Source organism: Okeania sp. KiyG1 (genome assembly GCF_014132355.1).
Lineage (GTDB): Bacteria > Cyanobacteriota > Cyanobacteriia > Cyanobacteriales > Microcoleaceae > Okeania.
The window spans coordinates 115343-230685 of the sequence record NZ_BLZO01000091.1 but is presented as its reverse complement, the minus strand read 5'-3'; the positions used below and the strand labels follow the sequence as shown (position 1 = coordinate 230685).

The window sequence follows — 115343 nt, the reverse complement described above, 5'->3', positions numbered from 1 at the left end:
GGATTAACCACTACCGGGATGTCATTTTGAGGGATGACATTCAAGTTAAATGTTTCGGTAACAGAGGTAACTCCATCCGTTAACTCAAAATTAAAGCTGTCGGCAATGGTTTCGGAGCCGTCGTGAATATATGTGACAAGGCCTGCATCCAGATCGGCTTGCGTAAACTGAGTGGTATTGACTCCAGAAACTTGAATACTGCCATGGCTAGGGTTAGTGTTCAGGATGTAAGTCAAGTCAGCATTGTTGTTATCTAAATCTGTACCACTGAGGTTAGCCGATCCGATTGTTACTGATTCTCCTTCATTCACTGTTGCACCATCATTATTGGCGATCGTCGGAGCATCATTCACCGCCGTGAACAGAATATCTACTGCAGTAGAATCTGTCATATTATTAGCAGTCTTGCGAGTGATGTTCAGATGACGGGTATCAGTATTGGGGTTGTGAGAAATATTGTTATAGGTGACACCATCGCTAATAGCTTGTATTACAGCATCTGTAACGGAAGTTGCAGAAACCAAACGCACGTTGTCTACAAACAAGCTTGCACCGAGGCCTAGTCCACCAGTTTTGTCATAGGTCCCGCAAACAAATTCAAACTGGTACTGACCATCTGCGGGGATGGTAGCGCTGACAGAATTGAAAGGAACTTTGTCGCCACGCTTGGCAAACAGTTGGGTACGAGTGTCATCACTACTGCCAAAGCTATTATCGCTACCTGTCCCAATTAAAAAGCCAAAAACTTCGTAGGCATCACTTCCCCTTTGAGCCGAAAAATCCAAGGTGATGCTGTCCCCTGCAAAGGCTTCAAAGGAATCACTACGAACATAAGGGCCGTGGAGAGAACCATTGCCCGATGGACGATCGCTACCACTGGGGCCAGTGATGCCACCATTACTGACTAGGCGCAGAGCGTAGTTGCCACTGCCTACAGTTTTGTTGTCTATACTAACGGTATACTTAGGAGAACCATTGGGTGTAGAGACAATAATTTTGCCCGTGCCAGTGCTACCGTTGAAATCGTAGGCAATGCTTTGACCATTGAGGTTTTGGACAGTACTGTAATTTTTCTGAAAGGCTGTCCAGCCAGTCAGATCCCCGGTTTCAAACCCGGCATTGGTCAGGGGACTGGAAAAGCGAATGGTTAAGGCTTTGCCATTAGTTCCATCTTCAGTTTCCAGGATCGAACCAATACGATTAGTCTCAGTTCCATTGCCTAAGAAAATGCTGCCGGAATTATCTACTGAGATTGCTCCTTTGGCATTGGGGTTGGTAGCGCTGGTAAGGTTCAACTGGTCGTTGGGGGTACCGTTGCTGAGACTAAACCGCAGTTCACCGTCTCCATATTCTAAACCACAAGAAAAGTTGAGACTGCTGTTAATTGGAATCGGCGGACTACCTTCTATATATGTGACGGTATTGGGTGTGGCCTGAGCCATGCCAGGTCCGACGATCGTTAAGGCGATCGCCATTAAGACTGCTATCAGTGACTTATAAAGTTTCTCGATCACTTTTAAGCTCCATTGTTTTCATCAATCAGGAGTAGTCATGCAAATAAGTTTGATTGAGGCTAAGGACATTTATTTCTTTAAACTAGCTCAATCGTTACTCATAGTTTTTTGACTATTGCGATGAATTAAGTACATTTCATAGTTAAGAATATTTTAGGAAAAAGTCAAATAAAAATTTGGGGTAAATTCAGGATTTAAAAATTTAGGTTATAGGGTTTATTAAGAATTATGTTATCGGGCAAATAAGCTTCTATGGGCTGGAGTATGGGCTTTTTAGTTACAGGTTTTGAGACCCTCACGGGCGAAGTCTGAAAGACTATGAAATGCCTAAATTAATTGGATATGATATGATAGTTTTTTGGACTCCAATTTGAGATCGAATAACATAAATCCTGTGTCCTAGAACGACCAGAATTATTCACAAAATTTAATAGTAAAGTTTCAAATAAATATGTTGATTTTGGTAGAGAATTGAGTTAAAAAGTAGATGAAACATAAGGCGTTTTTCATTCAGTAATCAATTGAATAAATATCCCTGATATGGTAGAATTTCTATTAACTGTAGACTCTAAACTTTAACGATCGCCCTTCCTGGCAATCTGAGGCGACTTTGGTGAGCGGTCGAGAAATGGCTAGGTCTCCTCGCCATATCTAATCGACCAAGAGAAAGAGACTATTCCTGATGTCAAGCCTCCTTATTGCAGAGGTACTGATAAGTGATAACTGAAATGATCTTATTGTTCAAGATTCTCATGATTTTTGGAAAATTAAACCCATGAAACAACTAATATCGTATTTAATCGTCCTAACTTTAAGCTTGGCAACTTGGATAGTTCAGCCAGCTCTAGCCCACAGTGGAACTCTCAACGGCATTCATACTATTATGGCCTCAGACTTGAATGCTCCCACAGGTAACATCACCTTTAATGAATTGCCTAACGAGACTCTCGAACCTGTCTATACACCTGCTGAATATGGTGGAGATGCTACTGCCCCTACCCTGACCTTCAAAGCAATGTTTGCAGGCCAAAGCTATTCGCGTAATACAGCAACAGATTGTCCAGGGGCAACAGCTCTTGGTTGCATTATTGGAAACCCAAGCAACCCCTTATCTCTATCTACAGATATCCGGACTCGTGTAGTTAGTATTATTTCTAACCCTGCTTTCTCAGACGGTAGAGTCATTGCTACTCAAAAGAATGCAGCTTATAGCATTTTGTTCGACAAAGATGTAGCCAGTGTGGGGATAACAGTAGGAGACCTTGATGCAGTAGGTGCTGTCAAAATCAAAGTTTTCGACCGCACCGGAGGGCTATTGGGAGAGGTAACTAACAGTAAAACAGGTAATGAGTACCTTGGTTTTGCCACTGATGACGACAAGGAGAAAATTGCCGGGGTACAACTGAGTTTAGCTGGTGCTGAAAATGATGGTTATTTAATTGGTGACATCAGTTTTATCCAAGAAATGCCTCAGCAGGTTTTATGCCAAAATACAGCACCAAACAATTTAGTGGTAAATGGCAGCTTTGAAAAACCAGTATTAGCTGGCGTTTATAGTTTTGAAAATGCAATTGAAGGCTGGGAGTTAGACCAGGGTCAATACATCGAAATTAATAAATACATCAACGACCCCCGCGATGGTAGACAAACTGTGGATTTAGATAGTTATAATTCAACAACTAAAATTTCTCAGAAAATTGCCACTCAGGTAGGAAAGACTTACAAGCTAACTTTTGCATTTAAAGCTAGTTATAATCCAGCTACAGTCGAACATCAAAAGCTGAATGTACATTGGGGAAATGAATTAGTTGAAGCACTAGATAAACTTGACAGTGAGACTCCATGGGAGGAGAAAACTTACAACCTGGAAGCCAAAAGCACTGAAACAGTTCTGAGCTTTGATAATCTCAATGAAACACCTAATAGTTATGGTATTCATCTTGATGGAGTAAGTCTGAACTTATGCCAATAGTCAGATATTCCTCAGCTGTGAAGCGATCGCTCTATTTAAACAAGCAAGGGGCGATAGCTGGATATAAATATCTAAACCAAAAAGTAACTTTTTTCCAATGGAGGAAAACAATGAAAAAATTTCTGATGTTCATACTCGTGGGTTGCCTAGTAGTACTCTTAGGCTTCCCAAGACCAGCGGCTGCCGATCATATAGATCAAGTGCTGGCAGGTATAAACCGTAACCATCAGGCGATCGGCAATGTCATCCCTGGTCTTCATAACCTGGAAGTTGGGCGGGACAAACCAAGTCTTTGTGGGAATCACGGGTTGACCGATAAGACAATCTTTAATTACTATGGCTCCCCTGGGGGCTACGGATGTTTGAGGTTGTATGGTTTTCTGGATTTTTACGAGTATGGTGAGAGAGTTCCTGATTTACCTAATTCTGAAAACCATGTGGTGAATATTCCTTCAACATCAGGTCATCAATTAGGACGTTATTTTACACGGCAACACCCTGAATTAGCAATCATAGGGGTGAACCTCTTAACAAAGCCTTTTCACACTCATATTGGAGACTTTTGGCTAAGTCCAGACTATGGTCCAGGGGGCATCAAAATAAGACAACCATTCCAAGTCGATAATAATGCTGTTAGTTGGGCATCTTTGCCCAGTAATAATCCCTATGCTCCCACCGTTCACCAACTCTTGATTGCAGAAGACACCCTTCCTTCAGAGCTATTAATTTCCCCCCAATCAAGGGTAATTAGGAATCGTGGGAGAAGCGTCTTGCTTTTTGTCAACAGTAACGTGGGTAGGAATTCGGTAACTCTCTACTTTAAGAACTTCTACTTAGTTATGTTCGCTTCTACTGCAACGGTAAATCAAGATACCATTGAAAATATTGTTCGCTCAATTGTGACAGGGAGTTCTCCTTCTGGTTCTATCCCTACTGTCAATTCTAGTTTTAGTGCTCCAACCTTAACCCAGGGGCAAACAACAAATCTACCTATTGATGTATCAACAGTTTTCAATCCATCTGCAAATTCCTGGACTTACACAGTCTCGGATCTTGACCTACCCCCGGGATTAACATTTGACTCCACAACAAAAAGTATAATTGTTGACCCATCTTCACCACCACCCCCTGGACCACAATCCTCTGGTTCTTTTGCTGTACCTATTACTGTTGACGACCATGATGGTCATGTAGTAAACAGTTCATTTAACTTAACTGTTAATCCATAATACCAAGCGTGATAAATGTTTGCTACAAATAATTTTCTAGGTTTTAGGTGGTAGGTGCTAGTTTTAGGTTTTAGGTGGATTATTAGTTATTTACTAGCCAGTTTATTTGTAACATTCTTTTTTCGGCGTTGCTGAATTGAAGTATGAATGCGCGATTGTTTGGTTCTCGCCTTCGCCCCCGCTGGTCCCCCATTCAACAAAAAGCGCAGCATCCTCTGGCTTCCCCCGATCCTGCGGGGGACGGGAGGGGATTAATAAAGGGGGACTTTTAGAGTTTTATTCCCCCCACCCATTGGCTTGCTCGGCTAGCTCTGCATCATACCCAGAATCAGCAACGCCCTTTTTTCAAATTGGTATAATATCATGTCCGGATAATTAGTTATAAAAAAAACTTCTGGCGTTGAACCTTTCTTTCCCTTCTGCCTTCCCCTCCACGGTCGGGGTTAGGGGTGGGTTGCCTTCTGCCTTCGGACCTCCAAAGTCTAAGTATTCAACCGAACATGAAATAACAACTCAAACAAGCAAGAGATGGTATACTATTTGGGAAATGGTTGATTTTGCAGACCATTCTAAACAGAGAAAGATCGGACCTATTGCCGATCGCTTAGAATTCCCATAGAACTAATTCTGATAAAAGAGGTAGCTGACCAATTGAAATGAAATCAATAAAAACTAAACTCAAAATTAATAATAAACAAAAACCATACTTGCCAAACACGCTGGTGTAGCCCCTGACTGCTTATAACTGGGGATTAGCAACTTGCATTACTGAATACCAATCAACCAAGAAACGACTGAGTGCTATCACTTTACATAAACGTTTGGTAAGGGAAGTCAAAAGTAAAAATCCCTAGTATTATGAAGTATCAAAGTGCGCCCCTCAACAAGCATTAAGAGATTTAGAAAGGGCATTCAAAAACTTTTTGACTATTCCTAAACGTGGATTTCTAAGTTTAAGAAAAAGGTAAAAAAGATAGTTTATACTTAGAAGGAAGTATTAAAATCCTGAAAGGAAACTATATCAAACTACCCAGAATAGGAATAGTAAAAACTTATGAAATCTTACCATCTGTGCCTGTCAAAAATGTTACCATATCAAAACGTGCAGATAATTGGTATATCAGTTTTAAATATGATTGGGAACCAGCACTATTACCGCCTCTGAAAAAACGACCTGTGATTGGTGTAGATGTAGGTATAAACACCCTAGCTACCTGTAGCGATGGAACAACCTATGCTAACGTCAAAGCATATAAGCAAGCGAAAAAACAACTAACTCGTTCTCAACGCCGTGTCAACAAAAAAGAGATAGGCTCCAAAAACAGAGCCAAAGCTATCAAAAAACTAGCAAAACTGCACAAAAAAGTAGCTTATATCAGAGCCGATACACTGCATAAACTCACAGCATGGTTAGCTAAAAACCACAGCACCATAGTGATAGAAGATTTGAATGTCAGTGGAATGCTGAAAAATCACAACCCACCCTCTCTAGCTCCTCCCGGGAGGGGATGGGGGTGGGTGCAGACTGTGGGTTTTATGAGTTCAAGCGTCAACTTGCATACAAGTGTGAGTGGTATGGAAGCCAGCTAGTGATAGCAGATAGATTTTATCCAAGTTCTCAAATATGTTCTCACTGTGGACATCAACAGAAAATGCCGTTAAATGTGAGAACGTATAATTGTGCTAACTGCGGATTTGAAACTGACAGAGACTTTAATGCTGCTGTCAATCTAGAAAACTATGTGAATAAGTAGGTGGAGTTCCCACCGATTTCAAGCCTGCTCTCGAAGATAAGTTGCAGACTGAGGTCAGTGTTCTTCAATGTTTGCGCAGCATTGCGTCAGCACGCGCAGGAAGCTAGCTCCAATGAACCGTGCTTTGATAACTCAGGATAATGCTGCCTATAGTATTTTGTTTGATAAAGATGTGGCAGCTATTGGAGTATCCGTATTGAGGTTGGATAATGTGGGTAGTGTAGCAGTTAAGTTTTTCGATCGCCAGGGTACTCTACTCAAACAAGTTAGCAATCAAGAAACAGGTAATGAGTTCATTAGTTTTGGCACTGATGACAATACTGACAAAATTGCTGGCATACAGTTGAGCTTAGTTAATCCAGAAGTGAGAGGCTTCAAAATTGGTGACTTAAGTTTTATTCAAAAAGCTTACCAAGCTAATGTTAAGCCAAAAACTGTCACTTATTCTGATGCCAAGTTGAATGGTGTACATCTAGTATATACAGATGCTTTCAAGAATTCTACAGGTTATATTACTTTCAAAGAACATACCTCTGATCTCTGGACAGTAAAGTATGAACCCAAGGACTATGGTGCAGGGTCTCAAGCTCCAACCATAAGCTTTAGAGCTTTCTTTGAAGGGCAAGGTTATTCTGACGAAACTAGCAAAGATTGTGGGTTTTCTAGTGAACTTGGTTGTATAGTTAATGACTCTTCTTCTCCTCTATCTTTAGCTTCCACAGCTGTTGTACGCTCTAGTCGTACAAAAGAAGAAAGCACTGCTTCAGGTGGCTATGTTTTGGATACTGAAGATCACGCTGCTTACAGCGCCCTTTTTGATAAAGATGTAGCTAGTGTTGGTGTCAGAGTTTTGGGCTTTGATAGTATAGGTCATACATTAATTAAAGTGTACGATCGCCAAGGTCAGCTTTTAGGTCAAGTTATATCAAATCCGGTAGCATCGGTGTAATTAGATGGGGAGATGGGGGGATGGGGGACCCACCCCTAACCCCTCCCTGGAGGGGAATGTGGGGATGGGGGACCCACCCCTAACCCCTCCCTGGAGGGGAATATGGGAGGATGGGGGATGGGGACCCACCCCTAACCCCTCCCTGGAGGGGAGAAATATTTGGTAATCGTTGAAGATGGAACATTTTTTACGTGCCGAATTAAACGGATTTGATATTAGTAATCATCGACGGGGAGATGAATTTTTTGGTTTTGCTACGGATGATGACAGTAGTAAGGTTGCTGGTTTGCAAGTAAGTATGATTGATGGCGAGTTTGATGGTTATCTTCTCGGTGAAATGAGATTCATCCAAACAGTTAAGTCAGTTAATCAACCTCCTAAAGCTAATCAGACATCTATTAGTGAATCAGCTACAGAGGGTGTCAAATACGATCTGAAACTAGATGGGTATTTCAGCGATCGTGATAATGACACACTTAGCTATAGTTTTGGTTCAGTTTCTTCCCTTAGTTGGTTAACTGTAGATTCCAATACAGGAGAATTGAGTGGTATTCCTCCTGTTGGCGCAGCAAACCAAACTTTCAAAGATCGGCAAGAAATACAAACTCTCCTTTGGATTCAAAGCTAATTCTTCCATACAAAATATACTAAACGTTCGTTGGGGAAATAAGAATGTTCTCAATCTGGAGAAAACAGAGAAAGATGCTGTATGGCAGACTTATACCGACGACAAACTTGAAGCTACTACAACTAGCGCTACTTTGAGTTTTGATAACCTTAATGAGAAAGAGGATGGTTTTGGTTTCCTCATTGATGCAGTAAAAGTTCAATTATGTCAATAGTCAAGTTGTGAACATGGCAGAAAGCTCTCGGTATAATTTCTAATTCTCCGAGTTCTCAATGACTCCCATAAGCTTATGGCTCAATACCATAAGCTTATGCCAAAATTAACTCTATGCTATAAAGTCTGATTATGTTAGTTCTATTTGACTATCATCTCCAATCATAAACCGTAATGCTTTAGGACGTTGTGGAGCATTAATTAGTTGGGCACGACGACCGAGTAAACTATCAACAATACGTTGATGAATTTCAATAATTTTTGCTCCTTGTAATATCACACTATGCTCAAGATCAACATCAATTAAAGTCACATTATCGGCAATACTACTATAAGGACCGATAAAACAATTTTCTAGGTGACAATTCTCTCCAATAATCACCGGACCACGAATACTACAATTAATTAGTTTAGTATTTTCACCAATTTTTACCCGTCCAATAATTTGACTTTGAGAATCTATTTCCCCATTTATTGAATTAGTTAAACGAGTATCTAAAATAATTTGATTAGCACTAAGTAAATCATCTTTTTTACCTGTATCTAACCACCAACCTTCTAAGGTACGCGCTTCAACAGAAATTTCTTTATCTGCACCGGATGTTTGTTGGTCAATTAAATATTGAATAGCATCAGTAATTTCTAATTCTCCTCTAGCTGAAGGTTTAATATTAGCAATGGCATTATGTATTTTATTTGAGAAGAAATATATTCCCACCAGTGCCAAATCAGATGGGGGAACTTTTGGTTTTTCTACTAACCCTAAAACTTTTCCCTTTTCATCTACTTTTGCAACACCAAACGCTGTGGGGTTAGGCACTTTTCGCAGCAGAATTAAAGCATCTAATTGTTCTTTTTTGAAAGTATCTAAAAATTGTTCTAGTTGACTTTCAATAATATTATCTCCTAAATACATTATGAAAGGAGAATCTGCCAAAAATGGTTGGGCAATTTTTACAGCATGAGCTAAACCAGCAGGTTGCTCTTGCAGGATATAGGTAATATTAGCCCCGAATTTTTCACCGTTTCCTGTTAATTCTTGTACTTCTTTTCCAGTTTCTGGACTAATAACAATGCCAATGTCGGTAATACCTGCTGCGATAATACCCTCAATTCCATACCACAAAATAGGTTTATTCGCAACTGGTACTAATTGCTTTGCTCCTGTATAAGTAAGAGGACGTAACCTTGTACCTTTTCCACCAGAGAGAATTAATGCTTTCATATCAATATTTCCAATTGCGGATTTTTGTTGTAGTTTTTGTTCTTAGGGCTGAATTTTTTCTCACTTTAGCATAAGAAGGAAGAAGGAAGAGGGAAGAAGTAAGAAGGAAGAAGGAAGAGGGAAGAAGTAAGAAGGAAGAAGGAAGAGGGAAGAAGGAAGAAGAAAAAACTATTAGTCAATTAATTGTGACTATTTTTGTCAAGTGATAAATAGGATAAGAGATTTTTTCTGTGGGAAAGTTCTGTGAATTTTTGCCAAAAACCTCCACTACTGAAGAACAGACAAATTTATCCTTCATTAGGGAAAGTTATCCATCAATTAATTCTCACTATTTTGAGAAAGTGACACAGAGGATAAGAGATTTTTTCTGTGGGGAAATTCTGTGAAATTTTGCCAAAAAACTCCACTACTGAAGAACAGACAAATTTATCCTTCATTAGGGAAAGTTATCCATCAATTAATTCTCACTATTTTGAGAAAGTGACACAGAGGATAAGAGATTTTTTCTGTGGGGAAATTCTGTGAAATTTTGCCAAAAACCTCTACTACTGAAGAACAGACAAATTTATCCTTCATTAGGGAAAGTTATCCATCAATTAATTCTCACTATTTTGAGAAAGTGACACAGAGGATAAGAGATTTTTCTGTGGGAAAGTTCTGTGAATTTTGCCAAAAACCTCTACTACTGAAGAACAGACAAATTTATCCTTCATTAGGGAAAGTTATCCATCAATTAATTCTCACTATTTTGAGAAAGTGACACAGAGGATAAGAGATTTTTCTGTGGGAAAGTTCTGTGAATTTTGCCAAAAACCTCTACTACTGAAGAACAGACAAATTTATCCTTCATTAGGGAAAGTTATCCATCAATTAATTCTCACTATTTTGAGAAAGTGACACAGAGGATAAGAGATTTTTTCTGTGGGAAAGTTCTGTGAATTTTTGCCAAAAACCTCTACTACTGAAGAACAGACAAATTTATCCTTCATTAGGGAAAGTTATCCATCAATTAATTCTCACTATTTTGAGAAAGTGACACAGAGGATAAGAGATTTTTTCTGTGGGAAAGTTCTGTGAATTTTTGCCAAAAACCTCTACTACTGAAGAACAGACAAATTTATCCTTCATTAGGGAAAATTATCCATCAATTAATTCTCACTATTTTGAGAAAGTGACACAGAGGATAAGAGATTTTTCTGTGGGAAAGTTCTGTGAATTTTGCCAAAAACCTCTACTACTGAAGAACAGACAAATTTATCCTTCATTAGGGAAAATTATCCATCAATTAATTCTCACTATTTTGAGAAAGTGATACACAGGGTCAGAGATTTTTTGTGGGGAAATTCTGTGAAATTTTGCCAAAAAACTCCACTACTGAGGAGGGGAAAAAATTTCTCCCTCATCAGGGAAAATTCTGAATCAATTAATTCTCACTATTTTGAGAAAGTGACACAGAGGATAAGAGATTTTTTCTGTGGGAAAGTTCTGTGAAATTTTGCCAAAAAACTCTACTACTGAAGAACAGACAAATTTCTCCTTCATTAGGGAAAATTATCCATCAATTAATTCTCACTATTTTGAGAAAGTGACACACAGGATAAGAGATTTTTTGTGGGGAAATTCTGTGAAATTTTGCCAAAAAACTCCACTACTGAGGAGGGGAAAAAATTTCTCCCTCATCAGGGAAAATTCTGAATCAATTAATTCTCACTATTTTGAGAAAGTGACACAGAGGATAAGAGATTTTTTCTGTGGGAAAGTTCTGTGAAATTTTGCCAAAAAACTCCACTACTGAGGAGGGGAAAAAATTTCTCCCTCATCAGGGAAAATTATCCATCAATTAATTGTGACTATCTTGGGAAAATGGCAAAAAAAATAAGAAATTTTTTCTGTGGGAAAATTTTGAATCAATTGGAGGTACAGTTGTTTTTCTTCTTTTATATTCCCTATTCTCTACTCCCTACCCCCGCACAACAAAGGAATTTTGTACCTCACGCTTCTTGGGAATTACTATAAATAGTATTTTCAAGGATAGAATAAGAGCTTCAATAATTGATAATTGATAATTGATAATTGATAATTGATAATTGATAATTACCTCTACCTAAAACGGATAGGATTGAATAAAAGGAAAATTAATTCATTGTTTCTCTTTTAAAGGAGAGAATTTTAACCTTAATTATTCGGTAAAATTAAGAAAAGTTTGATATTAGCTAAATAGAATTATATGGCAAGAACACAGCTATCTAATTTCGGGATAAATATGAAAAATAACTCTTTTTTAAAATCATTAAATACTAAACTTAATTCACAGTCTAGCTTTCAGATTAATAGCATTATTTTCTTCATTGTAGTTTTGATAATTACGGTCATAACATCTATATATATATCCAATGAACATACAATTTATTGGTGGGACTTTGTGGGATATCAGAACGCAGCAAATAATTTAACAAATTTATTTCGATCATCACCTCAAAGAGCTATTGATGATATTTTCGGTTCTTTATCTCAACAGAAAAATTATTTGGTCGTCCTGCCATTAATCCCATTTCTTTATCTGTTTGGTAATCAAAGAATTGTTTATATTCTGAGTATTAATCTGGTCTATTTATTACCATTTAGTTTGCTGCTCGGTTCTATCGCAACAAAATTAATTCCAGTTCCTTCTCGGTGGGTATTTTGGTCAACAGTAGCGATCGCTCTACTAATACCTATGACCTGGAGTCCTAGTTTGAGAGGATATCCTGATATTGGAGCGACTCTATTTATTTTATTGGCAACTTTAATTTACTTACAAAATATTAGATTGACTGCTTGGTGGCAAATTCCTTTGATTGGATTATGTTTAGGAATATCTATTGTTTTAAGGAGACATTTTGCTTATAGCGCAATAGCTTTTCTTGCTGCTGTTAGTTGCCAAACTATAATTAACTTTTTGACTACTTTCAATTCTGTCAATAATTCCTGGAAAAGACTTTTAGAAAGTGCCATAAAAATTAGTCTGATTTCTCTCAGTAGTTTCCTGACTATATCAATTTTTGCTTGGGGTTTTATCCAAAGTTCTTTGACAGAAAATTATCGAACTCTCTATGCTGCTTGGAGTTTATCAATACCTGACATCTTCTGGCGTTATGCCTGTTTTTATGGATTAATAACTTTACTATTAGTTGCCACAGGATTTTCTGTTGGTGTTCTGACAAAATCTTTAATTCCATCTACTACTATTTTTCTCTTATTATTCGGAATTTTTCTCTAGGTGAATGGTTGATTTTACTCCGTTATGGCAATATTCATTACTCTCTACATTTCACGCCAATAATAGTTTTAGGATTAGCTTCATTTATCTGGACGACCATTAATACTTTCCGAGACAAAACTAGATTAATCATTTTAACTCTCACGGGAATATTGTTACTTGGAAATTTTGTCCTTGGTTTAACTACAATTGGCAAATTTAATAATCCTCTACGACCATTATTTGCCACTAATTTTTCTCCGTTAATTCGTTCCGACTATGATGAAGTTTTACGTTTGAGTGATTATCTAAGTAAATTAGCCAAAAATAAAGAATTAGTATATGTAGCTGCTTCTTCAAATCTATTTAATGCCAATATTATTAGAAACGCTAATCGGATAATTAATCCTGAAAGTTGGTCGAATTTAAGAGCAATAAGTAAACCACACATCGACACCCGTGATACTTACCCATTGCCAGAATTATTAGAAGCACAATATATAGTTATTGCTCACCCATTTCAGAAAGTATTATTAACTGATGAACAAGTCTTAAAACCAGGGCAACAAGATTTAGTTAAATTTGTCTATGATGCTTTTACTCAAAATTTTCCCATTGCTCAAGATTTCCAAAAATTGCCAGAAGAATTTATCTTAGATGGTGGAATTACTGTCAGTTTTTATCAAAGATTTCGCCCTACTTCTATAGCAACTGCTGTACAAACTTTATCAGCAGTACAAAAACAAATTCCTCAACGTCCAGGTAGACAGTTAGACTGGATGAGTTTAAATCAATCTCCTTATATTACATATAATTATTCGGCAGTTATTCAAACTTCTGAAAATAGTTATAAATTAATGACAGACCCCTCGGATGTTACTAAACAAACCTCTAAATATTTTCTCTATTTAGGGCAAGTATCTGAATCAGTAAAAATTACTGGTCAACTAAATTTTCTGAATCAAGAATGTGATGGTTTGTCTGTTGCATTTTCTTCTTTAGATGAGCAAGGAAATTTGCTTGAGACAACTGCCAATAATTATTTTCCTGGAGATTTTTCTGACTTGAATTTTTCACTCGCTGGTAAAAATTCGGTTTATTTACTTCTGGAAAATATGACTATTGATAGGGATGAATTAACGGATAAATGTGGATGGGTAATCAATAATCTTATTGTTGATTACGAGAGAAAATTTTCTGGAGATAACTACTGATAATTATTTGCCTGGAGTTGGTTCTAATTTAACTTTTTATCTTCCAAGATTTATACTTTTTAGCATATTTTAGTTGAATAAAAAGTCATGCGTAGGGGCGAACAACCCCATCTAAGCTTTAGAATATCACAAAAATTGTGAGGATGCAGCCGAAAATCCTTTGAGACGCGATTTTTTCAGGAGCTTCAGAGAATGAAAATGTTGGTGGTTTTCCACTCAGGAGTTATGGATGGGAAATTTTGACGAGGCAAAACAAACATTTCTCTGAAGCTCCACAAGATGAAAGTACTTCTGTATTATCAAACCGGATTGGGTCACGCAACCCTGCCTTTTAAAGCGAAATATTTTTGGAGAGTTGCTCAAATCCCCTTTACAAAAATGACTTCTGACTTCTGACTTCTGACTTCCTTACTCCTGCCTCCTGGAAAAATTCCTGAATACCTGGTTGTTTGTGAGTCGGGAATTTTAGTTGAATAAAAAGTCATGTTTAGGGGCGAACAACCCCATCTAAGCTTTAGAATATCACAAAAATTGTGAGGATGCAACCGAAAATCCTTTGAGACGCGTTTTTTTAGGAGCTTTCGAGAATGAAAATATTGGTGGTTTTACACTCAGGAGTTATGGATGGGAAATTTTGACGAGGCAAAACAAACATTTCTCTGAAGCTCCACAAGATGAAAATATTTCTGCGATTCCTTGCTTGCGGGAAAAATTCCTAAATACTTGGTTGTTTCTGAGTCGGAATTTTAGTTGAATAAAAAGTCATTTGTAGAGGCGAACAACCTCATTTAAGCTTTAGAATATCACAAAAATTGTGAGGATGCAACCGAAAATCTTTTGAGGCGCAATTTTTTTATGAGCTTCAGAGAATGAAAATGTTGGTGGTTTTCTACTCAGGAGTGATGGATGGGAAATTTTGACGAGGCAAAACAAACATTTCTCTGAAGCTCTACAAGATGAAAATACTTCTGTATTATCAAACAGGATTGGGTCGCGCAACCCCGCCTTGATCGGTGATCGGGTTTTTGGAGAGTTGCTCAAATCCCCTTTACAAAAATAACTTCTGAGTTCTGAGTTCTGAGTTCTGACTTCGTTACTCCTGCTTGTTGGAAAAATTCCTAAATACCTGGTTGTTTCTGAGTCGGGAATTTTAGTTGAATAAAAAGTCATGTTCAGGGGAAAGCAACTCCATCTAAGCTTTAGAATATCACAAAAATTGTGAGGATGCAACCGAAAATCCTTTGAGGCGCGTTTTTTTTTAGGAGCTTTCGAGAATAAAAATATTGGTGGTTTTCCACTCAGGGGTGATGGATGGGAAATTTTGACGAGGCAAAACAAAGATATTGGAAGCTCCAGAAGATGAAAATATTTCTGTGTTACTCTTGTTGCTTGCTGGAAAAATTTCTGAATACCTGGTTGTTTCTGAGTCGGGAATTTTAGTTGAATAAAAAGTCATGTATAGGGGCAAGCAACTCCATTTAAGCTTTAGAATATCACAAAAATTGTGAGGATGCAACCGAAAATCCTTTGAGACGCGTTTTTTTAGGAGCTTTCGAGAATGAAAATATTGGTGGTTTTCCACTCAGGGGTGATGGATGGGAAATTTTGACGAGGCAAAACAAAGATATTGGAAGCTCCAGAAGATGAAAATATTTCTGTGTTACTCTTGTTGCCTGCTGGAAAAATTTCTGAATACCTGGTTGTTTCTGAGTCGGGAATTTTAGTTGAATAAAAAGTCATGTGCAGGGGCAAGCAACTCCATCTAAGCTTTAGAATATCACAAAAATTGTGAGAATGCAGCCGAAAATCTTTTGAAGCGCGATTTTTTCAGAGCTTCATAAAATGAAAATGTTGGTGTTTTTTCACTCAGAAGTGATGGATGGAAAATTTTGACGAGGCAAAACAAACATTTACCGGAAGCTACACAAGATGAAAATATTTCTGCGTTACTCTTGCTTGCGGGAAAAATTCCTGAATATCTGGTTGTTTCTGAGTCGGGAATTTTAGTTGAATAAAAAGTCATGTGTAGGGGCGAGCAACTCCATCTAAGCTTTAGAATATCACAAAAATTGTGAGGATGGAACCGAAAATCCTTTGAGGCGCGATTTTTCCAGGAGCTTCATAGAATGAGAATGTTGGTGTTTTTTCACTCAGGAGTGATGGATGGGAAATTGGGAAACTTCAGACAAATACACCAAGTGGCTTCTACACAAGACCATTATTTCAACATAGCTAATCTTCTGTAGGGGTTCGGTGACTAAACCCCTACCTTTACTATTGGTATATCAGACGTTTTCTTGTGGAAAAACTGACTAAACGAAATTACCAAAACTTTTCCTTACAGGTACAGCACAGATTTACTACCGTGATGTTCGCTTTAGTAAACGTGAACCTAAACCTAGAACACCCAAACCAATTAAACTTAGTACAGATGTAGGTTCTGGCACAGATTGATTGTCCGACGAATTAAGGGTTAGAGAAACTTCGTCAAAAAAACTATCAGAAGATATGCCTGCATTACTACGACTTGAATCAAGAATAATTTCTATAGAACGGGTTTGTACAGGTACTATTCTTTCATCAACAAATTGATTCCAGTCAAAGATACTCGCAACAGTATTATCAATAAAAATTTCTGATTCAAGTACATTGTTACTTTCATCCAAAAATGATAAGGTTGCTTTTGCAATATCAGTTCTACGAGATTGTAATAAAACGCTAAACGAAGAGACAATATCACCCTCATCAATTTGCAGAGCTAGAGAGCTAACATCTATTGACTGTAGCAACGCTTGAGAATCAGCAGGACCTGTGCCACCTGTAAAAGAAAATAAACCAATATCTACTGGAGAAGGTAACAAAAACGGTGCCGAAGTGGGAACAGTATTTATACCTGTGCTTAACCATCCAGTAGTATCTCCTGTTTCCGCATTGCCATTTTGCACCAGTTCAACACCTAGTGTTGCTGCATGAGCATTTCCACTAGCTCCTACTGCAACAATTAATCCTCCAGTAACTGTTAATAATTTACTGAATGTAGTTCCAATTTTCATAATTATTGACTCCTTGTACATATAGTTAGGAAATGGAAGGTTTATCTCACCTGTTTTTATAAAGCTTGATACAGATGTGAACTTCGATAATGTAATCCCTAAATTTTCATTTAGAGACTGTTTATAAACAAAAACTTAAGCCCTTGTAGTGCCGTGTCAAGCCTTAAATGTTACTTTAGGAAAATGGTAGGATGCTAATTTTTCAAAGCTTGACATCAAAAATCTATTCCACTACTTTAAGCTTGACGCTCTAGTAGGGTTAGTTGGGCGGGATTATGACTGTAATTTTCCTGCTTTAATGTACGCTGTAACCCACCAAAGCAAATACAAACATTTACCCTGAAGATTCACTTTATTAAGTGATTTATTAGATTTAATTTAACAATTATTTTAAAAAAGGAGTAGTATTATCACTGAATTTTCATCTTTACTTAGTTTTCACAAAAACGTGAAAAATACTTAATTTGTAAAAAGCTGATTAATTTTTTCTGATAGTTAGCAAATAATATAAGAAGGATTTTAGATTTAGAATGAAGGAATGAGGCGATCGCTATAGCAACATAAAATGATTCGTGAAAAAAACTATATTGGTTTCCCAACCCAAGTAAAAATGGGGTTTGAAGACTAAACCCCTACAATAAAATCTTGCAACTTTTTAATTAGGATAAAAATATGAATAAAATTCAAGGTTCTGTAATTATTTTATTGAATAGCAATAATGAAATTTTGCTGGTACTTAGGGATGATAAAAACTCTATTCCTTTTCCTAATACTTGGAATTTATTAGGAGGATTTATTGAAAATGGTGAACTTCCTGAAGAATGTATATGCAGAGAAATAAGAGAAGAAATCGAAATTGAATTAACAGATATTAACTTTTTCAAAAGTACAATATTTATGATAGAGAACATTACGTTTTCTGGAAGCAAATAGACTTAGATTTAAAGCAAATTAAACTTAATGAAGGTCAGCGTTTAGCTTATTTTACTAAAGATGAATTAGACCAAAATCAACTGGCATTTCAATGTAACAAGATTTTGAATGATTTTTTTGTCCAGGTTTTATGGCCTTAGTTTGGTAGATAAATTGGTAATCCTGCATAGTAATGGCGAAGATATATATTTTTTTTTCAAAAATTTAGAATGCGCGAATTACCTCTCCTTGAAAAGAAGAGGATTGACGAACAGGAAAATTTTTATTTATTATCCCCTTAAAAGGGCAGGCTTTAAACCCAATTTTTTGGTAATTTCTTCCCACACTCCCCCACTCCCCTACTCCCCTACTCCCCTACTCCCCTACTCCTTAAAAAAGACTTTTGAGCGCAAACCCTAGAATATCTCTTCGGCCATCGAACAGTGCTATACATACAGCAAATAAAGCCATATAGAGCCAACGAACACAATCATTGGGAACAGCACTCTCCCTAACAAGAGTAACTTTTTACGCTGTGCTTCATTATTCTTAAACTTGTCGCTAGACCCTACTGTTACTAGGGTTAATTCTAACCCAAATAAGAGGTAAACTAAATAAAAAGCATAGTCAAGGGCAACAACATAACCCACTCCATCAGGCAGAGCATCTAGTAAACTCAAATGGTAAAATACAACCGCTAGTAATAGCCCACTCAATAACTCGGCTGAGAGTAGATCGAAAGGCAAAAACAAAAACTGATATGCCACAGCAATAAAAAACCACAGAGGCAGCAAATTTTTGATACTGAAACTGAGTAATTTCCTTTTAATCTCAATCACAGCATTAAACTGGGAGTATTCTAAATTTGACTTAGTGTCGATCAATTGCCGATAGCCTAGTGTAGAATCTTTTACTAAAGTATCCTGGAAAAAAGTTATTTTTGTAGGTGTCCAAGAGGTAATTTCGTTGAAAACTTTTTCTTTCCACTGGTTAAATAATTCCTTTCGAGTAATATCTTGCATACCAATTAAGTCAATAGCATAAATCAACCGATTTCTTGTTAACTCTGTATGTCGAAATCTTACACTTAAATGCTGTTTATCAAAGGGGTAATTGCGAAAATCAAACTCTTCGTGAAAATCGGCTTTAATTCTATATATTTTATACTTAACTCCATTGTCTTCCCCCCTTTGTATTGGTTCTTCGATAGCTAACCTTTCTCCAGAGTCTAAGCGATCAATTCCATAGTTGCTAAACTCAATTTGATCAGGATTCAGATTACCTTTATATCTAAACCACAAATAAAAATCCACAAGATAGGTTGAACTTTTCTCGTCTAGATAGCTAACTTTGTTGATGTCAAGACCTACATAAACAATGTCAGTTTTTTGCAAGTATTGCTGCCCTATTTGTAAAATATTCTCACTAGGGATTTTGGCTTCTGAATTTAAAATTGCCTCGATATTGGGAACTATTTGTAGTTGGGTAAAAGCCGATACAAGCTGACCACGGTCAAAAATTCCCACACTAGGAGGAAAAGTAACAGTATTATTCCTATTAAAGTAAAATCTTTTTGTTCCTGTTGCGACAGCAGTATCGGGACTGTTGATCCGAAGCAAACCCTCTCTAACCCTAGAACGATCTTTTTTAATATCTTTACCAGTAAAAGCTGATTTTGCTAAATCTTTCTCTGTTAATAGAGTACGATGAATAGCTTCGACAATTGCGGTGGTAGCATTATAGTAAGAAGCAGCAGACCAGCCAGGGGACATTTTGTAAACTTCTTCAAATGTTTTCCTAAATTGTTGAGTTCGATCATTAGCCACGTCATACATAGTTGGTACTGTGGCGTAAAGGCCATTGGTAAAGAAGCCTGGAGTTTCTTGTTCTTTAAGAAGGTTACTAAAGGATTGAGCAATACTTACATCACCTATGTCATCACCACCAAATAGGGATAAATTCAGATTGCGATTTTTGATTTCCCTGAGTAAGCTTCTCACTTGAGCACGATTAGTAGCTAACACAATTGCTTGTGGAAATCGATCAGACTTTTTGAGTTCCTGCAATTCTTCGATAATGCTCCGATCGCTTGCAAGGTTTTGGTTTGTTGGTAGTTGCCACTGAGCTACTATTTCTCCTCCTAATTCTCGAAAAGCTGTTTCAACAGTTCTTCCTAAGTTTAAACCATAAACATCGTAGCCCCGAATAATACTAATTTCTGAATATCCTAGAACTTTTCTCAAGTAAGTAGCGATAAATTTGCCTTGAAAGCTGTCGTTAAAAATTGTGCGGAAGTACCAATCATTGTCGGCGGTTACTGCATCAGCAGTTGCTGAACCACTGATTGCTGGAATCCCAGCAGCTTGATAAATTTTTCCAGCTGCCAGAGATGTGCTACTAGAATAGTGACCAATGACGGCGATCGCTGGAGATTCGACAATCTCTCTAGCTACTTTCTCTGCTACGTCTATTTTCCCTTGGTCGTCATAAATTTTTAGTTGTACCTTCCTACCTTCAATTCCGCCAGCTTTATTTACCTGATCGATGCAGAGTTGCGCTGCTCTAACCATCGATTTGCCTAATTCTTGTGTCACTTGTCCGGTATTGCTTAAGGGAGCAGCGATCGCGATTGTTATATTTTTTTGATTTTGTTCCTGAAGGTTAGTAATAACTATAACTGCTATCACCGTTAAGAACATAGTTAGCAGCCAAATTATCAATTTTTTCTTTGGGATCATTTTCCTCTAGATTTCTCTAAACATTTTCTTATCAATTCATCTCATGGGTAGTGAATCAGTAAAGTATAGGAAAGCTAGTCAAGTCACACCAATTTTAAGCAACTCTTGATTAATTCAAAGTTGTAATTTACAGCATATTTCGGGCAAATGATCTACAAGGTAAATGGTGAAAATATTGCAGTGAGGCAATCTTGGCATCTTCGGGCTGTACCCATAGCAGTGGAAAGTGCTGTATGATCGGAGGACGTAGAAAAATAAATAGCGCTCAAACGGCTTTTCAAAGCTTAAACTAGGCATCTTTATTATCCCACATTCCGCACCACAAAATGTAGCATAAAAATCTAAGTCAAAAGTCATGCATTCAAAAGTCATGCATTAAGAAGAAAATTATAGTGGTCAATAGGAATTAACAATTCAATAAGTATTTATGCTTAATATTTAACTGAGAATTTGACTCTTGATCGAGGTAAATGAAGATAATTTATATAGTATAAATATTTAAGCAACCTAAGGATTTTATACTAATTTTCATGTTACAAATTAAAGTACGGAATGTGGGTTTTATCACTCAGTTAAATATATTTAACTGGGTAATATCTTTATATATAAAATTTTTAAAATTAGTGAGATATACAAGTTTGGGATTTTAGGGAACAGGAAGGAATAAGGAATAAAAAAAATACTTTACCTAAGCTAAGGATTAGAAGCACTCTATCAACATTTTCCCCTATCAAATAAAATCAAATAACTTCTGGTGAAATTAGTCAAATTATGGGGCTAACTAAATTTCAAGAATTAAAAATTAAGAATTTAGAATTTAGAGTTACCTCTTCTTATAAATAAGAGGATTGGATCGATGGATTTTTTTCCTTTTTTCTCCATGAATGGAGAGGCTTTATACCTAAATTTTTCGGTAATATGATGACAAAGCCAAAACCTATAGGCTATAGTGAATACTATTTTTTCCCCTCCAATACAATTTCATTTGTTAATGATAACCTGAGTAGCAAAATTTTCATCTCTTGTAGGAGAAAGAACTCTCGCTTTTAAAATAGCCGCCCCCAAAAAAGCATAAGAAATCACTCCCACAAAAGCCAAAAGAAATATATTTAAAACTCCAGAAGCGTTCCATAAAGCATGAAGAATAGATGCAGTCAAATACCCAACCCCTAAAATCAACCAACTATTACGACGCTTTAAAACACTTAATCCGATAAAATAACCAAAATAACCACTATAAGCCATATGTCCAGCTACTGAACCTAAAATTCTGGGAATTAACAATTGTAATCCTACCAATTGACCCGCATCTACTCCCAACTGTAAACTCGCACTATCCACAATACTCGGAACATATTGTCCCAGAGTTTCTAATAAAGTAAATCCTACTGCAGAAGCTGTTCCTAATAAAATTCCATCTAAAGGTTCCCAAACACCAATTTTCTTCCGCCAGGGAGAAGGTAAATTACGACCTATTAATAGTATTAAAAACACGGGTAATGCTTTTAACAACTCTTCCATTAATCCCGCGCCAAAAAACATTCTAATCAGGAAATCAAGAAAGCCAACTTGCTGAGGATTTACTGATATATCACCAGGAAGTATAAAACGAAATACTCCAATAAACAATGTTAAAATTGGACTTAATAAGATAAAAACAGTGGTTAAAGATGATCCGAATAATACCCACCAAGGTTTTTCTTTGCCACAAAGTTGATAAACAAAATAATAAGCTGCACCAGCAATATAAGCTGCTAATAAAAAATTAAAAGCTATTGCTTTACCCACGGTTAAAAACATTAAAATCACAAAAAATACAGTGATAATACCTGGATAAAGATAGGCTTTTTTAGCTAATTGCTTTCCTGTAGAAGCAATAGGAAATAACTGGGTCAAAGTTATCGAGTCAGTATCTCCAACATCTTCAACTTTAGCACTGCCAACAGAATTAACAGGAAGTGAAGTAGGGTTGACTGATGGTGATACTAATGAGGTTGATTTTTGGTGGGATAAATTATCGAAAATAAATTCCGGCCCTTTGTAGCCCAGACTAATACGATCGCCCACCTGTAGAATTTGACTTCCCTGTATTCTTCGTCCATTAATATAAGTACCATTAGAACTATTGAGGTCGCAGATTTCCCATACTAAACCAGTAGTTTTGGCCTGTTTGGTATGAATACGAATTAGGGCATGACGGCGAGAAACCGTTGTATAAAATTTTGTCTCTAGGACAATTTGACACCTGGGATCGCGTCCTAGCACTACCTCCTCTGTCTCAGATAGATACTCTTTTATGAGTTTTTCCTCATATACCCCTCTTGTAGACAGTTGTCGCAGAAATGCCATTTTTAGATATCTTTAAAATTTTTAGTCAAAATAATTATTTGTATGCAATGAACAATTAATTATCAATTAAAAATTGGGTGTTGCTGATTCTGGGTATGATTTGATGATTTTGGATTTTGGATTTTGGATTTTGGATGGTTTAAACTACTTGTTAATATTAACTGTTCCCTGTTCTATGTTAAATGTTCCCTCCATACCTATAAACCTACTTTCATACCTTAATTCAGCAATGCCAAAAATTGTTCATTGTTCATTGCTTAATTTCTACTGATTCGCTTTAGCGTCTTGAATTGCTAAATAAAAGAGTAAAGTGGCTAGAGGAATGCTCAGACTCAAAATTATTCCTGTTACTAGGCCACCTAATTCTGGTTCTCCAGAGGATAACTCAAAAATAGAACCCACTGCTGCGATCGCTGCTATACAACACCCACCCAAAAGCAATGTTGATTTAGGAGTTCCTACCATAACTTTCTTCTCCAAAAATATTGACTGTTTTAATTTTTTATGATAAGCACTAAAGTTAAGAACTGATAAATCTTCAACTTTTGGACTATTGCTTTTGTATTAGACATCTCCAAAAATCAAAAATATAGCAGGGAACAGGCAAAAGGCAAGAGTGGGAAAAGAATTTCTCTGCCTAAGATTCATCATCAACATAAGTCAAACACCAACTCGTTCCTTGCTATAAAATCAATTACCGTACATAAATCATCAATTATTTTCTCCTATTCTGTAGGGATGTTGTATGCAACGTCCCTACTACTCCCTACTCCCTACTCCGAGATGTCTATTAATTTTGCCAGACTTTAACTAGCTATTAGCTTTTCGTGATAGTCATGGGACCCTTGCCAGCATTTAGCTAGCCTCTTGCAGAGGAACTGCGGACTTCAGCTAAAAATCCAAGGGTTCGGCGTCCCCCACTATATTTGAAAAAGCGCGTGGTGCGTCTTTTATGGGAGTTTGTAGACGCGGAGCTGCTTCTCTTGAGTATCCCCTATATAAAGACACCAGAGAAGCTGTTTGCGCAGCATTCCGTAGGAATAGCTGACCGCTGACCGCTGACTGCTATTTCAAGTAACAGATTTAACAGCTTTAGGAGAGAACTTATGCTTAGTCAACTCTTCATTCAGTGCCAATTTATTTTCTACTCGGTCTACAAATAGCACCCCTTGAAGATGGTCCATTTCATGCTGAATTGCTCTAGATAATAATTCTTTAGCCTGAAGGGTTTTGGGACGACCATTTTCATCTTTGTATGCAACTTCAATTATTGCCGGACGTTTAACATCTAAATAAACCCCAGGAATACTCAGACACCCTTCTTGGAAAAGACAAACTTCTTTACCATACCTTTTAATCGTAGGATTAATCAAAACTAGAGGGGGCGTAGCAGCATTATCTAGCTCGCAGTCTATAACAATGACTTGTTTTTGGACAGCCACCTGGGGAGCCGCCAGACCAATACCATCAGCACTATACATAGTTTGGAGCATTTCTCGTATCAGTTTCCGAATATCATCATCTACCTTAGTCACGCGCTTCGCTGACTGACGCAAAGAGCGATCGCCCAAATAATTTATTTCCAAAGGTGGGTTCTCTAATTTTTCTTTCTTAACTAAAATTTCAGAAGTTGTCATAATTTTACATTTACAAAAAATGGCTAAATTTTAAACAGAGGTATTTACAGTACCTCTATCTATCTATCTATCCTAATACCTAATAAAATATACACGGCCTTTGAGTCATGAATAGTCAAGCCAACTTATGACATCCTACTCAAAGTCAAAGTCCTGATATTAATTAATCAAAACCCCCTGGGTCCTAAATCAATATTTTTTGACTTTTAACTTTTAACTTTTAACTTTTGACTTTTGACTTTTGACTTCTAAATTTGGACTGAGTCTTAGATTAACCAATATTTTTTGACTTTTAACTTTTAACTTTTAACTTTTGACTTTTGACTTCTAATGTCTTGATAGATTTAGTCCCAATATAATTGATATAAAACCTAAACTCTAGCCAAACTTACCCGTAAAATTATTGATATAACTCATCTTTCCTCATCTTTCTGGCTCCTGATAGATATTACAAAAACTTAACTAATTAATTGTCTATCAAAAAATCAAAATTAAAAATTCTATGAATAATGATTCAAACTCTTCTCCAGCTAATTCTCCAAACACCAGTCCTACCTCAGAAAATTCTAATGGCACAAAAGCAGCGATCGCTCCTGTAAAAACATCAATAGACCAATTAAACTTGGTAGACAACGAAATAGAAAAAATGCTACCCTCCTCTCCCACCCAGCTCAATGGTTTGGCAAACAATCAAGTAGATGAAGGGCCAAAGAATCGAATTGCGTCCATTGTCTCCCTGACAGCAATTGCGTTAATGATTCTGGGGTTAGCCATAGATAATGTACTGCTTGGTTATAGCAGTGCAGTTGTGGTAATGGTAGCTTCCATCAGAATGATTTGGCCTAGTTGGGGTAAAGTCTGGAAAACCCTGATTCCTCCAGTTTGGCGTAACCTGATTATTGCTTGCTTTGGTATCTTAACCGCTATTGTTGGCTTACTAATGTTAAGTGGAGCAAACCAAGAACCAGGTACTCGTAATATTCAGATTAACTGGGATGCCATTGGAGCGGTGGGCGAACTCATCGGAGCTTTAGGTCAAATCTTAATTGCGATTATTGCTGTATATGTAGCTTGGCGACAATATGTTATTTCCAAAGATTTGACCATTCAGCAAAACCGCATCACTCAACAACAAACCATTGATGCTTACTTTCAAGGAGTTTCCGATTTGGCAATGGATGAAAAAGGTTTATTGGAAGATTGGCCACAGGAACGAGCGATCGCTGAAGGACGTACAGCAGCTATTATTAAAAGTGTAGATGGAGAAGGTAAAGCGAAAATTCTCAGATTTTTATCTCAGTCTAGACTAATAACACCGATTAAGCGCGATCGGCAACTTGGTCGGCCTATTTTAGATGGTAATGGGGGTTATGCGGAAGATAGGGAATATGGTATTCGTGTGATTGACTTAGGAGTAATGTTAGCAGGAGCTGACCTGGCAAAAACAGATTTGCGGTGGACAGAATTAAGTGATGCTAATCTTGTCAGAGCTAATCTTAGTTATTGTGACTTAGTAAAAGCTAATTTTTCCCGTACTATTTTGTATGAAGCAAGTCTGGTGGGTGCTGACTTGAGGGGAACGAGATTTTTCTATGGCAGTGCAGAAACTGCTACTCCTCGTAGTCGTACTCATGTACCTAATTATCAAACAGGTATTTGTACTGGTGCAGTGGTAGAAAATGTTGACTTTAATGTAGTCAAGAAGTTGTCTGACGAACAACGTTATTATTGTTGTGCTTGGTCTGGGGAAAAAAGTAGGAGAAAGATACCTGGTGGTTGTGAAGGTATTCCGAATAAGTTGGGGCGTTAGTTAATAATGAATAATGAATAATGAATAATTAATAATTAATAATTGATACAGGACTTACGCATAACCACCATATCTAGTAGGGGCGAATGGCATTTGCGTTCCGCAAAGCTCCGAATGGCGCCCACTACAATTGGTGTATAATTTCACATTTTGCGTAAGTCCTGTGATAATTATTTGATTTGGCTAATTTGACAATAGTTTTCAGGAGTTTTAAGAGTTCTGTACAGTCTTGATTAATTGAGTTAAACCCTCTGACATTAATGTAATTTGAGTAGAGCATAATGTAGAGACCTTGTATGCAACGTCCTTAAAGGGTTATCACTTTTTTCTGGTTCATTGACCTGAAAACTGCTGTATCTATCTTTTTACCGAAAAATTGGGTTTAAAGCCTCGCCCTTGTAGGGCGACTTTTTATTTTATTTGCAAGTGAATTGAATATATGCTAGACTGTTATTAGTTGCCGAGGGGCACTCGGAAACTCTAAACGGATGTGGAGGGAAGCGTTAGACTACCGTCAAGGAAGCAGCACCCGGTGAAGCGTCAACCCGCCGAGGAGCTACGGCTTAGTAGGAATCCCCGTGCCTTTAGGCCGGGGAGGATGTCAAAGGAGATTACAATCAGGACTTACCCAAATTTTTAGATAATACACTATCTGTATGGGGCGAATGCCATTCGCCCCTACTAGATATGGCGGTTCTGCATAAGTCTTGAAAATATTAAATCCCTCCTGAAGTCTTAGCTTTAGGAAGGTTATCGGGATATTTGGAAAGTCTATCAGCTAGCGTCAGTTTGCCGTTGCACTCTGAGTCTTACTTACCGATCGCCATCCAGTTAATATGCCACAAGAGGCTATTCGCCTTATCGGGAGTCAGAGAAAATTTGAGCTCTCCTTTGTATATGTACACACGGAATCCCGTCGGCGATGGCCTGTAGATTGAGGTAGCGCCCTGAGTCATAAAATGGCTGTGGTCACCACCGATAGAAGTGAAGTAAAGTGGAGTTTCGCTAAAGCCTGCCTTGCGGGTATTGATATCTACATATATACTATTTGGGGGGTAGACAACCCACGATGTCCGGCCTGGAATCGTCGAACCGCTAGCAATCTTGTATCCATTTGAGGCAGACAGGGGTATGCTCTTCAGTTCCGCAGCTAAAGCATTAACTAGCAACGCTAATATAATACACAATACAGCACTTAGGGCTATGAACATACCGAATATCTTTTTGATGTTCATGTTTTTCTTGTCCTTAACTATATTCGTCAACTTTTGGGTAACTGCTAGAGGCAACTTCCCTACCTTGGTCACCGAGATGACGACGCCAATGCTTCTAGAGGTTCCTTATTCTTTTTGGTCTCTCTATATATTTGAATACTTTACTATAATTTTGCTGGCGTTGGAGAATAATTATTTATCAGGATTTAGGCAGAACCACCATAATCTGGTAGGGGCGATTTCCAACGGAGATGCTGCGCAAACGCGAATCACCCCTACAGGTGGTGTATGATTTGATATTTTGTGTAAGTCCTGATCGCTTCTGAATTCTAAATTCTGAATTCTAAATTCTGACTTCAGCTCCCATTTCCCAAGCTGCTTGAAAGAAATCTCGTTCGCAGAGCATGGCATAACAGTAGGTTGATTCTGCTTCTTGAATATTGTCTGCATAACTGTCTATCACTTTCTCCAGCTTTTGCGTCAAATGTTCAAATTGCTGACTGCTGTAAGTACGAATCCATTCAGAATATTGATGCTCTGGGATTTCTGGTGTAGCTAACTGTTGTCCCAAGAAAGCATAAAGTCGCATACAAGGAGTCATTGCTGCAGCGATCGCTCCAATATTATTACTCCATGCTGTTGCTAGCAGAAAATCTGTGTAACGTCGTGTAGAAAATCCTGGCGTAATAGTTTCTAGATTTACTCCCCATTTAGCAGCATAGTTTTGATGCAGTTGTAGTTCCTCTTTCACCGCACCTGCGAGAGTATGAAACAGTTCAAATATTTTCCAATCTGGGGACTTAGCTGCAGCAATACTGTAAGCACGAGCAAATGCTCTGAGGAAAAAAGCATCTTGCCCCACATAATAGGCAAAACTTTTATGAGGCAGTGTACCGTCAGCAATTCCTTGCACAAAAGGATGGGATAAACAGACTGTTGCTAATTGTTGATTTATTTTCCATAAATTATTTGATATCATAATATTTCATTTCCCGAAAATTCATCTCATGGTATTATATTTCAATCAATATTATTAGACATCTCCAAAAATGTAAATATGTTCCATCTAAAGTACTACAATAGTTGGTTGGAAAGGGTGATATGATTTCTGGGAAAATATATTTTAATAGGAAATTATTCCTGCTTCCCTCTTTATTTTTTTACAGGACTTACGCACGAACACTAAATCAAGAGGGCGTTAGCGGAGCTTGGCGCTAGCCAATGCCATTCGCCCCTACATAATGAGGAAATTATTATTTCTTTCTCCTTCCTTCTTCCTTCTTCCTTCTTCCCTCTTCCCTCTTCCTTCTTCCTTCTTCCTTCTTCCTTCTTCCTTCTTCTGTTATGAAATATTCTATAGTAATTCCTATTTATAATGAAGAGAAAAATCTCCCAGAATTATATCGGCGTATGAGTACCATTCTCAATAGAATGGATGGAGATGTAGAATTAATTTTAATTAATGATGGGAGTCGCGATCGCTCTCTACAAATACTCCGAGAATTACATCAACAAGACTCTCGAATTTGTTACTTAAGTTTTGCCCGTAATTTCGGACATCAAATTGCTGTTACTGCTGGTTTAAATTTTGCTAGGGGGAAAGCTATTGTAGTCTTAGATGGAGATTTGCAAGACCCACCAGAATTAATTCCAGACTTAATTGAAAAGTGGCGACAAGGTTATCAAGTTGTCTATGCTCAACGCACAAAAAGACATCAAGAAAGTTGGTTAAAAAAATTGCCTGCTTTTCTATATTATCGGATTTTAAAACATTTAGCAGATGTAGAAATTCCCATTGATACAGGAGATTTTTGTTTAATGGATAGATGTGTAGTGGATCTGTTAAATAAAATGCCAGAAACTAATCGTTATATTCGAGGTTTAAGAGCATGGGTTGGTTTTAAACAAACAGCAATTAAATTTGAGCGCGAACCTCGTTTTGCTGGTGATATTCAATATACTTTTGCCAAATCTTTAGCTTTAGCAATTAATGGTTTAGTCTCTTTTTCTAAAGTACCTTTACGACTGTCTACTTATGTAGGATTATTTGCTGCTTGTGTGGCTTTATTGATGGCTTGTTTAGTGTTATATTGGCGGATTTTTTATCCAGATTCACCATTAACTGGTTTGACAACAATTATCATGGCAATTTTCTTTTTAGGAGCAGTACAATTAGTAAGTATTGGAATTTTAGGAGAATATATCGGACGTATTTATGAAGAAGTTAAAGGTAGACCTCTTTATACTTTATCTGAAGTGGCAGGATTTGAGGATAAGAATTAATATCATGTCCGGTTGAACAGTTATAAATAACGACCGAGGAGTCAGGAGTCAGGAGTCAGGAGGGAAGAAAGAAGAAAGAAGAAAGAAGAAGAAAAAAGGAAGAAGAAAGAAGGAAGAAGGAAGAACAAGAACAGGAGAAGAAGGAGAAAGTTTTTGTATCACTAATTATCCGGACATGATATAAGACCATATTTAGCGTTGGTAAAGCGCGTGTATGATATTAATCTTAATTACTTAGGAGTAAACCCACCCCTAACCCTTCCCAACCCACCCCTAACCCCTCCCAACCCACCCCTAACCCCTCCCAGGAGGGGAGGGGAACTCAGGAGTCAGGAGTAAACCCACCCCCAACCCCTCCCAGGAGGGGAGAATGAAGTTGAAACGGGAGTAGAAGGATAAAGTTTTTTGGTCGCCTAAAGGTCATGGACTTCTATCGCGCTCTTATCAGGAAATGATATCATACCTCAAATTACCAACACCCCATATTTTTTTGAGTAGGGGAGTGGGGGGAGTAGGGAAAATAGAAAGATTTACTGTTTAAGCGCTCATGATAAGTTTTTTCCAGAAAGAAGCGATAGAATCTCTGGTGAAGGCGAGCGCCAATTTCAAAAAGCTTTAGAATGTTTAAATTCCCTCCGAGCAGAAATCTAACAAAGTCATGGCATCTATTCCGGCGTTCTGGTTGCAGAAGTTAGAACTGAACAAGAAGAGCAAAGGTCATTTCAGTTATCAGTTATCAGTTATCAGTTATCAGTTATCAGTTGTCAATAATTACAGGGGAGCTATGAAAATTGTACCTGACTCATATAGAATCCGGTTGAATAGTTATTGTATAGTTTGCAGTAGGGGAGTGGGGGAGTGGGGGAGATTAAAGGCTTGAAGTAATTATAGAATTATCAACATATACTATATAACCGGATTCTATATCAGTTATCAGCTCGGTTGAGGTTTGAAACCTCTCAAATCTTACTTTTGACTTTTGACTTTTAACTTTTAACTTCTCAAGGGAATGGCGACGGAGAGCATCCATTTATTGATAGATTGCTCTCCTGCTAGCTCACCCTAAACGTTCGGCGATCGCTCATTACTACAAAATCGGACTATCGCACTTGAAGAAAATTATTGTGTTTAGGATAATATACAATCCGGTTATACAGTATATGTTTATAACTCTATCCACACTTTCTCGCCTTAAATCTCCTCATCCCCCCATCTCCCCATCTCCCCATCTCATATAATAAGTATTCAACCGGATTTGATATAAGTGGTCAGAGGGAAGCGGTTTGTCACTCATTTTTAGAGAACTGACTGAAGGATACGTGCTAACAAACGAATTCCATCAGAATTTTTCATATCTTCCCAGGAAAGTGCCCAACCTTCAGATGCTGTTATTAAAGATTCATCAAGTTCTGGGTGAAACTGGGTAGTTAGTGCTTTCCGGCCGTTATCCCAATAAATACCGGTTGCTGCCACCTCACATAGCGGATCGCCACTCTGAGTATGTGTTGAAGCTAAAATTTCGACACCAATGGGTGCAGACATTAGGCTTTGTAGGTCGAGTATTGAGGCCGCTTCAAGGCTGTAAGCAGTTATCGCATGGTGAATTTGCTGATAAGCCCAACATACGAACCGCATTGATTCTTCTGATACTTCATTGCCATGAAATGCCTGAATGTGCAAATCGTTCTCGTACTGGAGTGCTACATCAATGATGGCATCAAAACGTTTTGCTACTACACGATATGTCTCTGTGATTTCAGTTGGAACATGAGGAATATCGATATCCCGGTAGGGGTATAACCGTGTATTAGAATGACTAATTTCTTCATTCTTAGCAACGGCAAACGATTCATCGTTCCAAGATTGGGCAACAGTACCATAACTCTTTTCGACCTTTAGGCGATTTGCCATCTCGGCAATGCGACGACTGACAGCAACAAACGCTGGTTGTTGTGATTTTTCTAGACGATCCACAGATTCACGGATTAATTCTACATGAGCCTGCGCCGTAAGCTGATGAGAGAGACAAATGCCAATGAAAGGTACCTGTTTTAAGAGGAATTCAACAATCAGTTGCGTAGCATCTGAACGAGGAAATGCTGGCGAAAAAGTATCTTTTACATGAACATCGGGTTCGCCTCCTTCCAATACTATAAGTTTGGCTACGCTTGCCAGGGCAGCAAAGCGCTTTAGGTCAGAAATACCATGCTTCCAAGCGGGCACAATAAGGGTGGGTAAACCCAGGATTTGATCGACAATATAGGCCACGTTCTCTGATGCAATGACCCCAACCTTATCCTTGGGTCGTTCGCCAACATGCTCCCAGGGTTCAATAACTACAACACTTTCTGCAATTTCTCCAGGATCGACCAGAGAAAGCTCGTCTACATGACGACCCCAGGTAGGACTACGGTCACCGAGAGGATTTGGTGTATTACGCTCAGTGAGAAAAGCATTAATTAAAACTTGACTAGATTTAGACATTTATAGCGCCTCTGATTTTATTAGGACTTATATTTTACAATCTTTCCTAGTGCAGCCTTAATTCTTAACAAAAAAATCAGAAGGTTTTAGATCGGTAATTTCAATAAAGTATTCTTCCAAATACTTGATATTATACTCTTGTTGAACTTGAGCAATAGTTTTATAATCACTAAAAGCTATGAATAACTTCTATCTCTCTTTTGTCACTTTCCGGTTTATGCTATTATTAGGAAATTCTAGAGCCAAGCTATACTCGATGATTTATCTCCAGAAGCAGAAATGCTTGAGGATATTTTGGCAATACTCTATTGTTTTTCAAGTCGGCTATATGGCTTGAGAAAATATAAAACTCAAATAGAAAGCGACCATGAAGTATGTACAAGTCAATCAAAACCAAACTTAAACTAAATAATAAGCAAAAAACGTTCTTAGCCCAACACGCAGGTTATTCAAGGTGGGTTTATAACTGGGGTTTAAGTTTATGGAATGCTGCTTACAAGGATGGTTATAAGCCCAACGCGCGTAAACTGAGAGAGGTTTTTACCAATCACACAAAACCTCTTTATCCCTGGATGAAAAACCTGTCATCTAAAGTTTACCAATATGCTTTCCGAAACTTGGGTGAAGCATTTAAAAGGTTTTTTCAAGGGTTGGGTAAACGTCCACGGTTTAAGAAGAAAGGCAGATCAGATTCTTTCACAATTGATAATTGTGGAAAGCCAGTGGAATTAAACGGATGGAGTCATAAATTACCTTTTATTGGTTGGGTTAAGACTTATGAGCCAATTGAGGCGACTACTCAAAAAATAACCATTAGTAGACAAGCGGGCAATTGGTACTTAAGTTTGAGCTATGAATTTAGTGCAACTCCCACACCAAAAATTACTGATGTTGTAGGTGTTGATTTAGGGGTAAAAACGCTAGCAACACTAAGTACTGGTCAAGCTTTCCCAAGCATTAAACCTTACCGTACAGCTCAAGATAAACTAGCAAAATTGCAACGCGAACTGAGCAGGAAAGTAAAACATTCAAATAACTGGCACAACGCTGTAATCAAGCTAGCTAGACAGCACAGACGAGTAGCTAACATCCGCAAAGATGCACTTCATAAATTGACAACACATTTAGCCAAGAACCACGGCCATGTTGTTATTGAAGACCTTAATGTCTCTGGAATGATGGCTAATCATAAGCTAGCTAAATCAGTTAGCAGATAGTGGTTTTATGAATTTCGTAGGCAGTTAGAATATAAAACTCAGTGGTACGGTTCTGAGTTAGTAGTAGCTGATAGGTTTTTCCCGTCCTCAAAAACTTGCTCGAATTGTGGTCATGTTCAAGATATGCCATTGCATTTGAGGACTTATGATTGCCCAGAGTGTGGCTTGTCAATAGATAGAGATTTAAATGCTAGTATAAATTTGAGACATGCGGTCGGCTTGACCGTTAATGCCTGTGGATGAGAAACCGCCGACGGCCTCAGTAGAAGCAGGAAGTAAACATCAAGTTGTTGCGTTATGTGACACTTTGTATCAGTTTTATGGAGCAGTAACTTATGATATCGACCAAATCTTTGCCTTTGAGTTGGGAAGAACTACAACAACTCGCCACATTTGAGCGAGATACGGTGAACGGACCAACTAATTCCCAAGCAAGATTGCGGCTGTTTGGACAAGCTGAATCAGATGTGCGAGTTACTCTTTATCGCGATCATCATGCTTGGTGTCCTTATTGCCAAAAAGTGTGGCTGTGGTTAGAGGAAAAGCAGATTCCGTACCGTATAGAGAAAGTCACTATGTTCTGTTATGGAACGAAAGAAAAGTGGTATAAGCAAAAGGTGCGATCAGGAATGCTTCCTGCACTAGAACTTGACGGTCAGTTAATTACAGAAAGTGATGATATCTTATTAGCATTAGAAAACGCATTTGGCCCATTAAATCAGATAGGAATGGGCGATAGCCAAGCGCTGCCTCTGCGCCAGCTAGAACGCCTACTGTTTCGTGGCTGGTGTACTTGGTTGTGCTACCCCACGCGATCGCAAAGGGAGGAACAACGCAGTCGAGATCAATTTACCACCATAGTGGCTCAAGTTGAAGCGGCTCTAGCCAGTACTCCAGGACCTTATTTTCTGGAAGAATTTGGTATAGTTGATGTGGTTTTTACTCCCTATGTCGAGCGGATGAATGCCAGCCTCTACTATTACAAAGGCTATTCATTGCGGGAAGAAAACCCAAAGTTCTCTGATTGGTTTGATGCTATGGAAACCCGATCCACCTATCGAGGGACACAAAGCGATTTTCATACCCATGCCCACGATTTACCACCGCAAATGGGCGGATGCTATGCTAACCAAGAATCTCAAACTGAGATTAATCAAAAACGAGTTGATTGCGGTCCTTGGTTCGGATTACCAGATGTTATGTATCCAGAACCAGAAACGTCTCGAACAGAAGCTCTGCACCGGACGATCAAGCATCGTCATAATATCATTCGCGTTAATCCAGCGGACGATCGCCTTTTTGATGAAGCCTTGCGTTGCGCTCTGACTTACATGATGACAGGAGAACTCTGTCCGCCACCATCAGCTTCCGATCCAGCCCTGCGCTACCTGCGCGATCGTATTAGTGTACCGAGAGATATGTCCATCTATGCCGCCAAACGACTGAGAGAAGCATTAGAAACCACGGCAGCTCTATCTGGCGATCGCCAAGGAATACCCATTCCGGTGCGCGATCGGCGCGACCAAAATCCCGCTGATTTCGCCCAAATTTAACAATGGAGTGGGATTTCCCCTCTTCAAATCTTGGATTGTAGAGGGGATGAGAGAGACTCCCTATTTGATTTTCAACACGACTTACGCAAACACCAGTTGTGGTAGGGGCGAACGGCCGTTCGCCCCTACAGATAGTGTCTGGTCTAATATTTTGCGTAAGTCCTGTTTCAATAAAGGACATGGGGGTTGACATCCTCCCCGGCCTAAAGGCACGGGGATTCCTACTGAGCCGTAGCTCTTCGGCGGGTTGACGCTTTGCTTCGCATAGCTGTCGCTAACACAGGGTGCTGCTTCCTTGGCGGTAGTCTGACGCTTCCCTCCACGTCCGTTTAGAGTTTCCGAGTGCCCCTCGGCAACTAATAATAGTGTAGCATATATTCAATTCACTTGCAAATAAAATAAAAAGTCGCCCTACAAGGGCGAGGCTTTAAACCCAATTTTTCGGTAAATAACGGCTATGAAACCTTGGTATTGAAGGCAAGAAAAAACCGAGTTTAATTTCAATCTGCTTCCCTTTTGCTTGACAATAGAAAACTTATTGTTCCAAAAATTTTATCTAAATCGCTAATAGTAATTCTCAACTTGCTTTTTGTGAATTCATCGGATACTAATTTTCCAAATTGCCATAATTCTCCATCCGTTACTATCCCATACACGGGAAGTTCCTCGGCTTTATTTAATTTTTGCACGGCAATCAACTCAGCTAGACATTGCCCCCATCCCTCACTAAAATCATTCTTTTTTGCTTCAACAACAACGACGATCGGAAAACCCAAAACGGTTTTACCTAATTCTGATTTTGTTGAGAACAAGTAATCAGGTGCTCCATTTAGTTTAGCATCGTATGTTATGGACTTGTGGCTCCAAAGAGTATATTTATCAACAAAAGTTTTATAAACTTCCCTTAAAATTGGATAAATAATATTTTCGCATCTTGAGTATTCAGATGTGTATATATCCATGTTCTGTTCGCTGAATTTCAATTCCTTAACAAACAGATCGGAAGGTTTTAAATCGGTAATTTCAATAAAGTCTGCTTCCAAATACTTGATCTTATACTCTTCTTGAACTTGAGCAATAGTTTTATAATCACTAAAAGCCATGAATAACCCCTATTTTATCAGGACTTACGCAGAACCACCATATTTGGTAGGGGCAAATGGCATTTGCCCTCTACAGATAGCGTATTATTTCATAATTTGCATAATATCATGTCCGCTTAATTAGGGATAAAAAAATTTTTCCTTGTAATACCCTATTTTTATTCCTCTTCTCCGCTCTAACTCCTATACAGGCGTTTTGCTGCGCAACATATAAAGTGCAGCTTTGCGGAGCGCAAATGCCATTTGCTTCGCATAACTATCGTTAACGCCCTTACGACTCCCTAATGGCTTTGTTGCATGAAAGTAGCGTTCTTAACATCCATTCCGCAGTTATATCGCTCTATTTAGATTGATGTTCTATCGATCTATTGGACAATAGTTATTGCTCTGGTAATTGATGATCGCTCTGTTGAGATTGATGTTCTATTGGACAATAGTTATTGCTCTGGTAATTGATGATCGCTCTGTTGAGATTGATGTTCTATTGGACAATAGTTATTGCTCTGGTAATTGATGATCGCTCTGTTGAGATTGATGTTCTATTGGACAATAGTTATTGCTCTGGTAATTGATGATCGCTCTGTTGAGATTGATGTTCTATTGGACAATAGTTATTGCTCTGGTAATTGATGATCGCTCTGTTGAGATTGATGTTCTATTGGACAATAGTTATTGCTCTACTAATTGATGATCGCTCTGTTGAGATTGATGTTCTATTGGACAATAGTTATTGCTCTGGTAATTGATGATCGCTCTGTTGAGATTGATGTTCTATTGGACAATAGTTATTGCTCTACTAATTGATGATCGCTCTGTTGAGATTGATGTTCTATTGGACAATAGTTATTGCTCTGCTAATTGATGATCGCTCTGTTGAGATTGATGTTCTATTGGACAATAGTTATTGCTCTGGTAATTGATGATCGCTCTGTTGAGATTGATGTTCTATTGGACAATAGTTATTGCTCTGGTAATTGATGATCGCTCTGTTGAGATTGATGTTCTATTGGACAATAGTTATTGCTCTGGTAATTGGCGATCGCTCTGTTGAGATTGATGTTCTATTGGACAATAGTTATTGCTCTGGTAATTGGCGATCGCTCTGTTGAGATTGATGTTCTATTGGACAATAGTTATTGCTCTGGTAATTGATGATCGCTCTGTTGAGATTGATGTTCTATTGGACAATAGTTATTGCTCTGGTAATTGGCGATCGCTCTGTTGAGATTGATGTTCTATTGGACAATAGTTATTGCTCTGGTAATTGATGATCGCTCTGTTGAGATTGATGTTCTATTGGACAATAGTTATTGCTCTACTAATTGGCGATCGCTCTGTTGAGATTGATGTTCTATTGGACAATAGTTATTGCTCTGCTAATTGATGATCGCTCTGTTGAGATTGATGTTCTATTGGACAATAGTTATTGCTCTGGTAATTGATGATCGCTCTGTTGAGATTGATGTTCTATTGGACAATAGTTATTGCTCTGCTAATTGACGATCGCTCTGTTGAGATTGATGTTCTATTGGACAATAGTTATTGCTCTACTAATTGGCGATCGCTCTGTTGAGATTGATGTTCTATTGGACAATAGTTATTGCTCTACTAATTGGCGATCGCTCTGTTGAGATTGATGTTCTATTGGATATTGGAATTTTTGTTTTTTATCAAATTTATCCTGTTGTTTTCTTAATATTTTTACATCACTTACTGGACCTTTTTCTCCTACTATTACATCCACTATTTCTGTTCCTTTTGGTGTCGTTATTATTTGATTTTTACTCATTATGATTTTTCTTGTTTCCTGAGTAATATTTTTCTTGGTTTTTATATTCACTTGGTCTTTCTCTACCTTGTTCTGTACTATCTACAATTAATTCTAATTCTGTTAATATCTCCTTTACCCATTCCAATACCTAAAACTTTTTTTTTACTTGTTCTAATAAACTTGCTGGCAGTAATTCTCTGAGAATATCTATCCAGAGCGCGAAAAATATTATTAGCACTTGATTCACTTATACCAAAGTTAATTCCTAATGTTTGACAAGTTGGTACTTGATGTAAATAAAATCACGTTAAAATTATTTCTTCTTCCTTTGTTAAATTCTTTTTTCTTCCTCCACCTGCTTTAATTAATCTTTTTTCTGTTTTGGCGTTGGCGGAGCAAGTGCGGCAGCTACATCGCCTCCTTTTTTTCTGATTCTATTCTTTGGGCATTTTCTATTAATTTTATTAGCTGTTCATAAGTAATACCAATAATTCTTTTTGTTTATGAGTGGATGATTATAAATATATTCTAAAGTTGGATTCATTTGGGAGACTGTATACATAAATGGTTTTGATAATTTTACCTTATTTTCTATTTTGGAGATGTCTAATATAGACTCTTACCTTTGAATACTGAAACGCTGTAGTGTCATCACACTACCTTCACCCCCCAATATATTTATGCTGATAAGCATTGCTACCTTTTTTCACCCCCTTCATCCTCCCACTCTAAAACAACATCTTCATAAATAGCATTTAGCGATAAGGTAATTCCCAAACTCATCAACTCAATCGTATCACCTTCACTGTAAGGAATGAATCGCCACTCTCCAACAGCATCCCGCCGAAAAATCTCAACCGTTTTGGTTTCAGAACTCACTAAAACATATTCTTGTAGGGTTGAGAGACGACGGTACAGGGCAAACTTACCACCGCGATCGCGTAGCGTCTCCGAAGGAGAATCGTAAGCCTCCGTACTGGGAGAAAGCACCTCAATAATGACACAGGGATAGCGGATAAATTGTCGGGCGGTACGATCGCGCTCATCGCAGCTAATACTAAGGTCTGGATAGGTAAACGGTCCCTCGTCAGTAATGCCCACCTTGGCATCAGAGTTACGCACCTTGCAGCGCCCCCGTAACGGTTCTCGTAACAGGCTTGCCAAATTTAGGGCAATGTCTGCATGGGGCAAAGTTCCCCCTGCCATCGCAAAAGCTTCCCCATTAAAATATTCGTAGCGTAGTGGTTGTTGGACTTCCCATTCCAAATATTCCTGTGGTGTTAAGTGGGGGACAACTCTGGCAGTATCTTGCTTCATGGCATATTACCCAAACAATATGTTTATATTTTAGGCGATAGATTTTCATCAAAAAGTAATTTCGTGTGGATAACGATCGCCAAGCTATTCGGTTTAGCATAGGGCTAGACAGGGAAACGTTCAAGGATGAGTTGAGTTAATCCTGTGGTACGTTTGCGCTTTGTTAACACACCTTACTGCTGTCACTTGATTGGTTCCGCAAAGGGTTTTGGCGCTCTACGCAGGAACAGAGATTATCTATTTATTAATAGATAATCTCTGCTAACGCACCCTAAGTTATCAGTGATCGTACTCAGGTAACCTTTATGTACTTTGGTGCTTTTAAATAGGCAAATTCACTAAATTCTGCTTTTGCTCCATACACACCATCAGCTCCTTTTACTGAGTTTTTTTTGATTTGGGATTGATTCAATGATCTTCATCTCATTTGGAAAAATTCTTAACCAATCATCTACAAAACCCATGAATATCCATTCTGCACAACCGTTCAGTTTAGTTTTGACTGCAGTTGCCATTTCCTCATTAAAACGTACTCCCTCGCGATCATACTCCACTAAATGTATACCCGTTACATTAGTTCCAGTACGCCCAACCACACCTAGACAAGATGAAAATGGTGAAAATTGAATTCTTTCACCTGTTCCATATTCCATCTCTTTAATTATCATTGCATTTTCTGCCTGACGAAAATTGTAAGCCATGTCATTTCTCCTTAACTCTTGTTTACACACTATGTATTAGACCGCATGTACATTTTAGCTGAAACAATCCACTACACGATCACTGCTCACACTCTTGAAAAGCCAAAAAAGACATACAACGGATGAATGTCTAGTGCTACCTCTAGCACCAAACATTCGCGTAGACCGTCTGCCAACTAATTAATCCGGAACGTAGCCCCAGATAACCCAGTCGCCATTGGCGTTTACTGTTTCTGCGGTGCTCACAGCACCAGCATCATTTGCCACATTCGCTAAGTCACTTTCTGAGGTATCACCGGTACCGATAGACTTCCACTTATAGCCTGGAAAGACTACGCTCTTGTTGTCCCCTAAAACAGTGAACTGAGTCCCTTCGATATTCAGACCTACAGATGCTCCGACACCAACTTTAGCTTGGTTCAATGCCTCAGCCACAAGGTCATTTCCGTAGAAATTACCGATTAACACCCAGTTAGTATCCGCTGCCATTGCAACAGAGGGGAAAAGACAGGAAAAAGCGATAACAGACGCTAACAAAGCCGAAAAAAAACGTAAAAACATATTTTTTGGTCTCCTAAGATAGGGTTGAATTAGTTTTGATTAGACGTTTAGAAAGCATGTTCAGGATAACTCCTTTGAGCAGCATATTATCTAGCACTTGTAGTCCTACACCGAATTTATGCGTGTGATTGTGCAAATATCGGACAATCTGCTTATTGATTATACCTCTCCAGAAAAGGTTCTGATACCCTTACGCTACCCTTCCCAAATACTTATTTTTGGAGAAGTCAATTAGTGTAGCCCCAGATAATCCAGTTGGCATCTGAGTCTATTGTTACTGTTGCGCTCGCAGCACCTTGCTCGTTTGCTATTATTGCTATCCTTTTATATATATCTACAGGATTAGAAAATTTGCTAGGTTGGAGCGTATTTAAGTATTTCCAAGTATAACCAGGCTTAGTTATGCTACTGCTGTTTCCAAAAATAATAAGATCTTTTAGTGAGCTACTTAGCTCTACAGATGCTCCGACACCAACTCCAGCATAGTTCAATTTATCAGCCACAGATTTATTGATATCGATATTGTTATCTTTCTTATAGTCTCGTATCTGACCGATGAACTCCCAGTTGGTATCTGCTGCCGCAACAGAGGGGAAAAGACAGGAAAAAGCGATAACAGACGCTAACAAAGCCGAAAAAAACGTAAAAGCATATTTTTGGGTTTCCTAAGATAGGGTTGAATTAGTTTTGACTAGACGTTGAGACAGCATGTCCAGGATAACTCCTTTGAGCAGCATATTATCTAGCACTTGTAGTCCTACACCGAATTTTGGGGTGTGATTGTGCAAATACTGGATCATCTGCTTATTGAGTAGCTCCCCTGTAAACTGCTTGTCTAAATAAGACGATTTCCAACAAGAATTTCTGACTTGTTTGACTTATTTTTTTGTTCTAATTTGATTAGACGTTGAGACAGCGTGTCCAGGATAACTCCTTTGAGCAGCTTATGGTCTAGCACTTGTGGTATAACACCAAATTTGGCCGTGTGATTGTGCAAATACTGGACAATCTGCTGATTGAGTAGCTTGCCTGTAAACTGCTTGTGTAAATAAGACGATTTCCCAGAAGAATTTCTGACTTCTTTGACTTATTTTTTTTTTTGACTTAAATTCCTTTTTCTAGGCGTAGTGGGCCAGCAAGGTGAAAACAGCTCAATCTAAATTCTAAGCGATCGCTTCATTATTCAATTGTTGCTTCGAGCAATCTTAACTTACACTGGCGCAGGAGTCGCCACATTAGTTTTAAGATAAGCCCCTTGCCCCAAATGCTGTAACTTGGGATAACAACTCCGGTAATGCGCCTCACTCACAAACAACCACATAATACGAGTCCGCCGATTCTGCGGCGGTGCAGGGCAAGGAGCATAACCATCAGTGTAAATAATCAGACCATCATAATCCCGGTGTTCCTCCAGATACGCCAAAACCGGGCTAAAATTCGTCCCACCTCGTCCCGTTAACTGAATCTCCCGCTGGGCGCGACGGAACGTCATCACATCAGTTGTAATCTCAGCATCAAATTGAATCACATCGATCGCCTCCACGCCATAATTAAAAAAGCGATTCACCACCGAAAACCCCTGCCGTAGCTCCTCCGTCCCCATCGAGCCACTAACATCAATGGCAAACAGCAAACGGGTAGTAAAGTCACGACGACTGCCCATATAAGCAAACCCATAGCGACGATTTGGTTTCATCCGGGTTAGTCGCCGCTGTTGGCTGAGGATAGAGGTGCGAAACTTGCGCAAAACCGCCCGATAGTCCAGCTTGGGGTGCAGATTCGCCAAAATCTGTTCCCGCAACTTGCCCCCAATGCTGCCCCAACTGTCATTCACTTGAGCCATTCTCACCAGATCATCCAGGCGATCGCTCAACAATTCATCTCGATCCCACTGGTTAGTATTTTCAACACCGCTAAGGTTTGGATCGGTATAGACTGAGAGGAGATCCGGAGGGCTATCGTTGGATTCTGAAGTCGGCTCAGAATCCTCTGCCAATTCTGGTTCAAATGATTCAGATTGAGCAGAACCAGATGATCCAGATCCAGGTGCGGCATCAGTTCCCCCCTTTCCTGCTCCCGATTCTCCAGAGACTGCTTCCTCCGGACTGGGGGGCTGTTGGTCAAGCAGCTTGTGGTAGTAAAACTCGAAGAATTGTTGATCGTAGCTGCGATTTCCAAAGACATCCCGCGCCCGAGGAAACGGCAGCTCAGTTTGCAAATATTCCTGGAGCGTTAAATTGCTGGCAGCATAGCTAATCGCGGAGTGAGCTTGGCGACGACTGTAGGGGTGTTTCAGAAGAATCCGTAGTGCTTCAAAGCGCAGGGTAGCTTCCAGGTGGCGATCGCTCAACTGCTCAATAAAATCTGGATTGTACTCAATTCGGCCCCGTTGAACGCGAATCGTTTGAATGCGTGGCTCAGAAACTAAAGCATGACTCGTCCAGGTGGCTAGCAACAGTGGCTCAATGAGCAGCCACTTTTCCACAATCCGAGCAATGCGGTGACGGGCGATCGGTTTCGTTCTCATATCGCATTTAATATGGTTAATTTGAGTTGCTAGTTATAAATATAGCAGTTTTGATCCCCCTAAATCCCCCTTAATAAGGGGGACTTCCGGATTCTCCCCCCTTATTAAGCATAGCTTAATAAACATCTTTCTTAACATAAAATTTGACACAATCGACAAGTTATGTACTAGCCTTTCAAAGATTTTTGCCAGAGAAAAAGTGGATTAAAAAGTAGATTTTTTTGATAACTTAAGTAGTTTTTCCTATTCCATATTGATTCTTTCTCCCTTCTCCCCTGCTCCCTACTCCCCTTCCCCTCCACCGGAGGGGTTAGGGGTGGGTCACACAAGGTTTTCAGGAGTTCCTTATAAGGGATAGCTTATTAAGGGGGGCTGGGGGGATCGAATTCATAACTAGCAAATTTAGTTATAGTTATCAACACCTTTCTCATATAGTTTTTGCTGCAAAAATATCTGCAGCGCTCAGTTGCAATTCCGGGAAAGCCAAAGACTCAATCCTGTCGTTTCCGGTAAACAGCGTTACCTGATACTCCCCATCCACCAGTTGGTAAACAGAGAGAGTCGGTTGTTTGGGATTGCCGATAAACCGCCGACCGCCTAAACCCAGATAATCCACAATCCAGTATTCGGGTATACCCATCAGTTCGTATTCCCCGACTTTCCTTAGATAATCATCTTGCCAGTTTGTACTGACAACCTCTATCGCCAATCCCACGGAATTTCCCTTGGTAATAATTGATTCTTTCTGCCAACGGGGTTCCTCTGCCAGTTGCGCTTTATTGAGGACAATAATGTCAGGTTGGTAACCTGATTCGTCATGGATCGGTTTCAGCAAGCAATCGCCTGGAATTGCGAAAGGTAATTCGTAACGCTTGATGTGAATTCCCAGTTTTCCGATTAAAAAACCGATAATGGCAGAATGTTCTCCAGTTCCTAAAGGTATTTTGACAATTGCTCCATTGTGTAGTTCATATTTATCGGTCGAGTTTTCCGGATACCAGTCAACAAATTCATCGAATGATACGGGTGTTGTTAAAGTTGCAATCATAGTTATTCAGTACGAAAGATTAAGACAAGAGAGGGTTTGGGGATATAGAGAAGGATTTTGGTTCATACCTCGATCGCCTCCAAATACTCCGATAAAAAGTCAATCAAATCCATCGATTCAGCGACAAACCCCATGGCATCGCTAAATTTAGGACCCTGAACTAGGGAGGAAAAATGGGCGATCGCCTCCTGTTGTTTAGCCTTACGGAGATACTGGAGATATTTTAACAGATTTTTGCGGGCATTATCTGCTTTTGTTTCCGGGCAATGCCCGGTATTGAGCCAGAGTAACACCCGTTCGTTCAAACTGGCAAAGTCCTGAATATCCAAGTCTTTGAGCTGTTTGGAATACTTAGAATATTGCAACAGGAGTTGCTCAGGCCCCAGACCCCGTTGGGTAGCGAGGCTTTGACGAAAGGCTATACTAGCCCGACTCCCCACCATGCCGGCAATCAGTTTGAAGTGAATATCCTCCAGTTTTGTATGGTTGCGAACAAAATCCGCAACTTTGACCCAAGCGCGGCGATCGGGGGTTTTGATTAAGCCTGCGGTAGCGATCGCCACATCCGCATCCGGGTTGTCACCATCAAGATACTCCGGATGCTGTTGGATAAATGTCAGCACCCGTGAATCGATATCCTGCCCGGAAGCCCAAAGCAGCCAATCTTCCACCGTCGGCACAAACTCGTAGAGATTGAACCGTGACACCAGAGCCGGATCGAGTTCGGTCAGTTGATATTCTTCCCCCGCATTCACTGCAGCAATCACAATACTGCCAGGGGGTAGGGGTTTACCAGCCAAGGTTTTGTTGAGCGTCAGGTCTTGAACCGCCTGCAAAATTTCAGGGCGAGCCCGGTTAAGTTCGTCCAGAAAAAGTACCACCGGGCGATCGGGGTCAGGCCACCAGTAGGGGGGTAAAAAAACGGAACGACCTGTTTTCTCATCTTTATGCAACAAGCCAATCAAATCCCCAGGATCGCTCATCTGACCCAAAAAGAATGGGATTACAGGCAGTTTCTGACGCTGACGGTAGAAATGGCTAATAATTTCTGATTTGCCAATACCATGCTTGCCCACCAGGAGGATATTTTGCTCCGGTGGGGTCAGTTCCAGAACTTGATAGAGTTCGCGGGCATCAATACGAATCATTTAACAATTAATAATTAATAATTAATAATTAATAATTAACAATTAACAACTAATACTTGGTGATTTAAAAATGCAAGCTTCATCGCTTGCTAGCCATCCAATTCTTCATTGTACATTGTTATATCATGTTCGGATAATCAGTTATAAATAAAATTTAAGGACTGACAATACCGACTGTACCAAAGAAATACTGAAATTATCAATACTATTACCCAATATTTCCTCTTTTTCTCCTTTCTTCCCCTCCTGGGAGGGGCGAGGGGTGGGTTGACTCCTGACTTCCCCTCCTCCAGGGAGGAGGGGCGAGGGTGGGTTGACTCCTGACTCCTCACAACAGTTATTTATAAGTATTCAACCGAACATGATATTAATTGTTCATTGATATAACTACAAATCCTGATGACGAACCCAGTCAGAACGGCGATAACCCCGCTTGAGATGGGTTTTAAAGCGAACACCGCTGTTGTAAGTTTCGCGGAGAGCCTGAATTGCAGTGCGCAATTTGGGCAGCACCTCCTTGAACTGGTTAAAGGGAATCAAAATAGCAAAGTAATCGTTGTCAGACAGACGAATAATCAGCTTCAGCTTAATACTATCGACTTCGGTGGCAAAGTCAAATCCATCTTCCTTGGCAATTTTACGCACCTGAGCCAAGATAGCTTGCACTTTCAAGTCTTTCTGTTTTTGGCGCTTGGCAGCCTGTGCTTTTTGCCGATCAACCCGCTGCAAAAATGCTTGGACTAGAGCAACCACCTCACCAATGTCTGAAACGGGGGCGGGCGATCGCTCTCTGCCCAACTCTACCCATAGCTGTTGCTCCGGACTCCTGAGCAAATGTAAATGGGTATGATCTCGATACCAGCGATCGCTTGATTCTTCCAGCAGAATAGAACAACAGAGAGTGTTGCTGGGAGGCTTGTCTCCATTTGCCCCCCCTTGGAAACGACTATAATGATGACAGTTATCATTCCGCTTAACGCCAGCGAGAGACTCAACTCTGGCCAACAACTCTTCCGCCAGTTCTCGGGCTTGTTCGGGGTCAACATTAAGGGGTTTTTCCCCCGATATATTCTCCCGGAGGAGCTTTTGCAAACTTCGTGATGTGATGGACATAAGATAAACGACCTTCTTTCGCTAACATTTGACGATAACAGAAATCACAGCGGGTTTAATACCAATTTCATAAAATACTGCTACAGTCATGACACAGGGAACAGGGAACACCGGAGCTGGGAACAGGGAAATAAAAACATAAGAAAAAGATGAAAAAAGGGTTTAATTTTTATATTTTATAGCATTTATATTTTTTTATTGTAGGAATAAATCACAAATTAAGATGTAACTACCTTTTTGAAATTTGGTATAATATCATGTTCGGATAATTAGTTATAAATCAAATTTAAGGACTGACAATACCGACAGTACCAAAGAAATACTGAAATTATCTTTACTTTTCCCCAATATTTCCTCTTTTTCTCCTTTCTTCCCTCCTGACTCCTGACTCCTGACTCCTGACTCCTCACAAGAGTTATTTATAAGTATTCAACCGAACATGATATAAAACCTCTCCTTTTAAGGGGAAAAAAAGCGGTCGAGGGATGGCGAAGAGACCTCGCCATATCCAATCGACCAAGAGAAGAAATAATATTTCCTGATATTCAATTCCGTAACGGTTTTAACCAGAGGTAATTATCAATTTTATCAATTAATGAATATTCCTAATTTGAGGTTGAGTAGGGTACTACCTCACCCAACCTACAAAAAAAACTAAAACTATTTAACTGAAATCGTCAGGAATGATACCCAACTCTCGCAGTTTCGCTAGTAAGCGATCGCTTTGTTTTTTAGCTGCTGCTAACTCTTCTTTAACTGCTGCTACCTCCTGTTCAGCATTGGTAGCTTGTTGTTTAGCTGCTGCTGCCTCTTGTTCGGCATTGGTAGCTCGTTGTTCAGCATTGGTAGCTTGTTGTTTAGCTACTGCTGCCTCCTCTTTAGCTACTGCTGCTTCCTCTTTAGCTGCTGCTTCCTTCTCTTCTAAAGTTGGTATCAAATCTCCTTCTGGGGTCATCCACCGCAACCAGAGTCTATCTCTATCCTTGTAACTTCCCTGCCACAAACCCAGACTGAGTTCTACCTCCGGAAGCAACAAACGTCCCTCATTCAACTCTGCCCTTTGGTAGCGATCGCCCACTAAATGAAAGGCCTGCATTTCATTTGTATAGCGACTGAAGGTAACATAATAAGGAACTTTCAGAATACTCTCGTAAACTTCCCACTTAGTCGGAGGTTTTCCCGGTTCTCCTATTGTCTCTCCTAAGTCTTCATCTTCTGTACCTGGAGATAATAACTCGACTACTACCAACGGGTTAATTTTTTCGTCCCAAACTACATAACTTAAGCGCATATCCGATTGTTTATACCACCTTGGCACTCCCACAACTGCAAACCAGTCTGGACGTTTGTACCATTTAGGATGTTTGACATCGTAGTAGAGATTCATATCGGTGCCACAAAACAATTTATCGGGATACCAGTTGCGCGGTTGGAAAGTTTCGCGCAAAAGTTCAGGTTGAAAGTCATGAAATTCGTCTGGCAAACCAGGTTCCTCCGGGTTTTCGCTTGGTAAGTCATACATGGTAGGCAAAGTTTCCTTTGCTGGCAGTTGTGGTTCATGTTGAACGGATATATTAGTCATATTATTGCTCTCGACATAGTTTTTATAGTTTGAAAAGCGACCCTATCTGCGCGTACTTTTTCCCATGCTTACATAATAACACACTATGCTTGATAAATGCGAACATAGTTAAAAAAAATTTGATCTAGCAACCGCTAAGGCGGCACGCGACAATTAGTGCGAGCATCTTGCTCGCGTCTTGCTCGTCATATCTTGCTCGCGTCATAAATCATCATAATTACTGGATGTCCTAACTATAGTGGCGACTGCTATAAATCTAAAGTCAGCATTATATTTTGGTTGAAAGCGATCGCCCTGCAAAAATAAGGCAAGTGAGTGAGCATTTCTCCATTTACTCAAAATAATGATACAATAGGAAGCATTCCCAAAACATTTATGTTCAGAGAATAATATGACAAAATATCCATATCCCCCACTGGTTTTAGAACCGGAACAGTACAACACCCTACTCCAATTAGCGACTCAAAAACATCAGACACTCTCTGAAGTAGCTGTGGAAGTAGTGCGTCTGGGATTAGAAACCCTGAAACAAAGAGGCGATGGAACTTCTGATGAAGGCGATCGCCAATCTCAAAAAGCTTTAGAACGTTTAAATTCTCTCCGAGCAGAAATACAACAAACTCATGGTATCTATTCGGGCGATCTGGTTGCGGAAGTTAGAACCGAACGAGAAGAGCAAAGGTCGAAAATAATTACAGGGGAACTATGAAAATTGTACCTCTCTTAAACAAGAGCGATCGCCCCTTCCCAAACAAACGATATTTTAAGAGCGACCGCGCAGCGTTGCGGATGCAAAATCGCCTTTTATTCAAGACTGTTGAACCCTACTTCCCGTAACGCACCACTTATTTACTCAATGGTAAGTATTCAAACCGATCTTGATATTCATTGACAAAGGAAGCACCTGCAATAATAATTAATTCTGTGAGAATTTCACCAATATTTTTGGATGGATCGATGATAAAAATTCCAGGTATATGACGACCTTCTGCCAGATGATCTGCCAGATGTTTAGGCATAGATTTTCGATTGTTTGTCACTAAGATGAAATTATGAGTCTCACACCAAATTAAAATCTCTGGATCGAGAGTTTCTTTTGGAGGAGCGTCTGGATCGCCAATCATTCTGACAACAAGACCGGGTGCTTGACTGGTTGGGTTCGGTACAGGGGGGCGATATGCTCATCAAGCAAATCTTGAATTGTCATACAGTGTTCCCTGACTCAGTGTACTCTTGCTGAACATCTGCTTCTGCTTTTAATTTGCGAAATCTCTGCCGTGCAGGGGAAGGATTACGCATTTGCTCTTCCCGTTGTTGGCGACAAAATTCTAGCCAGTCAGCTAAGTAAATTCTGACTTCCTCTTTGTTGTGTAAATAGTAGAGGATGGTGGCGTAGACATCTTCCAGGGTAATAGTCTCAAATTGTTCAGCAATTTCTTCGGGAGTTTTAGCACGATAAATGTATTCATAGAGAACACTTTCGATACCAATGCGGCTACCTTTGATGCGGATATCATCAGGCGCTAGGAAATTGAAGTAGTCTTGGATTTGCATTATTGCTTATTAAAAAATTACGGCATAATCTCAAAAAATTGACAATGCTTAGGTCGAAATAGCTGAAAGTCTCTTCGATCCAAAGTCAAGACTTTCGTAATTTCCAAATATTCTGCTGCAAGGTACTGATAACTGATAACTGATAACTGATAACTGAATAAAACCATCCTGATTTTTCCCTAATTTCTCCTTGTAAAATTTCCTCAGAATTAGTTGCTAAATCTGGGGAAGCAGCAAATAAACCAATTAAAGGTTCGGTTTCTAAGTTCCTATTTTGATGGCTAAATTCTAAATCAGGTTGGGATTGATAATTAGCAGATTTTGTTTGCTCTTTCATTTGAGCTATGATTTTTTCCATTAGCCATATTTTATCTTCCAAAGATAAGTTATTAATGGCATTTTCTAGCAATAGCCATTTAGATGAAACCATTATGATTGTTGTGATATGGGAAATAAATTACAATATTATTTTGATGATTATAACACAATGAGATACTGATAACTGATAACTGATAACTGATAACTGAATTAAGCGGTATACTCCTAAAAAGAAAAAAACAACTCCTCGCCGTAATTGGGGGAATTGCTTTTTGGACAAAATGACTAAGGGTTATAAGGCCAAACCAAAGGGTAGGGAAGGGGTTCCTGGACAGTTGAACTTAGACCTAGAGGGGTATCAGGAGGTGTACCAGGTAGACCCGTTGGGAAGTTGGTTTGGCTCAAAGGCTGCTCATACATTCATTACAGCAAATGGGGCGGCGATGATGGGTTGACGACTTGTATTGGGATGATGCCAATATTTTATTTCTCCCTTTCAAATCCCTTTCAAATCTATATTACCTCATACAACGACTTTTTTTCGTTTAATAACGAAATAGACATTGTTTATTTTCCAAATCATTATAACCACCATTATTTCCACAACATTCCACAAATTCCTGGTATTGACCCAACTCGTAAGCGAAAAACCTGGGTTTATACTCAAATACTACAATAGCCTTACTTTCCCAGCACGCAATGGCACCTTCAGGCGAACCACCAGCAAAAGCTTGAGTAGGAACCCCTAATACCACAGCCACAGCCAGTAACATACAGAACAATCCAGCAACTAATCTTTTCATTTGTTTTTTCCCAATACAAAGAACACTATCTACTATAAACTTTTTTCTTTAAACTAATTTTTCTCTATCTTTATTTTATTTTTTATAGATTTTATAATTGATTGTGTTTATTAATTTAACGATTAAAGCTTTAAACTGTGAGTAACAAGCAAATTTTTTGAATGCCAAAAGTCTTTTCCAGCAAATTCTATGGGATTACGAAATTCAGTGTATTTATAGGGTTGAGGTGCAGGAAATTTAGAGGTGGTTAATCTGGCGATCGCTTGATCAAGGGAAATCAAGGTAGCAGTAGCAGCAGCTATTCCAGTTCCTAAAAATGTTCGTCTACTTATCCTGAATTTTCGGGTATTTGGTTCTGAACTCAGCTCCAGAATATAGTCTTTGGATTCTGGATCATAAGGTTCTCCATTAATATAATAATGTCTGAGACCTCCACCCGATGCTCTGGAAAAACGAACCTTTTGTGGTATATTCAAAGAACCTTTTCCAGAACTCTTAATCTCGCGATCGCTAATCTGTTATTCGCTCAACAAATTGATAATGGATAATGATGAAAATTTTAAACTTTGAGTAACAAGCAAACTTTTTGAATGCAAAAAGTCTTCAATTTAGCTTTGGTAGGGTGCGTTAATGAAATGTAACGCACCACCTATTATGTCTTTGGTGCGTTACGCTGGCGCTAACACACCCTACTGGACTAGGGGGTTAGGTTTTTTCACACAGTCTCCGCCGCAGTAGTCTGCACTGCAGGTTGCGGCTGGAACTGGAACATAGAATAAACCACATTCCTCCGAATATCCGTCATCATATCCAAAAACAACTCATAACCCTCACTCTTATACTCAATCAACGGATCTTTCTGACCATAACCCCGCAAACCAACAGACTCCCGCAACGCATCCATCTGCTGCAAATGCTCCCGCCACAAAGTATCAATCTGCTGCAAAATAAAGAAACGTTCCGCATCTCGCATCAAACCACCACGAATCTGATTAACCTGCGCCTCCTTAATATCATAAGCATTCCTCACCTGCTCGTGCATAAAAGTCTTAATATCATCCATCGACAAATCAAACAACTGTTCCGGAGTTAAATCTGCCAACAAATACACAAACTCCTTCACCTTACTTACCAACTTATCCAACTCCCACTCTTCCGAAGGCAACTCAGGATTAATATACGCCTCCACAATATCATCCATAGTTTGCTCCGCATACTTAATCACCTGTTCCTTCAAATCCCTACCTTCCAATACCCGTCGGCGTTCCGCATAAATTGCCCGACGTTGATTATTCATCACCTCGTCATACTCAAACACCTGCTTCCGCATATCATAATAATAAGTTTCCACCTTCTTCTGAGCGCCTTCCAACGAACGAGTCAATAACCCAGATTCAATTGGCATATCTTCCTCAACCCCAAACGCTTGCATCATTCCAGCAACACGATCGCCACCAAAAATCCGTAATAAATTATCGTCCAAACTCAAGAAAAATCTAGTCGAACCAGGGTCTCCTTGTCGTCCCGCTCTACCTCGCAACTGATTATCAATACGCCTTGACTCGTGACGCTCAGTACCAATAACGTGCAACCCACCCAGACTTATTACATTATCATGTTCCTTATCTGTATAGCCTTCATATTCTTTGCGAATCAAATTGTACACCTCCCGTAACTTTTGAATTACCGGGTCTTGAATAGGAGCTTTTTCCGCAGCGATCGCCACTTTATCTTCCACCACCAACTCAGGTAGCGCTCTCTCTCCCCACTCTTGCACCGCAAAACTTACCGTCTCCTTCAACATCTTTTCAGTTTGTGGCGACAACTTAACTGGAAAAATTTCTGGCGACACTTTCCAGGTTTTCACCTTCTTCTGTTCGCCAAAACCTTTAGCTGAATTTTGCTTTTTAGCTCCTTGTACCCGCATCATACCCATACCATCATCTTCTTCAGGTTTAACAACCCTCGGCATCAAATACTCCCGTACTTTCAACCTTGCCATATACTCAGCATTTCCGCCCAAAATAATATCAGTACCTCGACCTGCCATATTAGTAGCAATAGTGACTGTACCCTTACCCCCTGCTTGTGCCACAATTTCTGACTCTCGCTCCACATTTTCTGGTTTCGCATTCAGCAGTTGGTGGGGAATTTTCAGTTGAGCAAGTAACCTAGACAGTAACTCTGATTTTTCCACACTGGTTGTACCCACCAAAACTGGGCGACCTGCGGTGTGCATTTCCGCACATTCATTAGCGATCGCTTGCCATTTCCCTTTTTCTGTTTTATAAACCACATCAGATAAATCTGCTCTACCAGTTGGTCTATTAGTCGGAACAATTGTCACTTGTAGATTATAAATCTTCTCAAATTCCGTTTCCTCTGTTTTTGCCGTTCCCGTCATCCCCGATAATTTCGGATAAAGTAAGAAGAAATTTTGATAAGTAATAGTTGCCAACGTTTGAGTTTCTGGTTGAATATCCACCCTTTCTTTAGCCTCGATCGCCTGATGCAAACCATCACTCCAACGTCGTCCTGGCATTACTCTTCCTGTAAATTCATCAACAATAACTACTTCCTCATCACGAACAATATAGTTAACATCTTTGATAAATAACTCTTTTGCCTTCAAAGCATTAAATACAAAATGTGCCCAAGGATCTTCCGGGTTATATAAATCTTGTACTCCCAACAACTCTTCTGCTTGAGCAAAACCCTCATCGCTCAACAACACATTACGAGCTTTTTCATCTACTTCATAATGTTCTTTTTCTTTATCCAAAGCTGCTGCAATTTCTGCCGCTTTAATATACTTTTCACTAGGTCTTTCTACCTGCCCAGAAATAATCAGAGGAGTCCGTGCTTCATCTACTAATACTGAGTCAACTTCATCAATAGTGCAAAAATTAAATGGACGTTGTACTACCTCATCCATGCTAGTTGCCATATTATCGCGCAAGTAGTCAAATCCAACTTCACTGTTAGTCGCATAAGTAATATCACAAGCATAATTTCTTTTCCGTTCTTCTGGATTCATTCCCTGTTGAATTAACCCCACAGTTAAACCCAGAAACCTATGCACTTGTCCCATCCATTCCGCATCTCGTCTAGCTAAGTAGTCATTAACCGTAATTACATGGACGCCTTTACCTGCTAGGCCATTTAAATATGCTGGTAGAGTCGATACAAGAGTTTTACCCTCCCCTGTTTTCATTTCTGCGATTTGGCCTTGATGCAAAATGATGCCCCCCAAAAGTTGGACATCAAAGTGTCGCATACCTAGCACTCGCTTTCCTGCTTCTCGGACTACTGCAAAAGCTTCAGGTAGAATTTCTTGTAATATTTCTTTTTCTTCATCCTTAGATGTTGCTTTTTCTAGAGCTTGTCTAAATTCTCCTGTTTTAGCCCTTAGCTCTTCATCTGAAAGTTGTTGAATATCTTCTTCGAGAATATTAATCTCTGTCACCCAAGGTTGAAATTTCTTGAGTTTGCGTGCGTTGGGGTCTCCGAGAAGTTTTTTGAACATAGTTGTTATTTAAGTTAAATTCCAATGATGAATTGCCAAAATGGTCATTTTATATACCATTTTTTATAAATTTTGTCAAAATATAGCGCTGTGCGCAGCTCATCTGGCAACAGGCAACAGGCAATAGGCAACAGGGGGAATAAAAAACCGATAATATAAGGCTTTTAGCTATTGGACAGTTATTGTAATTTGTACATAAGCCAGCGCACATTGCTATATCTTTATTTAGAACTATTTGGTTGTTAAAAAATGGGTATGAATTATTTTATATTTTATTTCGCGCCAGTGGCTTTCATATTATTTTTCAACTAATCCCTAATTCCATTATTTTTGACTTTTAATTTTGAGTTTATAATTATCCTAACTACATTTTTGTTGTGTTCTAGGTAGGGAATACATCACCTCATAGCGCTACGCGCATAAGGGAGCAGTCAGATTGGCGATATACAGTCACAAGTCAGAAGTCAAAAGTCAAAAGTTATCTGTAGGGGCGAATGGCATTTGCGCTCCGCAGACCTGCCGCTAACGCACTAGCTATATAAAGTTATAAAGTAATCCCTGACTTACTTTGAGGATTTATAGATGCCCTAATATCAAATCCGTTGAATTGGACATCAAAAAATTATTCAATCGTCATAACTACGCTCATCTTTGTGATTCCCTCTTATCCTGACTCCTGACTCCTTTAATATCGCTCCCTCCTACAATTAAACGACAAGCTAGAAGTTGGGTATTTAATACCAATTCACTTAAAAAATGTCATAAATAGTAGGTAACTGATAAAGTAAAATAATAAGCTAAAATTGCTGTATCGTAGACGTTTGAAGTACCTAAAATATGACTTCTGAATTCAAACTTCTAACTTTTGACTTTTGACTTTTGACTTTTGACTTCATTCAGGCCATTCTGAACTTAAAGTCCGAAAGTCAAATTTTGGAGCGCTAGGATGACAAGAAACACAACCCTTAATATTCACATTTTGAGGAAATTCTACTCTGGGATGAAGTGCTTTGAAATAACGAGAACCAGAAATTCTGTAAGGTATTCTTTCCTCTTGCTGTGATTTGGCACGAGAAGATACTTGTAGGTAATTCCAAATAAGTTGACGAGGTGGATCTACAAGAGTAGGGAGTTGTATACCGTAATGTTGATAATCCTCTAGAATTATTTTCCAACTTTCTGTGGGAAGGACTTGAGGTGGCACTGGAATATGACAAGTAGTACAATTTTCTAAATATAATGACAGTCCTAATTGGTGACGTTTGGGAACCACATCAACATTACTCATTATTTGAGGCTCAATTTGTGAAATATTTGTTGCAGTAGAAACTTTTGCCATAACCAAACCACAACTTGCACTGCATAAAAATATGAGTAGTAAGAGTAAAAAAATAGATGGTCGTCGTCTACCTTTATTTCTGAGATTAGATATTGGCATTAATATAATCTCTGTGCTAAATACTTCATTATTTTTTGTTACTTTAACTAGCTATCAGCTATCAGGCTAAAAAGGTAGTGTATAGATAATGGTATCTCAAAGCTTGGGTTATTCATTCCCTTCCCGTTCCGGAATGCTCCGCTTTCCGCGCAAAGCTGACCCCTGAACTGCTGAGGTGCTAAACGCTTTCTAAAGAATTGGAATTGTCATACCTTCTTTTGCTACTAACCCATTGGGAAATACTGACTGGAGAGCAACTTGAACTTCATCCAATAAATTGTCATTATGAGAAGGGTCATGTTGAAACATAACTATTTGTTTAACTCCTGCTTTTTTTGCTATTTCCACACCTACTTCCCAAGTAGAATGTCCCCAACCAATTTTAGGGGATTGAGGATTATAATATTCCTCATTTGTGTAGGTAGCATCATAAATAAGTAAATCAGCTTTACGAGCTAGATGAAGTACATTTTCATCAAAACGATCTTCATAATGTTCTGTATCTGGACAATAAACTACAGTTTTACCCTGCCAACAAATTCTATATCCAATGGCAAAATTAGGATGATTTAGAGGAGCTGTTTCAATCTCAATATCATCAATCCTAATTACATCTCCAGTGCTAAAGTCATAAAACTTCATCTCAGAACCCATTACCTGTAAAGGAATAGGAAAGTTAGGATTGACCATTTGATCGGATAAACATTCCTTAATTGTAGTCCCATCAGGTGCTATGGCCCCATGTATGTGAAACTTATTGACTGGCACAAATGCAGGAACAAAAAATGGGAATCCTTGAATATGGTCCCAGTGAGTATGACTAAAGAATATATGAGCTTCCACTGGCATTTGCTTCATTAGGCTTAAACCCAATACTCTTAAACCTGTACCTCCATCAAAAATCAAACGCTTTTCCCCTACGCGCATTTCTACACAGGAGGTATTACCACCATAGCGAACTGTACTACTACCAGGGGTAGGTATACTACCTCGTACACCCCAGAATTCAACTACAAACTTGGTTTGCAAGGAGGCTGACTGAGTATCTATCTCCTCAGATTGTGATATTGGGGCTGAGTGCTCTGAAGACTGCATATTTCTGTGTTTCAGACTTGCGGTTAATACGAATCTGTTAAGAAATTCTTAACTATCAATTGAGATTATTCTAGCAAAATCAAGTACTAATGGTTGCTAGTATATATATAAATATGTAATTTAGTCTAGAAAGCAATACTTGACAATCATAAAATTTTTATTATTTATTTGGAAAAATGTTATTGTTAGACTTTTATAACTATTAGCCTTTATTAATATCTCTGTATAATTAAGCTATAATAAATAGCAGATTAGTAAATTAAGTAAATATATATTCAAAAAATTATAACTTGTCAATTTGGATAACTGGGGGTTGATAAGTCGGTTGATTTTGATGATTTTACCAAAAAAATACTAAAACCTGTGGAAACATTATAATTTTTTCTCCCACCCTTTTGTTGTCCGTTAGGTAAATATCGGATAAGTTTATACTTTAAATAAAATCACAAACTGTTATCAAAATCATCAGTGTGAAGTCAAAATCATTTTTTATGAAACATGAATAATTTTCAATTCTATTCATCAGAAAAATTAGATTTGCTTCAAGTTCAAGACAAGCTATCGACATGGTTTTCAGTTCATGTTCGAGTCCCTAGGGTCATTTCAGTTATCAGTTATCAGTTATCAGTACCTCTGTCTGTCTGTTTGCGCAGCATGACCTAGGAAAGCATCGGGATTGAAATATTGAACTTGATTTTCTCTTAGTCGATTGGATATAGCAAGGAAACCTCGCCATCCCACCCTCCGGGAAGCTGCGCTACGACCGCTTTCTCATCCCCTTAAAAGGGAAGGCTTGAGACCCTATTTTTTGGTCAAACATATTCTTGAGAGTAGAAAAAATAGCACAGAAGCTAGCACAATATTATGACATAAACCAGGAAAAAGCTCAACTGGCAGTATTGATGACACGCCCTAGCTAAATATTTTTCTCCTCATGTATTATTACAAATTAATTGCTCACTCAGAGGGTTGAGAAATAGATTTAGTATCATAAGTCTATCCTCATTTGCTTAATGCAAATTTCAGTGTAATTGTGGCCAAATACACTGATAATCAAAAAAGGGTGGGGCATCAAGAACAAGGAGATTTTAGCAGCGATAACTAATCATATATTTAGAAGAGCGAGCTATGAATCTGCTGAGTTGGATAATTTTTCTCGCAGATACTTTGAAACCTGGTAGAGGTGACAATCAAGAGTTATAGCATTTGAGACAACTTAGTAAGGAAAATATCTACCAAGCAGTTTGGTTAAACTGCAATTATACTATAAAGCACTTGCTAGCTACTAAATTGTTCGATTAAAAATTATATTAACTAAAAATTGGTGTCAGAAAATGGCCCAAAAAAACCTAGGATGAACAAAAAATGAAGCAGCAATAAAATCAACAAGATGATGAATAACACAAAGGCTCAAAATTTAGTCAATAGCAAAGATCGAATACAATAAAAATCAGGAAAAGGAAATAGATAATTTGATGTCGAATTACCCTCATATTCAGTCCTTGTCAACCGAATTAAGTCAGACAAATTCAGAACCTGATCGAACCTTAGAATTGACATTGACAATAGTTAATGCAGCATTGGACCGTAAAGGAGATAACATTGTTGTAATTAAAGTAACAGAAGTATCTTATTTAGCAGACTACTTCATAATTATCACAGGTTACTCTAATGTTCAAGTAAGAGCTATATATCAGGCGATCGCCCAAAAAGTGGAACAAGATAGAGAACTTTATCCTCTAGGAGTAGAAGGCCAAAGTGAAAGTTCTTGGATATTAATGGATTATGGTGATGTTATAGTCCACATCTTGAAGCCCGAAGAACGAGAATTCTACAATTTAGAAGCATTTTGGAGTCATGCAGAAAAAGTAGATATTTTATCATTGCTCAATTAGGAGCAAGCTGTCAATATGAACTACTTATTTGATTGGCATAAAATATGAAGTGAGGAAAAATTGATTTATGACTAGACAGATAATATCTAGATCTCCAGTTCCGCCAGAACAACAACCAGTCAACGAATACGAAGAACTCAAAAATTCCTGGTTATTTTGTTGGGTAACATTAGAAAGACCTCAGTATATAAAGAAGTTAGTCTGGGTTTGGCTCTGGAGTTGGTTAGTATCAGGCCCAGTAGCAGCAGCAAGTTTTTTTCCAGAGAAATATCCGATCGAGTTTTTACTGAGTGGGTCAGCAGGTGCAAGCTTTATTCTAATTTTGGTATTATTGCGAATTTATTTAGGTTGGAATTATGTACGATCGCGTCTTGCTAGTACCACTGTTTTTTATGAAGAGTCTGGTTGGTATGACGGACAAACATGGCTGAAAACATCAGAGGAAATTACAAAGGATAAGTTAATAGTTAACTATCAAGTTCAGCCACTTCTCAAAAGATTACACAAAACTTTTTATAGTTTGCTCTTAATGATTTGTATCGGTGTAATAATCTGGGTTTCGATCTAAAACTTACCCAAAATAGTTACCGAATAATTAATAATTAATAATTAATAATTAATAATTAATAATTAAAGAATTCAGCTTTATTAGCTTCCCATTTTAAAGGGAAAAAAATAAAATTTTTTCCAATTATGTCAATCCTCTCTCTTTTAAGGAGAGGTAATTATTAATTGTTAATTGCTGAAAAAAAGTTATACAGCAATCCTAAATAAGTTGCGGGTAATCAAAAAGTAGATAAAAAAAAACTGAAACTTCCACCTGTTACCTGTTCCCTAAAAGCGGTAAGATTTTTATACACAAATAAAATAGGATTGCTATAGTAATTTTGATTAGAAAATATTCCAGATTTCAAGCCTCCTTATTGAAGAGGTACTGATAACTGATAACTGATAACTGATAACTGATAACTGAAATGACAAGGGGAAAAAGAACACAAACTTCGCAACTAGAAGTCAGACTACTCCGAGAAGGTATCGTTGAATCAATTCACCAAGTTCAGGCCACTGTGTGCGACCATAGAGGTCGAGTGTTATCTGTGGCCGGAAATGCAGATACTGCCACATTTGTCCGTTCAGCTCTCAAACCATTTCAAGCTTTAGCAGTTACTACTACAGGTACTCTAGAACGTTATGACTTAACTGACTTAGATTTGGCCATTATCTGTAGTTCCCATCAAGGTACAATAGAGCAAGCAAGACAGGTATTTAACGTTTTATGGCGTTGTGATATTGACCCATCAAAGCTCCAATGTCCAACTCCTGCCAATAAAAATAGTCCTTTGCAATATAATTGTTCTGGTAAGCACGCAGGTATGCTGGCTGTTTGTCAACAAAGAAATTGGCCGATGGAGTCTTACCTACAGATGAAGCATCCAGTTCAGCAGTTGATTATTAGTAAAGTCGCTGAGTTACTGGCAATGCCTGCTGTAGAATTTATTGGCGCTCGTGATGACTGTGGTGCCCCAACTTATCTGCTGCAATTGAGTCAAATGGCAACTTTGTACGCCAAACTGGCTTCTGGTGATAGTTTGGATCTAGAACGAATTGTCAGGGCGATGACTTATCATCCAGAAATGGTTGGGGGAGAGGGAAGTTTTGATACAGAGTTGATGCGCTTGACGGCTGGAGAAATTGTTAGTAAGTCTGGGGCTGAGGGAGTGCAATGTATTGGTCGGGTAGGTGAAGGGATGGGTTTGGCCATAAAGGTTAATGATGGTGCTAAACGAGCGAAATATGCAGTGGCTATTCACTTGTTAACTCAGATGGGTTGGATAAGTCCAACTATTGCTGAAACTCTAGCGGACAACTATATGTCTCTCAGTAATGTCAAGCGTTTGGAAGTAATGGGAGAAATGTGTATGGTATAGTTTAATAATTAATAATTAATAATTAATAATTAATAATTACCTCTCCTTGAAAACGGATAGGATTGACTAATAATGAAAATTTTTTGGTTGTGCAGAGCGTAAAGTGTGGGATAAGTAAGTAGGGCTGGCCAATATAATCTAAAAGCACTGAGATATAAAGCCTTAGCGCATTTTTGTCGCGAATGGGGTGCAAATTTTTCAGCCTTTAAGACTAAAAAGTTAGGACGGGTGAGAGACACTTCCCAAAAAGATACAGGTACAATTATTCCTCCTACTTTCGAGGGTCTTCCCACAGGAACCAACTTCCCATCCTCCCCACACTTCCTTGACGCACTACCAATTTTTTCTTCTCTTGGTCTCATGGATATGGCGCAGGTTTCCTCGCAATCCCTCTACCGCTTGTTTCTCCTTTAAAGGAGAGGCTTTAAGCCTTAATTATTCGGTAATATAAAATCCGGTTATATACTATATGTTTATAACTATGCTTCAATCTCCCCTACTCCCCTACTCCCCTACTCCCCTACTCCCCTACTCCCCTACTCCCCTACTCCCCTACTCCCCTACTCCCCCAACTATATGATAAGTATTCAACCGGATTTGATATAATTGGACGGCCCTGAAAAAAATTTGGAAAATATTTTGAGTAAGGGGTTGCAATTTTTATGAGGTTATGGTTATACTAATTAAAGACGACGCGGGATAGAGCAGTCTGGTAGCTCGTCGGGCTCAAGTTATAAGGTAAGACAAACAAAATCAAGCACAAATAGACACCGCTAGTCACTAAGCTTGAAGTTATACCTTGTAAGGGGCGGCATACGAAGAAATTTGTATGTGATTACTTGTCAAATTCGGGGAAACCGTTAGCGGGGTAATCCCGAGCCAAGCTCCAAATAAAAGGAGAAGGTGTAGAGACTGGTTGGCAAGTACCCTAGCAGTTCTAGTTTGATAGAAGCTGAGGGTAAAGGGACAGTCCAGACCACAAACTAATTCTTAGAGTTGAGAATTAAGGCAGTGAAAGCTGTGGTGGTAAGCATAACCCGAAGGTCGGTGGTTCAAATCCGCCTCCCGCCATAAAAGTTAATAATCTAAAAAAGAGTCTGGTAAATTTTAAGATTTATCAGGCTTTTTTGATTTTTGGTATCAATAGAAGTCAGAAGTCATAATTAATAGGAATTTGATCGACGAAAAAAGTAATTGAGATGATTTGCATAGTATAAATATCTACCAAGCTACAGATTTATATACTACTTTTAATGATACGCTCTTGAAGTTCCGAATGTGGGATAAAATGGTTTCCAGTTAATAGCTAGGTCATCGCCATTAAAGTACAATCATAGCCGAAATCATCAATGCCCAATTTCCAAAAAGCGTGAGGTACAAAATTTTAGGTTTTAGGTAAAAGGGAAGAAAGATAAGAGTTTACCTAACTAAACCTAGCACCTACTCAAAAAATTCAATGTAGCAAAATTTTATGAATTTGGTAGAAAATGACAAATTGGAAATATTTGAGATTAATTATCGGTACTGTATTTTTCTTGATTTTGCCTCCATCTCTAGTAACAGAGAAAATAGAGAAAGTGCAGATATATTCAAAAGCAGTTGCAGAAGAGACTAAAAAATATAGCGATCGCCTGACTCAAGAAAACCTACAAACTCAAGCACAGCAACTGGATAAGAAAGCTAAACAACAACTTGAAAATGGGGAATTAGAAACGGCCTTAGAAACTTTGCAGCAACTCCTAGATATTCATACTCAACAGGGTGTTCGCGATAGCGGAACAGAGTTCTATCGCCTCAAGATCGGCAGCACCCTCTACAATATGGCCAGCATCGAGCGGCAACTACAGCAGTATCAGAAAGCTTTAGAGAATTATGAGCAAGCTTTGGAAATTAGTCAACAGTTAGGCGATACAGAGCAAGTTGCTGCCATCCTACATAATATTGGTACAGTTTATTCTCAGCTGAGTCAATATCCACAAGCATTAGCATCATTAAATAAAGCACTGAAAATGCGTAGGCAACTGCGCGATACTACTGCTATTAGTAGTACTTTAAATAAAATAGGTGTTATCTACGATCGCCAAGGTAAATATCCAAAAGCTATAGAGTTTTATGAAGAAGCTTTAGAAATGGCTAAAAGGGAAAAAGATAATGTCAATCTTACTGCAATTTCAAGTAATCTTGGCTTAGTTAATTCAAGGTTAGGTCGCTATAAGCAAGCTATAGATTTTTATCAGAAAATTTTACAGAATAATCCCTCAAACAAAGCCAAGTTTTTAACATATATTGGAGCAATTTATCGCCACTTAGAAGAGTTTTCTAAAGCTTTAAAGTTTTACGAACAAGCTTTAGAAATTTATGAAGAAAATCAAGACCGCTTGAATATAGCAATAACTATAGATAATATAGGTATAATTTATCGAGAACAGGAAAAATATTCCCAAGCATTAGAATATCATCAACAAGCGTTAATTATTTGGAAAGAGTTAGGCGATCGGGAAGGTAAATCTGCCTCTCTTCATAATATTGGTATAGTGTATCGAGAGTCCGGTAAGTATTCTGAATCTCTAGAATTTTTGACTCATACTTTAATTCTTGATCGACAACTTGAAAACCAAAATAGAGAAAGAATTACTCTTGCTGATATAGGAAAATTATTAGCAAAAAATGATCGACCAGAATTAGCAATAATATTTTATAAAAATCAATTAATATTACAGAAAAAATCCGCCCAGATTTACAGGTTTTACCAGTAGAGGAACAAAGGGATTATTTAGACGGTACTGTTACTGAAATATATCGGGATTTAGCTAATTTATTGCTAGAGCAAAAACGAGCCATAGAATCACATCAAATCCTAGATTTATTGAAGGTACAAGAAGTATTTGAGTATCTGGGAGGCATCAACCCTAATGATAATAAATCTAATGAAGTTATTATGCTAAAACAGGAAAATATTTTTATAGAAAAATATACTAATTTCTTAGATAAAATAGGCAAAACTGACGAGAAAACTCAGAATATTTCATTAGAAAAATTAGTTGCTATTCACGATTTTATTCGTAGTGAAGAAATAACAGAAATTAGGTCAGAAATAAAGAAGAAAGCTAAGAGTCAAAAACTTACCCCTGAGATGCTGGTTTTGTTACAGCGTGAACTCAAGGAACATAAAAAAGAAAATGCAGCAGTCTTATATCCTTTGATTTTAGAAGATCGCCTAGAATTAATCTTAGTTACTGCTAATTCTCCCCCAGTTCATCGTACAGTGTTAGTTAATCGGGAAGAATTCGAGCGGATGGTTTTTGCATTTAGAGTAGGATTAGTTGATAGAAGAAAGGTTAATAATACCTTTGATTCTCGAGTTGCGAAAGCTGGATTAAAACTTTATAAATGGTTAATTAAGCCAATAGAAAATGACCTCAAAACTAAGAGAGTGAAAACTATTATTTATGCACCAGATGGCAAGCTTCGTTATATTCCTATAGCAGCTTTATATGATGGGGAAAGATGGCTGACAGAGAGGTTTAAAATCAATAATATTACTGCTGCAAGTATTATGGATTTAAGTCCAAGGAGAAATAGAAATATCCGAATTTTGGCAGGTGCTTTAACTGAAGGAAATTATAGCTTTGCAATTGGCAGAAGAAAGTTTGAATTTGAAGGTTTGCCTTTTGCGAAAGTAGAGGTAGAAAAGCTAGGGAGTATTTTTCCTCAAACCAAGAAATTATTAGGAGATGATTTTACTAAACAATTTATGGAATTAAGGATGGGTAGTCATAGTTTAATACATTTTGCTACTCATTCTGCTTTTGTTAGTGGTAGTCCAGAAGACTCTTTTATATTATATGGAGATGGGGAACTCGCTAGTTTACGAGAAGTAGAAAAGTGGAATTTATATGGTGTAGAATTAGTGGTTTTGAGTGCCTGTGATACTGGTAAAGGAAAACTGCTAGGAGATGGTTCAGAAATTCTGGGTTTTGGTTATCAAATGCAAGTTGCAGGTGCAGCAGCAAGTTTAGCAACTTTATGGCGAGTAGATGACCGGGCTACTTCTGAATTTATGAATAATTTTTATACAGCTTTAAGCAGTGGGAAAAATAAGGCTGGGTCTATACAAAAAGCACAAATTGCGATGATTAATAGTGAGTATAATCATCCTTATTATTGGGCACCATTTATTTTAATTGGTAATGGGTTTTGAAGGAAGAAGAAAGAAGGAAGAGGGAAGAAGGAAGAGGGAAGAGGGAAGAAGGAAGAGAGTGCATCTCAATGCGTGAATAAAGCCAAAAATTTATCGCTTTTAGGGAACAGGGAACAGGGAACAGGGAACAGGGAATAGGGAATATATAGGAAAAAAGTATTTTTTCAAATATAAGATGCACCCAATAGGGATGATTAATAATGAGTATAATTATCCTTATTATTGGACAGGATTTATTTTAATTGGCAATGGTTTTTGAAGAAAGAAGGAAGAGGGAAGAAGAAAGAAGGAAGAGAGTGCATCTCAATGCGTGAATAAAGCCAAAAATTTATCGCTTTTAGGCAACAGGGAACAGGGAATAGAGAATATATAGGAAAAAAGTATTTTTCTAAATATAAGATGCACCCAATAGGGATGATTAATAATGAGTATAATTATCCTTATTATTGGACAGGATTTATTTTAATTGACAATGGTTTTTGAGGAGGAAGGAAGTTCAAAAATTAATAATTAATAATTAATAATTAATAATTAGGGAGACCCATCTAATCTAAAAGTCTTTACAGATAAAGGTAAGTGCCTTTCTAAGTATCAAAAAGTATAAGTTTTTAGGTAGTAATGGTTCAAAAATTTAGGATTTTGGTCAAGAGTTGGGCAGAAAAATCAACGGATGATTATTCCTGCTATCTCTTCTATAATTTCCATTTATCCTGACTTCTGACTCCTCCTCTTACCAGTAGATGACCAGGGTACTTATGAATTTATGAGTAATTTTTATACAGCATTAATAAAGGGAATAAATCAGGTTATAGATGTGCAAAAGGTGTAAATTTGGATGATTAATAGTGAGTATAGTCATCCTGATTATTGGGCACTATTTATTTTAATTGGCAATGGTTTTTGAGGGGGTCATTTCAGTTAGCCTCCTGGCGGAGGAGCTACGCTATCAGTTAGCCTCCTCCGGAGGAACTGCGCCCTTCAGTTAGCCTTCTATGGTCGTAACTGCGGACTTCAGTTATCAGTACCTCTGCAATAAGGAGCCTTGATATAAAAAATATTTTCTTTTTTATCCCCTTAAAAGGGGAGGCGCATACCCACAATTTTTCGGGAAGAAAGAAGGAAAAAGAAAGAAGGGTAGATGACCAGGGTACTTCTGAATTTATGAGTAATTTTTATACAGCATTAAGAAAGGGAGTAAATCAGGTTATAGATGTGCAAAAGATGCAAATAGGGATGATTAATAGTGAGTAGAATAATCCTGATTATTGAACACCATTTATTTTAATTGGCAATGGTTTTTGAGGAAGAAGGAAGTTCAAAAATTAATAATTAATAATTAATAATTAATAATTAGGGAGACCCATCTAATCTAAAAGTCTTTACAGATAAAGGTAAGTGCCTTTCTAAGTATCAAAAAGTATAAGTTTTTAGGTAGTAATGGTTCAAAAATTTAGGATTTTGGTCAAGAGTTGGGCAGAAAAATCAACGGATGATTATTCCTGCTATCTCTTCTATAATTTCCATTTATCCTGACTTCTGACTCCTCCTCTTACCAGTAGATGACCAGGGTACTTATGAATTTATGAGTAATTTTTATACAGCATTAATAAAGGGAATAAATCAGGTTATAGATGTGCAAAAGGTGTAAATTTGGATGATTAATAGTGAGTATAGTCATCCTGATTATTGGGCACTATTTATTTTAATTGGCAATGGTTTTTGAGGGGGTCATTTCAGTTAGCCTCCTGGCGGAGGAGCTACGCTATCAGTTAGCCTCCTCCGGAGGAACTGCGCCCTTCAGTTAGCCTTCTATGGTCGTAACTGCGGACTTCAGTTATCAGTACCTCTGCAATAAGGAGCCTTGATATAAAAAATATTTTCTTTTTTATCCCCTTAAAAGGGGAGGCGCATACCCACAATTTTTCGGGAAGAAAGAAGGAAAAAAAAGAAGGGTAGATGACCAGGGTACTTCTGAATTTATGAGTAATTTTTATACAGCATTAAGAAAGGGAGTAAATCAGGTTATAGATGTGCAAAAGATGCAAATAGGGATGATTAATAGTGAGTAGAATAATCCTGATTATTGAACACCATTTATTTTAATTGGCAATGGTTTTTGAGGGGGTCATTTCAGTTATCAGTTATCAGTACCTCTGCAATAAGGAGCATTGATATAAAAATATTTTCTTTTTATCCCCTTAAAAGGGGAGGCGCATACCCACAATTTTTCGGGAAGGAAGAAGGAAAAAGAAAGAAGGGTAGATGACCAGGGTACTTCTGAATTTATGAGTAATTTTTATACAGCATTAAGAAAGGGAGTAAATCAGGTTATAGATGTGCAAAAGATGCAAATAGGGATGATTAATAGTGAGTAGAATAATCCTGATTATTGGACACCATTTATTTTAATTGGCAATGGTTTTTGAGGGGGTCATTTCAGTTATCAGTTATCAGTACCTCTGCAATAAGGAGCATTGATATAAAAATATTTTCTTTTTATCCCCTTAAAAGGGGAGGCGCATACCCACAATTTTTCGGGAAGGAAGAAGGAAAAAGAAAGAAGGGTAGATGACCAGGGTACTTCTGAATTTATGAGTAATTTTTATACAGCATTAAGAAAGGGAGTAAATCAGGTTATAGATGTGCAAAAGATGCAAATAGGGATGATTAATAGTGAGTAGAATAATCCTGATTATTGGACACCATTTATTTTAATTGGCAATGGTTTTTGAGGGGGTCATTTCAGTTATCAGTTATCAGTACCTCTGCAATAAGGAGCCTTGATATAAAAAATATTTTCTTTTTTATCCCCTTAAAAGGGGAGGCGCATACCCACAATTTTTCGGGAAGAAAGAAGGAAAAAAAAGAAGGGTAGATGACCAGGGTACTTCTGAATTTATGAGTAATTTTTATACAGCATTAAGAAAGGGAGTAAATCAGGTTATAGATGTGCAAAAGATGCAAATAGGGATGATTAATAGTGAGTAGAATAATCCTGATTATTGGACACCATTTATTTTAATTGGCAATGGTTTTTGAGGGGGTCATTTCAGTTATCAGTTATCAGTACCTCTGCAATAAGGAGCCTTGATATAAAAAATATTTTCTTTTTTATCCCCTTAAAAGGGGAGGCGCATACCCACAATTTTTCGGGAAGGAAGAAGGAAAAAGAAAGAAGGGTAGATGACCAGGGTACTTATGAATTCATGAGTAATGTTTATACAGCATTAAGAAAGGGAATAAATAAGGTTATAGATGTGCAAAATGTGCAAATAGGGATGATTAATAGTGAGTAGAATAATCCTGATTATTGAACACCATTTATTTTAATTGACAATGGTTTTTGAGGAGGAAGGAAGTTCAAAAATTAATAATTAATAATTAATAATTAATAATTAGGGAGACCGATCTAATCTAAAAGTCTTTACAGATAAAGGTAAGTGCCTTTCTAAGTATCAAAAAGTATAAGTTTTTAGGTAGTAATGGTTCAAAAATTTAGGATTTTGGTCAAGAGTTGGGCAGAAAAATCAACGGATGATTATTCCTGCTATCTCTTCTATAATTTCCATTTATCCTGACTTCTGACTCCTCCTCTTACCAGTAGATGACCAGGGTACTTATGAATTTATGAGTAATTTTTATACAGCATTAATAAAGGGAATAAATCAGGTTATAGATGTGCAAAAGGTGTAAATTTGGATGATTAATAGTGAGTATAGTCATCCTGATTATTGGGCACTATTTATTTTAATTGGCAATGGTTTTTGAGGGGGTCATTTCAGTTAGCCTCCTGGCGGAGGAGCTACGCTATCAGCTAGCCTCCTCCGGAGGAACTGCGCCCTTCAGTTAGCCTTCTATGGTCGTAACTGCGGACTTCAGTTATCAGTACCTCTGCAATAAGGAGCCTTGATATAAAAAATATTTTCTTTTTTATCCCCTTAAAAGGGGAGGCGCATACCCACAATTTTTCGGGAAGAAAGAAGGAAAAAGAAAGAAGGGTAGATGACCAGGGTACTTATGAATTCATGAGTAATGTTTATACAGCATTAAGAAAGGGAGTAAATCAGGTTATAGATGTGCAAAAGATGCAAATAGGGATGATTAATAGTGAGTAGAATAATCCTGATTATTGAACACCATTTATTTTAATTGGCAATGGTTTTTGAGGAAGAAGGAAGTTCAAAAATTAATAATTAATAATTAATAATTAATAATTAGGGGAGACCCATCTAATCTAAAAGTCTTTACAGATAAAGGTAAGTGCCTTTCTAAGTATCAAAAAGTATAAGTTTTTAGGTAGTAATGGTTCAAAAATTTAGGATTTTGGTCAAGAGTTGGGCAGAAAAATCAACGGATGATTATTCCTGCTATCTCTTCTATAATTTCCATTTATCCTGACTTCTGACTCCTCCTCTTACCAGTAGATGACCAGGGTACTTATGAATTTATGAGTAATTTTTATACAGCATTAATAAAGGGAATAAATCAGGTTATAGATGTGCAAAAGGTGTAAATTTGGATGATTAATAGTGAGTATAGTCATCCTGATTATTGGGCACTATTTATTTTAATTGGCAATGGTTTTTGAAGGAAGCATAAAGTTGAAATATAGCGTTTCTCAAATTGGTGAGATACAGTTTTAGATCCCCCCTAACCCCCTTAATAAGGGGGGAACCACTTAAAAAGGGGGGAGGTTTCACTCGTTCTCCTTAAAAAGGGGGATAATGGGGGATCGTAAATGTACCTTATCTTTATGAGAAATGCTATATTATAAGTTATGAAATATTATAAGTTAAGTGTAGATATCAATTTATAGAGACAATATAAAATGATAAATTGGAAATATTTTAGATTAATTATAGGTACGGGATTTTTTTTCTTTTGCCTTTATCTGTAGTCACAGAAAAGGTGCATATAAATGCAAAAGCAGTTATACAAGAGACTACAAAATATAGCGATAAAACTACGTTTCGCTGGCGCGATCGCTCGCTCCCAGAAAATTTAGAAATAAAAGCACAACAACTTTACCAGAAAGCTACACAACAATTTCAAAATGCTGAATATGAAGCAGCTTTAGAAACTTTGCAACAGGTGTTAGATATTCGTAAGCAACAAGGCGATCGCGATAGCGGAACGGAGTTATATCGCTTTAACATTAGTAGTACTCTCTACAGTATAGCAACCGTTTATAAGCAATTACAGGAATATCAGCAAGCGTTGGAGTATTATCAGCAAGCACTGGAAATTCGTCAACAGTTAGGAGACCAAGATAGAACATCTGTTCCGCTCCGCGAACGAATTGCTGCTACCCTACACAATATTGGCACAGTTTATCATCACCTTAGTCGATATCCCGAAGCATTGGTATCTTTAAATCAAGCACTGGTAATACGTCGGCAACTTGAGGATAGTGCTGCTGTTGGTCGCACTTTAAATGAAATTGCTGTTGTTTACGATACTCAGAGTAGGTATCTGAAAGCTTTAGAGTTTTATCAAGAAGCTTTAGAAATTGCTCAACAGGAAAAAGATAATGCAAGTATTAGGGCAATTTTAAGTAATATGGGGTTGGTCTATTCTCAGTTGGGTCAATATGAAAAAGCTATTGATTTTTATGGGCAAGTTTTAGAGACTAACCCTCCAACAAAAGGTATTATTTTAAATAATATTGGTGCTGTTTATCGTCGGTTAAAAGAGTTTCCGAAAGCTTTAAAATTTTATCAAGAAGCTTTACAAATTCATCAGGAAAATCAAGACCGTTTTGCCATAGCTACAACCCTTGATAATATTGGTGTAATTTATCGAGAACAAGGTAAATATTCTCTAGCTTTAGAGTCTCATCAACAAGCATTAGAGATAAGAGAAAAATTAGGCGATCGCGAAGGTAAAGCGGCTACTCTTCATAATATTGGTATAGTTTATCGAGAGTCAGGGAGCTATGCTGAAGCATTACAATTTTTAACTCATGCTTTAATTATTGATCGACAACTGGGAAACAGGGATGGGGAAAGAATTACTCTGGGAAATATAGGTAAGTTATTAGCAAAAGAACGACCTGAATTAGCCATAATTTTTTATAAACAATCGGTTAATGTTACTGAAGATATTCGTCAGGATTTAAAGGTTTTACCAGTAGAGCAGCAGGAGTCTTATGTAGAAAGTGTTGCGGAAATATATCGTAGTTTGGCTGACTTATTACTTCAACAAAAACGTGTTATGGAAGCCTATCAAATTCTAGATTTATTGAAGGTGCAAGAAATATTTGAGTATATTAGAAGTTTAGAATCTGATAAGTATAAATCTACGGAAGTTCCACTGCTGGAAATGGAAAAAAAGTTATGGAAAAAGTATAACCAATTTATAGATACTGTAGGTCAAAATCGGGATAAAAATCCAGATATTTTATCAGCAGAATTGGTTGATATTCAGAGTTTGATTGATAGTCCGGAAGTAACAAATATTGTATTGGAGTTAAAGAAAAATGCGAGTAGTCAAAAACTGAATGTTGAGATATTAGCTTCTTTGCAGTCTGAACTAAAAAATCATAAGCAAGAAAATACAGTAGTTTTATATCCTTTGCTTTTAGAAGACCGCATCGAATTAATATTAGTAAGTCCTAATTCTCCTCCATTACATCGTACTGTTTTAGTCAAGCAGGAAGAATTTAAGCAGGCACTTTTAGAATTTAGACTGGGATTAACTAGCACCAGAAAAGTTGGAAATAAAAATCGCTCTGATTATAGAGCTATGAAGGCAGGATTAAAATTCTATAATTGGTTGATTAAACCTATAGAGTCTCATCTAAAAAATTCTGGTGCGAAAACTATTATTTATGCACCGGATGGTCAGTTACGTTATATTCCTTTAGGAGCGTTATATGATGGAGAAAAATGGTTGGTAGAGAGATTTAAAATTAATAATATTACTGCTGCTAGTTTAATAAAATTTATCCCCAGGGAAGAGATTAATCCTCAGATTTTGGCAGGTGCTTTGACTGAAGGTAATTATAAATTTATAGTTGCCGAAAGAAAGTTTGATTTTGACAAATTACCCTTTGCTGGAGTAGAGGTAGAAAAGTTAGCTGAAATTTTTCCTGAAACTAAAAAATTATTAGGAAATGCTTTTACTAAAGAAGCTATGGAGTCAAATATGGGTAGCTATAATATCGTACATTTTGCTACTCATTCTGCTTTTGTCAGTGGTCATCCAGAAGAATCTTTTATTCTATTTGGAGATGGTAATCTCACTAATTTACGAGAAGTAAAAGATTGGAATTTAAAGGGTGTAGAATTAGTAGTTTTGAGTGCTTGTCAAACTGGTTTAGGGAAAGAGTTAGGAAATGGGGCAGAAATTCTGGGTTTTGGTTATCAAATGCAAGTAGCTGGTGCAGCAGCAAGTTTGGCAACTTTATGGCAAGTTGATGACCAGGGTACTTCTGAATTTATGAATTATTTTTATGCAGCTTTAAAGAATGGAGTAAGCAAAGTTGAGGCAGTGCAAAAAGCACAAATTTCTATGATTAATAGTGAGTTTAATCATCCCTATTATTGGGCGCCATTTATTTTAATTGGTAATGGGTTTTGATGAAGAAGGAAGAGGGAAGTAGTAGTAGGGTGTGTTAGCGTTTGCGCAGCATTCCGCAGGAAAGCGTAACGCACCATTTTTCAGGAAAGCGTAACGCACCTCAAAGATTACTTAATAATTAACTTTGTGTAATTTGGAAAATATATATTAGTGCATTACTTAATAATTAACTTTGTGTAATTTGAGAAATATATATTGGTGCATTACTTAATAATTAACTTTGTGTAATTTGGGAAATATATATTGGTGCATTACTTAATAATTAACTTTGTGTAATTTGAGAAATATATATTGGTGCGTTACGGCTAACGCCTAACGCACCCTACGTTATACTTTGTGTAATTTGGAAAATATATATTGGTGCGTTACTTAATAATTAACTTTGTGTAATTTGGAAAATATATATTGGTGCGTTACTTAATAATTAACTTTGTGTAATTTGGAAAATATATATTGGTGCATTACTTAATAATTAACTTTGTGTAATTTGAGAAATATATATTGGTGCGTTACGGCTAACGCCTAACGCACCCTACGTTATACTTTGTGTAATTTGGAAAATATATATTGGTGCGTTACTTAATAATTAACTTTGTGTAATTTGGGAAATATATATTGGTGCATTACTTAATAATTAACTTTGTGTAATTTGGGAAATATATATTGGTGCATTACTTAATAATTAACTTTGTGTAATTTGGGAAATATATATTGGTGCATTACTTAATAATTAACTTTGTGTGATTTGGAAAATATATATTGGTGCGTTACGGCTAACGCCTAACGCACCCTACATTATACCTCTTAATTCGTATATCCGTGGCATAATCCGTGTGAGCTACTCTCCTAATAATGGTGCTTCAACTAAATCATTTAATCCTGCTGATTCTAATAATTCTTGCCAATCATTTTCTAACTCTAAATTATCGGGTTCAGCTAAACGTAATTCAGCTAAATTTTTCACTGCATCTAACCAAATTCCATTACTAGCATAGATACTTGGATATTCATTTTTTTCAGCATTTTTTAGTCGATCTGCCAGATTGGAATTAGGCTCAATTCGCCTCAGCCAACCACTAGCAACTAAATCATCTCTTCTTTTCTTGGGATTACAAATAACTCTAATAATCCAACGATAATTTTTACCAATTTCTAACTTTGCTTCTGCCTCTGGAATACTAATAGCTATTACACCAGATTTAGCTGGAATATTTATAGGTTCTGTGCGGTAAATATCTGTTACACCATCTTCCTTTTTAATCAAAATCTGCATTAATTCTGCTGAAGTGGGAGGAACATACATAAAAATTTGAGGAGATTTTGCTACTGTTAATTGCACCTTATTTTTATCTATTTCTGGATTGGGGATTAAAGCAGTTAAAGATAAACCATTGGGATAATCATCGTCTTGAGGGCACTTTTTAGAATCGCGAGTTTTGCCTGCTTTAGTTGTGGGTGGTGATTCTAAATCTTCTTGGGGTTTGTATTGAGTATTTTCTACTAAGAGAAAGGGGTTAGTAGTTAAAAATAAAATAGTTGTTAAGTTTGCTATATAAGTTTGCCAAGTCATTTGATTTTGGGATATTTTTTTAGAAAATACTATAGCATAAGGTGGAATTATGGAGCGAGTAAAAGTTCAGAATAGTCAAATGAATAATGATAATTGTAGTTTGGAAAAAGTAGGCAGAAAAACAGTTATGATTCTAGATAAATTACCAAAAGGCGATCGCGCTTTAACTTTCTTTATAGGACTATTATTTGCTAGCAGCATTCCTATTCCTATCATTGCTCAACATAGCACGATAGTAATGGCTCAGGTATCTAACCCAGAAAACAATTCTGAATTAGAGGATACACAACCTGGGCAAGGATTGGGCGGACAACTAGCAATATTTGTTGGTCATCAAGATGATATTAATAGTGTCAAATTTAGCCCCGATGGCAACTATATTCTGACAGCTAGTGACGATAAAACTGCTCGTTTATGGGATCGGGAAGGCAATCCTTTAGCTACTCTTCAGCACGATCATAAAGTAAAGGATGCTAAATTTAGTCCTAACGGAAATCAGATTATCACAGTTAGTTATGTCGGTATTTATCTCTGGGATAAGAAAGGTAATCTCTTAGCAAATCTTAGAGGTGGAACACGAACCTCAAAATTTAGCTCTGATGGCAACCTTATTCTCACGACTCAGTCTGGAGATGAAATTGCTCGTCTTTGGGATAGCAACGGCAATCTCTTGGCTAAGTTGCAGCATGAAGCAGATATTGAGAAAGCTACATTTAGTCCCGATGGTAAGCTTATTCTCACAGCTAGTAAGGATGGAACTGCCCGTCTCTGGGATCAGAAAGGTAATCTACTTACGACTCTCCAGCACGAGAGTCGTCTTATGAGTGTAGAATTTAGCCCTGATGGCAGCCACATTCTGACGACTGCTGTTAGAGATGCTTATTTATGGGATAGAAAGGGTAATCTCTTGGCTAATATGAAGGATTCTTTTTATGGTCATGGACATCCCCCACTCAATGATGCTAAGTTTAGTCCGGATGGTAGACTCATTCTTACTTCTAGCGATCGAATTATTCGCCTTTGGGATAGAGAAGGCAACTCTATTAGTATTCTTAAAGGACATGAGGATGATATCAATAGTGTAGAATTTAGTCGGGATGGTAGTCGCATTCTTACCGCCAGTTATGATAAAACTGCTCGTCTCTGGGATAATAAAGGTAATCTGTTAACTATTTTTGAGCATCAGCACAACGTCCAGAGTGCAAAATTTAGCCCTGATGGCAACCAAATTATCACTACAAGTTGGGATAGTTGGGAGGAAAAGACAACCCAACTCTGGGATAGGAAAGGTAATATCCTTAAGGTTTTTCGATATGAGGATCGAATTGCTGGTGTTGAATTTAGCTCTGATGGCAGCCAGATTCTGAGTTGGGGAGATAATATCGCCCGCTTAAGGAATTTATCAGAGCTAATAGCTGTGCAATCCGAACAAACAGAAGCATTAGAAACCTTTGAAGAAGGGGTAGCGCAACAAAATTCTCAACTGACACGCATGGAGGAGGAAGATGATGTTGAGATTGCTATATTCAGCCCCAATGGAACTCTTATCCTTACGAGAACTCTTAATGGTAGGCAGCCGCGTTTATGGGATCGAGAAGGTAATCTTGTAGCTGAGTTCAAAGGACATAAACAGTCTGTCCAGAGTGGTGAATTTAACCCGAATAGTCGCGAGATTCTCACGACTGCTTTAGATGGAACGGTTCGCCTCTGGGATAGAAATGGCAATTCCTTTACTGTTTTTGATATGGATAAGAATTTACCCGTTGTGGCACAATTCAGTCCTGATGGAGAACACATTCTTATATCAGGACATTTTTCATCTCTATCCTACTACCTGTTGGATAAGCAAGGTAATCTTGTAGCTGAGTTCAAAGGACGGGGTGCAGAATTTAGCCTTGATGGAAAGTTTATTATTACGACTGCGGACAAAATTGCCTACCTCTGGAATCGCAAAGGTAATCTTGTTGCTGAGTTGGAAGGTCATCAGCATCGCGTCCACAATCCCAGATTTAGTCCTGATGGGGAGCAAATTTTCACTGCTAGCTATGATAAGGTTGCTTACCTCTGGAATAAAAAAGGTAATCTCTTAGCTGAGTTCCAGCATGAAGGAGAGGTGACAAATGTAGAGTTTAGTCCTGATGGGAAACACCTTCTTATTTTTAGCTACCCAAGAACTGAGCCAGTTATGGGAAGTCTTTATCCACAGGCCGATTTATGGAACATAGACAATAATTCTCGCCGTATATCTCGGTTAGGTAGAGTTTCGAGCGCAGAATTTAGCCCTGATGGGAAATACATTCTCACCGTTAATTTGGATAATACTGCCAGTCTCTGGGATTCTCAAGGTAATCTCCTTCCTGTTTCTTTTGACCATAAAGATGAAGATGACGATGAGGATAAAGATAAGGTCAAAAGTGCAAAATTTAGCCCTGATGGGAATCAAATTTTCACAACTAGCGACGATCTAACTGTTCGTCTTTGGGATAGGGAAGGCAAGCTGTTGGCTATTTTCCGGGGGCATAACAGTGTTGTCACAAGTGCAAAATTTAACCCTGATGGTGGCCAGATTCTTAGTGTAAGTCAGGATAATACTGCCCGTCTGTGGGATATATCGGGAGCAGTTACAAATCAAGCAGAGCAATTAGCAGCACGACAAAACTCATCTGAAAATAATAATCAACAAACAGCGGTAACATTACTAGGGGTGGGCAATACTCAAGCCAAGTTAGGAGAGTTTCAAAAGGCTCTCGATTCTTATAATCGAGGATTAACCTTATCGCAGGAAGCAGGAGCGATAGCAGTAGAAGCAAAAATTCTTAATGCTTTGGGTGAACTCTACAATAATTTAGCCGAATCGGACACTGCTCTTAATTACCATAACCAAGCTTTACCATTGCTATATCAGCTCAATGACAAGGGTGGTGCAGCTATCACTCTGAACAACATTGGTGACATTAATGCTGTTACAGGAAAACATCAAGATGCTCTAAAATCCTATAACCAGGCTATAAACCTCTCCCAAACTGGAGGCGAGCAAAACGCAGAAGCAGTTAGTTTAATGGGTATTGGGAACGTCTATATTGCTTTACAAGAATGGTCAACTGCTCTGAAAGCTTACAAGCAAGCTTTGAAGATATCCCGCTTCCTTAAGGATGAAGGCAAAGAAACCATAATCCTCAAGCAATTTGGAAAAGTACAGGCTGCATTAGGTGAGGAGTCCACTGCCTTAGACTATTACAATCAAGCTTTACTCTTATCTAGGGACCTGGGTTACAAAAGTGAAGAAGCGAGCATTCTCTACAACCAAGCTACTTTAAAGCGACAACAAAATAACCTTTCTGTTGCTCAAGCAGAAATCGAGACAGCAATTAAGATTGTGGAAGAACTCCGGACTAAAATTATTAGTCAGGACTTGAGAAAATCCTACTTTTCTACAGTTCAAAATTACTATCAACTGTACATTGATATTTTAATGCAACTCCACAAACAAAACCCAGACCAAGGTTTTGACGCCAAAGCACTCCACGCCAGCGAACGCAGTCGTGCCCGCTCCCTCCTCGAACTCCTCACCGAAGCTAACGCCAACATTCGTGAAGGCGTCAACCCAAACCTATTAAACCAAGAACAAACCATACTCCAAAAATTTGATGCCACCGAAAAACGTCGCTTAGAATTAGTCAAAAGCGACTACAAACCAGAACAACTAGAAAAAATCAAACAAGAATTAGCCACTCTCCAAACACAATACCAACAACTGCAAAACCAAATCAAACAAACCAGCCCCAGTTACGCAGCTCTCAAATATCCACAACCCCTTAACCTCAAACAAATTCAACAACAGGTACTCGACGACAACACCATACTCTTAGAATATTCCCTCGGAAAAGACCGCAGCTATCTTTGGGCAGTAAGCAAAAATAGCATCACCAGTTACGAACTTCCCCCCCAAGCAGAAATAGAAACCGCTGCGCAACAATTTATAGATCTGCTCACCGCATCAGACCTCAGAAGTAGTCCCCAAGACTTACCCAACGCTGCTCAAGCTCTGAGTGAAATTATCTTACAACCTGTAGCGTCACAGTTAGAAAACCAACAGTTGTTGATAGTAAGTGATGGCATCTTACAATACATTCCCTTTGCAGCATTACCAGCACCAGGAAAAAACACCTTACTATTGGCCAATAGTAAAATTGTCAACGCTCCCTCAGCTTCTACTATTGCTATTAACCGCAATCAAACAGCCAACCGTCAGACAGCAGCAAAAACAATAACTATATTAGCCGACCCTGTTTTTTCTCCTGATGACGAGCGCGTTACAGGAATAGCTAAAGAAAATGATTGTCAAACTAGGGGAAGAGGTGGAATTACAGCAGAACCAGTTTTGACTCCTGATGAAAAGACTGTTGCAACAATAGCTCAAAGTAATAATTCCCCAGAAACAGTAGACTTATTACGAGGTCAGCGAATGACCAGAGCTGCTAGACATGGTAGTGGTAACTGGGAGCGACTGCCATGCACCAGAATTGAAGCAGAAGCAATAATTGCTCAAGTTCCCGATCCTCAGCAACGCAGTTATGCTTTAGACTTTGAAGCTAATAAAGAAAAAGCTACTAATCCAGAATTAAACGAATACCAATTTGTACATTTTGCCACCCACGGTTTCTTCAATGGTACTCAACCAGAATTATCGGGAATAGTCATGTCTTTAGTAGATGAAAATGGCAACCAAAAAAATGGATTTTTATATTTACAAGATGTATTTAATTTGAAATTATCAGCAGAATTAGTAGTATTGAGTGCTTGTGAAACGGGATTAGGAGAAGAAGTAAAAGGAGAAGGAATAGTAGGTTTAACTCGTGGATTTATGTATGCAGGAACTCCGAGGGTTGTTGTTAGTTTGTGGAAAGTAGATGATGAAGCAACTGCGGAATTAATGAGCTTATTTTATCAGAAAATGTTAGTAGAAAAAAAGAAGCCAGTAGAAGCATTGAGGGCGGCGCAAATTGAGATGTTAAATTCAGCGGAATGGCAAGACCCTGAATATTGGGCAGCGTTTACTTTGCAGGGTGAATGGCAGTAATAAAGTCAAAAGTCAAAAATCAAAAGTTAGAAGTTAACCCACCCCTAACCCCTCCCAGGAGGGGAAGTAGGGGATTTGAGCAAGGCTCCAAAAATATTTCGCCAACCTAAGGCGGGGTTGGGAGAGCCAATTATTTTGCTCAAAATCCGTAATTCCTCTTGAATTCTGAATTCTGACTCCTACCCTCACCCATAAAACTTATTCAGCAAGCCCTAATTATTCATTATTCATTATTCATTATTCATTGTTATCGCCAGTCAGGAGGATAAAGACTATCAACATTAGGCATTTCATCAATCTTTTGTAGCAAATCTCCTAATTTTGGATATTTTTTCTCTATAGGTAAGATGTCTATGTTTAATTTACTTACATCTTCCTGAGCTGCTAATTTTTCGACAAATTTAAAAATAGGATAAATAGCAATATCCGCAGCAGATAATTTATCGCCTGCCAACCAATTTTTATCTGCTAAAACCTCGTCATTGAGTATGGTAAATTCTTCTTTTAATTTCTGGAAATTTTCAACAACTTCCTTCTCTTTCTCGGCTAAACCCCCAAAGAAAATTGGAGGGATAAGCTGAAGTAAAGAGGGCACAATTACATTTTCAACTTCACATACCTGTTGCCAAATTATTGCTTTTTCTTGGCTAGTATTACCAAAAAGTTGCCACTCAGGATAGAGAGAATCTAAATATACTAAAATTGCTATAGATTCACGCACAAATAATTCCCCATGTTTTAGTAATGGCACTTTACCACGAGGATTTAAAGCTAGATACTCAGGTTGTTTATGTTCTCCTATTGATGGGTCTAAATAATGAGAGACATAATCAACATTATGAATTACTAAGGCCAGGTGTACTCGCCAAGCAAAAAGACTACCTTGAAAGCAAAAAAGTTCTATTGTTGGATTCATTTTCTTGAATACTATTCCGATACTGTTTTGTTGACATTTGTTAACATTTGCTAACAATGCACAGCAAGATTAACCTGCTGAGGGAGTATCTCCCAATGTCTACAAGAAAACCTGTAGACGCAAATGAATTACTTACGTCGCCTTGGTTATCGGCTCAACAGAAGTTTTAATTACTTAACCATGCTAGCGGCAACTTATCAGGATAGCGGTTACTTAGTGGTCTGGTTTTGCACCACAAACTACTCTGTTTGCTAGATTTTAGCATAATCTATACAACTAGATCGGTATAGCTGTATCAATATATATGAACTTATGTTTTTGACATCCTCCCGACGCTGCTCTACGAGACAGCGCGGGATTCCTAACCATCGCTGATTAGATCTTTCTGCTTCAATGCACCAGCCTCCAAGGTCGAGCCTCTTTTCGGTCTTACGGTCGCTTCACAGACTGACACTGCTAGCCCAGCAGCCATACTTCTAAGTCTAACACACTATTGACATGCGCCGCAAAATTGATTGGTTTTTCCTGCGGAATGCTGCGCAAACATCCCGACGCTCCCCTTCGGGAGAGCGCGGGTCTTCAACCAACGTTGAGATAAATATTAGTAAATCAACAAAGCCGTTAATTAACCTCATTTTAATGCAGTTAGAAGTCAGGAGAAAAAACGAATTTTGTACCTTACCAGTATAGGAATTGCTATATCAAATTAAACTTTAACCCAAATCTTTTCCTACGATTTAAGTATTTAATACCAAATTCACGCAAAGGTAGTTACATCTTAGGGGTGTGATTTATTCCTACAATAAAAAAATATGGCGTTGTTGAATAGCGTGTATGATATTAACCTTAATTACTCGGGAGTCAACCCACCCCTCGCCCCTCCCAGGAGGGGAAGTCAGTCGGACCTCCTCAGGAGGGAAGAAAGAGGAATAGAAGGAGAGGCGTTGCATATTTGTGGGATGAATTGTATGCTGGGACAAAAAAGAAGTATTAAGGATGAAATTTACCTGTTTAAAAAAGATTCATCCCTTGATTCAGCAACGCCAAAAATATAAATCCCATAAATTCTAACAATTCAACCTTTTTTCCTCTTTAATATTTCTGTTTTTCTTTCCCTATTCCCTATTCCCTATTCCCTATTCTCTGTGCCGTGTTGGTATAAGGAGTTAGAACAAAACTACAAACAAAAATTGTAAGCATTCAGCAGTCAGCTATCAGCTATCAGCTTTATTACCTTATAGTGAACAATTTAGGCTCATTTTTCTTGTGCTTCAATTCTTTGTTGAAAAATGTAGTAGAAGTTAAGCAAATACTTGGTTTATTCATTAAAAAGCTGAGAGCTGACTGCTAATAGCTGAATGCTTACCAAAAATTTTATTATAACTAATTGAATAACCACAATAAAAAAATACAGTCAACTATCTAGATTTGAATCTTTTTAGACTATACCAATAAACCAAACTTAACCTCAAGATAAACAAAACTTAAATTAGAACCTATAAAATCCCAGTACGGTTATGACTATAATTAATTTCAAGGGTTTCTAGTTTATGCCAAATCCAATCCGCTTTGCTAGCTTCAACGCATCTCTAAACCGTGGCGAAGAAGGTCAATTAATCACAGACCTTTCTACACAACAAAACCAGCAAGCACAGACAGTAGCAGAAATTATTCAAAGAGTAAATCCTGATGTTTTATTAGTTAATGAATTTGACTTTGATGAGCAAGGAGAAGCTGCCGAATTATTTCAAGAAAACTATTTAGGAATCAGTCAAAGTGGGGTAGACCCTGTAGAATATCCTTTCGTATATTTTGCTCCTTCTAATACAGGTATTTCTTCTGGTTTTGACCTAGATAATAATGAGGAAATAGTCACAACATCAGGTGAAAATGGTTATGGGAATGATGCTTTTGGTTTTGGTAATTTTCCCGGTCAATTCGGAATGGTTTTATATTCAAAATATCCTATTGTTGAAGAGGAAGTAAGAACTTTTCAAAATTTTCTCTGGAAAGATATGCCAGGAGCATTATTACCAGATAATCTTGATACACCTGAACCTAATGATTGGTATTCGGAGGAAGAATTAGAAGTATTTCGTCTTTCTTCTAAGAGTCATTGGGATGTGCCGATAAATGTGAATGGGGAAATAGTTCATGTTTTAGTTAGTCATCCTACTCCACCAGTTTTTGATGGGGAGGAAGATAGAAATGGTCTAACAAATCACGATGAAATTCGGTTTTGGGCAGATTATGTTACTCCTGGAGAAGGAGATTATATTTATGATGATGCAGGTAATTTTGGTGGTTTAAATCCTGGTAATTCTTTTGTGATTATGGGAGACCAAAATGCTGACCCAGTTGATGGAGATAGTTTCAATAATGCCATTAATCAATTATTAGAAAATCCGCTGGTGAATACTTCAATAACTCCTGATAGTGAAGGGGGAGTTGATGCTACAAACCGTCAAGGTGGAGAAAGTGCAAATCACTCAGGAAACCCTGCTTTTGATACGGCAGATTTTAATGATGCAGAAGGTTCTGCTGGAAATTTACGAGTTGATTATGTTTTGCCTTCAATAGACCAAGAAATAGTTGATGCTGCTGTTTTTTGGCCGGAGGAAAATGATGATTTATTTCCATTAGTGGGAGACTTTCCTTTTCCTAGTTCAGACCATCGTTTAGTTTGGGCAGATGTTACTAATGAAAATCGTAAAACTGTCACTAATATTGAATTTATTGGTGATGTAGAATTTGAGACTGGATTTACTTTTGAAGAGACAGAAGTAGGCGGTATTTCTGGTATTAGTTACGACAGAAATTCAGGAATTTATTATGCTGTTTCTGATGACCGGAGTGAATTTAATGATGCCCGCTTTTACACTGTTGATATTGATTTAAGTGATGGTACTCTTGATGATGGAGATGTTGAATTTACAGATTTTACTACTCTATTAAATGGTGATGGAGTAGCTTTTCCACAAAATGGAGTTGACCCAGAAGGAATTGTTTTTAATGGTGAGAATTTATTCATATCTTCGGAAGGAAATGTTAATGAGGGTATCGACCCATTTGTTAATGAATTTTCTCTCACAGGAGAACAATTAAATGAGTTGACAATTCCAGATAAGTTTTTACCTAATGATGAGGGTACTCAAGGTGTCAGAAATAATCTGGCTTTTGAGAGTTTAACAATTACTCCTAATCAACGTTATATCTACACAGCAACCGAAGATGCTTTAGTGCAAGATGGTGAAATTTCTACTCTGGAAAATGAGGGTACTTCTCGGATTATTAAATACGATTTAGAAACTGGGGAAGCTGTTAAAGAGTTTCTCTATATTGTTGACCCTATTTCTGATGCTCCAGTACCAGCAGATGATTTTGCTGTTAATGGTTTAGTTGAATTACTCGCTCTAGATAATAGTGACACTTTACTGGCTTTAGAAAGGTCTTTTTCTGTTGGAGTTGGTAATAATATTCGTCTCTACGAAGTTCAGTTACAAAATACAACAAATATCCAAGATTTTGATAGTTTAATTAATCCAGATGACCCCGATGGAGGATTATTTGATGTTGATGCTGTTGCAGAAAAACGATTATTACTAGATTTTGCAGAATTAGGCATTACTTTAGATAACGATGAAGGGATGACATTCGGACCTGTTTTGCCAGATGGGTCTCAATCTTTAGTGGTAGTTAGTGATAATAACTTTGGTGAACCTCAAGTTACTCAATTCTTAGGTTTCTCCCTAGATATTGATAGTATTCCTGTTGTTTATCCTACTGTTGAAACTCCAGATACGAACAGAATTGAAACAGGTATTGATTCAGATGATCCAGCAATTTATGTTCATCCTAATAACCCAAACCAAAGTTTAGTTATTAGTACATTAAAAGACGCTGGTTTAGCAGTTTACGACTTAGACGGTGAAGTTTTACAAGAAATTTCTCCTGATACTCCTGGGGATATTCGTTTCAATAATGTCGATATTGTTTATAACTTCCAAATAGGAGATGAAACAGTAGATTTAGCAGTAGCAACTGACCGGGCAAATGATACTTTAGCAATTTGGAGTATTGACCCTCAAACTCGTCAACTTACTAACATTACTGCTGCCGAACTTAGCAACCCCGCAACTTCAATTTTTGGCATAGATGATGGGGAACAAACTGCTTATGGATTAGCAACTTATACTAATCCTAATACTGGAGCAACTTACGCTTATATTAGTCAGGCAGATGGCGACCAAATTGCTCAATTAGAGTTAACAACTAACGAAAATGGAACAGTCAGTGCCACAGAAGTTCGTCGTCTAACTGTACCTATTCCAGATGGTGGAGAACTTGATGATGCTCAAGTAGAAGGAATGGTTGTAGACCGAGAATCAGGAGTTCTTTATGTTGGTCAAGAAAACTTCGGTATCTGGAGATTTGATGCAGAAGTTGATGGTAGTACAGACGGAACTATAGTTGATGAAATTGGTGAAAATATTCAAGCAGATGTAGAAGGTTTAACTATTTATTATGCGGATAATAGTAATGGTTATTTATTAGCTTCTAGTCAGGGAGATAATACTTTTGCTGTTTACGATCGCCAAGGTAATAACGAATATATTGGTAACTTCTTTATAGGAGATTTTGCCAATATTGATGGAGCAGAAGAATCTGATGGTGCTGATGTAATTAACGTACCTTTAGGTAACAATTTCCCCAACGGTTTATTGGTAGTTCAAGACGGTGCAAATGAACCAGAAGTAGTTCTACAAGACCCAGAAGATGGAGAAATTCAAAACTTCAATACCAACTTTAAATTTATCCCCTGGGAAAATGTTGCTAATGCTTTTGAAGAACCTCTAGAAATTGACCCTTTCAGTTATAACCCTCGGCAAATAACTGTCAATATCCCGACAGTAAGTATTAACGTTGAACCGGAAACTGTTAGTGAAAATGGAGGTCAATACAGCCTAACTTTCAATTTAAGTGAAGCTGCTCCAGAAGGAGGTTTACGGGTAGTTTGGTCAGAAACAGATACTGATGATGCTTTTGGCGATATTGACTTTCCTCCTGAGTTAACTAATGCTTCTAACCTAGAAGAACTCGAACCAGTAGGGGATGAACTCGCACGTTCCGCTATTACCATTGAGGAAGGAGCAACTACCGCAACTGTTACCTGGACAACTATTCCGGATGATGAAGTAGAGGATGATGAAACCACAACGATTGAATTGGTAGCAACAGAAGACTATCTTGTTGATACAGAAAATCAAGTTGCTCAAGTCACTATTGTTGATGCAACTCCTCAAGAAATTATTGGTACTCCTGAAAATGACACTCAACGAGGCAACTTTGGAAATGATACCATTACAGGTCTGGCAGGAAATGACACTCTCGTTGGTCGTGGTGGAGATGACGAAATTATTGGCAGTGGTGGTAATGACTTCCTCTATGGTCAAGATGGGGATGATGTTTTAGAAGGTCGTCCTGGTTTTGACTTTCTCTTTGGTGGGGATGGCAACGATGAAATGAATGGTGGTATAGGTCGCGATCGCCTCAACGGTGGAAGTGGAAACGACACTCTATCTGGTGGTGCTAGTATTGACCGTTTTATCTTTGCGACGAATCAGGAATTTGATGCTGATGATATTGGTGTGGATGAAATTACTGATTTTGTTGTTGGTCAAGATAAAATTCTTTTGGATCGAACTACATTTACTGCTATTAACAGTATCGCAACAGATTTTGCTGTTATTACAGGTGGTGCTGCAACTTCTGATGCTGTAATTGTTTACAACAGTAATAATGGTGGGTTGTTCTATAATCCTAATGGTAGCGCTAATGGTTTTGGTAATGGTGGTCGGTTTGCGACTTTGAGTAATGGAGCATTGCTTGAAGTTGAAGACTTTGTTATCAGAGGGTAGTATCCCCCCCTACCCCCCTTTCAAAGGGGGGAGAAGTCCAGTAGGGTGTGTTAGCGGAGCGTAACTGAGCGAAATATTAAGGATAGGCGGTGCATTACATTTCATTAATACGCCCTACTGGAACAGGACTTACGCAGAAGCACCATATCTTGTAGGGGCAAATGGCATTTGCCCTCTAGAGGTAGCGTATTGTCCAAATGAACTGAAATTTTAATAACAGGACTTACACAGAACCACCATATCTTGTAGGGGCAAATGGTATTTGCCCTCTAGAGGTAGCGTATTGTCCAAATGAACTGAAATTTTAATAACAGGACTTACACAGAACCACCATATCTTGTAGGGGCAAATGGCATTTGCCCTCTAGAGGTAGCGTATTGTCCAAGAGTTTGCGTAAGTCCTGAATAATTTAAGACATCTTGAAATAAGCGATCGCTTCAGTTTTACAAGGCTTTTCAGATTTATGAACCACATCGTCATAACCAAAACCCTATAAGGGCGCAATTCGGAGCTTTGCGGAACGCAAATGCCATTTGCTTCGCATAACTATCGTTAACGCCCCTACTGTGGTCTACTGAAATCAAAACTACTGTAAATATGCTCTAATTGTCTAGTTACCATTACAGAGCTTTTCAGATTTATGAACCACATCGTCATAACCAAAACCCTATAAGGGCGCAATTCGGAGCTTTGCGGAACGCAAATGCCATTCGCCCCTACTCTTTGTCTAATTACCATTAGTACAAATTTATCTTAATCCTTGTTTTTTCAGAATGTTTTCTGCCCAAGTTGCATTATTTTTTGATAAAGCAGGAACTATTTTTTGTTGATAGTCAATTATTAAATCATACCGTCCTTGGTCATAAACTTGATGTAAAATACTTTGTAAATCTACAGTAACTTCTGCATCTTCTGGAAGTAGAGGCAAAGTAAAAATAGGAATCATATCTTGAATCTTAAAAGCATAGAGATATGCTTGAGGACGTTGATGATTAGGACTAACTAAAATGCAATAGTCATGGTTTATCTTCTGATTTAAAGTAATCATTGAATTACCTTGACGTAGCAAATCTATTTCTACAAAATTTGTATAGCTATTTAAAATATCCAGGCGTTTTTTTTCGTATTTTCTCCTACCTTCTCCTGGATTTTTATTGATAGGTGAAATAATTTCAATGACCGTAATAACTTCTCCCGTGCCAACTCTCCTAACTTCTAAATATCCTTGTTTAATTGTTTCTGGAAGAGAAAGTTCGATGGTTAAAGGTTGAATAGAAGAGGTTGCAACGACTACATTAGACTCAGGAGATTTGATAGTATTTTCATAACTTTTGGCGATTATATTGTCAGGAATACCAATAAGTGTAGATTTTTCTCCACTGGTTTCATAGATTCGCACTTCTACCGCAACAACATATTTAGGCGCTAATTTTTGGTTTAATAATCGAGCAATTTCAGTAATTAGCCAGTGATGTATACTTGACCAATAGGCTGAATTTTCTAAATAAGGATTTACTCCAGGAAAGGGTGATGGCATGGTGATTTCAGTTATCAGTTATCAGTTATCAGTTATCAGTACCTCGTGGTATAAGGAGGCTTGAAATATGGAATCTTCTTTTCTCTCGATCAATATGATTATAATATTTTACCGAAAAATTGTGGGTATGCGCCTCCCCTTTTAAGGGGATAATAAGCGGTCGTTTGCGGAGCAGTCCGTTAGGATGGGATGGCGAGGAAACCTGCGCCATATCCAATCGACCAAGAGAAGAAAAATTTTCATCTCTTTGTCAATCCTCTTCTTTCAAGGAGAGGTAATTATTCATTATTCATTATTCATTATTAATTGTTGAAGGCTTTGTTGCATGAAAGTATATAGCTGCCGCACTTGCTTGTGCATATGTACTTCATAATGCGCGGAAACTGCTGTAACTATTGTCCAATAGTTAAATTGACGATCAATGTTTGAGGTGAAAAAGGCTGAAACTTTTACCTGTAAAAGCTTTGATGTTTAATCAGCAGAGTCATAACTATTGGACAATAGTTAAATAGGATATTAATCATCGCTAAACACAGCGATATAGTTGCCGCCACCATCCTCCGCCAACGCTTGGCACTGCAGAGTCATAACTATTGGACAATAGTTAAATAGAATATTAATCATCAAAAAACACAGCGATCGCTTTCTCAGCAGAGTCATAACTATTGGACAATAGTTAAATAGAATATTAATCATTGCCAAATATAGCGATCGCTTTCTCAGCAGAGTCATAACTATTGGACAATAGTTAAATAGAATATTAATCATTGCCAAATATAGCGATCGCTTTCTCAGCAGAGTCATAACTATTGGACAATAGTTAAATTGATTATTAATCATTGCCAAATATAGCGATCGCTTGCCAGTGCAGAGCAATAACTATTGGACAATAGTTAAATAGAATATTAATCATTGCCAAATATAGCGATCGCTTTCTCAGCAGAGTCATAACTATTGGACAATAGTTAAATAGAATATTAATCATCGCCAAATACAGCGATCGCTTTCTCAGCAGAGTCATAACTATTGGACAATAGTTAAATTGATTATTAATCATCGCCAAATATAGCGATCGCTTTCTCAGCAGAGTCATAACTATTGGACAATAGTTAAATTGATTATTAATCATCGCCAAATATAGCGATCGTTATCTCAGCAGAGTCATAACTATTGGACAATAGTTAAATTGATTATTAATCATCGCCAAATATAGCGATCGTTATCTCAGCAGAGTCATAACTATTGGACAATAGTTAAATTGATTATTAATCATCGCCAAATATAGCGATCGTTATCTCAGCAGAGTCATAACTATTGGACAATAGTTAAATTGATTATTAATCATCGCCAAATATAGCGATCGTTATCTCAGCAGAGTCATAACTATTGGACAATAGTTAAATTGATTATCAATCTATAGAACCCCTAAGCGTATCTTCATAAATATGCGCGTTTTTTTAGCGAGGAGACAGCTATACTGGAGGGAAAAGGGAAGATGTGGGGATAAATAATACAAAAAACACTCCTTGCTGATGATTTTTCCTCAAAATTGATGCGCGAAAAGACTTGACTACCATAATTATATAGATTTCAAATGGGTTCTATAGAAACAGAGCGATATAGCTGCGGAATGGATGTTAAGAACGCTACTTTCATGCAACAAAGCCATATTTTACTGTAAACTATTTGTATGGTAAAATTTATCTTCCAAAATCTGTAGCTGACTAAGTGGCCTTAAATTCTCAATTTTCCAGGAGTACTAATGATGAGAGTACATGAAATATTGCAGGAATATGACAAAGGTAGACGAAATTTTCGAGGAGAGAGTCTTCGGGGTTTATCTTTTAAGGGAAAAAATTTGTCTGGAGTAGATTTTAGTGGGGCGGATATTCGAGGTACTAATTTTCGTTGGGCAAATCTAACGGGTGCTAAGTTTTGTGGAGCTAAGGCAGGATTACAGAAACGTTGGGCAGTTCTCTTGGTAGCGGTGTCACTTTTAGTGTCGGTGCTATTAGGAGAAGCATCTGGGTTTGCTAGTCTTATTGCTTCTGGTATGCTACAGCCTGCATTCATTCAAAAATATCCTATTGCTCTAGGTGTGATTGTCTTTGTATCATTAGCTGCTTTCTTTATTTTTAGTATTAAACAAGGATATATGCCTGCTATAATTACCGTAGGTTTGTCTCTGGCTACAGCTGTAGCTATAGCTGGAATTTTTTATGGAACAATGGCGGGAATTGGAACAGGATCAGCGGCTGTAGCTATTTTTATCGTTTTAGTTGGGGCTTTGGCTGTAATAATAACCTTGACTATTTTTGTAGCTACAGTCATGTCTGGGGCGTTTGTTGCTGTTGTAGGTGTAACGGTAGCAGCTATGGCTACAGCTAGCACTGTAGATAAAAAGCTCGAAGGGTCTATGCTTGATGCTCTGAATGCTGTTGACTCCTGGGAGAGTAGAGCAATAGCTGGTGGTGTAGCTGTGGCAGCAGTATTGCTAGGAAGTTACATTGGTTGGCAAGCTAATAGTGAAGATGAGAAGCACAGCCGAGTTCGGAAAATTGCTATGGCCTTTGCAGCAACAGGAGGCACTAGCTTTAGCGACGCTAACTTGACTGATGCTAACTTTACAGAAGCCAGACTCAAAAGCACAGATTTTAGAGGTGCTAACATAACTCGTACTTGTTGGAGAGATACTGTTAAACTAGACCGCATACGACCAGGGGAAACTTATCTAAAAGATGCTAAAGTCAGAGAGTTAGTCACAACAGGAGAAGGGCAAGATAAAAATTTTAACCGCCTTGACCTTAGAGGGATTAATTTAAAGGAAGCAAACCTGCAAGATGCTAGCTTCATCGGTACATACTTAAACCGTGCCAACTTACAAAATGCTAATTTATCAAGAGCTAAGTTAGTTCAAACTTTACTAGAAGGAGCTGATTTAACTAGAGCAACTTTAACAGGAGCATATATCGAAGATTGGGGAATCAGCAATACGACTAAACTAATTGAAATTAATTGCGATTATATTTTCCTAAAATTACCTACTAAGTTAGCTCCCGACCCTCAACGTCGTCCTGCCGATCCAGAAAAAGATTTTGAACCTGGTGAATTTGCTAAACTGGTTCAGAAAATTCCCAACACCGTCGATTTAATTTTCAAAGATGGTATTGACTGGCAGGCTTTTCTGAAAACTTTTGAAGAACTTCGAGTAGAAAGTCAAACAGGAGAATTACCAGTCCTCCAAACAATAGAAAATAAAGGCGACGGTGCTTTTGTGATTCGGGTCAAAGTTCCCGATCAAGTTGACGAAGCAGAATATGAGCGTAAATTCTGGGAAAAATATAAACCAAAGTTAAAAGCTAAAAATCAGAAAATTAAGCTTTTAAATCAACAAATAGAACACTACAAAAATATAATAATGGAGATTGTAAAAATAATGGCAGAACAAGAAAAAATTAAAAATGAATTTAATAATCCAACGTTTGGAGGAGGTTTTGCTGGTAGAGACCAAAAATTTGGAGGAGGTCTTGCTGGTAGAGACCAAATAAGTGGAAATCAATACAACTATTCCACTAACCCCGAAACAAAACGAAACTTGGCTGAAGCTGCTAAAGAAATTCAGGAGTTACTCAAACAATTAGAAGAATCAAACCCTACAGAAACTACAGCAAGTCAAATGGCAGTTGTTACTCAAGCAATTGAAATTGTAGAAAATAACCCCACATTAAAACAGCGGGTAATAGGAGTATTAAAATCAGCAGGAACTGAAGCATTAAAAGAAGCTATAGATAATCCAATTGCTAATATTTTCGTCGCAGCTATTGAAGGTTGGATTGAACCATAAAACTGAACTTCCCCCTGAGAAAAATCTAGAAATGATCGCCCAGAAGAGGAAGTTCAGATTCAAGAATATTTTATTGGGGAGATTAGTATGGTAAGATTTATTATTCCAGAATCTGTAGCTGATGAGTTAGTATATGAGCAAAAATGATATAAATTTATTGCGCATCTATGACATAGATGGAACTATAACAATCCCAGGTAATGATTTATGGTACTTAACTACTCGTTCGTTGTCTTCCAACCCTGATAAATTTGATCAACATATTGAATTATGGAAAGATAGTTTGAGGAGAGGGGACTGCCCTTATGAATCGTCTAAGGTAATGATGCAAAAAGGTATTAAGTGTATAGATGGGGATTGTAAGACAAACAATATAAAAAAACGAGCAAAAGAATTATCTAAGAGTATTATTGAGAACAAAAATTATTACTTAGCTGCAATCAGCCATATCAGAAAATCCATAGATACTGGTTTTCAGATTGTCTTATCAACCACAAATTATAATGAGGGAGCAGAAGCTTTTCTAGAGGAATTAGTAAATCATAATTTGCTTTCAACTGAGCATCAAAGTAAAATTTTTGTTTCTGGTTCTATTATTAACTGGGAAACACAATCGCTTTTGCATTTCAATATGGGCCAGGATAAGATTGTTGGTATTTCTAAAGCTTTAGGAATTCAAATCAATGATCTTTCTAGTTATGTAGAATCTGCATACGGCGATGATCCTCAAGGAAATGATGCAGGTATTCTTTCTGTTGCAAATAGACCTTTTGTTATCGCTAATAAAAAAAACTTAGAGGTGTCGATTCCTGCAAATATGATACGTACCTCTTGGGAGAATATTCTCAACAATCACTTCTAATTTTCAATTGAAATTATTAGTTTTCGACCAACTTCAGGAGGTAATATTAAAATGGATAACCTAGACAATATCAGAAAAATTATTATTGAATCTCTCACTTATTATGCTAACTTACGCTATGCAACAGGGGAAGTTAATCGAGTCCTAATAATAGATCAAGATTCTGATAATTATCTCATTCTTTTAGAGGGATGGGAAAACAGAGAAAGAGTACATGGTTGCTTAGTTCATCTGCAAATTATAGATAATAAAATCTGGATACAAAGAGACGGAATAGAAGAAGGTATCACCACCGACTTATTAGCAGCAGGTATTCCTAAAAATCAAATTTTACTTGCTTTTAACCCGGAACATATTCGCCCTTATACGGAATTTGCAGTTCAATAAAAATAGAACTTACCAATGGATAATTAATAATTAATAATTAATAATTAAATAATTCAGGTTTAAAGCCTCCCCTTTTAAGGGGAAAAAAGCGGTCGATAGATGGATGGATTTCCTAACCATATCCAATCAACCAAGAGAAGAAATAATATTTCCTTATATTCAATTCCGTAGCGGTTTTAACCAGAGGTAATTATCCATTATCAATTAATGAATCTCTCTTCCCTCCTTCCCCACACTTCCCACACTCTGCTTTTTTCAGCAAACCCTAATAGTTGATCAATCTAAAAAGCGCTTTATGTATTTATATGTGTCAATATCAATAAAATATGATATACTAGAAAAGTTTGTATATTTTTTCTTAGACTAATGAATCAAACTGCAGAGAAAAATTCCACTAATACCACCATATCAGAAGATGTAGTGAGAGCCTTAGCAAATGAAAAACCCCAAGAACTTCTTGTTTCATTCGATAGTGCTGAAATAGATGCACTGGTACAAACTCTAATACAACAGGGAGAATTTGAGGCAGGTAGCGATGTACATTTAGAATACAAAGCACAATTGCTAACTGAACTAAAATCAGAAGTACTCTCTAGTTTACCAACAGGATTTGAAGTCATAGATGACTATCAAAACCTACCAATTTCATTCATCCGGTTTGATTCAGAAATACCTTTAGAGCAACTGGTAGCAAATCCTAATGTTTTACAAGCATCAGTTCCAGAAACATATCAACCGTTGCTACAACAAAGTCTACCCCTAATCAATCAACCCCAAGCAGTAGCAAACGGATTTACTGGAGAAGGTACAGCTATTGCTGTTTTGGATTCAGGTGCAAGAACAAATGCTCCAGGACTAGAAGGACGAGTAGCATTTTCCCGGGACTTTGCTCCTGATGATGGCGTTGAGGATGACAGTAGTAATCATGGAACCAATGTTAGTGCTATAGCTGCTGGAGTTGCACCAGGTGCTGATATTTTGGCACTAGACGTTTTTGATAAAGGTGGTGCCGCCGATCCAGACATTATCAGTGCGATTAACTGGGCAATTGATAACAAAGAGCGGTTCAATATCAAAGCCATCAATATGAGTCTTGGTGAGGAAAAGTTAGAAAGTCCAGTTGCTGACAATAGCGATCCTCTGGGTCAAGCAATTGCTAATGCAAAAGAAGCAGGAATTCTGAGTATTGTTGCTTCTGGGAATGAATACTTTACAGACGCAATTGGAAACCCCGCAGCTTTTGAAAGTGCAGTATCTGTTGGTGCGGTGTATGACTTTAGAGGTTCCTATAACAATAATGAGGATACTGCTGAACCAGATCGAGTAGCAATTTTTTCCAACAGCGCCCAATTTCTAGACATATTAGCACCAGGAGCGTATATCACTGCTGGAGGATTAGAGAATTTCGATGGTACTTCCATGGCCGCGCCTCATGTTGCAGGTGCGGTTGCTGTCTTGAGTGAAGCTTTTCCAAATGACACTCCTGACCAAATTATGCAACGGTTGCTCGATACTGGCAAACCTATTACAGACCACCGGAATGGAATTACCACACCCAGACTTGACCTAGCTGCAGCATTAGAACTGGAATCTCCTCGAGTGGAAAATGATAATTTCCAAAATAGTAACTCTATTTCTGGTATATCAAGCACGGTCAATGGTACAAACAATAATGCAACTTCTGAGCAAGGAGAACCAGCTAGCGTTTCTGAGACAGGAGAGAATAATTCTGTATGGTGGAGTTGGACTGCTCCAACTTCTGGAGAGGTAACTGTAGATACTTTCGGCAGTAACTTTAATACTGTATTAGCTGCATATACAGGTGATTCTGTCTCAGAGTTGACTGAAATTACTAGCAACGACAACAGCACTTCTAACCCTCCTCAAAGTGAAATTGTTTTTGATGCTGTAGAAGAAACAACATACCATTTTGTAGTGGATGGAGTTTCTAACCGGACAGGCAATATTGTCCTCAACCTTTTGCAAACAACAACAGAGGTAGGAAACGATAACTTCTCAAACAGTTCTCCATTGACTGGTTCCTCTGCTAACGTTGAAGCCTTCAACTTTGATGCTACCAGTGAAGATGGAGAACCTCTTCATGCTGAAAATGAGCTTGAGGGGAATGAAGGTAGTTCCGTTTGGTGGAATTGGACAGCACCTACATCTGGCTCAGTCACTATAACAACTAATGGTAGTGATTTCGACACTGTATTGGGAATTTATACAGGTGATTCTGTCTCAGACCTAACTGAAGTTGTCAGTGATGATAATGGTGGTGATGCAGTAGAAAGTCTGGTAATGTTTGACGCTGTTGAGGGCACAAATTATAAGATTGCCGTCGATGGATTTTTGGGCGAACAGGGCAATATTGTTTTAGATTTAGTCCAGCAAACTACATCGATACCAAACGATAATTTTGCTGACAGTGCTACTCTCACTGGTACTTCTGATAGTGCAGCTACCAGTAACCTCAACGCTTCCAAAGAAGCAGACGAACCTAACCATGCAGAAAACGATGGTGGTAGTTCTATCTGGTGGAATTGGACAGCTCCCAGTTCGGGATTAGTGAGTATTGATACTTTTGATAGTAGTTTCGACACAGTTTTAGCCGCTTACACAGGTTCCTCTCTCCAGGACTTAACCGAAGTTGCCAGCAATGACGATGCTGGATTCGATGTGCAAAGTGAAATCATGTTTGAAGTAGAAGCTGGAACTAACTATAAAATTGCAGTGGACGGGTTCAATGGAGCAGCAGGAGATGTTGAGTTAGCTTTATCGTTACAGACGGATCTTCTCGCCAACGATGACTTTGCCAACAGAATTTCTTTAAATGATACTGATGTTTTCATGGGTAGGAATGAGGGTGCTACTAGCGAACCAGGAGAACCATCTCATGCAGGAAATGATGCTGCTGCATCTCTGTGGTGGACTTATACTGCTCCCGAATCTGGTGCTGTAACTATCAACACTGATGGTAGTGATTTTGATACAGTATTAGCAGCTTACACTGGTTCTACCCTTTCTGAATTAACTGAAGTAGCGAGCAGTGATGATAGTGTGGATTTTGGTATCCAAAGTGAGATTACTTTTGATGTGGTTGCAGGGGAAAGTTACAACATCGCAGTGGATGGGTTCAATGGTGAAGTTGGTAATATTAATCTGGAAGTGTTTCTTTCCACCTTTGAGAATGATATCGATCTATCTAGTCAACTTCTGGAAATAACTACAGAAGAGGTTAGTCCTGGTGAGTTTATTGATGTTGACTTTTCTGTAGACAACACTGGTAGCGACGATGCTACTGGATTCTGGGTAGATTTCTTGTTATCCGAGGATGCTAATATTGACCGAGAAGAAGACTTCCTACTTGATTTTACCTGGATACAAGATTTGCCTGGTAACAGCAGTACCGATGAGTTTACCCAAACTATTTTGCTGCCTACTGAAGATGAGTTTACTTTTGATGAAAATACAGATTATCAGATTGGGATGGTTATTAATTTCTTCGACGATGTCCCTGAAACTGACAAATCAAATAATACGATCGTCACAACCATAGAAGAAGTCACTTTTCCAACTCCTGACCCAGACCAGTCTATTCCAGGTACTTCTCAAGCAGAAGCGCTCAGTGGCGGTACTGGTAACGATACCATCACAGGTTTAGCAGGCAATGATACCCTAGCAGGTAGTGGTGGCGATGACTCAATTATTGGCAGTGGTGGTAATGACTCTCTCTATGGTCAGGATGGCGATGATGTTTTAGAAGGTCGTCCTGGTATTGACTTTCTCTTTGGTGGGTATGGCAACGATGAGATGAATGGCGGTATCGGTCGCGATCGCCTCAACGGTGGAAGTGGAGATGACACTATGACTGGTGGTGCTAGTATTGACCGTTTTATCTTTGCTACAAGTCAGGAATTTGATGCTGATGATATTGGTGTGGATGAAATTACTGATTTTGTTGTTGGTCGAGATAAAATTCTTTTGGATCGAACTACATTTACTGCTATTAACGATATAGAGGTAGATTTTGCTACTGTTACAGGAGGTGCTGCAACTTCTGATGCTGTTATTGTTTACAACAGTAATAATGGTGGTTTATTCTACAATACTAATGGTAGTGCTGGTGGTTTTGGTGATGGCGCTCGGTTTGCGACTTTGAGTAATGGAGCATTGCTTGAAGTTGATGATTTTGTTATTAGAGAGTAATATCAAATCCGTTGGCTTCGGAGTAATATAATTGCGTCGATCGTCATACAATCGGTAAGGGCGAATGGCCATTCGCCCCTACAATATAGACTCTTATCTTTAATACCGAACGAAGTTTTATTGTGCTACCCAAGCGCACATGATATTATTCTATTCAGTATATAGTTTTCGTAATTCATCCGCTGAAGAAATCAGGGGAATTTGAGAAACAATTCTCTCTAACAATTTCACATCATTAATTTCTGAAATCTCGGATAATATCCCTACGAATTCATCACCAAACTTGAGTTTTAATCCCATTTCAATTGCCAATAATAACGCCTGTTTAATTTCAGCATCCTTTTGGGATATTTCAGCATCCTTTTGAGATATTTCAGCATTCTTTTGGAATATTTCAACATCCTTTTGAGATATTTCAGCATTCTTTTGGAATATTTGAGCATCCTTTTGAGATATTTCAGCATTCTTTTGGAATATTTCAACATCCTTTTGAGATATTTCAGCTTTTTTTTCTACTGCTATTTCATCTCCTGTTTGAATTACATTTCCATCGACATTGCACCAACGCAACCAAGTACCATTCAGATTTTCAAAAGTACCACTCCACAGAGTTAATCCCAGATTCACATCAGGAAACCAAGCATCATTTTTAGGGATGTAAGAATTAAATTGAAGTTGAAATACTTGCAGTACAGTTTCACTTAGTTTTTGCAATGGATCGTAGACAACATAATAAGGAATTCGTAACTCTGCGTAGTCTGTTAATTTACTTCCTAATTCATTGCCGGGAGTGGGAGAAACAATTTCAATTACTACATCTGGTGGTTTGCCAAATTCCCAGAATAAATAAGAACGAACATTACGTTCCCACCATTCTTTTTCACCAACAATATTTAAGCTTAAAAACACATCAGGTACAATTCCTGAATCTCGGAGATGAGAAAATAAACCCACATTAGCAGCAACAATAAAAGGAACATTTATTGGTATTTCCGCACCGCTATAAAATACAGTTGTGAGCAAGCGTTGTTGTTTTTCATTAATAAAACTATCCAAGGGAGTATCATCCTCCAGAATCATGTGACTGGTGTCTGGATATTCATGGGGCAGAACTGTTAATTTTTCTGACATAATTACCTCCAGATTGATTTGGGAGTTGTTTGATATATTGTATCGTGGGGAGATGGGGAGTTTCAACAATTAATAATTAATAATTAATAATTAATAATTAATAATTACCTCTCCTTGAAAGCGGATAGGATTAACTCAAAGGAAAATTTTTTCTTGTCTATTTTTTCTTTTTTAAAAGAGAGGCTTTAAACCCTAGTTATTCGGTAAGGAGATTGAAGAATATTTGGCAATGGCGCTCCGATGAAACATTAACCTTCTCTCCTAAAATAACAAAAGCTTTCTTACTTCTTATACCAATTCACTTTCAAGATGTCACAAATAGTTTCGCTCCTTTAAATGTTAAATAACTTCCGTAAATTACTGTAGTATCAAAGTTTTGAGGCTATAAAATCTTAACTTTTGACTTTTGACTTATGACTTATAACTTCCGTGAAACGGTATTCCTTCTTCCTTCTGCTATATAATCTAAACAATTCCCACTATTTAACTTAAAAAAATGACAACAGAAGCTCAACAACTCAATTCTAATTCTTTTCTAATTTCTCCAGCTATCCCCGATAATTTTTCGGCAAAAAATCCTCCTTTAAAATTAGGAATTCTCGCCTCTGGAAGTGGTAGTAATTTTGAGGCTATTATGGAGGCTATAAATAATCAAAAATTAAATGCTCAAGTTCAGGTAATGATTTATAACAATCCTGGAGCAAAGGTTAAAACAAGAGCAGAAAAATGGGGCGTGCCGACAATATTATTAAATCATCGAGAATGCAAAAATAGAGAAAAATTTGACGGCAAAATTGTTGAAACTCTAAAAGAATATGATGTAGAGTGGGTGATTATGGCTGGTTGGATGCGAATTGTTACTAAAGTTTTAATAGATGCTTTTCCCAATCAAGTTATCAATATTCATCCCAGTTTATTACCTAGTTTTCGAGGTATTAAAGCAATCGAACAAGCATTAGAAGCTGGAGTAAAAATAACTGGTTGTACGGTACATTTAGTAGATGTAGAAGTAGATAATGGTCCAATTTTAATGCAGGCGGCTGTACCAATTTTGCCTGACGATACACCAGAAACTTTGCACAAAAGAATTCAAATACAAGAACATCAAATTATTGTGGGAGCTATTGCTCTTGCTGCATCAATTTAGAAGGCAGAAGGCAGAAGGAAGAGGGAAGAAGGAAGAAGGAAGAATGTTTTCCTTACCGAAAAATTGTGCTTTAAAACCTCCTCTTTTAAGGGGAGTTCATTAATGGATAATGGATAATTGATAATTGATAATTACCTCTGGTTAAAACTGTTACAGAATTGAATATAAGGAAATATTATTTCTTCTCTTAGTCCATTGGATATGGCTCCGAGACCCGCTCTTGACAGAGCCGCTCCGCTGTTAGCGTTTGCGGTAGCATTCCGGAACGGAAAGCTTTGCGGTAGCAAACGCCATCCCACCCTTCGGGAAGCTGCGCTTTTCGCGCCAGCGTTGCAAAGCAAACGACCTCTTTTTTGCCCTTAAAAGGGGAGGCTTCAAGGCGTGAATTATTTAATTATTCATTATTAATTATTCGGTAATTGTTAATTATTAATTATTCATTATTAATTGTTGAATATTCCCTGTTATTAAGTAGGGCTTGCTGATTAAACATAAAAGCATTTATAGATAAATATTTCAGTATTTTTAGGGTCTGAAAAAGTGCAAGTTTTTAGGCTGCTCAGGTTGAAAAACTTAGCATTTTACATTAACTAAGACAGACAAATTCAGAAACTATTTTTTCAATTACTTCCTTTGTAACTCCTCTAAATCCTTACTCTTAACTACTCCCTACTCCCTACTCCCTACTCCCTACCTTCACAAAAAGACTTTTTCAGCAAACCCTAAGTAGTTAAAAATTCTGCATCTAATTCTGGAAGGGAGGGATTAATTCTAATACCAGAAGCAATTTCAAAACCTGCCGGTGTGGTAAGTCGAGGTTCAATTAAACAATACCAATGAACTTGAGGTTCTTCTGCTTTATAACGAGCAGCAGTATTAATTACATAATTATAATCTGGGTCATTTAATTTTTCTGATAATTTAGTTAGAATATTTTTGAGAATTAATGCAAAATCAGATTTTTCTTGCTCTGAAATACTACCAAAATCACCTTGATGTTCTTTTGGCATAATCCAGATTTCAAAAGGTGCTTTAGCAGCAAAAGGAATAAAAGCTAAAAATGATGAATTTTCCTCAATTACTCGCGTTTTATTTTGTTTTTCAAATGCTAATATATCACAGTATAAACAGCTCCCAAATTCATCATAATATCTTTGAGCTTCCTCTTCTTGCCAGCGCCGATGTTGGGGAACAATGCTAGTAGCAATAATTTGAGAATGAGGATGACGTAAAGAAGCACCTGCTTTTTTACCATGATTTCTAAATATAATGACCATCATACTTTCATCTATTTCCATAAGCTCGATGTAACGTTGATAGTAAGTATCAATTATTGCCTCTACTTCTTGGATAGACATTGTGGGAATATCTTTGCTATGGTCGGGACTTTCAATAATTACTTCATGTCTACCATAACCAGGCATGGTCAGATAAATTCCTTCTAATTTTCGATCGGTATTTTCTTCAGGGGTTAAAGCGGGAAATCTATTAGGAACTACCCGCACTTGCCAGTTAGTATTTTCTGGGTTTCGTTTCTCGAATAAAATACCTCCTAGACGCTCTTCATTACCAGTACAAAAAGGGCAATTTGGAGAGTGACTTTCTACTTTTTCTTGTACTATATTTTCTTGTTGAAAATCCTGGGGACGTTTGCCTCGGTTTGGCGCATAAATAACCCATTCTCTTGTGGTTTTGTTGAGCCGAATGTGACTTTTGTTCATATTATTTAGCAATCTTATTTGACTTATGAGATATTGTAGATTTTAGGGAACAGTTCAACAATTAATAATTAATAATTAATAATTAATAATTATTACCTCAAAGGCAGAGGTCAAAAGGTACTTATGCTCTTTGTGCAGCATTCCCTAGGAAAGGGAATTAAGCAATTTACCCTTCTGCCTTCTTCCTTCTTCCTTCTTCCTTCTTCCTTCTTCCTTTGTGGTTTTGTTGAGCCGAATGTGACTTTTGTTCATATTATTTAGCAATCTTATTTGACTTATGAGATATTGTAGATTTTAGGGAACAGTTCAACAATTAATAATTAATAATTAATAATTAATAATTAATAATTATTACCTCAAAGGCAGAGGTCAAAAGGTACTTATGCTCTTTGTGCAGCATTCCCTAGGAAAGGGAATTAAGCAATTTACCCTTCTGCCTTCTTCCTTCTTCCTTCTTCCTTCTTCCTTCTTCCTTCTTCCTTCTTCCTTCTTCCTTCTTCCTTTGTGGTTTTGTTGAGCCGAATGTGACTTTTGTTCATATTATTTAGCAATCTTATTTGAGTTATGAGATATTGTAGATTTTAGGGAACAGTTCAACAATTAATAATTAATAATTAATAATTAATAATTATTACCTCAAAGGCAGAGGTCAAAAGGTACTTATGCTCTTTGTGCAGCATTCCCTAGGAAAGGGAATTAAGCAATTTACCCTTCTGCCTTCTTCCTTCTTCTTTCTGCCTTCTTCCTTCTGCCTTCTTCCTTCTTCCTTCTTCCTTCTTCCTTCTTCCTTCTTCCTTCATTTCTCTGGTAAATTTAGCTGAGAATAAAATTCTTTAGAATATTTAGCTTGTTGCCAGTTATTAGCAGATTTAATCTGTAATGGATTCAGTCCTTTTACTTTTTGTAGGTTGGTATCTTGTAGATTAGCATCTTGAAAATTTGCTCCTTGTAAATTCGCTTCTTGTAAGTTTACTCCTTTCAAATTTGCACTTTGAAAATTAGCATTTTTCAGATAACAACCTTGCAAATTTGCACCTTTTAAATTTGCTTCTTGTAAGTCAACACCTTGAAGATTTCCTAGTATATAAGCTCCCTCCAAATTCGCTTTTTGTAAATTTGCTTCTAAGAGATTAACTCCCTCAAGATCGGCATTTTTTAGATTTGCTGAACAAAGATTTGCTTTTTGAAGTTGAGTTAAGAGAAAGAAAGTATCTTGAAGATTTGCTCCCCACAGAAAAGCTCCTTGTAATTGAGTTAATTCAAATTTACCTCCTTGAAGGTTGGCTTCTAAAAGTTTTGCCCCTTGAAGATTTGCTTCTTTAAAATCTACATCTACTAAATTAACTTGGTCTAAATTGGTTTTAGGTAAAGATAAACCTTTTAAACAAACACCTCCTTTTACAAGTTCTTCTAGCGCTTTGATTCTAGCATAGCTAATTTGTAATCCTTGGGCAGAGTCAATGACCTGCCAAGCTTGATAATGGGATTTCTTTTTTCCCCACCTAACGTAAATCACTAATGCTGTGACAACGCTAATATTTTCAATAGTTCCTAGAATTTCTGAGTCTTCAAGGGATTCTAGAAAAGCTTTACCCCACTCTGTTTTTTGTTCTATGGTATTTTCAATATAAATAATCCCTAAAATCAACAAAATAACGGTGAGTAAAATAGTAGCAATTTCTAATAAACTATAGATAAATCTCAGTATACTTCTGAGTAATCTTGCGAATTTTCGCTGATTGTTTAGCGAGGATAAATATTTGTTAATTGAAAGCATATTTACAGGATGATAACTAGGGTTTTATTAGGAGCAAATAAACACATTTGATGCACTTTTAATTATGGTATTTTAGTTATATAAACAATAATCTCGTAAGCATTTAGCTATTAGCGGAGCATTCCGTAGGAAATGTTTACATAATATCTTATTTAGATAGTACATTGTCAAGAGCTAAGATAATAATAGAATCTCCAATAATAAAAAATAAAATTAATTCCCGTACTATATACATTAATTATTTCCGGCTACTCCCTACTCCCTCTTTTATGGAGATGTCTAATGATTTATAAACATTTTCTTATACCAATTAGATCGAAAAAAATCACAAAAAAGGAGGAGTTGAAATCTTCTTTCCTAAGGGAATACTCCACAAAAGAGGGCTTCTCAAAAAAGTCTGCTGATTGCTGACTGCTGACCGCTGACTGCTTCTTTAATACATTGTTTATAGACTGGCTACAGGATAAAATGGTGAAAATATAATATTTTTAAACAAATTCATAGATGTAAATTTAGGATTTTGATACTTTGACTGATATAGCGTTTTCAAATGAGATTTTAAACAAGAATTGGTTATTTACTAATAGTAAAAAGTCCAGCAAACCTTCTTACCTGTTGCCTATTCCCTATTCCCTATTCCCTAGCGCGTAGCGCTATAACTGAAATTGCTTCACAGTCGATAACTAAAATATCTCCGATACAATTCACATAGAGGCATGACTAAATTACCTTGAAACTTTACTAATCCCATACTGCGTAATTTGAATCCTTCTTTTGTGCCTATAGGTATAGGGTAATCTATAGTAATAATTTGTTTAATTGCTGTTAATAACTCTGGATTTTCTTCCAGATTATTTAAGTGGCGACGTAGGTGGTCACAATAGGGGCCTTCTTCTGTCGGAGCAACCTGTAATAGCTTTTCTAATGTTATTCTTCCCCGAGCAATTTGATAGAGAGCTTGACGTACTAAATAAGGATGTCCTCCTACCATTGCCATTAATTCTTTTATCTGTTCTGAAGACAATTCTAAATGATGTAATTTTACTAAATTTTCTACTTCTTCCCAGTTGAGTTCTCGTAACTCTATGGGCAAACCGACATTAAAAGGTGACTGATTAATATTTAGAGGAATATAAACTTCTTTTGAATGTACAATTACTAACCTTAATTTTTGCCAAACTACTTCATTTTTACCACGTTCATGCCAAGTCCTGAGCAAAGCAAAAAAGGAAGTAGCAATTTCTGGGTGTTGAAAAACTTGGTCTACTTCATCTAACCCTAAAACTAAAGGAGTAGAAATTTCTGAAAGTAGATATCTTTGAAAATAATTTGTACATTTATTTTTACTTCCTAATACTCCTTGCCAATATTCCGATAATTTTTCTTCTAGATTCAGTTCATTAGTAATACTGGCACAAAACCACTTTAAAAATAAATCAAGATTAGTCAAAAAGTCCTCATCTGCTGACTGAAAATTTAAACAAGCTTTACAATATCCTTGCTGTTCAGCATAATTCAAAATTCTACTCATTAAAGAAGTTTTTCCCATCTGTCGAGGTGCTTTAACTCTAATCAAAGCTCCCGGATTCATAATAGTTTCATAACACTCTGACTCTATGGGCGATCGCTCTATATAAAAGGGAGAATAAAGTGCTACTTGACCAGAGGGAGTATCCAGTAATAGCTCCTTTTCATTGTGTTGGAAATTGATTGGGGTTTGAGTCCCCATCCACTTCTTCTTCCCCCCTTCTTCTTCCTTCTTCCTTCTTCCTTCTTCCTTCTTCCTTCTTCCTTCTTCAAATAGCTCCTTTTCATTGTGTTGGAAATTGATTGGGGTTTGAGTCCCCATCCACTTTTTCCTTCTTCCTTCTTCCTTCTTCCTTCTTCCTTCTTCAATTTGTGAATTACCTGGTTGTGTAACATCAAAATTAAGAGGTTGTGAAATAATCGCTGTTTTTGATTTTTCCTGCTGAATGCTTAATTCAGTTAATTCTAATCTAACTTTTTGGAGAGACTTCTCTAAATCTTCTAGAGTCAATTTATCCTCTGATAGTTGTTGATTAATGACCTCTAAAAAGTCACATTCAAAAATTTCTTCTACTAATTGATTCTGACGCATTTGTTGCATAAAATTAACAGCTACTAAATTTAATAACCCTCCCACATCTCTTTGCAGCTTTTCTAAATATCCATCTGGTTCATCTCCCTGGAGTAAAACCCGAATAAAACTTTGGCATAAATTCTTAATTTCATCTACAGGAGGCAAAGGAATTAACAAACAACTAATATCTTCTGGAAAACTTCTAATATATTCTGTTTGATTGATTTTTTTAATTCACTTCTCAACTGAGATATTTTACGATTCACCCAACCCAAATTTTCTCGTTTTTGCTCAGAATGAAATGGTGAATATTGAACTATTGTCGGAAAAGAACCACCAATCTGATTTCTATATTCAATAGCAATTTTTTCCTGTGCCTTTAATAGCGACATACTGACAGTTTTGTAAAACTCATAATTCACAGAATTGCTATTTTGCTGAAGGCGGTCTACAAATAATTGTAGACAGTTTTGAAAAATACTAAAATCGCAATTTTTATACTGACAAATCAAACCAATAGTTATCTTTAATAAAATCCAATTTAATATTCCAGAAATCGGTTCAATATTACCCTGTAATCCTCGTAAAGCAACAGCAGCATCCGAGTAACGCTGTCTCCAATTAACCATAACCATTTTTGTTAAAAAATTAGCCAGCTTTTCACTAATATTAGGAGCTAATTTTTGCAAGTCTATTTCACCTAATTCATCTTGGATAAAATTCCTGGGTGTAACTCCTGTCAAAGCTTGAATTGCAGTAATACCAACAGCATAAATATCACTAGCAAATTGTGGTCTTCCTTGTGCTTGTTCCACAGGCATATAACCAGGAGTACCTACTGCAATTGTACTACTAGATTTTCCCTGAGAATTAACTACAATATTACTTACTTCTTTAACCGCACCAAAGTCAATTAACATTAATTTTTGGTCGCGGTCTCGTCGCATAATATTCCCTGGTTTAATATCTCGATGAATTACCCCATTTTGATGTACAAAAGCTAAAACTTCTAAAATTTCTGACAAAAAATTTAGCACCTTAGCTTCACTCCAAGGCTGACTCATTTCTGTGGTTAAATCATGACCTATTATTAGTTCTTGAACTAGATAAAATTCTTGATTATGCTCAAAATAAGCATACAAAGTAGGAATTTTATCGTATCTACTAAGTCGGTTGAGAATTTGACCTTCTTGCTCGAATAATCTTTGGACTTGTTGATACTTAATAGTCGGTTTTAGTCGTTTAACAACACGCTGAGGTTTAGGATTTTCTGGTATATCTATATCTTCAGCAATATAAGTTTCTCCAAACCCGCCTCCACAACCTAATTGTTCTACAATTTTGTAATGTTGTCTGAGAGTTTGACCAATTAAAGAATTATTTTCAGACATTTTTATTTGTGATTTTGAGTTGAATTTATTAAATGACTTAGCCAGTTATATCATGTCCGGTTGAATACTTATAAATAACGACGGAGGAGTAAGGTAGGGGAGCCGTCATTAGGGCGACGTACAGGAGAAAAAAAGAAGGAAGAGAAGAAGAAAGTTTTTTATCACACTATAAAACGGACATGATATTACTATCTTATCACCAGCTCAAAGAGAGATTAGATTTTTTGTAGGAGTAAGTCAAAAATTAAAATTGTTAACACACTAGGTTGTTAAACTAAGCTCCCCTAATATAGACAAGGTGCAAGAAATATTAGGCAAGATATTCAATAATTGATAATTGATAATGGATAATTGATAATTACCTCTCCCTAAAACGGATAGGATTGAATAAAAGGAAAAAATTTATTCTCTTGGTCTATTGGATATGGCGAGGAAACCCGCTCTTATCAGAGCCGCTCCGCTTTATATGTTGGGGAGCAAAACGCCATCCCACCCTACGGGAAGCTGCGCTACGACCGCTTTTTTCCCCTTGAAAGGGGAGGCTTTAAACCTGAATTATTGAATTATTGAATTATTGAATTATTAATTATTCAGTAAAAAATTAAAAGTCAGATAAATTGATTATTTTTGGATAGTAATTTATTGAACATTCAGTTTTGCCAAAGGTATCTTATGAAATATAGTTTACTTGTAATTGCTTCATGATACTGAAATATTGTATGTAAAATTATATTATGTATATATAAAAAATAAGTGTTAATTTATCGCATATTATTGCGGTATAAATTGATGGGAATATGAACAAAAATAATGTTACTCAATTAATCCAAATTTCAAGTAGTCCTTGAAGTTTAATTGATGACAAAAATATTTTAAAATAATTAACAACCGTAATATTACTATTGTCTATCAAAAGTTAGATCGGCTAGGATTATACTAGACTTTTGTAATAACTCCCATGATTCTAACTACTTCAGTAGATATTCCATTTCTCATCACAACTCTCAGACAACATTTAGGACTATCTAATTTTCAGTTTGCCAAATACTTAGGCATGGCATTCCAAATTGTCAATATATAAGGAAGTTTTAGACTTCTTCCTTATTAGGTTAATTTTCAATTTAGGACTTACGCATTGAAAAAATCAACTCAAAAGGAGATTTAATTACAATGGATAATTGACAATTGATAATTGATAATTAATCAATTCGGTTTAAAGCCTCTCCTTTTAAGGAGAAAAAAGCGGTCGAGAGATGGCGAGGTCTCCTCGCCATATCTAATCGACCAAGAGAAGAAATCTGATTTCCTTATATTCAATCAAGAGCGGTTTTAACCAGAGGTAATTATCCATTATTCATTATCCATTATCAATTGATGAACAGAGATATTTCACAATAAAAACCTTTGAATAAAAATCAAGACTGCCTCACTTCATCAATTAATGTTCGAGTTAACAACAATGAAAATCTATTCAATGCTGGAAAAATAAACCAGATATATAATGAACAAGAAAAAAGTAATTTTCTAGGAAATAATCAAACTATGTCAAATAATAATTTAACTGATTTACAAAAATAATTTGAATCTTTACAAAGAGCTTTTTTGAGTTCCGAAATAAACTGCTTAAAGTAGCTGAATCTTTCAGCGTACCGCCTCAACAACCACCGGATGAGATTGTCTCTATTTCTCAACTTAAATCTTTACTGGAAACTGTTGAGAAAGCAAAAGAAAAACAGAAGCTCAGAATGGAAATTAGACAGAAAGCATTAACAGTTTTGGAAGATGTTTTAAGACTGTCTCATCAAGATAATAATAATTTTCAGCCTTTACTAGAGTGTCAGAAAAAAGCCCAAGAACTTAAACAACAAGTTTTGGAAGGTGAAGTAGATATAGAAACTCAAACTTTGACTGATAAAATACATCCTTTTTCGGAACTGTTGAAGCTAATTTCAGGTACAGACGAACCGGAGCATATGAATCGATTGTTTGCTGTGGCCAAGTGGTTTGGTGAAGACTTGGCTACAGCCGCATTTACAGGAAAACTTACAGAATTAACAAAAGAGGCGATCGCTCCAACTCCAATAGAAGATTCCAAAGAACAGCAAAAACAAAATGTTGAATATCTATCAGAAAATGAGAATTTTGTCAATATAAATTCTCCTCAAGAAGCAGTACCATCAAGAGAAGAGGAAACTCTAGTAGAGATAATAACACCATTACCAAGCCCAGAAATAGTAGAGGAAAAAGAAGCCGAACCAGCTATTTACAACTACTCGTCAGAAAATACTGCACAAGCGATCGCTAAATTCATCAAAAATGATATCAAGAAAGAATACCCTATAGCTTTGCAGGATTTAATTTGGCAATTAATCCGCGAACAGCAACTCAGCTTTGCTTATAATTTGGTTTATGCTGTGGAGCAGCAATATCCTAATCTAGAAGAAAATCTGCCATCCTGGTTAATTCGAGCATTAGCCTTAAGTCAGCACTTGCAATCAAGTGATAGTAAAATTGCCTATCGTCTTAAAGATGATTTAGCTAACTATACCGAGACCGAAATCTCTGGAAAAAATGAAAACAACTATGCAGTTATGTTGATATTAGCTGCGGCATCACTACCTCCTGCATTACTAGCACCCGATACAGGTGCTTATAATATTCTTCAGCGACTGCCTTTTGGTGTTGCTCAACTCAATCAACTTTACAAATATTGCCAAGTCATTTCTGAATATGGAAAACAACATTTACCATTAGCACCGAAAATGCTGAAAAAAGCCACATCTCCAGCAGAACGACAAAAATCTTTAGAGCAGTTATATCAAAAGGTTGAGCATTGGTGGTCTCTAGCACAAACAACTTATGATATGAAGCATGGAGTGGCGAGAATAGTTTGGGAACATTGGCTAAAAACTGATGGGTTAGTCTATTGTTTGCTAAATCCAATTAGAACTAAGGATAGCAGTGCATCGGCAACTGTAGAAAGGCAAGTTAACAAGCTTTTAGATAAATCAAAAATCAAAGAAGAAGCACGACGTACAGAAAGTCAAGTTCGTACTGCACGACGAGGCAAACCTATTCCAGAAAAGATGATCGATCGCCTTTGCAAGTTCACTGATGAAGCCTTAGATTTAGCAAAAGAGTGGGTCGAATTACAACAAGAAGAACTAGAAGCTAACGAAAAGAACTACAATATTCAGCAGCAAGCAGAGCAGTTAGGACAAAAAATTTCTGGCGTTCAGGATAAGGCGATCGCCGAACTTAACGACTACGAAAAGGAAAAGCCTCCATTATTTGTTTTAGCTGGTATCTCTTGCTGCCGAAAAGCGATCGAAGATATCCGTGCTTTATTCGACCCAGACGAACCCTTACCCAGAGTCAAGGGGAACCCAGAACATATCATCCACGCTCCACTGTTAAAAATTTCATCTCTACCAATGAACGAACAGTGGGAACCAGATGTTTCTAACCAAGAAGAAATAATCAATGGCATTATCCAAACGGTTGCTAATGGGGATAAAACTTGGTCACAAGCATTTGAAGAGCGTTGCCAGCAACGAGACCACGAAGCGACAAAAAGAATTATTGAGTATCTTCGGGAACGCAGTTCGGAATCAATTAATATTGAGCAACTAGAACTGAAGCGAAATCATGCCATCAATGACTGTTGCACCTACTTGCTAGATAAAATCAAAAAAACGAGCAATACAGTTGAAGAAGCAGTAGCTTTTGGTTTACTCAGAGAAACAGAGCGACTTGATTATGCAAGTCAAATTGAAGCGGTCGCAAATGAGATAGAAACAGTTCTGCGTTTTTCTGCAAAAATTCAGCAACTTCATAGTATAGAGCAGGCAATTAGTAATAAACAATATGAAGAAGTCGATCGAATGCGCAATGAACTAAAAGAACAAGGAATAGAAAGTAATCATCCTGATTTTGACAGAATTAACACTGTCTTGGAGAAGGGAGATATCTTAACTGCTAATGAGTATATAGACATGGTGAAACAGGGACGACCAATTCTCGTTCCTGAAAACAAAAGAGATTATTTCCTTGATTTTTTTGACCAAAAATATACTGACATTGAAGATATCTTAGTCCCCACTTATGCTTCTAAAAATAAAAAGGATCAACTGATTGAGGACATTAGAAAAGGTAAAACTATTATTAAGTCTATGAGAATGCTACAGGGAAAGAACGCTAAAGGAGCAGGCGAAATACTTGAAATGTGGTTTTCGGTAGGAGGGAAAAAGCGAAGACTCACAGCAACAGATGTCAGTCAAATTTTGATATTTCTCGGTTTTCACTCTGTAATAGCTCAGATGAGAAATGCTGGAGAAAGAGAAGAATATATTTCGTTTGATGTCACAACTGAACTACTGCAAGATAAAAATCGCTGTCCTGTTCCAGTCTATGGCTCACAAACTAAAGGGAAATACCATATTTTCTGTGTGTGGGATAGACCTAATTTGGAAAACTTACTCAATGCTGTTGAGTCAAACTCTCAAACCAACCCAGTCCTGGTATTTTACTTTGGCAGAATCGGTTCAAAACAAGCACGACGGAAGTTAGCAGATTTATGTCGGGAGCGATATCGTCAATTTATAGTCATTGATGATATATTAATGCTATATCTGTGTACGATACTAGGCGATCGCCTACCAATATTGTTTGAATGTACCTTACCATTTACTTTCATAGAACCCTATAGCACAGAAGCAGGGTTAGTTCCACCTGAGATGTTTTATGGACGCGAGCGAGAACGAGAATCTATTCAGGACAAAATGGGGTCTTGTTTGATTTATGGCGGTCGCCAGTTAGGCAAAACTGTTCTGCTGCGCTACGTTGAGCGTGACTTTAATGATAAGAATCGCGACTGGAAAGCCCAGTTTATAGATATTAAAGAAGTCGGTCGCAAGCAACCTCTGGATGATATTTGGGACATTATGGGAGTAGAACTGGAGAAGCTAAAGGTTACAAATTCTCAAGATGCTAAATCTGAAGAGGATTTCAGAAACTTAGTTAAAAGCTGGTTAAATAAGAATAACCAACGGCGAATCTTACTGCTGTTAGATGAAGCAGATAATTTCCTGGAAGGAGATGCCAAAGAAGATTTTCCACGTTGTGATCGGTTGAGGAAGTTAATGCTGGAGACAGAAAGACGTTTTAAAGTTGTATTTGCAGGACTGCATAACGTCCAGCGCACGACTAGACAATCTAATCATCCATTAGCTCACTTTGGACAGCCTATTTGTATCGGTCCATTATTGAATAATGGTGAAATGCGGGCAGCAACGGCTTTAATTGAGCGTCCGTTAGCAAATCTTGGCTATCGCTTTGAGTCCCCAGATTTGATTTTTCGCATTCTCTCCCAGACTAATTATTATCCCAGTTTGATTCAACTCTACTGTAAACAGTTGCTCGAACATATTAATAACCCTGATTTTAAAAGTTTCGATCCCAAAACTAGCCCTCCCTATGCAATTGCTTCCGAGCGTGTTAAAGAAGCTTATGAAAATCAAAAACTGCGACAAGCAATTCGCGATCGCTTTAAGTTGACACTAAGGCTGGATAGACGGTATGAGGTTATTGCCTACGCTATTGCTTATGGAGCTTTGGAGTCAAAAAGAGGTATTACGGATGGCTTCGGAGTATCTTGGATTCAGGAACAAGCACTGGATTGGTGGCCAAAAGGGTTCCAAAGAAGCTCATCTTTAGATGATATTCGTGCTTTATTAGAAGAAATGGTTGGACTGGGAGTTTTGCGAGTTGTTAGTGAAGGCTATTTCACTTTGAGAAGTCCTAATGTAACTTTACTGATGGGAAGCCAACAAGAGATTGAGGCAGAACTCCTCAGAGAAGACCGCGAGATTCCCCTTGAATATGAACCTGCTACTTTTCGATCTGCTCTGAACGAAGATGATTTCCGGCGCAGTCCACTAACAGATCAACAGAAATCCACTCTTGAGAGTCAAACAAATGATGTTGCCCTTGTCTTTGGTTGCTCTGCTGCGGGACTAGAGGATTTGTCAGAATTTCTTAAGGCGGCAGTTGGTGATAAATTCTTAATTTGTCTAGATAGTCTTTCCTCTTTTGATGAGTTTAGCGTCCGCTTGCATGACCTTAAGCAACGAGAAAAAAATGGCACATCATTGTTTGTTGTCTCACCGACTTGTCCTTGGGATGAAAAATGGATTGATGAAGCTAGGGAGAAAGTTAAGAGATTGAAAGCCAAGACTTCATTTGCCAAGATTGTTTTTATGGGCAATTTTGTACAAGCATGGCAGTCGATTAGCTATAACTTGAAAGAAAGAGAACTTACAACTTTTACTCTTAAACCTTGGAGCGATGCAGCATTGCGACATTGGTTAGATGATTGTCACTTTGACAGCGAACCTACAATCAGGGAAAAGATTACTAATGTCACCGGAAATTGGTCATTTCTGCTGCAACAATTCTATCAACTAACTAATTCTGAACCTAGTCAATGGGAAGAGGCTTTAAATAATTTGGAACAGCAGTTACAAACTCCTGAATTTGTCAGGGAAGTATATCTATTAATGGGATTTGATGATTCCCAACCTCAACGACAACAGGTATTAAAAGCTTTAGCTAATTGGGAAAATGAAGCATCGGTTGAGGATTTAATTGTTCTTGTTGAGGACATTTCCCCTGAAATTGTTAATCAAACTCTCCAGTGGGCAGATTTACTCAGTCTTGCTACCCCAGTCGGTAGTAAAAATGATTGTAAAAACTACTGGCGAGTTGACCCCGTGGTGGGACGTATCTTGCAGGCAATAGAAAATTAACAGGACTTACGCAACATAAGAAAATATACACCATCTGTAGGGGCGAATGGCATTCGCCCCCTAAGAATAGCGTGTTGTTTAAGAAATTGCGTAAGTCCTGATTGATATTTATAGATGGCTTTGTTGCATGAAGGTAGCGATATAGCTGCCGCACTTGTTCCGCATATGTACAACAATAACGCGCGGAAACTGCTGTAACTATTGTCCAATAGATAAATCAAAATCCGGTTTAGGCGGTAATACAGAGCTAAATGTTTTGAATAAACAACAGGCGATCGCTCGCGACCTCCGCCAAAACTGGTTCGATACATTTTGGAATCATCCCAGTGTTGACCGAGACTACAAAGCCAAACTTATCGACACCCTAGAACGGTCAAAATTTGGTAGCAAACCATATACACCTTATCAGATATTTGTCAAGACTTTGTATGAATTCTTTAAAGAAGATACTATTGGAGAAGGAGGCGATCGCACAGCTCTGGACTTAGCAAGTTTCCAACAGGAAGGATATGAACGAGCGGTCAAATTATTAGAACGTCATCAAGCAGTAATGGTGGCAGACTCTGTAGGTCTGGGCAAAACTTACATCGCTTTGCGACTGCTGGAACATTATCTGGCCAAAGATAAACGTCTTGGTTATGTTCCCCGCGCCATAGTTATTTGTCCTGCTCAACTACGAGATTTAGTATGGCGTAAGAAATTAGATGAATTTGGGATTAAAGCGGATGTTGTTTCTCAAGAAGAAATTAGTCGCCAAGATTTTAATGTTCGTCGCTACACAAAACACGACATTATAGTAGTAGATGAATCTCATAATTTCCACAATTCTAATACAAATCGCTATGGCACTCTCCAAAAATTAATCGGCAGTGGTAAGCGGAATAAACGAGTAGTATTATTAACAGCAACTCCTATCAATAATAGTATTTATGACCTCTATCATCAGATGCTATTATTAACCCGCAACAGTGAAAATTATTATCGTGATTGGGGCATTCCTAACCTGAAAAGTTATTTTCAACTTGTAGATAAAGGTCGTTTAGATATTACTGAATTGTTGTTAGAAACAATGGTACGTCGGAGTCGTCGAGATGTAATTAAGCGTCAGGAAGCTGGAGAAAAAATTGAAATAGGAGGAAAAGAAATTAATTTTCCCAAACGCCAGTTAGAAAATTTCACTTATAACTTTGAAGACAGTTTTAAAGGACTTTATGCAGGTATTGCTAATCAAATTGACCAACTACATTTAGCACCTTATAATATCCGGGCATTTAAGAAAAGGAAAGACCAACAAGACCAAGCTAGAGTCAAGCGGAATCAAGCCTTAGTTGCTCTGATGAAAACCCTATATTTAAAAAGATTGGAAAGTTCATTAATTGCTTTTGAAAATAGTCTCAATTACCAAAGTAAATTTCAACAGAGATTTTCTGAATATCTGGAAAAAGGTAAATTGTTAGAAAGCAAAAAATTCCGCAAAATCTTGACAGTAGAAACAGATGAAACGGAAAATATCACAGTTGATGAAATTATTTCATCTTTAAACGAAGTTGACCCCAAACAATATCGTATTGATGAGTTAAAAACTGACATTAATTCAGACTTAAAAACTCTCAAAAATATCCTCCAACAGATTAAAAAAGTAGTTGAGAGCGCTAGAGATTATGACCGCAAGTTACAAGCATTCAAGGAACTGCTTCAAACTCAGTTAGTAGGACAAAAATTTCTAGTTTTTAGCTATTTTAAAGATACGGCGAAATATTTATACGCTGAATTATTAAAAGATGAGCAATGGTTAAATTCAATGCAGGTAAATCGAACTATAAATATTGATTTATTGACAGGGGATACAAAAAGTCAACAGCGACAAGAAAAAGTCAAGAAATTTGCACCTCTATCTAATTGTGAAAATGAGGAGGAAATAGCAGAATTTAAAAAACAAGAAATTGACATTCTTATTTGTACCGATGTCTTATCAGAAGGACAAAATTTACAGGATGCTGGAGTTTTAATTAATTACGACCTGCATTGGAACCCAGTGCGGATGATTCAAAGAGCCGGAAGGATTGACCGTTTAGGTACTAATTATCAAGAATTATTTATTTATAATTGTTTCCCAGAAGAAGGTTTAGAAGATTTATTAGGATTAGTTGAAAGATTACAGAAACGAATTGCAGATATTGATGAAACGGTGGGGTTAGACGGTAGTGTTTTAGGAGAAGTTATTTCTGATAAATCTTTAGAGGAATTGCGACGACTTAAGCAAGCAGAAACAGAGGCAGAAAAAGCTGCTATTTTAGAAGAATTAGAGTTAGCAGCAGATTTGATTTCTCTAGACGAAATGAGATTTCCTTTGGTGGAGTTTTTGCAACAAGTAGGGGCAGAAGCTGTGGAAGAAATTCCTTTGGGTATTCACAGCACTCGCACGGATATTCCTCAAGAATTAGATGGAATATTTCTAGCTTTTCGTACTGTAGAACAACATTTTTGGCATTTTTATCCGAGGATAAATGGAACTATTTCTACTAAATTGGAACATCGGATTAGTGAGAA

At 37.7% G+C, this 115343-nt stretch carries 77 protein-coding genes and 2 pseudogenes (2 of these 79 running past the window's edge); 38 read left to right on the top strand and 41 right to left on the bottom strand.

Going from position 1 to position 115343, the window contains the following annotated elements; all coding sequences use genetic code 11:
* Window positions 1-1475, bottom strand: the 5' portion of a protein-coding gene (locus SAGCYANO_RS21605) for a putative Ig domain-containing protein (RefSeq protein ID WP_202221945.1). 1045 nt of this gene lie to the left of the window's left edge; the window shows 1475 of its 2520 coding nt (coding positions 1-1475); its start codon is at window positions 1473-1475; the stop codon falls past the left edge of the window.
* An 814-nt stretch (window positions 1476-2289) separates the two neighbouring features.
* Here SAGCYANO_RS21605 and SAGCYANO_RS21600 point away from each other — a divergent pair.
* The 8 genes from SAGCYANO_RS21600 (at window position 2290) to SAGCYANO_RS21570 (ending at window position 8260) form a co-directional block, all read left to right on the top strand.
* On the top strand, window positions 2290-3486 hold the full coding sequence (locus tag SAGCYANO_RS21600; protein ID WP_202221944.1) for a DUF642 domain-containing protein: 1197 nt from the start codon (window positions 2290-2292) through the stop codon (window positions 3484-3486).
* Window positions 3477-4715: a putative Ig domain-containing protein gene (locus SAGCYANO_RS21595; RefSeq protein WP_202221943.1), complete on the top strand. Its 1239-nt coding sequence runs from the start codon at window positions 3477-3479 to the stop codon at window positions 4713-4715. Before SAGCYANO_RS21600 ends, SAGCYANO_RS21595 begins: the two co-directional genes overlap by 10 nt.
* A 454-nt stretch (window positions 4716-5169) precedes the next feature.
* Window positions 5170-5334 carry a hypothetical protein gene (locus SAGCYANO_RS21590; protein ID WP_202221942.1) on the top strand — a complete coding sequence of 55 codons (165 nt, stop codon included), beginning with the start codon at window positions 5170-5172 and terminating at the stop codon, window positions 5332-5334.
* A 377-nt stretch (window positions 5335-5711) separates the two neighbouring features.
* Window positions 5712-6305: a transposase gene (locus SAGCYANO_RS45215; protein ID WP_307785950.1), complete on the top strand. Its 594-nt coding sequence runs from the start codon at window positions 5712-5714 to the stop codon at window positions 6303-6305.
* A complete protein-coding gene (locus tag SAGCYANO_RS45210) occupies window positions 6224-6469 on the top strand; it encodes a transposase (RefSeq protein WP_237396479.1) in 246 nt (81 codons plus the stop codon). Before SAGCYANO_RS45215 ends, SAGCYANO_RS45210 begins: the two co-directional genes overlap by 82 nt.
* A 112-nt stretch (window positions 6470-6581) precedes the next feature.
* Entirely contained in the window at window positions 6582-7418 is an 837-nt protein-coding gene (locus SAGCYANO_RS21580; RefSeq protein ID WP_202221941.1) for a hypothetical protein, read from the top strand.
* A 175-nt stretch (window positions 7419-7593) separates the two neighbouring features.
* Window positions 7594-8046 carry a putative Ig domain-containing protein gene (locus tag SAGCYANO_RS21575; RefSeq protein WP_202221940.1) on the top strand — a complete coding sequence of 151 codons (453 nt, stop codon included), beginning with the start codon at window positions 7594-7596 and terminating at the stop codon, window positions 8044-8046.
* A complete protein-coding gene (locus SAGCYANO_RS21570; RefSeq protein ID WP_202221939.1) occupies window positions 7964-8260 on the top strand; it encodes a hypothetical protein in 297 nt (98 codons plus the stop codon). The genes SAGCYANO_RS21575 and SAGCYANO_RS21570 overlap by 83 nt, the downstream gene beginning before the upstream one ends.
* A 129-nt stretch (window positions 8261-8389) precedes the next feature.
* Here the strand turns inward: SAGCYANO_RS21570 and SAGCYANO_RS21565 are convergent, their stop codons facing one another.
* On the bottom strand, window positions 8390-9484 hold the full coding sequence (locus tag SAGCYANO_RS21565) for a glucose-1-phosphate thymidylyltransferase (protein WP_202221938.1): 1095 nt from the start codon (window positions 9482-9484) through the stop codon (window positions 8390-8392).
* Window positions 9485-11906: 2422 nt separating this feature from the next.
* Between SAGCYANO_RS21565 and SAGCYANO_RS21555 the strand changes: the two genes are divergently transcribed.
* The 4 genes from SAGCYANO_RS21555 (at window position 11907) to SAGCYANO_RS47880 (ending at window position 15951) form a co-directional block, all read left to right on the top strand.
* Window positions 11907-12743, top strand: coding sequence for a hypothetical protein (locus SAGCYANO_RS21555; RefSeq protein ID WP_202221936.1), 837 nt, complete (start codon window positions 11907-11909; stop codon window positions 12741-12743).
* An 8-nt stretch (window positions 12744-12751) separates the two neighbouring features.
* A complete protein-coding gene (locus tag SAGCYANO_RS21550) occupies window positions 12752-13936 on the top strand; it encodes a hypothetical protein (protein ID WP_202221935.1) in 1185 nt (394 codons plus the stop codon).
* Window positions 13937-14492: 556 nt separating this feature from the next.
* Window positions 14493-14690: a hypothetical protein gene (locus SAGCYANO_RS21545; protein WP_202221934.1), complete on the top strand. Its 198-nt coding sequence runs from the start codon at window positions 14493-14495 to the stop codon at window positions 14688-14690.
* Window positions 14691-15825: 1135 nt separating this feature from the next.
* Complete coding sequence (locus SAGCYANO_RS47880; protein ID WP_255502639.1) at window positions 15826-15951, top strand: hypothetical protein; 126 nt, start codon at window positions 15826-15828, stop codon at window positions 15949-15951.
* A 345-nt stretch (window positions 15952-16296) separates the two neighbouring features.
* Here SAGCYANO_RS47880 and SAGCYANO_RS21540 read toward each other — a convergent pair whose 3' ends face one another.
* A complete protein-coding gene (locus SAGCYANO_RS21540; RefSeq protein ID WP_202221933.1) occupies window positions 16297-16989 on the bottom strand; it encodes a PEP-CTERM sorting domain-containing protein in 693 nt (230 codons plus the stop codon).
* A gap of 672 nt (window positions 16990-17661) precedes the next feature.
* On the opposite strand from SAGCYANO_RS21540, the gene SAGCYANO_RS21535 reads away from it, so the two are divergent.
* A complete protein-coding gene (locus SAGCYANO_RS21535) occupies window positions 17662-17922 on the top strand; it encodes an NUDIX domain-containing protein (protein WP_202221932.1) in 261 nt (86 codons plus the stop codon).
* Window positions 17923-18347: 425 nt separating this feature from the next.
* On the opposite strand, the gene SAGCYANO_RS21530 is transcribed toward SAGCYANO_RS21535, so the two are convergent.
* The 4 genes from SAGCYANO_RS21530 to def all read right to left on the bottom strand — a co-directional run bounded on the left by SAGCYANO_RS21530 (window position 18348) and on the right by def (window position 24625).
* Window positions 18348-20639, bottom strand: coding sequence for an ABC transporter substrate-binding protein (locus SAGCYANO_RS21530; RefSeq protein WP_237396477.1), 2292 nt, complete (start codon window positions 20637-20639; stop codon window positions 18348-18350).
* 981 nt (window positions 20640-21620) lie between these two features.
* Window positions 21621-22988 (bottom strand): PrsW family glutamic-type intramembrane protease, encoded by a 1368-nt coding sequence (locus tag SAGCYANO_RS21525; protein ID WP_202221931.1) that lies wholly within the window; start codon window positions 22986-22988, stop codon window positions 21621-21623.
* 264 nt (window positions 22989-23252) lie between these two features.
* Window positions 23253-23453 (bottom strand): hypothetical protein, encoded by a 201-nt coding sequence (locus SAGCYANO_RS21520; RefSeq protein ID WP_202221930.1) that lies wholly within the window; start codon window positions 23451-23453, stop codon window positions 23253-23255.
* 605 nt (window positions 23454-24058) lie between these two features.
* Window positions 24059-24625: a peptide deformylase gene (def, locus tag SAGCYANO_RS21515; protein ID WP_202221929.1), complete on the bottom strand. Its 567-nt coding sequence runs from the start codon at window positions 24623-24625 to the stop codon at window positions 24059-24061.
* A 502-nt stretch (window positions 24626-25127) separates the two neighbouring features.
* Between def and SAGCYANO_RS21510 the strand changes: the two genes are divergently transcribed.
* Window positions 25128-26435: a pentapeptide repeat-containing protein gene (locus SAGCYANO_RS21510; RefSeq protein ID WP_202221928.1), complete on the top strand. Its 1308-nt coding sequence runs from the start codon at window positions 25128-25130 to the stop codon at window positions 26433-26435.
* A 1557-nt stretch (window positions 26436-27992) separates the two neighbouring features.
* On the opposite strand, the gene SAGCYANO_RS21505 is transcribed toward SAGCYANO_RS21510, so the two are convergent.
* Window positions 27993-28628, bottom strand: coding sequence for a TenA family protein (locus tag SAGCYANO_RS21505; RefSeq protein WP_375339971.1), 636 nt, complete (start codon window positions 28626-28628; stop codon window positions 27993-27995).
* A gap of 365 nt (window positions 28629-28993) precedes the next feature.
* Between SAGCYANO_RS21505 and SAGCYANO_RS21500 the strand changes: the two genes are divergently transcribed.
* Window positions 28994-29932 (top strand): glycosyltransferase family 2 protein, encoded by a 939-nt coding sequence (locus SAGCYANO_RS21500; RefSeq protein ID WP_202221927.1) that lies wholly within the window; start codon window positions 28994-28996, stop codon window positions 29930-29932.
* Window positions 29933-31228: 1296 nt separating this feature from the next.
* Here the strand turns inward: SAGCYANO_RS21500 and SAGCYANO_RS21490 are convergent.
* Window positions 31229-32416, bottom strand: coding sequence for a hypothetical protein (locus tag SAGCYANO_RS21490; RefSeq protein ID WP_202221925.1), 1188 nt, complete (start codon window positions 32414-32416; stop codon window positions 31229-31231).
* A gap of 249 nt (window positions 32417-32665) precedes the next feature.
* Here SAGCYANO_RS21490 and SAGCYANO_RS50560 point away from each other — a divergent pair.
* The 4 genes and pseudogenes from SAGCYANO_RS50560 to SAGCYANO_RS21475 all read left to right on the top strand — a co-directional run.
* Window positions 32666-32824, top strand: a pseudogene (locus SAGCYANO_RS50560) (IS607 family transposase); the annotation flags it as partial.
* A pseudogene (locus SAGCYANO_RS21485) lies at window positions 32791-33876 on the top strand (RNA-guided endonuclease InsQ/TnpB family protein). The pseudogenes SAGCYANO_RS50560 and SAGCYANO_RS21485, both read left to right, overlap by 34 nt.
* Entirely contained in the window at window positions 33863-34030 is a 168-nt protein-coding gene (locus SAGCYANO_RS21480; RefSeq protein WP_202221924.1) for a hypothetical protein, read from the top strand. The pseudogene SAGCYANO_RS21485 and the gene SAGCYANO_RS21480 overlap by 14 nt, the downstream one beginning before the upstream one ends.
* Window positions 33969-35186 (top strand): glutathione S-transferase family protein, encoded by a 1218-nt coding sequence (locus SAGCYANO_RS21475; protein ID WP_202221923.1) that lies wholly within the window; start codon window positions 33969-33971, stop codon window positions 35184-35186. Before SAGCYANO_RS21480 ends, SAGCYANO_RS21475 begins: the two co-directional genes overlap by 62 nt.
* Window positions 35187-35686: 500 nt before the next feature.
* On the opposite strand, the gene SAGCYANO_RS21470 is transcribed toward SAGCYANO_RS21475, so the two are convergent.
* The 13 genes from SAGCYANO_RS21470 to SAGCYANO_RS21410 all read right to left on the bottom strand — a co-directional run bounded on the left by SAGCYANO_RS21470 (window position 35687) and on the right by SAGCYANO_RS21410 (window position 48396).
* Window positions 35687-36289 (bottom strand): hypothetical protein, encoded by a 603-nt coding sequence (locus SAGCYANO_RS21470; protein ID WP_202221922.1) that lies wholly within the window; start codon window positions 36287-36289, stop codon window positions 35687-35689.
* A gap of 1597 nt (window positions 36290-37886) precedes the next feature.
* Window positions 37887-38078, bottom strand: a complete 192-nt coding sequence (locus tag SAGCYANO_RS45195; protein ID WP_237396473.1) for a transposase family protein — start codon at window positions 38076-38078, stop codon at window positions 37887-37889.
* Window positions 38071-38205 carry a transposase family protein gene (locus SAGCYANO_RS45190; RefSeq protein WP_237396471.1) on the bottom strand — a complete coding sequence of 45 codons (135 nt, stop codon included), beginning with the start codon at window positions 38203-38205 and terminating at the stop codon, window positions 38071-38073. Before SAGCYANO_RS45190 ends, SAGCYANO_RS45195 begins: the two co-directional genes overlap by 8 nt.
* A 551-nt stretch (window positions 38206-38756) precedes the next feature.
* On the bottom strand, window positions 38757-39377 hold the full coding sequence (locus SAGCYANO_RS21455) for a Uma2 family endonuclease (RefSeq protein ID WP_202221921.1): 621 nt from the start codon (window positions 39375-39377) through the stop codon (window positions 38757-38759).
* A gap of 368 nt (window positions 39378-39745) precedes the next feature.
* A complete protein-coding gene (locus tag SAGCYANO_RS21450) occupies window positions 39746-40078 on the bottom strand; it encodes a hypothetical protein (protein ID WP_202221920.1) in 333 nt (110 codons plus the stop codon).
* Window positions 40079-40258: 180 nt separating this feature from the next.
* Window positions 40259-40639, bottom strand: a complete 381-nt coding sequence (locus SAGCYANO_RS21445; protein ID WP_202221919.1) for a hypothetical protein — start codon at window positions 40637-40639, stop codon at window positions 40259-40261.
* Between the two features lie 227 nt (window positions 40640-40866).
* Window positions 40867-41268, bottom strand: coding sequence for a hypothetical protein (locus SAGCYANO_RS21440; protein WP_202221918.1), 402 nt, complete (start codon window positions 41266-41268; stop codon window positions 40867-40869).
* Between the two features lie 581 nt (window positions 41269-41849).
* Window positions 41850-43166, bottom strand: coding sequence for a VWA-like domain-containing protein (locus SAGCYANO_RS21435; RefSeq protein ID WP_202221917.1), 1317 nt, complete (start codon window positions 43164-43166; stop codon window positions 41850-41852).
* Window positions 43167-43593: 427 nt separating this feature from the next.
* Entirely contained in the window at window positions 43594-44214 is a 621-nt protein-coding gene (locus tag SAGCYANO_RS21430) for a Uma2 family endonuclease (protein ID WP_202221916.1), read from the bottom strand.
* 62 nt (window positions 44215-44276) lie between these two features.
* On the bottom strand, window positions 44277-45362 hold the full coding sequence (locus tag SAGCYANO_RS21425; protein WP_202221915.1) for an AAA family ATPase: 1086 nt from the start codon (window positions 45360-45362) through the stop codon (window positions 44277-44279).
* A 387-nt stretch (window positions 45363-45749) separates the two neighbouring features.
* Window positions 45750-46475, bottom strand: a complete 726-nt coding sequence (locus SAGCYANO_RS21420; RefSeq protein ID WP_202221914.1) for a hypothetical protein — start codon at window positions 46473-46475, stop codon at window positions 45750-45752.
* A gap of 664 nt (window positions 46476-47139) precedes the next feature.
* Complete coding sequence (locus tag SAGCYANO_RS21415) at window positions 47140-48057, bottom strand: Uma2 family endonuclease (protein WP_202221913.1); 918 nt, start codon at window positions 48055-48057, stop codon at window positions 47140-47142.
* Window positions 48058-48258: 201 nt separating this feature from the next.
* A complete protein-coding gene (locus tag SAGCYANO_RS21410) occupies window positions 48259-48396 on the bottom strand; it encodes a hypothetical protein (RefSeq protein WP_202221912.1) in 138 nt (45 codons plus the stop codon).
* Between the two features lie 52 nt (window positions 48397-48448).
* On the opposite strand from SAGCYANO_RS21410, the gene SAGCYANO_RS21405 reads away from it, so the two are divergent.
* Complete coding sequence (locus SAGCYANO_RS21405) at window positions 48449-48766, top strand: hypothetical protein (protein WP_202221911.1); 318 nt, start codon at window positions 48449-48451, stop codon at window positions 48764-48766.
* A gap of 136 nt (window positions 48767-48902) precedes the next feature.
* Here the strand turns inward: SAGCYANO_RS21405 and SAGCYANO_RS21400 are convergent, their stop codons facing one another.
* From SAGCYANO_RS21400 to SAGCYANO_RS21390, 3 genes are all read right to left on the bottom strand, one after another.
* Entirely contained in the window at window positions 48903-49181 is a 279-nt protein-coding gene (locus SAGCYANO_RS21400; protein WP_237396469.1) for a DUF5615 family PIN-like protein, read from the bottom strand.
* A 79-nt stretch (window positions 49182-49260) separates the two neighbouring features.
* Window positions 49261-49611: a DUF433 domain-containing protein gene (locus tag SAGCYANO_RS21395; RefSeq protein ID WP_202221910.1), complete on the bottom strand. Its 351-nt coding sequence runs from the start codon at window positions 49609-49611 to the stop codon at window positions 49261-49263.
* A gap of 85 nt (window positions 49612-49696) precedes the next feature.
* Window positions 49697-50041 (bottom strand): hypothetical protein, encoded by a 345-nt coding sequence (locus SAGCYANO_RS21390; RefSeq protein WP_202221909.1) that lies wholly within the window; start codon window positions 50039-50041, stop codon window positions 49697-49699.
* A gap of 169 nt (window positions 50042-50210) precedes the next feature.
* Here SAGCYANO_RS21390 and SAGCYANO_RS21385 point away from each other — a divergent pair, with 169 nt between their 5' ends.
* Window positions 50211-50384: a hypothetical protein gene (locus SAGCYANO_RS21385; RefSeq protein WP_202221908.1), complete on the top strand. Its 174-nt coding sequence runs from the start codon at window positions 50211-50213 to the stop codon at window positions 50382-50384.
* 90 nt (window positions 50385-50474) lie between these two features.
* On the opposite strand, the gene SAGCYANO_RS21380 is transcribed toward SAGCYANO_RS21385, so the two are convergent.
* The 5 genes from SAGCYANO_RS21380 to SAGCYANO_RS21360 all read right to left on the bottom strand — a co-directional run bounded on the left by SAGCYANO_RS21380 (window position 50475) and on the right by SAGCYANO_RS21360 (window position 56791).
* Window positions 50475-50732 carry a hypothetical protein gene (locus SAGCYANO_RS21380; protein WP_202221907.1) on the bottom strand — a complete coding sequence of 86 codons (258 nt, stop codon included), beginning with the start codon at window positions 50730-50732 and terminating at the stop codon, window positions 50475-50477.
* Between the two features lie 122 nt (window positions 50733-50854).
* Window positions 50855-51208: a hypothetical protein gene (locus tag SAGCYANO_RS21375; RefSeq protein ID WP_202221906.1), complete on the bottom strand. Its 354-nt coding sequence runs from the start codon at window positions 51206-51208 to the stop codon at window positions 50855-50857.
* A 239-nt stretch (window positions 51209-51447) separates the two neighbouring features.
* The gene (secA, locus tag SAGCYANO_RS21370) at window positions 51448-54258 is read right to left on the bottom strand and encodes a preprotein translocase subunit SecA (RefSeq protein ID WP_202221905.1); all 2811 of its coding nucleotides are present in this window, start codon (window positions 54256-54258) and stop codon (window positions 51448-51450) included.
* A gap of 892 nt (window positions 54259-55150) precedes the next feature.
* A complete protein-coding gene (locus SAGCYANO_RS21365) occupies window positions 55151-55696 on the bottom strand; it encodes a diheme cytochrome C (RefSeq protein ID WP_202221904.1) in 546 nt (181 codons plus the stop codon).
* Window positions 55697-55885: 189 nt separating this feature from the next.
* The gene (locus SAGCYANO_RS21360) at window positions 55886-56791 is read right to left on the bottom strand and encodes an MBL fold metallo-hydrolase (protein ID WP_202221903.1); all 906 of its coding nucleotides are present in this window, start codon (window positions 56789-56791) and stop codon (window positions 55886-55888) included.
* Window positions 56792-58266: 1475 nt separating this feature from the next.
* On the opposite strand from SAGCYANO_RS21360, the gene rsfS reads away from it, so the two are divergent.
* The 3 genes from rsfS to SAGCYANO_RS21345 all read left to right on the top strand — a co-directional run bounded on the left by rsfS (window position 58267) and on the right by SAGCYANO_RS21345 (window position 60614).
* Entirely contained in the window at window positions 58267-58686 is a 420-nt protein-coding gene (gene rsfS / locus SAGCYANO_RS21355) for a ribosome silencing factor (protein ID WP_202221902.1), read from the top strand.
* A 67-nt stretch (window positions 58687-58753) separates the two neighbouring features.
* Window positions 58754-59254: a CGLD27 family protein gene (locus SAGCYANO_RS21350; protein ID WP_202221901.1), complete on the top strand. Its 501-nt coding sequence runs from the start codon at window positions 58754-58756 to the stop codon at window positions 59252-59254.
* A 406-nt stretch (window positions 59255-59660) separates the two neighbouring features.
* On the top strand, window positions 59661-60614 hold the full coding sequence (locus SAGCYANO_RS21345; protein ID WP_202221900.1) for an asparaginase: 954 nt from the start codon (window positions 59661-59663) through the stop codon (window positions 60612-60614).
* Window positions 60615-60643: 29 nt separating this feature from the next.
* On the opposite strand, the gene SAGCYANO_RS21340 is transcribed toward SAGCYANO_RS21345, so the two are convergent.
* Complete coding sequence (locus SAGCYANO_RS21340; RefSeq protein ID WP_202221899.1) at window positions 60644-60976, bottom strand: hypothetical protein; 333 nt, start codon at window positions 60974-60976, stop codon at window positions 60644-60646.
* Window positions 60977-62101: 1125 nt separating this feature from the next.
* Between SAGCYANO_RS21340 and SAGCYANO_RS21335 the strand changes: the two genes are divergently transcribed.
* The 3 genes from SAGCYANO_RS21335 (at window position 62102) to SAGCYANO_RS21325 (ending at window position 72396) form a co-directional block, all read left to right on the top strand.
* Window positions 62102-63370: a tetratricopeptide repeat protein gene (locus SAGCYANO_RS21335; RefSeq protein ID WP_202221898.1), complete on the top strand. Its 1269-nt coding sequence runs from the start codon at window positions 62102-62104 to the stop codon at window positions 63368-63370.
* A gap of 62 nt (window positions 63371-63432) precedes the next feature.
* On the top strand, window positions 63433-64815 hold the full coding sequence (locus SAGCYANO_RS21330; RefSeq protein WP_202221897.1) for a CHAT domain-containing protein: 1383 nt from the start codon (window positions 63433-63435) through the stop codon (window positions 64813-64815).
* A gap of 4881 nt (window positions 64816-69696) precedes the next feature.
* Window positions 69697-72396 carry a tetratricopeptide repeat protein gene (locus SAGCYANO_RS21325; RefSeq protein ID WP_202221896.1) on the top strand — a complete coding sequence of 900 codons (2700 nt, stop codon included), beginning with the start codon at window positions 69697-69699 and terminating at the stop codon, window positions 72394-72396.
* An 838-nt stretch (window positions 72397-73234) separates the two neighbouring features.
* On the opposite strand, the gene SAGCYANO_RS21320 is transcribed toward SAGCYANO_RS21325, so the two are convergent.
* Window positions 73235-73966 (bottom strand): DUF928 domain-containing protein, encoded by a 732-nt coding sequence (locus SAGCYANO_RS21320; protein ID WP_202221895.1) that lies wholly within the window; start codon window positions 73964-73966, stop codon window positions 73235-73237.
* Between the two features lie 79 nt (window positions 73967-74045).
* On the opposite strand from SAGCYANO_RS21320, the gene SAGCYANO_RS21315 reads away from it, so the two are divergent.
* On the top strand, window positions 74046-79046 hold the full coding sequence (locus tag SAGCYANO_RS21315) for a CHAT domain-containing protein (protein ID WP_237396467.1): 5001 nt from the start codon (window positions 74046-74048) through the stop codon (window positions 79044-79046).
* Between the two features lie 247 nt (window positions 79047-79293).
* On the opposite strand, the gene SAGCYANO_RS21310 is transcribed toward SAGCYANO_RS21315, so the two are convergent.
* The gene (locus SAGCYANO_RS21310) at window positions 79294-79962 is read right to left on the bottom strand and encodes a glutathione S-transferase family protein (RefSeq protein ID WP_202221893.1); all 669 of its coding nucleotides are present in this window, start codon (window positions 79960-79962) and stop codon (window positions 79294-79296) included.
* A 1550-nt stretch (window positions 79963-81512) separates the two neighbouring features.
* Here SAGCYANO_RS21310 and SAGCYANO_RS21305 point away from each other — a divergent pair.
* The gene (locus SAGCYANO_RS21305) at window positions 81513-85880 is read left to right on the top strand and encodes a phytase (RefSeq protein ID WP_202221892.1); all 4368 of its coding nucleotides are present in this window, start codon (window positions 81513-81515) and stop codon (window positions 85878-85880) included.
* 748 nt (window positions 85881-86628) lie between these two features.
* On the opposite strand, the gene SAGCYANO_RS21300 is transcribed toward SAGCYANO_RS21305, so the two are convergent.
* From SAGCYANO_RS21300 to SAGCYANO_RS21290, 3 genes are all read right to left on the bottom strand, one after another.
* Window positions 86629-87417 carry a DUF4058 family protein gene (locus tag SAGCYANO_RS21300; protein WP_202221891.1) on the bottom strand — a complete coding sequence of 263 codons (789 nt, stop codon included), beginning with the start codon at window positions 87415-87417 and terminating at the stop codon, window positions 86629-86631.
* A 516-nt stretch (window positions 87418-87933) separates the two neighbouring features.
* Window positions 87934-88257, bottom strand: a complete 324-nt coding sequence (locus SAGCYANO_RS21295; protein ID WP_202221890.1) for a hypothetical protein — start codon at window positions 88255-88257, stop codon at window positions 87934-87936.
* The gene (locus SAGCYANO_RS21290; protein ID WP_202221889.1) at window positions 88250-88546 is read right to left on the bottom strand and encodes a hypothetical protein; all 297 of its coding nucleotides are present in this window, start codon (window positions 88544-88546) and stop codon (window positions 88250-88252) included. Before SAGCYANO_RS21290 ends, SAGCYANO_RS21295 begins: the two co-directional genes overlap by 8 nt.
* A gap of 633 nt (window positions 88547-89179) precedes the next feature.
* Here SAGCYANO_RS21290 and SAGCYANO_RS21285 point away from each other — a divergent pair.
* From SAGCYANO_RS21285 to SAGCYANO_RS21270, 4 genes are all read left to right on the top strand, one after another.
* Window positions 89180-91261, top strand: a complete 2082-nt coding sequence (locus tag SAGCYANO_RS21285) for a pentapeptide repeat-containing protein (RefSeq protein ID WP_202221888.1) — start codon at window positions 89180-89182, stop codon at window positions 91259-91261.
* A gap of 133 nt (window positions 91262-91394) precedes the next feature.
* Window positions 91395-92123 (top strand): hypothetical protein, encoded by a 729-nt coding sequence (locus SAGCYANO_RS21280; protein ID WP_202221887.1) that lies wholly within the window; start codon window positions 91395-91397, stop codon window positions 92121-92123.
* A gap of 51 nt (window positions 92124-92174) precedes the next feature.
* Complete coding sequence (locus SAGCYANO_RS21275) at window positions 92175-92510, top strand: XisI protein (RefSeq protein ID WP_202221886.1); 336 nt, start codon at window positions 92175-92177, stop codon at window positions 92508-92510.
* Between the two features lie 366 nt (window positions 92511-92876).
* On the top strand, window positions 92877-96719 hold the full coding sequence (locus SAGCYANO_RS21270) for a S8 family serine peptidase (protein WP_202221885.1): 3843 nt from the start codon (window positions 92877-92879) through the stop codon (window positions 96717-96719).
* A gap of 150 nt (window positions 96720-96869) precedes the next feature.
* Here SAGCYANO_RS21270 and SAGCYANO_RS21265 read toward each other — a convergent pair whose 3' ends face one another.
* Complete coding sequence (locus SAGCYANO_RS21265) at window positions 96870-97850, bottom strand: Uma2 family endonuclease (RefSeq protein WP_202221884.1); 981 nt, start codon at window positions 97848-97850, stop codon at window positions 96870-96872.
* A gap of 496 nt (window positions 97851-98346) precedes the next feature.
* On the opposite strand from SAGCYANO_RS21265, the gene purN reads away from it, so the two are divergent.
* Window positions 98347-98997: a phosphoribosylglycinamide formyltransferase gene (gene purN / locus SAGCYANO_RS21260; protein WP_202221883.1), complete on the top strand. Its 651-nt coding sequence runs from the start codon at window positions 98347-98349 to the stop codon at window positions 98995-98997.
* Window positions 98998-99719: 722 nt separating this feature from the next.
* On the opposite strand, the gene galT is transcribed toward purN, so the two are convergent.
* The 4 genes from galT to SAGCYANO_RS21240 form a co-directional block, all read right to left on the bottom strand.
* Window positions 99720-100730, bottom strand: a complete 1011-nt coding sequence (gene galT / locus SAGCYANO_RS21255; RefSeq protein WP_375339970.1) for a galactose-1-phosphate uridylyltransferase — start codon at window positions 100728-100730, stop codon at window positions 99720-99722.
* 784 nt (window positions 100731-101514) lie between these two features.
* On the bottom strand, window positions 101515-102495 hold the full coding sequence (locus SAGCYANO_RS21250) for a pentapeptide repeat-containing protein (protein ID WP_202221881.1): 981 nt from the start codon (window positions 102493-102495) through the stop codon (window positions 101515-101517).
* 670 nt (window positions 102496-103165) lie between these two features.
* Window positions 103166-104773, bottom strand: a complete 1608-nt coding sequence (locus SAGCYANO_RS21245) for an AAA-like domain-containing protein (RefSeq protein WP_237396466.1) — start codon at window positions 104771-104773, stop codon at window positions 103166-103168.
* Window positions 104767-105987: a serine/threonine-protein kinase gene (locus tag SAGCYANO_RS21240; RefSeq protein WP_202221880.1), complete on the bottom strand. Its 1221-nt coding sequence runs from the start codon at window positions 105985-105987 to the stop codon at window positions 104767-104769. Before SAGCYANO_RS21240 ends, SAGCYANO_RS21245 begins: the two co-directional genes overlap by 7 nt.
* Window positions 105988-106945: 958 nt before the next feature.
* Here SAGCYANO_RS21240 and SAGCYANO_RS47875 point away from each other — a divergent pair.
* The 4 genes from SAGCYANO_RS47875 to SAGCYANO_RS21225 all read left to right on the top strand — a co-directional run.
* The gene (locus SAGCYANO_RS47875) at window positions 106946-107068 is read left to right on the top strand and encodes a hypothetical protein (RefSeq protein ID WP_255502638.1); all 123 of its coding nucleotides are present in this window, start codon (window positions 106946-106948) and stop codon (window positions 107066-107068) included.
* Window positions 107069-107391: 323 nt separating this feature from the next.
* On the top strand, window positions 107392-107565 hold the full coding sequence (locus tag SAGCYANO_RS21235; protein ID WP_202221879.1) for a hypothetical protein: 174 nt from the start codon (window positions 107392-107394) through the stop codon (window positions 107563-107565).
* Between the two features lie 167 nt (window positions 107566-107732).
* On the top strand, window positions 107733-112793 hold the full coding sequence (locus SAGCYANO_RS21230) for an AAA family ATPase (RefSeq protein WP_202221878.1): 5061 nt from the start codon (window positions 107733-107735) through the stop codon (window positions 112791-112793).
* Window positions 112794-113049: 256 nt separating this feature from the next.
* Window positions 113050-115343 carry the 5' portion of a DEAD/DEAH box helicase gene (locus tag SAGCYANO_RS21225; RefSeq protein WP_237396464.1) on the top strand. It continues 496 nt past the right edge of the window, so the window shows 2294 of its 2790 coding nt (coding positions 1-2294); its start codon is at window positions 113050-113052; its stop codon lies beyond the right edge, outside the window.

Coding starts and splice junctions, on each gene's coding strand:
- SAGCYANO_RS21305 (WP_202221892.1), top strand. CDS start 81,513: ATGCCAAATCCAATCCGCTTTGCTAGCTTCAACGCATCTCTAAACCGT.
- def (WP_202221929.1), bottom strand. CDS start 24,625: ATGACAACTTCTGAAATTTTAGTTAAGAAAGAAAAATTAGAGAACCCA.
- SAGCYANO_RS21490 (WP_202221925.1), bottom strand. CDS start 32,416: ATGTCTAAATCTAGTCAAGTTTTAATTAATGCTTTTCTCACTGAGCGT.
- SAGCYANO_RS21435 (WP_202221917.1), bottom strand. CDS start 43,166: ATGAGAACGAAACCGATCGCCCGTCACCGCATTGCTCGGATTGTGGAA.
- SAGCYANO_RS21315 (WP_237396467.1), top strand. CDS start 74,046: ATGAATAATGATAATTGTAGTTTGGAAAAAGTAGGCAGAAAAACAGTT.
- SAGCYANO_RS21405 (WP_202221911.1), top strand. CDS start 48,449: ATGACAAAATATCCATATCCCCCACTGGTTTTAGAACCGGAACAGTAC.
- SAGCYANO_RS21385 (WP_202221908.1), top strand. CDS start 50,211: ATGACTAAGGGTTATAAGGCCAAACCAAAGGGTAGGGAAGGGGTTCCT.
- SAGCYANO_RS21580 (WP_202221941.1), top strand. CDS start 6,582: ATGAACCGTGCTTTGATAACTCAGGATAATGCTGCCTATAGTATTTTG.
- SAGCYANO_RS21455 (WP_202221921.1), bottom strand. CDS start 39,377: ATGAAGCAAGATACTGCCAGAGTTGTCCCCCACTTAACACCACAGGAA.
- SAGCYANO_RS47875 (WP_255502638.1), top strand. CDS start 106,946: ATGATTCTAACTACTTCAGTAGATATTCCATTTCTCATCACAACTCTC.
- SAGCYANO_RS21595 (WP_202221943.1), top strand. CDS start 3,477: ATGCCAATAGTCAGATATTCCTCAGCTGTGAAGCGATCGCTCTATTTA.
- SAGCYANO_RS21600 (WP_202221944.1), top strand. CDS start 2,290: ATGAAACAACTAATATCGTATTTAATCGTCCTAACTTTAAGCTTGGCA.
- SAGCYANO_RS21420 (WP_202221914.1), bottom strand. CDS start 46,475: ATGTCCATCACATCACGAAGTTTGCAAAAGCTCCTCCGGGAGAATATA.
- purN (WP_202221883.1), top strand. CDS start 98,347: ATGACAACAGAAGCTCAACAACTCAATTCTAATTCTTTTCTAATTTCT.
- SAGCYANO_RS21285 (WP_202221888.1), top strand. CDS start 89,180: ATGATGAGAGTACATGAAATATTGCAGGAATATGACAAAGGTAGACGA.
- SAGCYANO_RS21540 (WP_202221933.1), bottom strand. CDS start 16,989: ATGAAAATTGGAACTACATTCAGTAAATTATTAACAGTTACTGGAGGA.
- SAGCYANO_RS21250 (WP_202221881.1), bottom strand. CDS start 102,495: ATGCTTTCAATTAACAAATATTTATCCTCGCTAAACAATCAGCGAAAA.
- SAGCYANO_RS21430 (WP_202221916.1), bottom strand. CDS start 44,214: ATGATTGCAACTTTAACAACACCCGTATCATTCGATGAATTTGTTGAC.
- SAGCYANO_RS21335 (WP_202221898.1), top strand. CDS start 62,102: ATGACAAATTGGAAATATTTGAGATTAATTATCGGTACTGTATTTTTC.
- SAGCYANO_RS21470 (WP_202221922.1), bottom strand. CDS start 36,289: ATGGCTTTTAGTGATTATAAAACTATTGCTCAAGTTCAAGAAGAGTAT.
- SAGCYANO_RS21340 (WP_202221899.1), bottom strand. CDS start 60,976: ATGAGACCAAGAGAAGAAAAAATTGGTAGTGCGTCAAGGAAGTGTGGG.
- SAGCYANO_RS21415 (WP_202221913.1), bottom strand. CDS start 48,057: ATGACTAATATATCCGTTCAACATGAACCACAACTGCCAGCAAAGGAA.
- SAGCYANO_RS21300 (WP_202221891.1), bottom strand. CDS start 87,417: ATGCCATCACCCTTTCCTGGAGTAAATCCTTATTTAGAAAATTCAGCC.
- SAGCYANO_RS21320 (WP_202221895.1), bottom strand. CDS start 73,966: ATGACTTGGCAAACTTATATAGCAAACTTAACAACTATTTTATTTTTA.
- SAGCYANO_RS21295 (WP_202221890.1), bottom strand. CDS start 88,257: ATGATTAATAATCAATTTAACTATTGTCCAATAGTTATGACTCTGCTG.
- SAGCYANO_RS21500 (WP_202221927.1), top strand. CDS start 28,994: ATGAAATATTCTATAGTAATTCCTATTTATAATGAAGAGAAAAATCTC.
- SAGCYANO_RS21365 (WP_202221904.1), bottom strand. CDS start 55,696: ATGCCAATATCTAATCTCAGAAATAAAGGTAGACGACGACCATCTATT.
- SAGCYANO_RS21505 (WP_375339971.1), bottom strand. CDS start 28,628: ATGATATCAAATAATTTATGGAAAATAAATCAACAATTAGCAACAGTC.
- SAGCYANO_RS21265 (WP_202221884.1), bottom strand. CDS start 97,850: ATGTCAGAAAAATTAACAGTTCTGCCCCATGAATATCCAGACACCAGT.
- SAGCYANO_RS21390 (WP_202221909.1), bottom strand. CDS start 50,041: ATGGTTTCATCTAAATGGCTATTGCTAGAAAATGCCATTAATAACTTA.
- SAGCYANO_RS21240 (WP_202221880.1), bottom strand. CDS start 105,987: ATGTCTGAAAATAATTCTTTAATTGGTCAAACTCTCAGACAACATTAC.
- SAGCYANO_RS45210 (WP_237396479.1), top strand. CDS start 6,224: ATGGGGGTGGGTGCAGACTGTGGGTTTTATGAGTTCAAGCGTCAACTT.
- SAGCYANO_RS21400 (WP_237396469.1), bottom strand. CDS start 49,181: ATGATTGGCGATCCAGACGCTCCTCCAAAAGAAACTCTCGATCCAGAG.
- SAGCYANO_RS21480 (WP_202221924.1), top strand. CDS start 33,863: ATGCCTGTGGATGAGAAACCGCCGACGGCCTCAGTAGAAGCAGGAAGT.
- rsfS (WP_202221902.1), top strand. CDS start 58,267: ATGTCGAATTACCCTCATATTCAGTCCTTGTCAACCGAATTAAGTCAG.
- SAGCYANO_RS21565 (WP_202221938.1), bottom strand. CDS start 9,484: ATGAAAGCATTAATTCTCTCTGGTGGAAAAGGTACAAGGTTACGTCCT.
- SAGCYANO_RS21310 (WP_202221893.1), bottom strand. CDS start 79,962: ATGAATCCAACAATAGAACTTTTTTGCTTTCAAGGTAGTCTTTTTGCT.
- SAGCYANO_RS21530 (WP_237396477.1), bottom strand. CDS start 20,639: ATGATCCCAAAGAAAAAATTGATAATTTGGCTGCTAACTATGTTCTTA.
- SAGCYANO_RS21230 (WP_202221878.1), top strand. CDS start 107,733: ATGGAAATTAGACAGAAAGCATTAACAGTTTTGGAAGATGTTTTAAGA.
- SAGCYANO_RS21450 (WP_202221920.1), bottom strand. CDS start 40,078: ATGGCTTACAATTTTCGTCAGGCAGAAAATGCAATGATAATTAAAGAG.
- SAGCYANO_RS21425 (WP_202221915.1), bottom strand. CDS start 45,362: ATGATTCGTATTGATGCCCGCGAACTCTATCAAGTTCTGGAACTGACC.
- secA (WP_202221905.1), bottom strand. CDS start 54,258: ATGTTCAAAAAACTTCTCGGAGACCCCAACGCACGCAAACTCAAGAAA.
- SAGCYANO_RS21380 (WP_202221907.1), bottom strand. CDS start 50,732: ATGAAAAGATTAGTTGCTGGATTGTTCTGTATGTTACTGGCTGTGGCT.
- SAGCYANO_RS21475 (WP_202221923.1), top strand. CDS start 33,969: ATGATATCGACCAAATCTTTGCCTTTGAGTTGGGAAGAACTACAACAA.
- SAGCYANO_RS21510 (WP_202221928.1), top strand. CDS start 25,128: ATGAATAATGATTCAAACTCTTCTCCAGCTAATTCTCCAAACACCAGT.
- SAGCYANO_RS21525 (WP_202221931.1), bottom strand. CDS start 22,988: ATGGCATTTCTGCGACAACTGTCTACAAGAGGGGTATATGAGGAAAAA.
- SAGCYANO_RS21575 (WP_202221940.1), top strand. CDS start 7,594: ATGGAACATTTTTTACGTGCCGAATTAAACGGATTTGATATTAGTAAT.
- SAGCYANO_RS21275 (WP_202221886.1), top strand. CDS start 92,175: ATGGATAACCTAGACAATATCAGAAAAATTATTATTGAATCTCTCACT.
- SAGCYANO_RS21350 (WP_202221901.1), top strand. CDS start 58,754: ATGACTAGACAGATAATATCTAGATCTCCAGTTCCGCCAGAACAACAA.
- SAGCYANO_RS21445 (WP_202221919.1), bottom strand. CDS start 40,639: ATGTTTTTACGTTTTTTTTCGGCTTTGTTAGCGTCTGTTATCGCTTTT.
- SAGCYANO_RS21290 (WP_202221889.1), bottom strand. CDS start 88,546: ATGATTAATAATCAATTTAACTATTGTCCAATAGTTATGACTCTGCTG.
- SAGCYANO_RS21520 (WP_202221930.1), bottom strand. CDS start 23,453: ATGGTAGGAACTCCTAAATCAACATTGCTTTTGGGTGGGTGTTGTATA.
- SAGCYANO_RS21360 (WP_202221903.1), bottom strand. CDS start 56,791: ATGCAGTCTTCAGAGCACTCAGCCCCAATATCACAATCTGAGGAGATA.
- SAGCYANO_RS21345 (WP_202221900.1), top strand. CDS start 59,661: ATGACAAGGGGAAAAAGAACACAAACTTCGCAACTAGAAGTCAGACTA.
- SAGCYANO_RS21270 (WP_202221885.1), top strand. CDS start 92,877: ATGAATCAAACTGCAGAGAAAAATTCCACTAATACCACCATATCAGAA.
- SAGCYANO_RS21535 (WP_202221932.1), top strand. CDS start 17,662: ATGAATAAAATTCAAGGTTCTGTAATTATTTTATTGAATAGCAATAAT.
- SAGCYANO_RS21395 (WP_202221910.1), bottom strand. CDS start 49,611: ATGCAAATCCAAGACTACTTCAATTTCCTAGCGCCTGATGATATCCGC.
- SAGCYANO_RS45195 (WP_237396473.1), bottom strand. CDS start 38,078: ATGAGTAAAAATCAAATAATAACGACACCAAAAGGAACAGAAATAGTG.
- SAGCYANO_RS21280 (WP_202221887.1), top strand. CDS start 91,395: ATGAGCAAAAATGATATAAATTTATTGCGCATCTATGACATAGATGGA.